Annotated in this window: 113 protein-coding genes (1 of these 113 only partly in view); 49 read left to right on the forward strand and 64 right to left on the reverse strand. The window is 71.8% G+C overall.

The genetic code is table 11. From position 1 onward, the window contains the following. Positions 1 to 50: 50 nt before the first annotated feature. The 4 genes from ACQEUX_RS08570 to ACQEUX_RS08585 all read left to right on the forward strand — a co-directional run bounded on the left by ACQEUX_RS08570 (position 51) and on the right by ACQEUX_RS08585 (position 4,959). Complete coding sequence (locus tag ACQEUX_RS08570; protein ID WP_433043796.1) at positions 51 to 737, forward strand: response regulator; 687 nt, start codon at positions 51 to 53, stop codon at positions 735 to 737. A 356-nt stretch (positions 738 to 1,093) separates the two neighbouring features. Then, complete coding sequence (locus tag ACQEUX_RS08575; protein ID WP_433043799.1) at positions 1,094 to 1,861, forward strand: ABC transporter ATP-binding protein; 768 nt, start codon at positions 1,094 to 1,096, stop codon at positions 1,859 to 1,861. Then, positions 1,861 to 4,416: an ABC transporter permease gene (locus ACQEUX_RS08580; RefSeq protein WP_433043802.1), complete on the forward strand. Its 2,556-nt coding sequence runs from the start codon at positions 1,861 to 1,863 to the stop codon at positions 4,414 to 4,416. Before ACQEUX_RS08575 ends, ACQEUX_RS08580 begins: the two co-directional genes overlap by 1 nt. A 165-nt stretch (positions 4,417 to 4,581) precedes the next feature. After that, positions 4,582 to 4,959, forward strand: a complete 378-nt coding sequence (locus tag ACQEUX_RS08585) for a carboxymuconolactone decarboxylase family protein (RefSeq protein ID WP_433043805.1) — start codon at positions 4,582 to 4,584, stop codon at positions 4,957 to 4,959. Here ACQEUX_RS08585 and ACQEUX_RS08590 read toward each other — a convergent pair. Both ACQEUX_RS08590 and ACQEUX_RS08595 read right to left on the reverse strand, forming a co-directional pair. After that, a complete protein-coding gene (locus ACQEUX_RS08590; RefSeq protein WP_433049678.1) occupies positions 4,920 to 5,630 on the reverse strand; it encodes an HAD family hydrolase in 711 nt (236 codons plus the stop codon). The two genes, ACQEUX_RS08585 and ACQEUX_RS08590, sit on opposite strands and share 40 nt — an antisense overlap. 120 nt (positions 5,631 to 5,750) lie before the next feature. After that, entirely contained in the window at positions 5,751 to 6,494 is a 744-nt protein-coding gene (locus ACQEUX_RS08595) for a neutral zinc metallopeptidase (protein ID WP_433043808.1), read from the reverse strand. Between the two features lie 182 nt (positions 6,495 to 6,676). On the opposite strand from ACQEUX_RS08595, the gene ACQEUX_RS08600 reads away from it, so the two are divergent. Further along, complete coding sequence (locus tag ACQEUX_RS08600) at positions 6,677 to 7,039, forward strand: hypothetical protein (protein ID WP_433043811.1); 363 nt, start codon at positions 6,677 to 6,679, stop codon at positions 7,037 to 7,039. A 4-nt stretch (positions 7,040 to 7,043) separates the two neighbouring features. Here ACQEUX_RS08600 and ACQEUX_RS08605 read toward each other — a convergent pair whose 3' ends face one another. Further along, positions 7,044 to 7,253: a hypothetical protein gene (locus ACQEUX_RS08605; RefSeq protein ID WP_433043814.1), complete on the reverse strand. Its 210-nt coding sequence runs from the start codon at positions 7,251 to 7,253 to the stop codon at positions 7,044 to 7,046. Positions 7,254 to 7,513: 260 nt separating this feature from the next. On the opposite strand from ACQEUX_RS08605, the gene ACQEUX_RS08610 reads away from it, so the two are divergent. Further along, the gene (locus ACQEUX_RS08610) at positions 7,514 to 7,906 is read left to right on the forward strand and encodes a YciI family protein (RefSeq protein WP_433049681.1); all 393 of its coding nucleotides are present in this window, start codon (positions 7,514 to 7,516) and stop codon (positions 7,904 to 7,906) included. 3 nt (positions 7,907 to 7,909) lie between these two features. Beyond that, positions 7,910 to 9,166: an RNA polymerase sigma factor gene (locus ACQEUX_RS08615; RefSeq protein ID WP_433043817.1), complete on the forward strand. Its 1,257-nt coding sequence runs from the start codon at positions 7,910 to 7,912 to the stop codon at positions 9,164 to 9,166. Positions 9,167 to 9,181: 15 nt separating this feature from the next. Here ACQEUX_RS08615 and ACQEUX_RS08620 read toward each other — a convergent pair whose 3' ends face one another. Next, positions 9,182 to 10,282: a calcium:proton antiporter gene (locus ACQEUX_RS08620; RefSeq protein WP_433043820.1), complete on the reverse strand. Its 1,101-nt coding sequence runs from the start codon at positions 10,280 to 10,282 to the stop codon at positions 9,182 to 9,184. Positions 10,283 to 10,370: 88 nt separating this feature from the next. Between ACQEUX_RS08620 and ACQEUX_RS08625 the strand changes: the two genes are divergently transcribed. After that, complete coding sequence (locus tag ACQEUX_RS08625) at positions 10,371 to 10,733, forward strand: metalloregulator ArsR/SmtB family transcription factor (protein ID WP_433043823.1); 363 nt, start codon at positions 10,371 to 10,373, stop codon at positions 10,731 to 10,733. Continuing rightward, positions 10,730 to 11,245, forward strand: a complete 516-nt coding sequence (locus ACQEUX_RS08630; protein WP_433043826.1) for an SRPBCC family protein — start codon at positions 10,730 to 10,732, stop codon at positions 11,243 to 11,245. Before ACQEUX_RS08625 ends, ACQEUX_RS08630 begins: the two co-directional genes overlap by 4 nt. Here the strand turns inward: ACQEUX_RS08630 and mug are convergent. Then, a complete protein-coding gene (gene mug, locus ACQEUX_RS08635) occupies positions 11,242 to 11,811 on the reverse strand; it encodes a G/U mismatch-specific DNA glycosylase (RefSeq protein WP_433043828.1) in 570 nt (189 codons plus the stop codon). The two genes, ACQEUX_RS08630 and mug, sit on opposite strands and share 4 nt — an antisense overlap. Positions 11,812 to 11,885: 74 nt before the next feature. Here mug and ACQEUX_RS08640 point away from each other — a divergent pair, with 74 nt between their 5' ends. The 4 genes from ACQEUX_RS08640 to ACQEUX_RS08655 all read left to right on the forward strand — a co-directional run bounded on the left by ACQEUX_RS08640 (position 11,886) and on the right by ACQEUX_RS08655 (position 18,088). Next, complete coding sequence (locus ACQEUX_RS08640; RefSeq protein ID WP_433043831.1) at positions 11,886 to 12,629, forward strand: SAM-dependent methyltransferase; 744 nt, start codon at positions 11,886 to 11,888, stop codon at positions 12,627 to 12,629. Between the two features lie 117 nt (positions 12,630 to 12,746). Then, on the forward strand, positions 12,747 to 13,475 hold the full coding sequence (locus tag ACQEUX_RS08645; RefSeq protein WP_433043834.1) for an alpha/beta fold hydrolase: 729 nt from the start codon (positions 12,747 to 12,749) through the stop codon (positions 13,473 to 13,475). A gap of 518 nt (positions 13,476 to 13,993) precedes the next feature. Then, positions 13,994 to 15,172, forward strand: a complete 1,179-nt coding sequence (locus ACQEUX_RS08650; protein WP_433043837.1) for a ThuA domain-containing protein — start codon at positions 13,994 to 13,996, stop codon at positions 15,170 to 15,172. Positions 15,173 to 15,259: 87 nt separating this feature from the next. Continuing rightward, positions 15,260 to 18,088, forward strand: a complete 2,829-nt coding sequence (locus ACQEUX_RS08655) for a PQQ-dependent sugar dehydrogenase (RefSeq protein ID WP_433043840.1) — start codon at positions 15,260 to 15,262, stop codon at positions 18,086 to 18,088. A gap of 103 nt (positions 18,089 to 18,191) precedes the next feature. Here ACQEUX_RS08655 and ACQEUX_RS08660 read toward each other — a convergent pair whose 3' ends face one another. From ACQEUX_RS08660 to ACQEUX_RS08670, 3 genes are all read right to left on the reverse strand, one after another. Beyond that, positions 18,192 to 19,136 carry an acyltransferase domain-containing protein gene (locus ACQEUX_RS08660; protein WP_433043843.1) on the reverse strand — a complete coding sequence of 315 codons (945 nt, stop codon included), beginning with the start codon at positions 19,134 to 19,136 and terminating at the stop codon, positions 18,192 to 18,194. Positions 19,137 to 19,203: 67 nt separating this feature from the next. Continuing rightward, positions 19,204 to 19,788 (reverse strand): hypothetical protein, encoded by a 585-nt coding sequence (locus tag ACQEUX_RS08665; RefSeq protein WP_433043846.1) that lies wholly within the window; start codon positions 19,786 to 19,788, stop codon positions 19,204 to 19,206. 115 nt (positions 19,789 to 19,903) lie between these two features. Then, entirely contained in the window at positions 19,904 to 20,332 is a 429-nt protein-coding gene (locus ACQEUX_RS08670) for a VOC family protein (RefSeq protein WP_433043849.1), read from the reverse strand. A 163-nt stretch (positions 20,333 to 20,495) separates the two neighbouring features. Between ACQEUX_RS08670 and ACQEUX_RS08675 the strand changes: the two genes are divergently transcribed. After that, positions 20,496 to 21,422 (forward strand): NAD-dependent epimerase/dehydratase family protein, encoded by a 927-nt coding sequence (locus ACQEUX_RS08675; RefSeq protein ID WP_433043852.1) that lies wholly within the window; start codon positions 20,496 to 20,498, stop codon positions 21,420 to 21,422. Here ACQEUX_RS08675 and ACQEUX_RS08680 read toward each other — a convergent pair whose 3' ends face one another. Beyond that, complete coding sequence (locus ACQEUX_RS08680; protein ID WP_433043855.1) at positions 21,423 to 22,307, reverse strand: LysR family transcriptional regulator; 885 nt, start codon at positions 22,305 to 22,307, stop codon at positions 21,423 to 21,425. Positions 22,308 to 22,475: 168 nt separating this feature from the next. On the opposite strand from ACQEUX_RS08680, the gene ACQEUX_RS08685 reads away from it, so the two are divergent. Then, positions 22,476 to 23,195 (forward strand): SDR family oxidoreductase, encoded by a 720-nt coding sequence (locus tag ACQEUX_RS08685; RefSeq protein WP_433043858.1) that lies wholly within the window; start codon positions 22,476 to 22,478, stop codon positions 23,193 to 23,195. Between the two features lie 115 nt (positions 23,196 to 23,310). Here ACQEUX_RS08685 and ACQEUX_RS08690 read toward each other — a convergent pair whose 3' ends face one another. Both ACQEUX_RS08690 and ACQEUX_RS08695 read right to left on the reverse strand, forming a co-directional pair. Continuing rightward, positions 23,311 to 23,751 carry a VOC family protein gene (locus ACQEUX_RS08690; RefSeq protein ID WP_433043861.1) on the reverse strand — a complete coding sequence of 147 codons (441 nt, stop codon included), beginning with the start codon at positions 23,749 to 23,751 and terminating at the stop codon, positions 23,311 to 23,313. Between the two features lie 162 nt (positions 23,752 to 23,913). Next, entirely contained in the window at positions 23,914 to 24,390 is a 477-nt protein-coding gene (locus ACQEUX_RS08695; RefSeq protein WP_433043864.1) for a hypothetical protein, read from the reverse strand. 1,159 nt (positions 24,391 to 25,549) lie between these two features. Between ACQEUX_RS08695 and ACQEUX_RS08700 the strand changes: the two genes are divergently transcribed. After that, a complete protein-coding gene (locus ACQEUX_RS08700) occupies positions 25,550 to 26,068 on the forward strand; it encodes a DUF2283 domain-containing protein (protein ID WP_433043867.1) in 519 nt (172 codons plus the stop codon). 230 nt (positions 26,069 to 26,298) lie between these two features. After that, positions 26,299 to 26,886: a DinB family protein gene (locus ACQEUX_RS08705; RefSeq protein ID WP_433043870.1), complete on the forward strand. Its 588-nt coding sequence runs from the start codon at positions 26,299 to 26,301 to the stop codon at positions 26,884 to 26,886. A 547-nt stretch (positions 26,887 to 27,433) separates the two neighbouring features. Here the strand turns inward: ACQEUX_RS08705 and ACQEUX_RS08710 are convergent. The 3 genes from ACQEUX_RS08710 to ACQEUX_RS08720 form a co-directional block, all read right to left on the reverse strand. Then, on the reverse strand, positions 27,434 to 27,622 hold the full coding sequence (locus tag ACQEUX_RS08710; protein WP_433043873.1) for a DUF397 domain-containing protein: 189 nt from the start codon (positions 27,620 to 27,622) through the stop codon (positions 27,434 to 27,436). A gap of 205 nt (positions 27,623 to 27,827) precedes the next feature. Further along, positions 27,828 to 28,109: a hypothetical protein gene (locus tag ACQEUX_RS08715; RefSeq protein WP_433043876.1), complete on the reverse strand. Its 282-nt coding sequence runs from the start codon at positions 28,107 to 28,109 to the stop codon at positions 27,828 to 27,830. After that, positions 28,106 to 28,294 (reverse strand): hypothetical protein, encoded by a 189-nt coding sequence (locus tag ACQEUX_RS08720; protein ID WP_433043879.1) that lies wholly within the window; start codon positions 28,292 to 28,294, stop codon positions 28,106 to 28,108. Before ACQEUX_RS08720 ends, ACQEUX_RS08715 begins: the two co-directional genes overlap by 4 nt. Before the next feature lie 134 nt (positions 28,295 to 28,428). On the opposite strand from ACQEUX_RS08720, the gene cutA reads away from it, so the two are divergent. Further along, a complete protein-coding gene (cutA, locus tag ACQEUX_RS08725) occupies positions 28,429 to 28,791 on the forward strand; it encodes a divalent-cation tolerance protein CutA (RefSeq protein WP_433043882.1) in 363 nt (120 codons plus the stop codon). On the opposite strand, the gene ACQEUX_RS08730 is transcribed toward cutA, so the two are convergent. Then, positions 28,730 to 29,941, reverse strand: coding sequence for a helix-turn-helix domain-containing protein (locus ACQEUX_RS08730; RefSeq protein ID WP_433043884.1), 1,212 nt, complete (start codon positions 29,939 to 29,941; stop codon positions 28,730 to 28,732). The two genes, cutA and ACQEUX_RS08730, sit on opposite strands and share 62 nt — an antisense overlap. A gap of 261 nt (positions 29,942 to 30,202) precedes the next feature. Continuing rightward, positions 30,203 to 33,703, reverse strand: a complete 3,501-nt coding sequence (gene metH, locus ACQEUX_RS08735; RefSeq protein ID WP_433049684.1) for a methionine synthase — start codon at positions 33,701 to 33,703, stop codon at positions 30,203 to 30,205. Positions 33,704 to 33,980: 277 nt separating this feature from the next. Between metH and ACQEUX_RS08740 the strand changes: the two genes are divergently transcribed. Both ACQEUX_RS08740 and ACQEUX_RS08745 read left to right on the forward strand, forming a co-directional pair. Further along, on the forward strand, positions 33,981 to 34,850 hold the full coding sequence (locus ACQEUX_RS08740) for a PAC2 family protein (protein ID WP_357074105.1): 870 nt from the start codon (positions 33,981 to 33,983) through the stop codon (positions 34,848 to 34,850). A gap of 124 nt (positions 34,851 to 34,974) precedes the next feature. Next, positions 34,975 to 35,766: a GntR family transcriptional regulator gene (locus tag ACQEUX_RS08745; RefSeq protein WP_433043888.1), complete on the forward strand. Its 792-nt coding sequence runs from the start codon at positions 34,975 to 34,977 to the stop codon at positions 35,764 to 35,766. A 280-nt stretch (positions 35,767 to 36,046) separates the two neighbouring features. On the opposite strand, the gene mshC is transcribed toward ACQEUX_RS08745, so the two are convergent. The 4 genes from mshC to ACQEUX_RS08765 form a co-directional block, all read right to left on the reverse strand. After that, the gene (gene mshC, locus ACQEUX_RS08750) at positions 36,047 to 37,285 is read right to left on the reverse strand and encodes a cysteine--1-D-myo-inosityl 2-amino-2-deoxy-alpha-D-glucopyranoside ligase (protein WP_433043891.1); all 1,239 of its coding nucleotides are present in this window, start codon (positions 37,283 to 37,285) and stop codon (positions 36,047 to 36,049) included. 66 nt (positions 37,286 to 37,351) lie between these two features. Beyond that, positions 37,352 to 38,170 (reverse strand): SCO1664 family protein, encoded by an 819-nt coding sequence (locus ACQEUX_RS08755; protein ID WP_433043894.1) that lies wholly within the window; start codon positions 38,168 to 38,170, stop codon positions 37,352 to 37,354. Next, positions 38,167 to 38,748 carry a DUF3090 domain-containing protein gene (locus ACQEUX_RS08760; RefSeq protein WP_354863290.1) on the reverse strand — a complete coding sequence of 194 codons (582 nt, stop codon included), beginning with the start codon at positions 38,746 to 38,748 and terminating at the stop codon, positions 38,167 to 38,169. Before ACQEUX_RS08760 ends, ACQEUX_RS08755 begins: the two co-directional genes overlap by 4 nt. A 199-nt stretch (positions 38,749 to 38,947) precedes the next feature. Next, on the reverse strand, positions 38,948 to 39,661 hold the full coding sequence (locus ACQEUX_RS08765) for an MSMEG_4193 family putative phosphomutase (protein ID WP_433049687.1): 714 nt from the start codon (positions 39,659 to 39,661) through the stop codon (positions 38,948 to 38,950). A 787-nt stretch (positions 39,662 to 40,448) separates the two neighbouring features. On the opposite strand from ACQEUX_RS08765, the gene ACQEUX_RS08770 reads away from it, so the two are divergent. After that, on the forward strand, positions 40,449 to 41,006 hold the full coding sequence (locus ACQEUX_RS08770) for a hypothetical protein (RefSeq protein WP_433049690.1): 558 nt from the start codon (positions 40,449 to 40,451) through the stop codon (positions 41,004 to 41,006). A gap of 106 nt (positions 41,007 to 41,112) precedes the next feature. Here the strand turns inward: ACQEUX_RS08770 and ACQEUX_RS08775 are convergent, their stop codons facing one another. Together ACQEUX_RS08775 and ACQEUX_RS08780 are read right to left on the reverse strand one after the other, a co-directional pair. Continuing rightward, positions 41,113 to 41,949, reverse strand: coding sequence for an undecaprenyl-diphosphate phosphatase (locus ACQEUX_RS08775; protein ID WP_433043897.1), 837 nt, complete (start codon positions 41,947 to 41,949; stop codon positions 41,113 to 41,115). Next, entirely contained in the window at positions 41,946 to 42,998 is a 1,053-nt protein-coding gene (locus ACQEUX_RS08780) for an LLM class F420-dependent oxidoreductase (protein ID WP_433043900.1), read from the reverse strand. The genes ACQEUX_RS08775 and ACQEUX_RS08780 overlap by 4 nt, the downstream gene beginning before the upstream one ends. 187 nt (positions 42,999 to 43,185) lie before the next feature. Between ACQEUX_RS08780 and ACQEUX_RS08785 the strand changes: the two genes are divergently transcribed. After that, on the forward strand, positions 43,186 to 44,157 hold the full coding sequence (locus tag ACQEUX_RS08785) for an aldo/keto reductase (RefSeq protein WP_433043903.1): 972 nt from the start codon (positions 43,186 to 43,188) through the stop codon (positions 44,155 to 44,157). 13 nt (positions 44,158 to 44,170) lie between these two features. Here ACQEUX_RS08785 and ACQEUX_RS08790 read toward each other — a convergent pair whose 3' ends face one another. Genes ACQEUX_RS08790 through ACQEUX_RS08800 form a run of 3 tightly spaced genes read right to left on the reverse strand, consistent with a single transcriptional unit; the run spans position 44,171 to position 46,481 of the window. Further along, the gene (locus tag ACQEUX_RS08790; RefSeq protein WP_433043906.1) at positions 44,171 to 45,076 is read right to left on the reverse strand and encodes a hypothetical protein; all 906 of its coding nucleotides are present in this window, start codon (positions 45,074 to 45,076) and stop codon (positions 44,171 to 44,173) included. Between the two features lie 14 nt (positions 45,077 to 45,090). After that, the gene (locus tag ACQEUX_RS08795) at positions 45,091 to 46,152 is read right to left on the reverse strand and encodes a WXG100 family type VII secretion target (protein WP_433043909.1); all 1,062 of its coding nucleotides are present in this window, start codon (positions 46,150 to 46,152) and stop codon (positions 45,091 to 45,093) included. Then, positions 46,149 to 46,481, reverse strand: a complete 333-nt coding sequence (locus ACQEUX_RS08800; RefSeq protein WP_433043912.1) for a hypothetical protein — start codon at positions 46,479 to 46,481, stop codon at positions 46,149 to 46,151. The genes ACQEUX_RS08795 and ACQEUX_RS08800 overlap by 4 nt, the downstream gene beginning before the upstream one ends. Positions 46,482 to 46,575: 94 nt before the next feature. On the opposite strand from ACQEUX_RS08800, the gene ACQEUX_RS08805 reads away from it, so the two are divergent. The 3 genes from ACQEUX_RS08805 to ACQEUX_RS08815 all read left to right on the forward strand — a co-directional run bounded on the left by ACQEUX_RS08805 (position 46,576) and on the right by ACQEUX_RS08815 (position 48,146). Then, complete coding sequence (locus ACQEUX_RS08805; RefSeq protein ID WP_433043915.1) at positions 46,576 to 46,995, forward strand: YbaB/EbfC family nucleoid-associated protein; 420 nt, start codon at positions 46,576 to 46,578, stop codon at positions 46,993 to 46,995. After that, positions 46,992 to 47,834 carry an SseB family protein gene (locus ACQEUX_RS08810; RefSeq protein WP_433043918.1) on the forward strand — a complete coding sequence of 281 codons (843 nt, stop codon included), beginning with the start codon at positions 46,992 to 46,994 and terminating at the stop codon, positions 47,832 to 47,834. The genes ACQEUX_RS08805 and ACQEUX_RS08810 overlap by 4 nt, the downstream gene beginning before the upstream one ends. A 120-nt stretch (positions 47,835 to 47,954) precedes the next feature. Further along, on the forward strand, positions 47,955 to 48,146 hold the full coding sequence (locus tag ACQEUX_RS08815; protein ID WP_030332768.1) for a DUF5703 family protein: 192 nt from the start codon (positions 47,955 to 47,957) through the stop codon (positions 48,144 to 48,146). A gap of 52 nt (positions 48,147 to 48,198) precedes the next feature. Here the strand turns inward: ACQEUX_RS08815 and ACQEUX_RS08820 are convergent, their stop codons facing one another. Then, positions 48,199 to 48,861, reverse strand: a complete 663-nt coding sequence (locus ACQEUX_RS08820; RefSeq protein WP_433049693.1) for a hypothetical protein — start codon at positions 48,859 to 48,861, stop codon at positions 48,199 to 48,201. Between the two features lie 58 nt (positions 48,862 to 48,919). Then, the gene (locus tag ACQEUX_RS08825; RefSeq protein WP_433043922.1) at positions 48,920 to 50,248 is read right to left on the reverse strand and encodes a M20/M25/M40 family metallo-hydrolase; all 1,329 of its coding nucleotides are present in this window, start codon (positions 50,246 to 50,248) and stop codon (positions 48,920 to 48,922) included. A 182-nt stretch (positions 50,249 to 50,430) separates the two neighbouring features. Between ACQEUX_RS08825 and ACQEUX_RS08830 the strand changes: the two genes are divergently transcribed. From ACQEUX_RS08830 to ACQEUX_RS08840, 3 genes are all read left to right on the forward strand, one after another. Continuing rightward, positions 50,431 to 51,033, forward strand: a complete 603-nt coding sequence (locus ACQEUX_RS08830; protein ID WP_433043925.1) for a hemerythrin domain-containing protein — start codon at positions 50,431 to 50,433, stop codon at positions 51,031 to 51,033. A gap of 86 nt (positions 51,034 to 51,119) precedes the next feature. Further along, entirely contained in the window at positions 51,120 to 52,100 is a 981-nt protein-coding gene (locus ACQEUX_RS08835; RefSeq protein WP_433043928.1) for a LysR family transcriptional regulator, read from the forward strand. 60 nt (positions 52,101 to 52,160) lie between these two features. Then, positions 52,161 to 52,406 (forward strand): hypothetical protein, encoded by a 246-nt coding sequence (locus ACQEUX_RS08840; protein ID WP_433043931.1) that lies wholly within the window; start codon positions 52,161 to 52,163, stop codon positions 52,404 to 52,406. Here ACQEUX_RS08840 and ACQEUX_RS08845 read toward each other — a convergent pair. The 4 genes from ACQEUX_RS08845 to ACQEUX_RS08860 all read right to left on the reverse strand — a co-directional run bounded on the left by ACQEUX_RS08845 (position 52,312) and on the right by ACQEUX_RS08860 (position 56,910). Then, positions 52,312 to 53,652 (reverse strand): RNA-guided endonuclease InsQ/TnpB family protein, encoded by a 1,341-nt coding sequence (locus tag ACQEUX_RS08845; RefSeq protein WP_433043934.1) that lies wholly within the window; start codon positions 53,650 to 53,652, stop codon positions 52,312 to 52,314. The two genes, ACQEUX_RS08840 and ACQEUX_RS08845, sit on opposite strands and share 95 nt — an antisense overlap. A 143-nt stretch (positions 53,653 to 53,795) precedes the next feature. Then, positions 53,796 to 54,146 (reverse strand): DUF3140 domain-containing protein, encoded by a 351-nt coding sequence (locus ACQEUX_RS08850; protein ID WP_433043937.1) that lies wholly within the window; start codon positions 54,144 to 54,146, stop codon positions 53,796 to 53,798. Then, positions 54,146 to 54,358, reverse strand: coding sequence for a hypothetical protein (locus tag ACQEUX_RS08855; protein ID WP_433043940.1), 213 nt, complete (start codon positions 54,356 to 54,358; stop codon positions 54,146 to 54,148). Before ACQEUX_RS08855 ends, ACQEUX_RS08850 begins: the two co-directional genes overlap by 1 nt. Then, entirely contained in the window at positions 54,355 to 56,910 is a 2,556-nt protein-coding gene (locus tag ACQEUX_RS08860; protein ID WP_433043943.1) for an ATP-dependent Clp protease ATP-binding subunit, read from the reverse strand. Before ACQEUX_RS08860 ends, ACQEUX_RS08855 begins: the two co-directional genes overlap by 4 nt. 139 nt (positions 56,911 to 57,049) lie before the next feature. Between ACQEUX_RS08860 and ACQEUX_RS08865 the strand changes: the two genes are divergently transcribed. From ACQEUX_RS08865 to ACQEUX_RS08885, 5 genes are all read left to right on the forward strand, one after another. After that, positions 57,050 to 57,442 carry a hypothetical protein gene (locus ACQEUX_RS08865; protein WP_433043946.1) on the forward strand — a complete coding sequence of 131 codons (393 nt, stop codon included), beginning with the start codon at positions 57,050 to 57,052 and terminating at the stop codon, positions 57,440 to 57,442. 152 nt (positions 57,443 to 57,594) lie between these two features. Continuing rightward, positions 57,595 to 57,855 (forward strand): hypothetical protein, encoded by a 261-nt coding sequence (locus tag ACQEUX_RS08870; protein WP_030504016.1) that lies wholly within the window; start codon positions 57,595 to 57,597, stop codon positions 57,853 to 57,855. Between the two features lie 6 nt (positions 57,856 to 57,861). After that, a complete protein-coding gene (locus ACQEUX_RS08875; protein ID WP_433043950.1) occupies positions 57,862 to 58,899 on the forward strand; it encodes a hypothetical protein in 1,038 nt (345 codons plus the stop codon). Beyond that, complete coding sequence (locus ACQEUX_RS08880; RefSeq protein WP_433043953.1) at positions 58,892 to 61,567, forward strand: FtsK/SpoIIIE domain-containing protein; 2,676 nt, start codon at positions 58,892 to 58,894, stop codon at positions 61,565 to 61,567. Before ACQEUX_RS08875 ends, ACQEUX_RS08880 begins: the two co-directional genes overlap by 8 nt. After that, entirely contained in the window at positions 61,564 to 62,226 is a 663-nt protein-coding gene (locus tag ACQEUX_RS08885) for a hypothetical protein (protein ID WP_433043956.1), read from the forward strand. The genes ACQEUX_RS08880 and ACQEUX_RS08885 overlap by 4 nt, the downstream gene beginning before the upstream one ends. Before the next feature lie 156 nt (positions 62,227 to 62,382). Here ACQEUX_RS08885 and ACQEUX_RS08890 read toward each other — a convergent pair whose 3' ends face one another. Both ACQEUX_RS08890 and ACQEUX_RS08895 read right to left on the reverse strand, forming a co-directional pair. Continuing rightward, positions 62,383 to 63,651, reverse strand: coding sequence for a cupin domain-containing protein (locus tag ACQEUX_RS08890; protein ID WP_433043959.1), 1,269 nt, complete (start codon positions 63,649 to 63,651; stop codon positions 62,383 to 62,385). Positions 63,652 to 63,660: 9 nt separating this feature from the next. Continuing rightward, complete coding sequence (locus tag ACQEUX_RS08895) at positions 63,661 to 63,966, reverse strand: hypothetical protein (protein WP_433043962.1); 306 nt, start codon at positions 63,964 to 63,966, stop codon at positions 63,661 to 63,663. Between the two features lie 158 nt (positions 63,967 to 64,124). On the opposite strand from ACQEUX_RS08895, the gene ACQEUX_RS08900 reads away from it, so the two are divergent. Then, positions 64,125 to 64,904: a DUF72 domain-containing protein gene (locus ACQEUX_RS08900; protein ID WP_433043965.1), complete on the forward strand. Its 780-nt coding sequence runs from the start codon at positions 64,125 to 64,127 to the stop codon at positions 64,902 to 64,904. A 40-nt stretch (positions 64,905 to 64,944) separates the two neighbouring features. Here ACQEUX_RS08900 and ACQEUX_RS08905 read toward each other — a convergent pair whose 3' ends face one another. From ACQEUX_RS08905 to ACQEUX_RS08950, 10 genes are all read right to left on the reverse strand, one after another. Further along, positions 64,945 to 65,373, reverse strand: coding sequence for a DUF2267 domain-containing protein (locus tag ACQEUX_RS08905; RefSeq protein WP_433043968.1), 429 nt, complete (start codon positions 65,371 to 65,373; stop codon positions 64,945 to 64,947). Next, a complete protein-coding gene (locus ACQEUX_RS08910; RefSeq protein ID WP_433043971.1) occupies positions 65,366 to 65,551 on the reverse strand; it encodes a hypothetical protein in 186 nt (61 codons plus the stop codon). Before ACQEUX_RS08910 ends, ACQEUX_RS08905 begins: the two co-directional genes overlap by 8 nt. A gap of 143 nt (positions 65,552 to 65,694) precedes the next feature. After that, positions 65,695 to 66,570 (reverse strand): DUF72 domain-containing protein, encoded by an 876-nt coding sequence (locus tag ACQEUX_RS08915; RefSeq protein ID WP_433043974.1) that lies wholly within the window; start codon positions 66,568 to 66,570, stop codon positions 65,695 to 65,697. A gap of 48 nt (positions 66,571 to 66,618) precedes the next feature. Further along, a complete protein-coding gene (locus tag ACQEUX_RS08920; protein ID WP_433043977.1) occupies positions 66,619 to 67,017 on the reverse strand; it encodes a TraR/DksA family transcriptional regulator in 399 nt (132 codons plus the stop codon). 164 nt (positions 67,018 to 67,181) lie between these two features. Beyond that, positions 67,182 to 67,844: a uridine kinase gene (locus tag ACQEUX_RS08925; RefSeq protein WP_433043980.1), complete on the reverse strand. Its 663-nt coding sequence runs from the start codon at positions 67,842 to 67,844 to the stop codon at positions 67,182 to 67,184. A 41-nt stretch (positions 67,845 to 67,885) separates the two neighbouring features. Next, entirely contained in the window at positions 67,886 to 68,491 is a 606-nt protein-coding gene (locus ACQEUX_RS08930; protein ID WP_433043983.1) for a winged helix-turn-helix domain-containing protein, read from the reverse strand. Positions 68,492 to 68,739: 248 nt separating this feature from the next. Further along, positions 68,740 to 69,288: a winged helix-turn-helix domain-containing protein gene (locus ACQEUX_RS08935; protein ID WP_433043986.1), complete on the reverse strand. Its 549-nt coding sequence runs from the start codon at positions 69,286 to 69,288 to the stop codon at positions 68,740 to 68,742. A 50-nt stretch (positions 69,289 to 69,338) separates the two neighbouring features. After that, on the reverse strand, positions 69,339 to 69,827 hold the full coding sequence (locus tag ACQEUX_RS08940) for a rhodanese-like domain-containing protein (RefSeq protein WP_433043989.1): 489 nt from the start codon (positions 69,825 to 69,827) through the stop codon (positions 69,339 to 69,341). Between the two features lie 46 nt (positions 69,828 to 69,873). Further along, positions 69,874 to 70,329: a cysteine dioxygenase gene (locus ACQEUX_RS08945; protein WP_433043992.1), complete on the reverse strand. Its 456-nt coding sequence runs from the start codon at positions 70,327 to 70,329 to the stop codon at positions 69,874 to 69,876. Between the two features lie 112 nt (positions 70,330 to 70,441). Further along, entirely contained in the window at positions 70,442 to 70,819 is a 378-nt protein-coding gene (locus ACQEUX_RS08950; protein WP_433043995.1) for a signal peptidase I, read from the reverse strand. 108 nt (positions 70,820 to 70,927) lie between these two features. Here ACQEUX_RS08950 and ACQEUX_RS08955 point away from each other — a divergent pair, with 108 nt between their 5' ends. Both ACQEUX_RS08955 and ACQEUX_RS08960 read left to right on the forward strand, forming a co-directional pair. Continuing rightward, the gene (locus ACQEUX_RS08955) at positions 70,928 to 71,275 is read left to right on the forward strand and encodes an ankyrin repeat domain-containing protein (protein WP_433049696.1); all 348 of its coding nucleotides are present in this window, start codon (positions 70,928 to 70,930) and stop codon (positions 71,273 to 71,275) included. Between the two features lie 32 nt (positions 71,276 to 71,307). Further along, a complete protein-coding gene (locus ACQEUX_RS08960; RefSeq protein WP_433043997.1) occupies positions 71,308 to 72,255 on the forward strand; it encodes a DUF3500 domain-containing protein in 948 nt (315 codons plus the stop codon). A 113-nt stretch (positions 72,256 to 72,368) separates the two neighbouring features. On the opposite strand, the gene ACQEUX_RS08965 is transcribed toward ACQEUX_RS08960, so the two are convergent. The 8 genes from ACQEUX_RS08965 to ACQEUX_RS09000 form a co-directional block, all read right to left on the reverse strand. Then, positions 72,369 to 73,124 (reverse strand): class I SAM-dependent methyltransferase, encoded by a 756-nt coding sequence (locus ACQEUX_RS08965; protein ID WP_433044000.1) that lies wholly within the window; start codon positions 73,122 to 73,124, stop codon positions 72,369 to 72,371. A 159-nt stretch (positions 73,125 to 73,283) separates the two neighbouring features. Next, positions 73,284 to 73,478 (reverse strand): helix-hairpin-helix domain-containing protein, encoded by a 195-nt coding sequence (locus tag ACQEUX_RS08970; protein WP_433044003.1) that lies wholly within the window; start codon positions 73,476 to 73,478, stop codon positions 73,284 to 73,286. Between the two features lie 61 nt (positions 73,479 to 73,539). Next, a complete protein-coding gene (locus ACQEUX_RS08975) occupies positions 73,540 to 74,031 on the reverse strand; it encodes a DUF2231 domain-containing protein (protein ID WP_433044006.1) in 492 nt (163 codons plus the stop codon). Between the two features lie 256 nt (positions 74,032 to 74,287). Further along, complete coding sequence (locus tag ACQEUX_RS08980) at positions 74,288 to 75,028, reverse strand: GAF and ANTAR domain-containing protein (protein ID WP_433044009.1); 741 nt, start codon at positions 75,026 to 75,028, stop codon at positions 74,288 to 74,290. A gap of 179 nt (positions 75,029 to 75,207) precedes the next feature. Then, on the reverse strand, positions 75,208 to 77,499 hold the full coding sequence (secA2, locus tag ACQEUX_RS08985) for an accessory Sec system translocase SecA2 (RefSeq protein WP_433044012.1): 2,292 nt from the start codon (positions 77,497 to 77,499) through the stop codon (positions 75,208 to 75,210). 75 nt (positions 77,500 to 77,574) lie between these two features. Next, positions 77,575 to 79,380 carry an ABC transporter ATP-binding protein gene (locus tag ACQEUX_RS08990; RefSeq protein ID WP_433044015.1) on the reverse strand — a complete coding sequence of 602 codons (1,806 nt, stop codon included), beginning with the start codon at positions 79,378 to 79,380 and terminating at the stop codon, positions 77,575 to 77,577. Between the two features lie 52 nt (positions 79,381 to 79,432). After that, the gene (locus tag ACQEUX_RS08995; protein WP_433044018.1) at positions 79,433 to 80,521 is read right to left on the reverse strand and encodes a zinc-dependent alcohol dehydrogenase; all 1,089 of its coding nucleotides are present in this window, start codon (positions 80,519 to 80,521) and stop codon (positions 79,433 to 79,435) included. Next, positions 80,514 to 81,524, reverse strand: coding sequence for a Gfo/Idh/MocA family protein (locus ACQEUX_RS09000; protein WP_433044021.1), 1,011 nt, complete (start codon positions 81,522 to 81,524; stop codon positions 80,514 to 80,516). The genes ACQEUX_RS08995 and ACQEUX_RS09000 overlap by 8 nt, the downstream gene beginning before the upstream one ends. A gap of 227 nt (positions 81,525 to 81,751) precedes the next feature. Between ACQEUX_RS09000 and ACQEUX_RS09005 the strand changes: the two genes are divergently transcribed. The 5 genes from ACQEUX_RS09005 to ctaD all read left to right on the forward strand — a co-directional run bounded on the left by ACQEUX_RS09005 (position 81,752) and on the right by ctaD (position 87,369). Next, complete coding sequence (locus ACQEUX_RS09005) at positions 81,752 to 82,735, forward strand: glucosyl-3-phosphoglycerate synthase (protein ID WP_433049699.1); 984 nt, start codon at positions 81,752 to 81,754, stop codon at positions 82,733 to 82,735. Positions 82,736 to 82,757: 22 nt separating this feature from the next. After that, positions 82,758 to 83,915, forward strand: coding sequence for a glycosyltransferase (locus tag ACQEUX_RS09010; protein WP_433044024.1), 1,158 nt, complete (start codon positions 82,758 to 82,760; stop codon positions 83,913 to 83,915). Positions 83,916 to 83,986: 71 nt separating this feature from the next. Next, positions 83,987 to 84,445, forward strand: a complete 459-nt coding sequence (locus tag ACQEUX_RS09015; protein ID WP_433044027.1) for a DUF4383 domain-containing protein — start codon at positions 83,987 to 83,989, stop codon at positions 84,443 to 84,445. Positions 84,446 to 84,524: 79 nt separating this feature from the next. Next, on the forward strand, positions 84,525 to 85,253 hold the full coding sequence (locus ACQEUX_RS09020) for an ATP-binding protein (RefSeq protein WP_433044030.1): 729 nt from the start codon (positions 84,525 to 84,527) through the stop codon (positions 85,251 to 85,253). A gap of 124 nt (positions 85,254 to 85,377) precedes the next feature. Beyond that, entirely contained in the window at positions 85,378 to 87,369 is a 1,992-nt protein-coding gene (gene ctaD, locus ACQEUX_RS09025; protein ID WP_433044033.1) for an aa3-type cytochrome oxidase subunit I, read from the forward strand. 65 nt (positions 87,370 to 87,434) lie between these two features. Here ctaD and ACQEUX_RS09030 read toward each other — a convergent pair whose 3' ends face one another. Further along, the gene (locus ACQEUX_RS09030; RefSeq protein ID WP_433044036.1) at positions 87,435 to 88,577 is read right to left on the reverse strand and encodes a SigB/SigF/SigG family RNA polymerase sigma factor; all 1,143 of its coding nucleotides are present in this window, start codon (positions 88,575 to 88,577) and stop codon (positions 87,435 to 87,437) included. A gap of 223 nt (positions 88,578 to 88,800) precedes the next feature. Beyond that, a complete protein-coding gene (locus ACQEUX_RS09035; RefSeq protein ID WP_433044039.1) occupies positions 88,801 to 90,243 on the reverse strand; it encodes a hypothetical protein in 1,443 nt (480 codons plus the stop codon). 145 nt (positions 90,244 to 90,388) lie between these two features. On the opposite strand from ACQEUX_RS09035, the gene ACQEUX_RS09040 reads away from it, so the two are divergent. Next, positions 90,389 to 90,619, forward strand: coding sequence for a CDGSH iron-sulfur domain-containing protein (locus ACQEUX_RS09040; protein WP_433044042.1), 231 nt, complete (start codon positions 90,389 to 90,391; stop codon positions 90,617 to 90,619). Positions 90,620 to 90,649: 30 nt separating this feature from the next. Here the strand turns inward: ACQEUX_RS09040 and ACQEUX_RS09045 are convergent, their stop codons facing one another. From ACQEUX_RS09045 to ACQEUX_RS09055, 3 genes are read right to left on the reverse strand one after another with little or no spacing between them, the layout of a single operon-like run. Then, a complete protein-coding gene (locus ACQEUX_RS09045; protein ID WP_433044045.1) occupies positions 90,650 to 91,753 on the reverse strand; it encodes an iron-containing redox enzyme family protein in 1,104 nt (367 codons plus the stop codon). A 49-nt stretch (positions 91,754 to 91,802) separates the two neighbouring features. Then, a complete protein-coding gene (locus tag ACQEUX_RS09050) occupies positions 91,803 to 93,554 on the reverse strand; it encodes a thiamine pyrophosphate-binding protein (protein WP_433044048.1) in 1,752 nt (583 codons plus the stop codon). Then, positions 93,547 to 94,671, reverse strand: a complete 1,125-nt coding sequence (locus ACQEUX_RS09055) for a Vms1/Ankzf1 family peptidyl-tRNA hydrolase (RefSeq protein WP_433044051.1) — start codon at positions 94,669 to 94,671, stop codon at positions 93,547 to 93,549. Before ACQEUX_RS09055 ends, ACQEUX_RS09050 begins: the two co-directional genes overlap by 8 nt. Positions 94,672 to 94,813: 142 nt before the next feature. Here ACQEUX_RS09055 and ACQEUX_RS09060 point away from each other — a divergent pair, with 142 nt between their 5' ends. Beyond that, positions 94,814 to 95,362 (forward strand): hypothetical protein, encoded by a 549-nt coding sequence (locus tag ACQEUX_RS09060; RefSeq protein WP_433049702.1) that lies wholly within the window; start codon positions 94,814 to 94,816, stop codon positions 95,360 to 95,362. A 37-nt stretch (positions 95,363 to 95,399) separates the two neighbouring features. Here ACQEUX_RS09060 and ACQEUX_RS09065 read toward each other — a convergent pair whose 3' ends face one another. After that, positions 95,400 to 95,738: a DUF3817 domain-containing protein gene (locus tag ACQEUX_RS09065; protein ID WP_433049705.1), complete on the reverse strand. Its 339-nt coding sequence runs from the start codon at positions 95,736 to 95,738 to the stop codon at positions 95,400 to 95,402. Positions 95,739 to 95,869: 131 nt separating this feature from the next. Between ACQEUX_RS09065 and ACQEUX_RS09070 the strand changes: the two genes are divergently transcribed. Continuing rightward, positions 95,870 to 97,348 carry a glutamate--cysteine ligase gene (locus tag ACQEUX_RS09070; protein WP_433044054.1) on the forward strand — a complete coding sequence of 493 codons (1,479 nt, stop codon included), beginning with the start codon at positions 95,870 to 95,872 and terminating at the stop codon, positions 97,346 to 97,348. 7 nt (positions 97,349 to 97,355) lie between these two features. On the opposite strand, the gene ACQEUX_RS09075 is transcribed toward ACQEUX_RS09070, so the two are convergent. Next, complete coding sequence (locus tag ACQEUX_RS09075) at positions 97,356 to 97,925, reverse strand: GNAT family N-acetyltransferase (protein WP_433044057.1); 570 nt, start codon at positions 97,923 to 97,925, stop codon at positions 97,356 to 97,358. A 281-nt stretch (positions 97,926 to 98,206) separates the two neighbouring features. Here ACQEUX_RS09075 and ACQEUX_RS09080 point away from each other — a divergent pair, with 281 nt between their 5' ends. After that, positions 98,207 to 99,130: a S66 peptidase family protein gene (locus tag ACQEUX_RS09080; protein WP_433049707.1), complete on the forward strand. Its 924-nt coding sequence runs from the start codon at positions 98,207 to 98,209 to the stop codon at positions 99,128 to 99,130. A gap of 27 nt (positions 99,131 to 99,157) precedes the next feature. Here ACQEUX_RS09080 and ACQEUX_RS09085 read toward each other — a convergent pair whose 3' ends face one another. Beyond that, entirely contained in the window at positions 99,158 to 100,342 is a 1,185-nt protein-coding gene (locus ACQEUX_RS09085; protein WP_433044060.1) for a low temperature requirement protein A, read from the reverse strand. Positions 100,343 to 100,708: 366 nt separating this feature from the next. Further along, positions 100,709 to 101,530, reverse strand: a complete 822-nt coding sequence (locus ACQEUX_RS09090; protein WP_433044063.1) for a nuclear transport factor 2 family protein — start codon at positions 101,528 to 101,530, stop codon at positions 100,709 to 100,711. 171 nt (positions 101,531 to 101,701) lie between these two features. Here ACQEUX_RS09090 and ACQEUX_RS09095 point away from each other — a divergent pair, with 171 nt between their 5' ends. After that, on the forward strand, positions 101,702 to 102,691 hold the full coding sequence (locus ACQEUX_RS09095) for a helix-turn-helix transcriptional regulator (RefSeq protein WP_433044066.1): 990 nt from the start codon (positions 101,702 to 101,704) through the stop codon (positions 102,689 to 102,691). Positions 102,692 to 102,817: 126 nt separating this feature from the next. Then, positions 102,818 to 104,629: a hypothetical protein gene (locus ACQEUX_RS09100; RefSeq protein ID WP_433044069.1), complete on the forward strand. Its 1,812-nt coding sequence runs from the start codon at positions 102,818 to 102,820 to the stop codon at positions 104,627 to 104,629. Positions 104,630 to 104,673: 44 nt separating this feature from the next. Here the strand turns inward: ACQEUX_RS09100 and ACQEUX_RS09105 are convergent, their stop codons facing one another. The 4 genes from ACQEUX_RS09105 to ACQEUX_RS09120 form a co-directional block, all read right to left on the reverse strand. Then, positions 104,674 to 105,060, reverse strand: coding sequence for a DUF2267 domain-containing protein (locus ACQEUX_RS09105; RefSeq protein ID WP_210784314.1), 387 nt, complete (start codon positions 105,058 to 105,060; stop codon positions 104,674 to 104,676). Positions 105,061 to 105,194: 134 nt separating this feature from the next. Further along, positions 105,195 to 106,505, reverse strand: coding sequence for an alpha/beta fold hydrolase (locus tag ACQEUX_RS09110; protein ID WP_433044073.1), 1,311 nt, complete (start codon positions 106,503 to 106,505; stop codon positions 105,195 to 105,197). Between the two features lie 324 nt (positions 106,506 to 106,829). Then, a complete protein-coding gene (locus ACQEUX_RS09115; protein WP_433044076.1) occupies positions 106,830 to 108,002 on the reverse strand; it encodes a zinc-dependent alcohol dehydrogenase in 1,173 nt (390 codons plus the stop codon). Between the two features lie 28 nt (positions 108,003 to 108,030). Further along, positions 108,031 to 108,981, reverse strand: coding sequence for an SRPBCC family protein (locus ACQEUX_RS09120; RefSeq protein WP_433044079.1), 951 nt, complete (start codon positions 108,979 to 108,981; stop codon positions 108,031 to 108,033). Between the two features lie 265 nt (positions 108,982 to 109,246). Here ACQEUX_RS09120 and ACQEUX_RS09125 point away from each other — a divergent pair, with 265 nt between their 5' ends. Both ACQEUX_RS09125 and ACQEUX_RS09130 read left to right on the forward strand, forming a co-directional pair. Beyond that, entirely contained in the window at positions 109,247 to 110,137 is an 891-nt protein-coding gene (locus tag ACQEUX_RS09125; protein WP_433044082.1) for an ABC transporter ATP-binding protein, read from the forward strand. Further along, positions 110,134 to 110,870, forward strand: the start of a protein-coding gene (locus tag ACQEUX_RS09130) for an ABC transporter permease (protein ID WP_433044085.1). It continues 901 nt past the right edge of the window; the window shows 737 of its 1,638 coding nt (coding positions 1-737); its start codon is at positions 110,134 to 110,136; its stop codon lies off the right edge, out of view. Before ACQEUX_RS09125 ends, ACQEUX_RS09130 begins: the two co-directional genes overlap by 4 nt.

A 110,870-nucleotide genomic window follows, 5' to 3' on the forward strand; every position in this document is an offset into this window, starting at 1 on the left:
CGAGGATGACCGGTGCGGCAGCACGGCGTCGGCGCGGGACGGGAGACGAGATGACCGATCGGGTGGCCTCGGCGCGGCCGGTGCGGATCCTGCTCGCCGACGACCAACCGCTGCTGCGCACCGGGTTCCGGATGGTGCTGGGCGCCGAGGGCGACCTGGACGTGGTGGCGGAGGCCGGTGACGGCCTGGAGGCGGTGGAGCTGTCCCGCCGGCTGCTGCCCGACGTCGTCCTGATGGACATCCGGATGCCCCGGATGGACGGGGTGGCCGCGACGCGGGCGATCGTCGAGGCGCGGCTGCCGGTGCGGGTGCTGGTGTTGACCACCTTCGACCTGGACGAGTACGTGGTGGGTGCGTTACGGGCCGGTGCCAGCGGATTCCTCGCCAAGGACGTTCCGGCCGAAGAGTTGATCACTGCGATCCGCACGGTGGCGGGCGGCGACGCGGTGGTGGCGCCCCGGATCCTGCGGCGACTGCTGGACCGTTTCGCCGCGTTGCTGCCCGACCCGGCGGCGACGCCGTCGGCGGCGCTCAACGCACTCACCGATCGGGAACGGGAGGTGCTGGTGCAGGTCGCCAGAGGGCTGTCCAACGCTGAGATCGCGGCGGTGCTGTCGGTCAGCGAGACCACCATCAAGACCCACGTCGGGCACGTACTGACCAAGCTACGTCTGCGCGACCGGGTGCAGGCGGTGGTGCTGGCGTACGAGTCGGGGCTGGTCCGCCCTCGGGCGTAGCCTCCGCCGGCCCGGATACCTCACCCGGCGTACTCGAAGATCCCTCCGTGGGGGGACGGCCGCCGTTGCCGTCGTCACCTACCGTGACCGGAGATGCCTCGGTTCGGTTGACCCTCCTGTGGCGTCAGGTGGAAGTGTCGGTGCTGCCGCCCGCCGCTGAGGGGAAAAACGGTCGACCGGCCGTCGGGTCAGGGGCAACCCTGATCCGACATGGGGGTGCACCCGCAGCAGGAAATCCGCGCAGGGTCACCCCAGAGGCGGACGGGGCGGGCGTACGCAGCACCGATGATTGAACAGTCGCGCCGGACCATCGGGGGGCGGCGTGCATTTTCGGACAGACGGAAGAGGTAGATGACGTGACCGCGACGGTAGGCCAGCAGGCGCAGGCCGCGGCCCGGGCGAACGATGTGTGGAAGGTGTACGGCAGCGGCGAGGCTCAGGTCATCGCGCTGCGGGGGGTCAGCGCCGAGTTCGAACGTGGCCGCTTCACCGCGATCATGGGCCCGTCGGGTTCCGGCAAGTCGACGCTGATGCACTGCCTGGCCGGCCTGGACTCGGTGACCCGGGGGACGGTGGCGATTGGTGAGACGACGGTCACCGGGCTGGGTGACGCGGGGCTGACGAAGCTGCGCCGCGACAAGGTGGGCTTCATCTTCCAGCAGTTCAACCTGCTGCCCACGCTGACCGCCAAGGAGAACATCCTGCTGCCGCTGTCGATCGCCGGCCGCAAGCCGGACCCGGCCTGGTACGACACGGTGATCAACACGGTCGGCCTGCGGGACCGGCTGGACCACCGGCCGGCGCAGCTCTCCGGCGGGCAGCAGCAGCGGGTGGCGTGCGCCCGGGCGCTGGTGTCCCGCCCCGAGGTGATCTTCGCGGACGAGCCGACCGGCAACCTGGACTCGCGCTCGGGTGCGGAGGTGCTGAGCTTCCTGCGCAACTCCGTGCGCGAGCACGGCCAGACGATCGTGATGGTCACCCACGACCCGACCGCCGCCGCGTACGCCGACCGGGTGGTCTTCCTCGCCGACGGTGAGATCGTCTCGGAGCTGATCGAGCCGACCGCCGAGACGGTGCTGGACACCATGAAGAAGCTGGACACCCCGGCCGAGGTGGGCAACTGATGTTCCGCGCGACGCTGAAGAGTCTGCTGGCCCGCAAGGTCCGGCTGATCCTGTCCGGGCTGGCGGTGGTGCTCGGTGTGATGTTCGTCTCCGGCGCGTTCGTGCTCACCGACACGCTGGGCCGCTCCTTCGACTCGGTCTTCGCCGACGGGTTCTCCGAGATCGACGTGAACGTCGCGGCGAAGCCGAAGGTGGAGCTCAACGAGTTGGAGGGCGAGCAGAGCGCCGCCCCGTTGCCCGCCGCCGTGGTGGACCGGGTCAAGCAGGTGCCGGGGGTGGCCTCGGCGACGGGCATCGTCAACGCCGACGGCGCTCGGGTGATCGGCAGCAACGGCAAGGTCGTCACGTCGTTCGGCCCGCCGCAGTTGGGCGAGAACTGGACCGGCGAGAGCGACCTGCTGCAACTGCGCGAGGGGCGCGCGCCGCAGGCCGAGGACGAGATCGTCATCAACAAGTCGTTGGCCACGACCGCGAAGGTGCAGGTCGGCCAGAAGGTCGGCGTGCTCACCGCGTTCGAGTCGAAGAAGCGGGACTTCACCCTGGTCGGCATCGCCGGTTACAGCGGTGACCGGGACTCGATCGGCGGGGTCAACGAGGTCTTCTTCACCACCCCGGTGGCGCAGCGGCTGATGCTGGGCGAGCCGGACACGTTCAGCAGCATCACCGTCCGCACCGCCCCCGGCGTCTCCGACGAGGCGCTGCGCGACGACGTGGCCCGCACCCTGGGCCCGGACTACGAGGTGAAGACCGGCGAGCAGGTGGCCGCGGACGCCTCGGCCAGCCTGAAGGAGGGCCTGTCCTTCTTCAACAAGATCCTGCTCGGCTTCGCCGCGGTGGCGCTGCTGGTGGGCACCTTCCTGATCCTCAACACCTTCTCGATCATCGTCGCGCAGCGGACCCGGGAGTTGGCGCTGATGCGCGCCATCGGGGCCAGCGGCCGGCAGATCATCGGGTCGGTGGTGCTGGAGGCGATCGCGGTGGGGCTGATCGCCTCGGTGCTCGGCCTGGCGGCCGGCATCGGGGTGGGCGCACTGCTGGCGTTCCTGTTCGGCAAGCTGGCCGGTGGGCTCACTCTCGCCGGGATCGGTGTGCCGGCGGCGGCGGTGATCGGCTCGTTCGCCGTCGGTCTGGTCATCACGGTGGTGGCGGCGCTGCTGCCGGCGCTGCGGGCGTCCCGGATCCCGCCGATCGCGGCGATGCAGGACGTGGCCACCCCGGACCGGCCATTGACCAAGGTCACCGTGGCCGGGTCGCTGGTCACCGGCATCGGCGCGGTGCTGCTCTTCCTCGGGCTCAGCGGCAACGCGGGCGGCCAGACGCTGTCCACCATCCTCGGTGGCGTGCTGTTCGCCTTCATCGGGGTGGCGCTGCTGACCCCGCTGATCAGCCGGCCGGTGGTGAGCCTGCTCGGTGCGATCTTCTCCTGGTCGGTGCCGGGCAAGCTGGGCCGGCTCAACTCCGGGCGCAACCCGCGCCGCACCGCGATCACCGCTGCCGCGCTGATGGTCGGCATCGCGCTGGTCACCGGCGTCACGGTGATCCTCGACTCGGCCAAGGGCAGCATCAGCGCGCTCGCCCAGGACACCATCAAGGCCGAGTTGGTGATCTCCGGCCAGCAGGGTGGGCCGCGTCCACCGAGCTTCGACCCGGGTGTGCTGGACCGGGCCAAGGCCCTGCCCGGTGTGCAGATGGTCGACGGTGAGTACGGCGACATGGCGAGGGTCAACGGCGAGGGCACCTGGGTCGCGGCGAGCAGCGACGTCGCGTCCCTGCGGCAGATCTTCGGCGCGAAGGCCACCGCCGGTGACATCGACCGGCTCGGGCCGACGCAGATGCTGGTCAGCTCGGACACTGCCACGTCCCGTGGCTGGTCGGTGGGGTCGACGGTGAACGTACAGCTGACCCGGGGTGAGGCACGCACGTACACGGTCAGCGGCATCTACGAGTCGTCGCAGCTGACCAACCCGGTGACGTTGCCGGTGACGGCGGCGAAGGACTTCGCCATCCCGCAGCCCATCCAGGGCTTCATCCAACTGGCCCCCGGCACCCGGGTGGCCGACGTGCAGTCGCAGGTGGAGACGCTGCTCGCGGACAGCCCCGAGGTGTCGGTGGCCGACCGGGACGCGTTCATCAAGCAGCAGACCAGCCAGCTCGACGGGCTGCTCACGATGATTCAGATCCTGCTGGCGCTGGCCATCGTGATCGCCGTGCTCGGCATCATCAACACCCTGGCGCTGTCGGTGCTGGAGCGGACCCGCGAGTTGGGTCTGCTGCGGGCCATCGGCCTGCGCCGGTCGCAGACCATGGGCATGATCACCGTGGAGGCGGTGGTGATCTCGGTGTTCGGCGCGCTGCTCGGCGTGGTGGTCGGCAGTGGCCTCGGCGCCGCGGTGGTCGAGGCGCTCAAGGACGAGGGCATCACCGACCTGATCCTGCCCTGGGGGCAGATGGGTGTCTTCCTCGGTCTCGCCGCGATCATCGGGGTGGTGGCCGCGGTGCTCCCGGCCATCCGGGCGGCCCGGATCAACGTTCTGGGCGCGATCGCCCACGACTGATCGGCACCACCGAGGCCCCCGGTCGCCATGCGCGCGATCGGGGGCCTCGGCCGTCCGACCTGACCCATTCGTCCTCGGCCGCCAGCGCGCGACTGCCAGGCTGGTGGTGCCGGCAGGGCGCCGGCCCGCCCGCGACTCAGGCGGCGGAGAGCCGGGGCCGGTGACATGACCGATCAGGACGCGTACCAGCGGGCACTCGACAACGCCGAGCGGCTGCTCGGTCAGCCATTGGTGCTGCCGCTCGGCAAGGGTGAGCCGTCGGTGGGGCACGATTTCCGCCGTCTCGCCACCGTGCAGACCTTCGGCGAGGCATGGCCCCGGGAGGGCCTGGATCTGCACAGCCGTTGCCTGGTGTCGGTGGCGATCGCCGCCGCCCTCGGCACCCACGAGCCGCTGCGCGGCCAACTGCGCATCGCGTTGAACTCGGGGGTGACCAAGGAGGAGATCGTCGAACTGTTCATCCACCTGGCCGCGTACGCGGGGGCCGCGCGGGCGTTCGACAGTTACCAGGTGGTCGGGGCGGTCTTCGCCGAGCGCCCCTGACCCGCGCCGAGCGCGTCAGCCGGTCGCCACGCCCGGTCGGCCAGCAGCGCCGCGAGCACCTCCAGGTCCACGCCGGTCAGGCTCTCCATCTGGTGTACGCCGACAGTGCTCGGAAGCGCCACCTCGGCCGGTACGGCCAGCACCGCCGCGCCGGAGGCGAGCGCGCTGGCCACCCCGGTCGGCGAGTCCTCGATCGCCACGCAACGCTCGATCGGCACGCCCAGCAGCCGGGCCGCGGTCAGGTAGGGCTCGGGGTGCGGCTTGGCCGCGACCACCTCGTCGCCGGCGACGACCACGTCGAAGTTGTCCCGGCCCAGAGTGTCCAAAGCAATCTCGACCAGCGCCCGAGGGCTGGAGGTCACCAGCGCGGTGGGGATCGCCGCCGCACGGACCGCGCGCAGCAACTCGGACGCGCCGGGCCGCCAGCGCAGACCACTACCGAACAGCTCCAGGATCCGCGCGTTGATCCACGCCGCGCTGATCTCCGGATCCCGTTCAGGCTGACCCAGGTCGTCGTGCAGGATACGCATCGACTCGGCCATGGCGGTGCCGATGATCGACCGACGGGCGTCGGCGGAGAGCTCCCCGCCGTACTCCCGGGCGAGTTCCTGCAGCGCGACGTCCCACAACTTCTCGCTGTCGACCAGCGTGCCGTCCATGTCGAAGAGCACGGCGGCGGGGTAGGTGCTGCTCAGCGGATCCTCCAGGCTCGTGGCTGACACCGGCGATCCTGCCAGCACCACCCGTACCCGGTGGCGGCAACGGGCGCCGGAGTGACCCGGGCAACCCACTCAGCCCAGGTCGCACGCCGCAAGGGAACGCTCGTAGCCCCGGAAGAACATGTCGGTGCGCTGCTCGGCGGTGCCGTGCGCGCCTTCGGCGAACCACGGCTGGTCCGGGTCGTCGCCGACCGCCGCGACCCCCTCCCGGAACTCGTCCAGGTCGCCCTCGGCCAGGGTCAGGGCGCCGGAACGCACGGAGTCGCCGAGGTACGCCCCGGCCATGCAGTCGGCCTGCAGCTCCTGCTGGATGGTGAAGCTGTAGTTGATGCCGAGCCGCACCTGGATGCCGTGGGCGTACTCGTGGCCGAGCAGGTAGAACACGAACGCGTCACCGACCTGGCGGAACGCCGCCACCGACCAGGCGACGTCGTACGCGATGAAGTCGCCCTGCGAGCAGTAGACCGCGTTGTTGCGGGGCAACGGCTGGCCGCCGCAGGACACCTCGCCGGACCGCTGGTACGGGGTGATCCGCCGGATCGGTTGGAACGGCTGCCCGGACTCCTTGAACTGGGCCGCCCAGTACCGCTCGGCGACCGCCTGCGCGTCGGCGACGTCCTGCTCGAACTCGGCGACGCTGGTGGTGCTGTCGGCCCGGGTGGTGCTCGGCCCCGGCGAGGCGGCCGACGGGTTCGACCCCGGGCGTTCCTCCTCCGGCTCGGCCAACCCGCCACCGGCGCAGGCGAGCGACACCAGCGCCGCGATCAGCAGACCGGCCAACGGACCCCGGGCATCGCGCCCTGATCGTGCCCCCACGGTGCCTCCCCTGGCGTCGGTGCTGCGCTACGCAGTACCCCGACGATACGGTCGCCACGCCCACCACCTCATTCACGTGCGTGAGCGCCCGATGGTTCACGGATCAACTCGGTTCACGGCGCCGGTGCGGAGCGGCCACAATGGGCCCGGGCGGGTGTCGCCGTCCGGGGAGGAGGGCTGCGATGCACGTGCTGGGTAGCCGTCGGCGTAGCCAACCGGCCCCGCCGCACATCGTGTGGCGCTCGCTGCGCGACCCGTACGCGGCCGGCAGCCGACCCTGGCTGGAGCTGCGCGACGACGAGGTGCCGCCCCGGGTGGTGGCGGGCTACGCGCCGGTGCTGCTGATCTGGTCGTCGCTGTGGCCGCACCGGCCGCTCGACCGGATCCGCTTCGACCTGGCCCGCCAACCGTCCGGCTCGGACTGCGCCCTGCGCTGGACGCTCACCACCGACGGGGAGTTGCCGAGCGAGAGCACCCTGGGCTACCTGCGACACCGCCTCAACTACCTGATCAACGACCGGCTCCGGCTCTCCTACGGGCAGTGACCCGTCAGCCGCTGCCGTCGCGCCCGCGCTGCCACGTGTCGGCCTGGTCGCCGTGCCGCTGGGCCTCGTACGTCTGCTGCCGGGCGCGCGCGTCCCGGCCGGCGGCATCGTCGTCGGCGGAGCTCAACCGCCCCCGGTCCCGCCACGCCACCACCCCGAACGCCCCACCCGCCACCGCGACGAAGACCCCCACCACCACCCACACGGTCGTCATCCCGCCACGCTAACCACCCCCCACCACACACCCCGCCGACGCTCCGTCCCCGCCCCCGGCCCGCCCCGGCCCCGGCCCCGGCCCTGTTGATCATGAAGTTAGTGCTGGCTGGCGCGGCGTGTCGTGACAACAACTTCATGATCAACAGGGGTGTCGGGTTCGGGGGAACTAGCGTGTCCGGGTGGGCGGGTTGGCTTCGACGTCTCTGGTGAGGCGGTGCCGTCGTGGCGCCGGGACAGGAGGAGAGCCACGTGAAGTACATGATCCTGCTCTACGGCTCGCAGCAGGACTACGACGTGCTGTCCGGTCGGGCGACCGACCGGCCGGCCATGTCGGCCGAGCAGATCGCGGCGATGCACAAGCACATGGAGACGTTCCACCAGGCGCTGGCCGAGTCCGGTGAGCTGGTCGACGCCCGGGGCTTGAGCGAGCCGGTGCACGCCCGCCGGGTGCGGGTGAGCGAGGGCGCGCCCGTGGTCACCGACGGCCCGTACCCGGAGACGCAGGAGGTCCTCGCGGGTTACACGATCGTGGAGTGTGCCAGCTTCGACCGGGCCACCGAGATCGCCGCCGGCCTGGTCGACCCGGACGCGCCCGGCGGGTACGTGGACGTGCGGCCGGTACTGGACGGCGTCAAGGACCTGGCCGGCTGACCGGTGCCGGAGACACCCGTCGAGGACCTGTTGCGCGAACTGGCGCCACAGGTCCTCGGCGCGCTGGTCCGCCGCTACGGGCACTTCGACACCGCTGAGGACGCGGTGCAGGAGGCGCTGATCGCCGCGGCGGGCGACTGGCCGCGCGACGGCGTACCGGACAATCCCCGGGGCTGGCTCATCACGGTCGCGTCCCGCCGGTTGACCGACCTGCTGCGGCGCGAGCAGGCCCGGATGCGGCGGGAGGACACCGTGGCGCGGTGGGTGTTGCCCGAGCAGTGGCACGCGCCCGCCGCCGACCGTCCACCGGCGGACGCCGACGACACCCTCATCCTGCTGTTCCTGTGCTGCCACCCGGCGCTGTCGCCGGCCTCGCAGATCGCGCTCACGCTGCGCGCGGTGGGCGGGTTGAGCACCGCTGAGGTGGCGCGGGCGTTCCTGGTGCCGGAGGCCACGATGACCCGGCGGATCAGCCGGGGCAAGCAACGCATCCGCGACAGCGGGCTGCGGTTCGCGCCACCCACCGGCGCGGAGCGCGCGGACCGGCTCGCCGCCGTGCTGCACGTGCTCTACCTGATCTTCACCGAGGGGTACGCGCGAACCGCCGGCCCCGGGTTGGTGCGCGCCGACCTGACCGCCGAGGCGATCCGGTTGGCCCGCCTGGTGCACCGGCTGCTGCCCGAGGATCCCGAGGTCACCGGGTTGCTCGCGTTGATGCTGCTCACCGACGCCCGCGCGCCCGCACGGATCGGCCCGCACGGCGAGTTGGTGCCGATGGCGGAGCAGGACCGCAGCCGGTGGCGGGCCGACCAGATCGCCGAAGGCGTCGATCTGATCACCGGAGCGCTACCGCGCGGGGTCGTCGGGCCGTACCAGGTGCAGGCGGCCGTCGCGGCCGTGCACGACGAGGCTCCCAGCGCCGAGGCCACCGACTGGGCACAGATCACCGCGCTGTACGAGGTGCTGCTGGGCATCTCCGACAACCCGGTCGTGGCGCTCAACCACGCGGTGGCGGTGGCGATGAGCCGCGGCCCGTCGGCCGGGTTGGCGCTGCTCGCCGACCTGACCGACGACCCCCGACTGGCCGACGACCCCCGACTGCCGGCGGCCCGCGCCCACCTGTGGGAGTTGGTCGGTGAGCGGGCCGCGGCGCGGGAGGCGTACCGGATGGCGGCGTCACGGTCGACGAACCTGGCGCAGCAGCGCTACCTGAACGCCCGCGCGGACCGCGTCGCGGGCGACCCGCCGGCCGCCGACTGAGCCGGCGGCCGCGGGTCAGGGGCTGGCGGCCAGGAAGATGAAGGCGGCCAGCAGCACCAGGTGTACGCCGCCCTGCAGCACGTTGGCCCGGCCCGGCACAACGGTCAGCACGGCGGTCACCGCGGTGAGCGCGAGCAGTACGAGTTGGGTGCCGCCGAGGCCGAGCAGGAGTGGGCCGTCCAGCCAGATCGAGGCGATCGCGATGGCCGGGATGGTCAGGCCGATGCTGGCCATCGCGGAGCCGAGCGCGAGGTTCAGGCTGATCTGCACGCGGTCGCGGCGGGCGGCGCGGGCGGCTGCCAGGGTCTCCGGCAGCAGCACCAGCAAGGCGATGATCACACCGACGAACGCGTGCGGCAGGTTCGCCGCCGCGACCCCGGCCTCGATGGTCGGAGAGATGGTCTTGGCGTCGCCCACCACCGCGACCAGCGCCACCAGCAGCAGGCCCAGGCTGACCAGCGCCGCGCGGGTCGTGGGCGGCTTGGCGTGCTCCTCCGCGTCGATGACCCGGCCCCGGCTGTCGACCGGCAGGAAGTAGTCGCGGTGCCGGCCGGTCTGCACAAGCACGAACAGCCCGTACAGGGCCAGCGACGCGACGGCGGCGAAGGTGAGCTGGGCCGGGCTGAACTCCGGGCCAGGACGGGCCGTGGTGAAGCTCGGGAGGACCAGGCTCAGGGTGGCCAGGGTGATCACGGTGGCCAGCGCCCCGCCGGTGCCCTCCGGGTTGAACACGGCGACCCGTCGGCGCAGGGCACCGAGCAGCAGGGACAGGCCGAGGATGCCGTTGCAGGTGATCATGACGGCGGCGAAGACCGTGTCCCGGGCGAGCGACTGCGTCTTCTCCGGTCCGCTGATCATCAGCGTGACGATGAGGGCGACCTCGATCACGGTGACCGCGATGGCGAGAACGAGCGAGCCGTACGGCTCCCCCACCCGATGGGCGACCACCTCCGCGTGGTGCACGGCCGCGAGCACCGCGCCACCCAGCAGCAGCGCGACCACCACGATGACGGGCCCGGGCAGGTTCCGTCCCCAGGTGCCGATCAGCACCAGGACGGCGAGCACGGGTACGGCAAACGTCCAGTCGGTCACGCGGGAGCGAAGGAGGGTGGCCATGACATACAGCGTGCCAGGTCAAGTGATCATGCGCCCACCATCGATGCGGCGACACCCAAACCCGTAACTTGTAGGTTACGCTTTCCGGGTGGATGAGGTGGCCACCGCGATCGCGGACCCGGTACGACGGCACATCCTGACCATGCTGCGCGACGAACCGCTGGCCGCTGGCGACATCGCCCAGCGGTTCGCGATCAGCCGACCCGCGATCAGCCGCCACCTGCGGGTGCTGCGGGAGAGCGGGTTGGTCCGCGACGAACTGGTCGGCCGACAGCGGATCTACCGCCTCGATCCCGGCCCGCTCGCCCCGCTGGTCGACTGGCTCACCGGCCTCGTCGCCACCGACCGGTGGGACCGGCACCTCGACGCGTTGGAGACCGAGGTCTATCGCACCCGCCGAGAGCGCCGCAGCCGCGGCCCGGCGGAGCACCGAAGGGAGCACACCGCATGACCCGTACACCCGCCGGACGCCTATTCCGCACCGCCGACGGCCACGACCTCGTCCTCACCCGCACGTTCCGCGCCCCGGCGGCGGACGTCTGGGCCAGCCTGACCGAATCGGAGCGCACGGCCCGCTGGTTCGGCCCCTGGGAGGGCGACGCCGCGCCCGGACGGACCATCCGGGTCCAGATGGCGTACGAGGAGCAGCAGCCCTGGTGTGACGTCCACATCGACGCGTGCGAACCGCAGCGGCGCCTCGCCCTTTCGATGATCGACAGCTACGGCACCTGGCTCCTGGAGCTGGCGCTGACCGAGACCGACGGCACCACCGAATTGCGGTTCGTCCAGCACCTCACCGGCCTGGACGGCGTCGCCGAGACGGGCGCCGGTTGGGAGTACTACCTGGACATGCTCGTCGCCTCCCGGGACGGCTCACCCCGCCCTGACTTCGACGACTACCACCCCGCCATGCAGCCCTACTACCAGGCCCTGGCCGCCGAGGCCGAGACCCTGCGCACCTAGGGGTCGAGCTCCCGCCGCAGCTTCGCGAACTCGGCGGTCAACGCCGGCAGCGGAAAGTGCGCGTTCAGGCCGCTGGGGTTGGGCAGCACCCAGACCCGGGACGGGCCCAGCCGATCCGGCTGTGGGCCCAGCCCGGCCCTGGGCCGGGCGAAGGCGATCCGGTAGGCCGTCACGCCGAGAATGGCCACCCACCGCGGCCGGTACCGCTCGGCCTTCACCGCCAACCCCGTGACCCCGGCCACCAGCTCCGCCGATGTCAGCTCGTCGGCGCGGGCGGTGGCCCGGTTGCTCAGGCTGGTGATGCCCAGGCCCTGCCGCAGCAACTCGTCGCGCTCCCACGGGTACAGCTCCCGGTCGGTGAAGCCGCCACCGTGCAGGGCCGGCCAGAAACGGCTGCCCCTGCGGGCGAAGTGCTCCCCCACGGCGGCGGAGTAGAGACCCGGGTTGAAGCCGCAGAACAACACCCGCAGGCCCGGACCGATCACGTCCACCAGGCCCTGCCCGGCGGCCGCCGCCACCTCCCGCGGGGTCGGCCGCCGCAACGGCCCCGCACGCTCCGCGCCCACCCCACCGATCCTGCCGTACGTCGGGGTCCCGGACCCCGCGCACACCGACGATCACGGCTTGACACCCTCAACGGATGCCGTCGACCGACCACCTCGCCGCCAGCCGCTACGCGCGGATGCGCTGGAACACGCCCCTGTCGCAGGAGCACGCGGCGTTGCTGCTGCAGCGACTCGACGTCCGCCCGGGTGCGCGCGTACTCGACCTCGGATGCGGTTGGGGTGAGCTGCTGCTGCGGGCGGTCGCCGCCGGTGGCGTGTCCGCCCCCGTCGCGACGAGGGGCGTCGGCGTCGACACCGACGACGCCGCCCTCGCCCGGGGCCGGCGGTTGGCCGCGGGTCGGTCGCTCAACCGGCACGTCGCCTTCGTCATGGGAGAGGCGGCGGCCTGGCAGGAGCCCGCCGACCGGGTCCTCTGCATCGGCTCGGCGCACGCCTTCGGCGGCACCCGGGCCGCCCTCGACGCGCTCGCCACCGTGGTCCGACCCGGTGGCCGGTTGCTGTTCGGTGACGCGTACTGGGAACGTCCCCCCACGGCCGAGGTCGAGCAGATCTTCGGTACGGAGGTCACCGCCCTCCCGGACCTGATCGAGGCCGCCCGCGAACGGGGCTGGCGCGTGCTGCACCTGAGCACCGCCGACCAACGGGAGTGGGACGACTTCGAATCCACCTGGCTCGCCGGCCGCCAGGAGTGGCTGCTGACCTACCCGGAGGACCCCCGCGCGGGGCAGGTCCGCGCGGAACTCGATGCCCGGTTGCGCCAGTACGTCGGCGGCTACCGCGGCGTCCTCGGCCTCGCGTACCTCGTCCTCGGCCGCTGACGGGCTGAACCTCCGACGTTCGACCCACCGACCCGACCGGCGTAGGGAAGAGTGTCAGGCGAGAGCTGTCGTCGGCGGCGAAGCGGTGGCACCACGTCGTCGCGTGCGGAGGTCCAGATGAACGACACGTCCCCGGCCGGGCCCGTCAAGAACGTGGTCCTGGTACACGGCGCGTACGCCGACGGCTCCTCCTGGTCCGACGTCATCCCCATCCTCCAGCGGGCCGGGTTGACCGTCACCGCCGTGCAGAACCCGTTGACCTCCCTGGCCGATGACGTCGCCGCCACCAACCGCGCCCTCGACCGGCAAGACGGGCCGACGGTGCTGGTGGGGCACTCCTGGGCGGGCACGGTCATCAGCGATGCCGGCAACCATCCCAAGGTCACCGCCCTGGTGTACGTCGCCGCCCGCGCTCCGGACGCCGGCGAGGACTTCACCGCCCTCGCGGCGAAGTTTCCGACGCCGCCGGCGAACGCCGGTCTCGTCCACAACGACGGGTACGCGCAGCTGAGCGAGAGCGCCTTCCTCGAGGACTTCGCGGGCGGAGTCGACGAGGCCCGAGCGCGTTCCCTGTACGCGGCACAGGGGCCGATCGCCGGCGACCTCTTCCAGGGCCGCACGACGACGGCTGCCTGGCGGGACAAACCCTGCTACTACTCGATCTCCACCCAGGACCGCACGAGCGCGCCTGAGCTGGAGCGTTTCCTGGCCGAGCGGATGGACGCGACGACGATCGAGGTCGACTCCTCGCACCTCGCCATGGTGACCCACCCGGAGGCGATCGCCGATCTCATCCTCATGGCCACGAGAGGCGCCCGCGGTCCCGTACCGTCCGGCCGAGGATAGCCCCGACGCGGGCCGTCACCCGGGTGCCGCCTGAGCCTGGCGGACCTACCGTGACCGGTCTGCCGGCGGCGCGAGCCGCATGGGCCCCGCTCCAGGTGGTGCACGCCGACGGGGCGGGCTTGACGGCGCACAGACATCAGAGGTTTACTGCCTCAGCGATGTCAGTCGATGTGCTTCGATCGTCCACACTGGCGGGTCGGAGTCGTCGGCGGTGCCATCGCGAATGATCGTCGCCGTCGCGCCAGCCGTCTCCCGGCGCTGTCGGTCGCGACGCGACGCTCCCCCCTCGGCGGGTGGGGAGCACCGGAACCGCACCCCCGTACGGCGCAGCGTCGCGCACTCCCCCGAGCCGGGACGATCCCACCGTGCACGGCAACACCCCGACACCACCGCGCCACCCCGCACCATCTCAGCCGAGCATCGGCGGCCCGGCTCCGTACCACCGCCAACCGGCCCCGGCGAGGCCGCGCGCCCCGTGCGCGTGCGCCCGGGTCGACGCTCAGCAGAGGAGCAGAAGCATGCGTTCCCGTCCCCGCTTGTCAGCACTCATCACTGGCCTGGCCGTGTTCCTGGCCACCCTGGTGGCCCTGCCGACTCCGGCCTCGGCGGCACCACTGACCAAGGTCCTGGTGTTCAGCAAGACGGCTGGTTTCCGCCACTCGTCCATCCCGAACGGCATCGCCGCCATCCAGCAACTCGGCACCGCCAACGGTTTCAGCGTGACCGCGACCGAGGACGGCGGCCAGTTCACCACCGCCAACCTGGCCCAGTACCAGGCGGTGGTCTTCCTGTCGACGACCGGCGACGTCCTCAACGCCAGCCAGCAGACGGCCTTCGAGGCGTACATCGCCGCCGGCGGTGGTTACGTGGGCGTGCACGCCGCCGCCGACACCGAGTACAGCTGGCCGTGGTACGGCGGGCTGGTCGGGGCGTGGTTCGACTCGCACCCGGCGATCCAGTCCGCCACCGTACGGGTCGAGGACCGGACGAACCCGTCCACCGCGCACCTGGGCGACACCTGGGTCCGCACCGATGAGTGGTACAACTACCGCACCAACCCCCGCTCGGGCGCGCGGGTCCTGGCCAGCCTCGACGAGTCGTCCTACAGCGGCGGCAACATGAGCGGCGACCACCCGATCACCTGGTGCAAGGCGTACGGCGGCGGGCGGGCCTGGTACACCGGGCTCGGACACACCGAGGCGTCGTACACCGATCCGAACTTCACCCGGATGCTGCTCGGCGGCCTCCAGGTCGCCGCGGGCTCCGTGACGGCCGACTGCTCGCCGCGCACCACGACCCCGCCGCCCAGCGGCTCCACCCTGCGGGCCCGGGCCAACAACCAGTACGTGAGCGCGCTCAACGCCACCACCGCGCTGATCGCCAACCGCAGCGCCATCGGCACCACCGAGCGGTTCGACCTGGTCAACCTCACCAACGGCAACGTGGCGCTGCGTGCCAAGGGCAACGGGCAGTTCGTCGCCGCCGAGAACGCCGGCGCCGCCCCGCTGATCGCCAACCGGGCCAGCGCCGGCGCGTGGGAGACGTTCCAGCTCGTGCGCAACTCCGACGGCACGGTGAGCCTGCGGGCCACGGTGAACAACCGCTACGTCGCCGCCGACAACGGGGGCGCCTCCCCGCTGATCGCCAACCGGACCTCCATCGGTCAGTGGGAGAAGTTCGACCTCGTCACCGGCTGACCTGGTCCCCCGCTCGTTCTCCACCACCCCACCTGGTCGTGGTGCGCCCCCGCGCGCCCGTCCCCCGGTCGTCGAGAAAGGACGATCATGCTCTCGTACCCCCGGCGCTGGCCCCGGGCTCTCCTCGCGGCGGTCACCGCCGTCGCGAGCGTGACCCTGGCTGTGGCCGCACCGTCGACCGCGCAGGCGGCGGTCATCCCCGCCTCGGACTATCAGCAGGTCAAACTCGCCACCGGCTCGGCCGAACTGGGTGAGGCCATGTCCCTGGCCGTCCTGCCCAACCGCTCGGTGCTCCACACCGCCCGCAACGGTGTCCTGCGGGTCACCGACGCGGCCGGCAACACCAAGGTCTCCGGCACCCTGTCCGTCTACACCCACGACGAGGAGGGGTTGCAGGGCGTCGCCGTCGACCCCAACTTCGCCACCAACCGGTGGGTCTACCTGTACTACTCGCCCACGTTGAGCACCCCGTCCGGGGACGCCCCGACCACCGGCTCGGCGGCGGACTTCGACAGGTGGAAGGGGCACCTGCGGCTGTCCCGGTTCACACTCAACAGCGACGACACGCTCAACCTGGGCAGCGAGAAGATCGTGCTCCAGGTCGCCAATGACCGTGGGCAGTGCTGCCACGTCGGCGGTGACCTGGACTTCGACGCCGCCGGCAACCTGTACCTGACCACCGGCGACGACACCAACCCGTTCGAGTCGTCCGGCTACGCGCCACTTGACGAACGGACCAACCGCAACCCGCAGTTCGACGCCCAGCGCTCCTCGGCCAACACCAACGACCTGCGGGGCAAGGTGCTGCGGATCAAGCCGCAGGCGGACGGCACCTACACCATCCCGTCGGGCAACCTGTTCGCCCCCGGCACGTCGGGCACCCGCCCGGAGATCTACGCGATGGGTCTGCGCAACCCGTTCCGGATGAGCGTCGACAAGGCGACCGGCGTCGTCTACCTCGGCGACTACGGCCCCGACGCCGGGTCCACGAACTCCACCCGTGGCCCCTCCGGCCAGGTCGAGTTCAACCGCATCACGGCACCCGGCAACTACGGCTGGCCGTACTGCACCGGCAGCAACACCAGCACCGAAACATACAATGAATACACCTTCCCGTCCGGGCCGTCGCAGTCCAAGTACAACTGCACGGGCGGGCCGACCAACAACTCGTTCCGCAACACCGGGCTCACCACGCTGCCCGCGGCGAAGCCGGCCTGGATCAAGTACGCCGGCGACTCCGGGTCGCCACCGGAGTTCGGCAGCGGCTCGGAGTCGCCGATGGGTGGGCCGGTCTACCGGTACGACGCCTCGCTCAGCTCCAGCATCAAGTTCCCGGCGTCGCTGAACGGCCAGTTCTTCGCCGGCGAGTACGGCCGCCGCTGGATCAAGGCCATCGCGGTCAACTCCGACGGCTCGCGCGGGGAGATCTCCAACTTCCCGTGGAGCGGCACGCAGGTCATGGACATGGCCTTCGGCCCGGACGGCGCGCTGTACGTGCTGGACTACGGCACCGGCTCGAACAACCAGGCGCTCTTCCGGATCGAGTACATCGGTGGTGGCAACCGCAGCCCCATCGCGGTCGCCTCGGCGAACCCCACCTCGGGGCCGAGCCCGCTGACCATCGCCTTCTCCTCGGCCGGCAGTTCCGACCCGGAGGGCGGGGCGCTGAGCTACCTGTGGACCTTCGGCGACGGCACCACGTCGACGGCGGCCAACCCCACGAAGACGTACACCACCAACGGCACCTACAGCCCGACCCTGAAGGTCACCGACCCGACCGGCCTGTCCGGCACGGCGAGCCTGGTCGTCACCGTGGGCAACACCGCACCGACGGTGTCGCTGACCCTGCCCACCGACGGGCAGCTGTTCAGCTTCGGTGACACGGTGCCGTACCAGATCTCGGTGAGCGACCCGCAGGACGGCACGATCGACTGTTCCCGGGTGAGCCTGACGTACGCGCTGGGCCACGACAGTCACGCCCACCAGATCACCTCGAAGACCGGCTGCAGCGGCACGATCACCGTCCCGACGGACGGTGAGCACGACGCGGCGGCGAACATCTACGGTGTCTTCGACGCCGCCTACACCGACAACGGCGCGCTCACCACGCACAGCATCAAGACCCTGCAACCGAAACACCGGCAGGGCGAGCACTTCGGCGCCCAGTCCGGTGTCCAGGCCACCGAGCACACGAACGCCGAGGGTGGTCGCACCGCTGGGTTCATCGAGAACAACGACTGGATCTCGTACCAGCCGTACCACCTGTCCAACGCGACCCGGTTCACCGCGCGGGTCTCCTCGGCCGGAGCCGGCGGCACCATCGAGGTTCGTGCCGGGTCCGCCACCGGCACCCTGCTGGGCACCGTCACCGTGCCGGTGACCGGCAGCTGGGAGACCTTCACCGAGGTGTCCGGCGCCATCACCAACCCGCCCGCCGCGACGACCACGCTGTACCTGGTGTTCAAGGGCGGGTCGGGCAACCTGTTCGACGTCGACTCGTTCACCTTCACCACCGGCACCAGCGGCGGCACCGGAGTGATCAGCCTGCGGGCACAGGTCAACAGCCAGTACGTGTCGGCTGTCGGTACCAGCGCGCTGATCGCCGACAAGGCCACCGTCGCGACGACGGAGCAGTTCGACCGGGTTGACGCCGGCAACGGCACCATCGCCCTCCGGTCGCGTGCCAACGGCCTGTACGTCTGCGCCGAGAACGCGGGCGCGGAACCGTTGATCGCGAACCGTACGACGATCGGACCGTGGGAGACGTTCCAGCTCATCACCAACACCGACGGGACCGTCAGCCTGCGCGCCCTGGCCAACAACCAGATCGTGGCCGCCGAGAACGCCGGGGCGGCGGCGCTGATCGCCAACCGGGCGGCGGTCGGGTCCTGGGAGAAGTTCACCCTGGCAAACTGACCGACGGCGGTGCCCGGCCTGGTCGGCGGCCAGGCCGGGCACCGCCCATCCAGGGGTGCGGGTGTTGTCGTCCGAGCCCGCCGGCCTGCGGTGCGGGGTGCGACTAGATCGGGAAGCGGCCCTGTCGCCAGTGCCAGTGACGACCAGCCTTCAGGTGCTCCACGACCGCGCGCTGGAGCACGGTGCGTCGCGGCAGCTGGTCCAGTGGCGTGGTCAGGGTGCGGAACACGAACCGCCGCACCTCGACGTCGGCGTCCAGCCCTTCGGGCTCCTCGTAGGGCTCCAGCTCGAACCTCCGCTGGAACCGGACGATGTTGGAGTCCTCGGGTAGGTACTCCCGCAGCTGGGGGTCGAGCAGCCACGAGCCACAGGAGAACGCCGTGTAGCGCTCGTCGGGGAAATGGCGTGGGAAGAACGCGCGGGCCTCGTCGAGTGACGCCGCGACCGCCTCCGGGGTCAACGGCCCCGAGTCGGGGATGTGCAGGCCGATGGCGTCGTCGCCGCGCTGGTGCTGCAGCCGGCCCAGCTCGTAGACGCTGCCGCGCGCGTGCAGCGTCAGCCAGCTCTGCATGACCGGCCAGCCCTCGCGGTGCATCCGCCGGTCGACCGCGAGGTTGCGGCCCAGGTCCGCGAGCGTCAACCACGACACGGCGTCGGGGATGCCGTGGTCGCGGTGGTAACCCCGGACGACGTCGACCAGGGCCAGGTACGCGTACACGTAGAGATGCCGCCAGGCCAGGCCTCGTTCGCGCGGCAGCTCCGGACCGGGCGGCAGCCAGGCGTGGCCCCCCAGGTCGGCGCGGACCAGGGCGATCGAGCGGTCGAGCAGCCAGCGCAGCTCCGGCGTCCACAGCGGTGAGTCGGGGTCGGGCCAACCGGCCATGATCTCGGCGGCGTCGTCTGGTCGTACCGCGAGCCGGTCGAGGATCGCGGGCGCGTCGGCCTTGGCGGGCAACGGAGCCGAGGGCCGGTCACCGGCGAGCCGGCAGACGCGGTCGACGTCCTCGACGGGTACACCGAGTCGGGCGGCGGTGTCGTGCACGTCCACGGGGACGACCCTACCGGCGAGGGGTCTCCGGTGGGGTGCCCGGAAGGTGGCGCCCGAGCCGGTGGGCTCAGGAGTCCGCCGGCACCCCGGCTTCGAGCTGGCCGATCATCGGAGCGAGGAGGTCGTTGAGTTCCCGGGCCAGCACCACGACGGCCCGTCGCGCCGCGGGCGCGGCGTCGTCGTCCGGACCGGCGGGCGCCGGTGGCAGATCGTCGAGCGGGACCGGAGACTCCACCTGGAGCATCGCGCGCAGATGCGGGCTACGCGTCTGGTCCTGCTCCGTCGGTGTGGTGAACTGACCGAACACCTGAGGCCAGTCGCGCCAACCACGGTCGCGCTGCCACTGCTTGGTCCAGGTGAGTTCGGCCGGCCAGCCCGACACCAGCGTCACCGCGCAGACCATGCTGCCGTCCCAGGCGCTGCGCGTGCAGGTCGCCGAGACGATCCGCCGATGCCAGCGGACGAAGCCGGGCGACAGCTCGCTGGCCACCTTCCAGGCCGCCGCCGCGAATGCGACAGGCGCGATGTCGTCCCAGGTGTCGGCGAACTCGTCGATCCGGGCGAGCACCTCGGCTTCGTACCGGCCGCGCCCGCCGGTGCCGTGCTCGCGGTCGAACTGCTCGTCCACCCAGAAGGCGCGCGGCTCCGGCATCCTCAACCCCGTTTCACAGCGATGGCGTCCAGCACGTCGAACCTATGCGAATTCCAGGGTACGGATGACGCCCTCGCTGGTTGTCGACCTACGCCGCCGATCGGCTGGTGGCCGACTAGCCGACGAAGACGCAGAAGGGATGTCCGGCCAGGTCGGCGTACACGCGCAGCGGCTCGTCGGGGTCCTCGATGCGGTCGTACCGCAGCCGGCCACCGAGTCGAAGCACGCGCTCATGCTGGACCAACAACTCGTCGACCGATTCCACGCTCAGATCCAGGTGCAGCTGCTGCGGCACCGTATCCTCCGGCCAGGTCGCTTCCGCCAGGTGCTCGACCTGTTGGAAGGCGATCTGAGGGCCGCCGTCGGGCGCCCTCAGCACCAGCCAGTCGCGACCCCGCTCGTCGACCTGCCCCTGCGCCGGCGGCTCGTCGCCGGGCCGGTAGACGAAGCCGAGCAGCTGCCGGTAGAACTCCGCCAGTGCCCTCGCGTCGGTGCAGTCCAACACCACCGAACACAGCTTGGGCACACTCTCCTGGTCGACCACCCTCGATCACCTCCGGGTGCCATTCTGGCCGCACCACACCGCCGTCGCATCCGCAGCGACGCCCCCGCGGTCATGCTGCTGGCCGGTGTCGCGGTGCGATCGCCGGCCGGCCCGCATCGATCGTGACTTGACAAGCAGCGGTCTCCAGAGTGGACGATGCAGCGTGCGAATTCTCGTGGTCGGTGGCAGTGGTCTGATCGGCGCCCATGTCGTGGACGTGCTGCGCGAGCGGGGTCATGCGGCCACCTCGGTGGCGCGTACCGCCCGTTCCGGTGTCGACCACCTGGTCGACGTGGGGTCTGCCTCGACCGACGAGCTGCGGTCGCTGCTCGCCGGTCACGACGGCGTGGTCTACGCCACCCGCACCGACGAGCAGCGACCACTGCCCAAGCCGATCTACCCGGCGTTTCGGCGTGACAACGTCGAGCCGGTGGTACGCCTGTTCACCGCCGCCCGCCTGGAGGGTCTCACCCGAGGGGTCGTGATGGGCTCCTACTACACCTATTTCGACCGGCTGCATCCGCAGTGGCACCTCGCGGCCCGCCACACGTACATCCGCTGCCGGGTCGAGCAGGCCCGGGAGGGGCGGGCGGGCGCCGGCCCGGACCTGCCGGTCGCCGTGCTCGAGTTGCCGTTCGTCTTCGGCCGGGCCGGTGACCGGCTGCCGAACTGGGCCGGTCCGCTGGACCGGTGGGCGCGGTCCCGTACACCCCTGGCCGCCCCCACCGGTGGGAGCGCCGCGGCGTCGGCACGCAGCGTGGCCGAGGTCGCGGTGGACGCTCTGGAGCGGGCCGACGGTACGGACATCCCGATCGCTGACGAGAACCTCACCTGGAACGACATGATCGCGCGCATCGCCGAGGCAGTCGGGCGACAACGCCGGGTCACGCGCCTGCCGGCCGGCGCGGCGAAGGCCGCCCTACGGCTCGGCGGCGCGCTGCAGGCCCTCAGCCGCAAGGAGTCCGGCGTCAACCCGACCCACCTCGCCGACCTCCTGCTCGCCGAGTTGTTCATCGAACCGACGACCGGCCGATCGCTCGGCCCAGCGCTCCGCGAGACCTTCGCCGACAACGGTGCGAAAGAGGTCTGATCAGCGCGTCGGAGGCTCGGCCGCCTGCGCCAGCCGCGCGGCGATGTCGACGAACTCGTGCACCAGAGGCGACCGGTTGTCCTCGGACCAGGCCAGGCAGACCTGGTTGTGACCGAGGTCGTCGACGGGCACGTGGACGACGTCGGGCCTGGTGTAGAACGTCGCGGTCGACCGGGGCAGGATCACCACCCCGGCGTACGCGGCGACGTGCTCCAGCTTCTCCTCGACGGAGTTCAGCTCGGGCCGGGGGCGGGGATCGAGGTCCGTCCGGCGGTTCGGCAGGTCCCGCCACTCCGGCACCGCGTCCGGGTCCTGGAGCAGCCGTTCCTCGACCAGTTCGGCGAGGTCGACCGACTCCTTGCCGGCCAGCCGGTGATCCCTGGGCAGGACCACGACGCGGGGTTCGGTGAACAGCGGGCGTAGGCGTAGGCCGCGCTTGCCGACCGGGAGCCGTACGTAGCTGACGTCGGCACGGCCCTCGCGGACCACCTCGACCTGGTCGTTCCATGAGGTGCGGACGACATTGACGGCCAGGTCGGGGTGCAGGTGGGCGATGGCACGGGCCTCGGCGGTGACGATGAGCCCGGGCATGAACGCGATGGTGAACGTCGGCCTGCCGTGCGCGGCCCGTTGCACCCGCCGACGCAGGGCCTCGGCCGAGGCGAGCAGCGGACGGGCGTCGGCCAGCAGTTGACGGCCGGCCTCGGTCAGCACGGTGGAGCGGCGATCCCGGACGAAGAGCTCGGCGCGAAGTTCGTGCTCGAAGGCCCGGATCTGGCGGGACAGGACCGGCTGCGCGATGTGCAGCCGCGCGGCGGCGCGGCCGAAGTGCAGCTCCTCGGCGACCGCCACGAAGTAGCGCAGCTTACGCAGATCGACGTCCATCCGGCTCCCGTCCGGTTCTCGCTCCGGGCGGCTCCACGATACCCGCCGGGTATGACTGGGGTGATGCTCAACGGGCATCACAGGAGGTGAAAGAGGTCTTGGACGCGAGCGTTCCCGGCGGAGCACGGTGGTAAGCGTCTGCACCACACCATCCGGAAGGACACGATCATGACCCTCACCGACCAGCGCGTCGTCGTACTCGGCGGAACCTCGGGGATCGGGCTCGCCACCGCCACCCGGGCCGCCCGCGAGGGCGCCCAGGTCGTGGTCGCCTCCAGCAACCAGCGCAGCGTCGACCGCGCCCTGTCGACCCTGCCGACCGGCACCCAGGGGTACGTCGCCAACCTCACCGACACCGGCGACGTATCCCGCCTCTTCGAGGGCCTGGGCCCGTTCGACCACCTCGTCTACACCGCCGGTGAACCGCTCGCGCTGATGTCCGTCGACGGTCTCGACCTCGCCGCCGCTCGCGCCGCCTTCGACCTGCGCTACTTCGGCTCCCTGTCGGCGGTCAACGCGGCAGTCCCGTACCTGCGGCCCGGCGGGTCGATCACCCTCACCACCGGCACCGCCAACCACCGCCCGAGCGCGGGCTGGTCGGTGGCGGCCAGCATCACCGGGGCGATCGACGCGCTGGTCCGCGCGCTCGCCGTCGAACTCGCCCCGCTCCGGGTCAACGCCGTCTCCGCCGGCGTGATCCGCTCACCGCTCTGGGACTCCCTGCCGGAAGAAACCCGAGAGCAGATGTACGCCCAGCTCAGCCAGTCGCTTCCGCTCGGCCGGGTGGGCGAGCCCGAGGAGGTCGCCGAGGCGTTCGTCTACCTGCTGCGGGCGACGTACGCCACCGGCACGGTGGTGACCGTCGACGGCGGCACCCTGATCGCCTGAGCCCAGCACATCGCGGCCTGCGCGCTGCGCCGGCAAGATCCGCATGTCAGGGAGGTAGGGGTCTCCGCCGCGCGTCAGGCCCCTACCTCCCTGACGCCGCCACGGTCGGCGGCACTCAACGGAGCTGCTCGGCCAATCCGACGACGATGCCCTCGGGGCCACGGACGTAGCAGAGCCGATAGATGTCCTCGTACTGCTCCAGTTCCCCGACGAGTTCGGCCCCGTGAGCGCGCAGGCGGGTAATGACGTCCTCGATGTCGTCGACGGCGAACATGATGCGACGAATGCCCAGCGTGTTGGCCGGTACGTCCTTCGGCTCGGCCCTGATCACCTTCGGCGTGTGGAACATCGCCAGCTCGACCTTGCCCTGGCCGTCCGGGGTCCGCAGCATCGCGACCTCCTGTCGGACGTCATCGATCCCGATGACACGCTCCACCCACCGTCCCTCGATCGGCCCTCGGCCCTCCAACTCCATCCCGAGTTCGACGAAGAACGAGATGACAGCGTCAAGGTCTTCGACAACGATAAGGACGTTGTCCATCCGCTGGATCGCCATGCTGGATCTTCTCCCTGGTCTGGTCGGCCACCATGGCCGCATCCTCCCCTGAGACGGAGCCGCCCGGCCGTACTCGACATTCTTCGCGGCTTTTTGGAGAGCCTCCTGATCCCGGCAGGGCTTCGTCACGCACCGGAGTGTGCGGTGCCGGTTCGCCCGAAGTCAGGGGGAGGCGAGATCCTTTCCGGCGGCCAGGCTGTCTGCCCGGTGGCGGAGTTCCTCGGCGATGTGGTTCCAGTCCGGGCCAAAGGCGCGGAGGTCACTGGCCGCCACGTGCAACAGCTCACCATCCTCCGGCCGTTGAAGGCACGCCAGCCGGAACGCAAGATTCCGCGCCCAGACCGGGAGAGCCATCCAGTCCTCTTCGAGCATCACCTTCAGCATCGCCACGATCTCGTCGGCTGATGCGAAGGTAACGACCTCCACATATGCACTAGCCACCCGGTCGCTGTGCCGCATGGGGAGCAGCCGGGCCAACTCAAGCAGCGACATACACTCCGGCGCGGCGGGCGAGGCGGCCGGAGACTCCCTGGGCTGTCCGGTGGGAAGCCTGTCCAGCACAGCGCGAAGCCACCCGAGGATCGTCACGTCCCAGAAGCTAGCCCATTCCCAGTCGTGAGCCCCAGATATGGACACCACGCCAGTCCTCCTCACGGGAGACCTTGACGTCGTCGGGCCTCGTCCGCAGCTCACGCACGTGACGTTGGTTAGGAAATGGGAGGTGCCCACCTGCCGATTCGCACGTCGTCAACGCGGTCGCTACGGAGGAAGCCGGCATCGACGCTGTCTAGCTGGTCAGCGACGTCTACCCACAGTTGCGCTACAGACTCCCACCGCGGTGTCGTGCAGCGGTGCTCGCGGGAGAACTCCACCAGACATCCGTGTAGCGGACCCTCACGCAGGTCCATGAATAGTTGCATCCGCCAATTCTCGACAGCCACAGCGGTCGGATACGGGTTCGAGACGTCAGGGATGAGATGACCGCCAGGTGAGTCGACGGCGTGCCGGAGTCCATTGGACAGGCCCCACCAAACCCGAAGACCGGCCGGGAGCGCCACACCCAGGGCGGTTGCGACAGTGTCGATCTCGGCTGCTGTTGCCGGTGGATTCATCTGCGCACGGAATCGGGGAGCAAACCGCGACAGCCAATCCTCGATGCGGTGCCATGCCCGCACCACTGCAATGTCGGTGCCCATGTTGTGATCGAACCAGGCCAATCCGCCGAGGCATCAACGGCGGGGGCTTAGTCGATCAAAGCGGACGACCTGGCTCCTGAGCTGCCGTTACGCAGCCCTCGGCCGCTGCCGACACCAGTGCCGCCGCCTCCGCCATCCACCGGGCAACCCGTCGTCCCACCAACGCCATTGCCGACCGGCGACGACGTCGGCCTGGCCGTGCAGGTCACCCGCCTTGTTCCCGCCTCGGGCAACCTCACCGTCTGCGGACAGCAGTTCTGGCTCAGCCCCACCCGAGCCGGACTCCCAGTCACCCTCTGGGCCGACACCACCGTCGTCCACCTGCTCATCGACGGCGTCCGACTCAAGACCGTCCCGTCCCGGCTCACCCCGCCCACCTGCGCCAACTTCTCGCCGACGACGGCCAGCCGGCCGGGCCACCACCGATCACCACCGGCCCCACCCGGGCCGGCGCCCCGATCGAGGTCGACCGGCTGCAGATCACCGCCGACGGCGTCCTGCTGCGCAGCCTGCCCAACCCCCTCACCACCGCCGAGATCACCCGCATCCGCGACGCCCGGCCCGCCGGACCCCCACCGCAGCCCGCAGCCCAGCCGTTGCGGGTGGAACGCCGCGTCAGCTGCCGAGGGTCCCTGGTCATCGCGGGCCAGCGCATCCACGTCGGCATCGCCCGGGCCGGAGCAACCCTGACCATCGAAGCCGCCGACACCACCTTCCGCGTTTACGACGCTGACCAGCTGGTCACCGAAGTGCCCCGCACCACCGCCAAGCCCGTCGCCCGCCCGGTTCAAGGCACGCAAGCCAGAGCGATCCCGGCGGCACACCAGCCACCCCGGCCATATGCCAGCCTGACGACCATGTATACGGAGAAACGCATCCCGCTGCTCTGCAGCTACGACAGCGACGCCGACGCGGCATACATCTACCTCGACCACCCCATCCCACCCGCCGCCGCACAGCGCGTCATACCGTTCGACCCCGATCAGGGCATGTTCAACCTCGACCTCAACCCCGAGGGCCACGTCGTCGGCCTGGAAATCCTCGGCGCCCGCAACCGGCTACCGACCGCTCTCCTGCAAGCGATACTGAAGAACCAAGATCAAACAGAGAACAAACCATGATCGTCTAGCCGGATGTGTCACCCAACATCTGACACCGATCCGTCACGCATCAAGTGGAGCCCGACATCGCCGGCAGTCCGCCTGTCCGGCAGTCGCCGGCAGTCGGCCGCCGGCCGTCGTGTCCGGTCTCAGGACCTGCGTGACACATCGGTATCAGGACGTGCGTGACACTCTGCCAAGTGCTGATCGTAGGTTGAGCCCGCCGGCGGCGCATGGCAGGCTCGTGCCCCATGATCGATGATTTCGCAAAAGAGTACCTGCACCACAACCTGCGAAAGACTCGTGAGGTAATGCTCTGGAAGCTCGACGCGCTCTCCGAGTACGACATCCGCCGCCCCCTGACCTCGACTGGAACCAACCTTCTCGGCTTGATCAAGCACCAGACGCTGTCCGAGTCCAGGTACTTCGGCGAGGTCTTCGACCGACCGTTCCCCGAATCGCTGCCCCGGTGGGACGACCTCGGGGCGCGCGGCGACGACATGTGGGCGACCGAGTACGAGACGCGCGAGGAGATCATCGACCGCTACCGCCGTGTTTGGGAGCACTCAGACGCGACGATCACCGCCCTCGCCATCGACTCCCCGGGCTACGTGCCCTGGTGGCCACGGCCCAACGTGAAGCTGTTCAACGTCATGGTCCACATACTCACCGAGACCAGCCGGCACGCCGGACACGCCGACATCCTGCGCGAGCAGCTCGACGGCTCGACCGGGACAACAGCCGAGTATGCGAACCCGCAGCGCGACGCGGCCTTCTGGGACGCCCAGTGCGCGAAGATCGAGCGGGCCGCCAAAGCAGCTGGTCCAACCAGGGCCTGATATCCACGACAGCGCCGAGCCCCGACGCCGCCGCGCTCCTCGCCGCTGCGCCATCTAGCTGGACGTGTCACCCACGTCCCGAGACTGATCTGTCACGCAGGTTCTGAAACCCGACATCGCCGGCAGTCGGCTGTCCGACTGCGGATGACGCGTTCGTCGTGGCTTCACCTGACGCGTGGCACGACACCCAGGCTCGTTAGCGACATGCTGTGAGCGCAGGCGACACAAACGACGCGGTGGCTGGTGTGTTATGCGTCGTTCTGAGGCCGGGCTGCGGTCGGGTCACCGGGGCGACCGGTGATTAGCTCTCGGCCGTCGCCGGCGCCGCTCAGCCTTCACGGAATCGGCTGGCCAGATGCCCTGTTGCCGCCGCCTGCACTCCAGCTCCGGGCAGTCGCACCACCAGCCGAGGTCAGCGATCGGGATACGGCCACCTCCGCACGCGTGCTTCGAGTCAGCAAGGATCCGCGGCATGCAGCCCAGGCATCGCGACGGGCCGAACGGAAGGGGCCGGACCGGCGTGGCGTCGAACGCCAACTCCACCGGATCAGAAGTCCTGGCCAGCGCGGATGCTCTCGACGAACGTCTTCCACTCAGACTTGTCGACGACGATCTGCTCCGCCGGGCGCCGTGAGTTACGCACAATCCGATTCAGGTTGGCATCAATAGCGACCTCAACACAGTTCGGGCCAGAGTTTGCGCACCGGTTCGGGCGGACGAAATCGAGCTGGTGCATGGCGTTGCTCCTTTGTCTCAGCTGGCCGTCACGTGCGACCGATGGTCGGTGAGGGGTAATACGGGGAGCGGCAGGTCGTGAGCGACGAGTTGGCCGAACGCGTCGGCCCACTCCCAGCAGCGTCCTCGGGTGCGGCAGCGCGGGCACCGGCCGTTGACGGCCTGGTGCTCGATGAGGGTCCGCCGCCAGCCTTCCGCCAGCCGGGTCAGCATCGGCGTGCTCGCGGCCGCTCACCCGCAGCCGTCGCGACAAGGACGTCGACCTTGACCAGCAGCTCCCAGCAGAAGGGAGCGGTACAGTCCGCCGACTCCCACGCGCACTCCAGCCCGTGCCCATACACCCAGGCGTACCGGGGGTCCTGGGACTTGTGGATGGTGACGATCCGGATGTCGTGGCAGGTGTGGCCCTCGATGCCGGGGCTGAGCTGCCACTCACCCGGCCGCACCGACACGCGGGCACCCGGACCGGGCATCATCGGGGCGGTCACCGGGCCCACCGGTTGTTGTGGACCCGCTCGTTGGGCAGCCGACGCGCGTAGGTCAGTAGTCGATCCTGGGCGGCCTTCTGCTCGCCTTCCTGAATGGCCTGATCGGTACCGGAGGGCAGCGGCACCTGCCGGTCGCGTTCCGGCCGGTGCCACAGCAGCCTCCACAGCCCGGGGATCATCTCCATCGCACATCGGCTCCTCCACTCACGGCAGCGTCCGCTCTGCGTGGGGATGTTCGCCGAGCCGACACCCTGCCTGTGCAGACAGCGTCTCCCCGGCAGCCAGGGTCATCCAGACTGGCGGTGTCCGCTGGTTGTCCGTGCTGTCCGCGGACGGCGCCGCCGCTAGGGTGTGGCGGGTGAGCGACTACCTGCAGGTGTCAACGGCCACCGACACGCGCGATGTTGGCGTGCGGCTTGCTGAAGGGGCGGTCGCCGCACGGCTCGCCGCGAGCGGGCAGGTGATCGGCCCGGTCACGAGCGTGTTCTGGCACCACGGGGTACAGGGTTCGGGCGAAGAGTGGCAGGTGCTGCTCTACACCACGGCAGAGCGGTACCCACAGCTGGAGCGGTTTGTCCTTAAGGAGCATCCCTGGGCCAACCCGCAAGTCAGCGCAGTGCCTATTGTCCGGGGTTCTCCGGAGTACCTGGCGTGGTTGAGCCGCTCAGTCGAGGACGCGTAGACGCGGCTGCCGCGAGGGCCTGTAGCTCGACGACGCAGGGTAGCGATGCATACGGTTCCAAGCGGTGCAGGAACGCGTGGAGGCGTTGGCGTGGACGGATGGACCCCACCCCGCCGGCGAGACGGACCGCGCTCCCGGCGGTCTGGCATGCCTGCTCGATTTCGTTTGCGTCGAGATAGGCGTCAGCGAGCCACGACAGGTAGAGCGCCTTGTCACGGGCCTGCGTGTCACAAAAGGTCGCCAGAGCGCGTTCCAACACCGGTATCGCGCGAAGCGGTCGGTGGAGCACCGCCCAGCATCGGCCGGTCATGATCTCACCTTCGGTGCTGTCCACCCAGTAGACCCAATCCGGCTCGGGCCGGTCGTCGCGCTCGTTCAGCAGGGTCGTACCGATACCGAGGTGCCTGTCGGCGGCCGGTGCATCACCCGCAGCGGCGAATGCCCATGCAGCCCGCAGGTGCAGCAATGTCCGCACCCGCGGTGTGGCCGTGGCACCGGCCGCTTCGCAGGCCGCGCTTGCGGTTTCGGTGCCTCGACTGCCGATGGCCAATTGCTGGTACGCCAGAAACGCCAGCCCGTTGCCCGTGAGCGCCCGGTCCTCGGCGTCCTTCGCGGCGGCGAGGCTGACCCGGAACTTCCCGTCCGCATCATGGTGGTCGCCGGCGTCGAACGCCGCCCAACCGGCCAATTGCGCCTGCTCGGCGAGAATCGCCAGCAGTTGCCGGCCCGTGGGCTGGCTGTAGCCACCGTTCTGAATCAGTCGAGTCGTCGACTCAACCTCGGCCGCGTACATCTGGCGGGTGTCGGCGCCGCCCAGGTAGTTGTCGAGCCGGCGTAGCCGGGCGGTGCGCTCCGCGAGCTGGGCGACAGCGGTAGCACCGACGCGAGGGCCGTGGGCGAGCAGGGTATGTGGGAGTGCGACGGCCAGTCCGGCGGCGGCAACGAACTCGCGGCGGCGCATACCGTGAAATGTTGCGGCGAGTGCGGCCAGCTCACCGCCGGCGTGAAGAGCGTCGTCGACGCGTCGGGCAATCTGCGGGGTGGGCGGCTTCGCGCCGGTCTCCAGCTCGTGCAGGTACGTCTTGCCGTGGTAGGTGAGCTTCGCGAGATCACGCAGGGATAGGCCGCGCTCTGTGCGGAGCTGGCGCATCCGGCCCGGGAACGAAGGTTCAGTCACAGCGATCACCCCAGGTAGAGGGATGGGTTGCACCCGCCGGCCGCCACACCGACGGGTTGCCGTTGCCGTCCGTAACATTACCGCTGCTGAATGTCGCCGTCACGCACGAACAAGCCGACACGAACGATGCCGCACCGATGTACTCCTAAAGCCGTTACGGGCCCGGAGACGGCATGATCTTTGTTCAGCGACCTTCCGGGCGACCTCAAGCGCAGATCAGGGCACCTTCGGCCGTTACTTGGCGTTGAAGTAGCTCGCCTCCGGGTGGTGGACCACGATCGCGTCGGTGGCCTGCTCCGGCATGAGCTGGAACTCCTCGGACAGCTCGACCCCGATCCGCTCCGACCCGAGCAGGTCCACGATCTTCGCCCGATCCTCCAGATCCGGGCAGGCCGGGTAGCCGAACGCGTACCGGCAGCCCCGGTAGTCGTTGCGCAGGATGCCCGCCAGGTCCGTTGGGTCGTCGTGGCCCAGCGGACGGCCGTCGGGCAGGGTCATCTCGGTACGGATGCGCCGGTGCCAGTATTCGGCCAGAGCCTCGGTGAGCTGCACGGAGAGCCCGTGCACCTCCAGGTAGTCGCGGTACTCGTTGCGGGCGAACAGCTTCGCCGCGTACTCGCTGACCGGCTGGCCGACGGTCACCAGCTGCAACGCGACCACGTCGAGCTGGTCGCCCTTGGGCCGGAAGAAGTCCGCGAGGCAGAGCCGCCGCTCCTGCCGCTGCCGCGGGAAGGAGAACCGGGCGCGCTCGGCGTGCCCGTTCTCGTCGAGCACGACCAGGTCGTTGCCTTCGGAGTACGCCGGGAAGTAGCCGTACACCACGGCTGCCTCCAGCACCTGGTCGGCGATCAGCCGGTCCAGCCAGTAGCGCAGGCGCGGCCGGCCCTCGGTCTCGACCAACTCCTCGTAGGACGGCCCGTTGCCGCCCCGGGCGCCGTTCAACCCCCACTGCCCGCGGAACGTGGCCCGCTCGTCCAGCAGCGCCGCGTAGTCGGCCATCGGCACGCCCTTGACCACCCGGGTGCCGAAGAACGGCGGGGTGGGCACGGCCACGTCCGCGGCCACGTCGGAGCGGACCGAGGAGTCGTGCAGCTCCGGCAGGGACTCCGTCACCATCGACCGCTGCCGTTCCCGGCGGGCCCGCCGCGCCGCGAGGGCCGCCTCCCGCTCCGGGTCGATCACCGGCGCGCCGCCGCGCTTGGCGGTCATCACCTTGTCCATCAGGGACAGCCCCTCGAACGCGTCCCGCGCGTAGTGCACCTGCCCGGGGAACATCGACCGCAGGTCGTCCTCGACGTACGCGCGGGTCAGCGCCGCCCCACCCAGCAGGACGGGCCAACGCTCCGCGACCCCGCGCGTGGCCATCTCGGCGAGGTTCTCCTTCATGATGACCGTGCTCTTGACCAGCAGGCCGGACATGCCGATCGCGTCGGCGCGGTGCTGCTCGGCGGCGTCCAGGATGGCGTTGATCGGCTGCTTGATGCCGATGTTCACCACCTCGTAGCCGTTGTTCGACAGGATGATGTCGACCAGGTTCTTGCCGATGTCGTGCACGTCGCCGCGCACGGTGGCGAGCACGATCCGACCCTTGCCGCCGTCCTCGGTGGATTCCATGTGCGGCTCCAGGTACGCCACCGCGGTCTTCATCACCTCGGCGGACTGGAGCACGAACGGCAGCTGCATCTGCCCGGAGCCGAACAGCTCACCGACCACCTTCATCCCGTCCAGCAGGATGTCGTTGATGATCGACAGCGGGGACCGGCCGCCGGCCATCGCCTCGTCCAGGTCGGCTTCCAGGCCGTTGCGCTCACCGTCGATGATCCGCCGCTTGAGCCGCTCGTCCAGCGGCAGCGCGGCCAACTCCTGCGCCCGGCTGGCCCGCGCGCTGGTCACATCGACGCCCTCGAAGAGCTCCAGGAAGCGCTGCACCGGGTCGTACCCCTCGCGGCGCCGGTCGTACACCAGGTCCAGTGCGACCTCGCGCTGCTCCTGCGGGATCTTCGACATCGGCAGGATCTTGCTGGCGTGCACGATCGCCGACGTCAGCCCGGCCTCCACGCACTCGTGCAGAAACACCGAGTTGAGCACCTGCCGGGCCGCCGGGTTGAGCCCGAAGGAGATGTTCGAGATGCCCAGGGTGAAGTTGACCCCCGGGTAGCGGCGGGCGATCTCCCGGATCGCCTCGATGGTCTCGATGCCGTCGCGGCGGGTCTCCTCCTGACCGGTGGCGATCGGGAACGTCAACGCGTCGATGAGAATGTCGGAGCGGTCCATGCCCCAGCGGCCGGTCAGGTCGTCGATCAACCGCGCCGCGACCCGGACCTTCCACTCCCGGGTACGCGCCTGCCCCTCCTCGTCGATGAGCAGCGCCACCACCGCCGCACCGTGCTCGCGGACGACCGGCATGACCCGCGCGTACCGGGAGTCGGGGCCGTCGCCGTCCTCGAAGTTCACCGAGTTGACCACGCACCGGCCGCCGAGCATCTCCAGCCCGGCCTCGACGACGGCCGGTTCGGTGGAGTCCAGCATGATCGGCAGCGTCGACGCGGTGGCGAACCGGCCGGCCAGCTCCCGCATGTCCTGCGTGCCGTCCCGGCCGACGTAGTCGACGCAGAGGTCGAGCAGGTGCGAGCCGTCGCGCGCCTGACTACGGGCGATCTCCACGCAGGCCCGCCAGTCGCCGGCGAGCATCGCCTCCCGGAACGCCTTGGAACCGTTGGCGTTGGTCCGCTCCCCCACCATCAGCACCGAGGCGTCCTGCGCGAACGGCACCGGGTGGTACACCGAGGAGACGCCCGCCTCGTGCTGCGGCTCGCGGCCGGGGGCGGTGACGCCGTGCAGCCGCTCGGCCAGCACCCGGATGTGCTCGGGGGTGGTGCCGCAGCAGCCGCCGACCAGCCCCACGCCGTACTCGGTGATGAACCGCTCCAGGGCCTCGGCCAGCTCCACGGGAGTCAGCGGGAAGTACGCCCCGTCGGCGGTCAGCACCGGCAGGCCGGCGTTCGGCATCACCGACAGCGGAATGCGGGAGTGCTGCGACAGGTATCGCAGGTGCTCGCTCATCTCGGCCGGGCCGGTCGAGCAGTTCAGCCCGATGAGGTCGACGCCGAGCGGCTCGATCGCCGCCAGGGCCGCACCGATCTCGCTGCCGACCAGCATGGTGCCGGTGGTCTCCACGGCCACGTGACAGATGATCGGCACCGACTGGCCCAACTCGGCCATCGCCCGCCTCGATCCGACCACGGCCGCCTTGACCTGGAGCAGGTCCTGGCAGGTCTCGATGATCAGCGCGTCCGCGCCGCCGACGATCAGACCGGCGGCGTTCTCCTGGTACGCGTCGCGCAGGGTCGCGTAGGCGGCGTGCCCGAGGGTGGGCAGCTTGGTGCCCGGCCCGATCGAGCCCAGCACGAACCGCGGCCGCTGCGGGGTGCTGGCCGCGTCGGCGGCCTCCCGGGCGATCCGAGCACCCGCCTCGGACAGCTCCCGGATGCGGTGCGGGATGTCGTACTCGGCGAGGTTGGCGAGGTTGGCGCCGAACGTGTTGGTCTCCACACAGTCCGCGCCGGCGGCCAGGTAGGCGTCGTGCACTCCACGCACCACGTCCGGCCGGGTGACGTTGAGGATCTCGTTGCACCCCTCCAGCCCGTCGAAGTCGTCGAGCGTGAGGTCCGCGGCCTGCAGCATCGTGCCCATCGCCCCATCGGCGATGAGAATCCGGTCGGCCAGCACATCCATCAACGAAGTCCGCACCCGTTCAGGTTAGTGCGGCGCCGACCGCGCTCAACGACCCTCGGCACGCGATCCCATATTGTGTCAGCGGGATCACGCTGTCCGGTTCGACGACGTATGACCAGTCGTCGGTCCGGCCGACCGGCGCGGCCGACGGGCCGCGCCCCCGCTCGGCACGTAGGCTGACGGACGTGAAGGACAACAGGGACGCCACCGTGCCCGACGGTATGACGACCGGGCGCGGTCCCGGCGCCGGCCGCGACGAGCAGGGTGAGGTGACGGCGTGACCGAGTTCGACGGGCTGCCGGTGCTGCGGTCCCCGGTGGCCATCGCCGCGTTCGAGGGGTGGAACGACGCCGCCGACGCGTCCACCGCCGCAGTCGAGCATCTGGAACAGGTCTGGAACGCCCGGCAGATCGCCGAACTGGACCCGGAAGACTTCTACGACTTCCAGGTCAGCCGGCCCACGATCACCATGGCCGACGGGGAGACCCGCCGGGTGGAGTGGCCGACGACCCGGTTCATGGTGGCGAGCCCGGAGGGCACCGAGCGCGACGTCGTGCTGATCCGCGGCATCGAGCCGAGCATGCGCTGGCGGACGTTCTGCGAGCAGGTGCTGGAGATCTGCCACAGCCTCGAGGTGGAACGCGTGGTGCTGCTCGGCGCGTTGCTGGCCGACGTTCCCTACACCCGACCGCTGCCGATCAGCGGCAGCGCGTCCGACGCGCAGGCCGCCGAGCGGTACCAGCTCACCCCCACCCGCTACGACGGGCCGACCGGCATCGTCGGCGTGCTGCACGACGCGTGCACCCGCGCCGAGGTGGACGCCGTCTCGTTCTGGGTGCACGTGCCGCACTACGCCAACAACCCGCCCTGCCCCAAGGCAACTCTGGCCCTGCTGCACCGGGTCGAGGAGGTCGTCGACCTGCCGGTGCCGATGGCCGACCTGGCCGAGGAGTCCGCCGAGTGGGAGCAGCGCGTGCGCAGCGCCGCCGAGCAGGACGCCGAGCTCGGCGAGTACGTCCGCGAGTTGGAGGAACGGGTCGGCGACGAGGGGATCACCCCGTTGACCGGTGACGAGATCGCCCAGGAGTTCGAGAAGTACCTGCGCCGCCGGGGCGGTTCGGCGGGTCCCACCGCCGGTTCCTGGTAGCGCCTTTTTCCGCACGGGCCCTCGGACCTTTTGTGGTCTGAGGGCCCGTTTTCGCGTGTCCGGGGTAGCGCCGTCACACCCTCTAGGGCATCCTAGGAACCTAGATGTGATCAAGGAGGCGGGTGTGCAGATCAACCCCGGGGCCGCAGAGTTCCCGCACCGACAGATCGCCACGCAGCTCAAGGCCCAGGTCCGCCGCGGCGACTGGGGGCCGGGCGAGCGACTGCCGTCCATCCCGGCCATCGCCGAGATGTTCGGCGTCGCCAAGCAGACCGTGCAACGCGCCGTCGACCAGCTGCGGGTCGAGGGCATCCTGATCACCAAACCCGGCTCCGGTACGTACGTCCGGGGCACCCGCCGCCGACTCAACCGCCTCTCCCGGGGCCGGTACGGCGGCTTCCGCGGCTATCACACTGATCTCGCCGCCCGGTACCGTCAGCAGCTCGTCTCGGTCGGTCGCGCCCCCGCTCCCGCCGAGGTCGCCGACGCGTTCGGGGTTCCCGACGGCACCGACCTGCTCTGCCGCCGGCACCTCGTGCGCACCGACGACTCCCCCGTCGAGGTGGGCGCCTCCTGGTTCCTGCCCACCGACACCGCCGGCACCTCGCTGGAGCACACCGAGGCGTTCGGCCGGCCCCTCTACCAGGAGGCCGAGGAGGTCACCGGGCGGCGGTACGTCTCGGCCACCGACACGATCAGCGCGCGTCAGCCCAGCCGGGAGGAGGCCGAGACACTCCAGATCCGGCCGGACACTCCGGTGCTGCACCTGCTGCACGTCGCGTACGACGCGAACCGCAGGCCGATCGAGGTCTCCCAGGCCACCTGGCCCGGCCCCATGACCACCCTCACCGAGGAATACAAGATCCCCGCCCCAACCCCAGACCCCGACCCCAACCCCGGCCTAGTTCTAGGCTGACCCGCCCGCTCGCCCGGCCCGGCCGCGCCTCGCTGGCCCGCTGGCTTGCGTCGATCATGGAGTTGTGGTGGCCGGTATGGCGGTGCTGCGCCCCTCATGCGAGGCACCGCAACTCCCATGATCGACGGAGGGCTCGGGGCGCGGCATGACGCCGTCGGGCCGCGCCCCGCGCCCCGCGCCTCGCCGCCGATCTTGCACTTTCTGACGTTACGAAAGTAGCCAATCGGGGCAAATGGGCGACAAGAAGTGCAAGATCGCCGGGGCCGGAGCCAGCGAGGGACTAGAGGCGGATACCCAGAAGGGCGTCTACCGTGGCCGCGAAGAGGGCGGGGGCGGTTGGGTCATCCGTCGCGCCAGCGAGGGTGGCGTTGGCCCAGTTGTCGGCAACGGCCAGCGCGCCGGGGGTGTCCAGGTCGTCGGCGAGACGTTCGCGTACCCCGGCAAGCAGCTCAGCCCCGGACGGCCCGGCGGGCGCGGCGGCGGCCCGCCGCCAGCGGTCCAGGCGCTCGCCGGCGGTGGAGAGCAGCTCGTCGGTCCAGGTGCGGTCGCTGCGGTAGTGCCCCGAGATCAGCGCCAGCCGGACCGCCATCGGGTCGACCTTGTCGGCGCGCAGGCGGGAGACGAAGACCAGGTTGCCCCGGGACTTGGACATCTTCTCGCCGTCCAGGCCGATCATCCCGGCGTGCACGTAGTGCTCGGCGAACGGTGCCTGACCGGTGAGCCGCTCGGCGTGCGCGGCGGACGCCTCGTGGTGCGGGAACAGCAGGTCGTTGCCGCCGCCCTGCACGTCGATCCGGTCACCGAGCAGGTTCAGCGCGATCACCGCGCACTCGATGTGCCAGCCCGGGCGGCCCGCGCCCAACTCGCCACCCGGCCAGGACGGCTCACCCTCGCGGGCCCCACGCCACAGCAGCGGGTCCAGGGGGTCGCGCTTGCCGGCCCGGTCCGGGTCGCCGCCGCGCTCCGGGAAGATCTCCAGCATCTGCTCACGGGTCAGGTTGGACTCGTAGCCGAACCGGCCGGTGGCCGAGATGTCGAAGTAGACGTCGCCCGTGCCGTCGTCGAGCCGGTACGCGGCACCGTCCTTGAGCAGGACCTCGACCTTGTCGGCGATGTCCGGGATCGACTCGACCGCTCCCACGTAGTGCTCCGGCGGGATGATCCGCAGCGCCTCCATGTCCTCCCGGAACAGCGCCGTCTCGCGCATCGCCAGGACCACCCAGTCCTCGCCGTCGCGGGCGGCCCGCTCCAGCAGCGGGTCGTCGATGTCGGTGACGTTCTGCACGTAGCGCACCGGACGGCCGGCGTCCCGCCACATCCGCTGCACCAGGTCGAACGTGATCATGGTGGCGGCGTGACCGAGGTGGGTGGCGTCGTACGGGGTGATGCCGCAGACGTACATGCTTCCCGCGTCGGCCGGCGTGCTCGGGTGGACACCCTGCCGTGCCGAGTCGTACAACGCCAGCGGCTTGCCCCTGCCCGGCAGCCGTGGCACCTCGTGTCCCGCCCAAGACTCCATGGGATCAGCCTAGCCAGCCCGACGACGACGCCGGAGCGCCCTGCGGGTGATCAAGATGACAGCCGGTCACATGGGCGGCCAGGGCACCGCGGGCCAGTCCTCCGGCGGCTGCGGGAAGCGGCCCGTTTCCCGCAGCCGGTCGACCCTGGAGGCCAACTCGGTCATTTCACTGATCGTCAGGTGGTCGGCCAGCTCCGCGCCGAGCGCCCCGGCGACCTGCCCGGCGAGCCCGTCGAGCATCTCCACGGCGTCCGTGGGCAACTGCTTGCCGGCCCAACCCCAGAGCACCGTACGCAGCTTGTCCTCCACGTGGAAGCTCACCCCGTGGTCCACACCGTAGATCCGGTCGTCAGGCCCGACCAGCACGTGACCGCCCTTACGGTCGGCGTTGTTGATCACCGCGTCGAGGACGGCGAGGCGGGCCAGGCGCGGGTCGTCGGCGTGCGCCAGCGCGTACGCCGTGCCGTCGTCGTCACGGGCCGCGGCGATCGGGAACCAGCGTGGCGGCAACTCCTCGGCCGGCACGAACCCGACCAGCGGCTCGGCGTCCTCCGGCTCGTCGATCCAGAGCTGGCAGGAGCCGGGGCCGAACGGGCCGTCCCGCAGCACGGTGGGTGGCACCAGGTCCCAGCCGGTGGCCCGGGAGACCAGGTACGCCGAGACCTCCCGGCCGGCCAGGGTGCCGTCCGGAAAGTCCCAGAGCGGGCGCTCGCCCCGGACCGGCTTGTAGACGCAGCGGGCGGTGAGCCCATCCAGCGTCAGGATGCCGCGCAGGGTGGTGTTCGACGCGTCGACCAGCCGACCCTCCAGGTCGAGCACGCCGTCACGCAGCAGCCGTAGCGCGGCGTCGCCGTCCTGGCGCGGCTGGAGGCCGGACGAGGTCACCGGTGGTAACCGTTGTGCCGCGGGCAGAGGTGCCCGGCGGGGTCCAACGGCTGGCCGCAGAGCGGGCACGGCGGACGGCCCGCGTTGACCACCCGACGGGCCCGCTCGATGAACTGGCGGGTCGCCTGCGGGGTGAGCCGGACCCGGAGCCGGTCCAGGTCCTCGTCCGGCTCGTCGTCCTCGTCCTCGTCGTCCTCGTCGTCCTCGTCGCCCAGTTCGACCTCGGGCTCCACCTCGCCCGCGGCGATCGCTTCGATCACCACGGTCGCGGTGTCCACGTCGAAGGCCAGCCCGAGGGTCCCGACCCGGAACTCCTCGTCGACCGGAGTGTCCAGTGGCTCGTTGTCGCCGATCACCGGCGCGAGCTCGGGCAGGTCCACCCCGAAGCGACGCTGCGCCTCGGTGAGCAGTTCCTCCAGCTTTTCGGCCAGCAGGGACACCTGGACCTTCTCCAGCGCGACGCTGACCAGCCTGCCGCCGCCGCGGGCCTGCAGGAAGAACGTGCGCTCCCCCGGCGGCCCGACAGTCCCGGCGACGAACCGCTCCGGCGGTTCGAAGGCGTGCACCTGGTGGGTCATACCCACGACCCTATCCGGCCCGCCATGGCACCGCGCACCCCACCGACCCGAATCGCCGCAGCGACGGCGCGCCCGGTGTACCAGCGGCTATACCCGGGCGTGGCGGCCCACCCGCCGGTCACCGCCGACCTCGGCCGGCGATCAGGTCGGGTCGTCACGGCCTGGCGGGCGCCAACGCGACGGGCGGTTGGGAGCGCCGTCACGACGCCGCACCGGCCCCGCCGCCGACCGCGGCGTCCGAATCCGCCGCGCGGGGAGCCCGCCGACGCCGCTTGCGCGGCGGCGGCACCAGGGCGGCGAGGTCACCGCCGGTGTCGTTGAGCCGGACCAGGAATGGCCGCAGCGGCGTGAACCGGATCGCGGTCACCGACGCCGGGTCGGCCACGATCCGCTGAAAAAGATCCAGGTGTACGCCCAGCGCGTCCGCCACGATGGCCTTGATCACATCGCCGTGGCTGCACGCCAGCCACACCGCCTCAGGCCCATGTTCCGCGCTGACCCGGGCGTCCCAGGAGCGAACCGCCGCCACCGCCCGCGCGGCCATCGCCGCCATCGCCTCGCCGCCCGGAAAGACCGCTGCGCTGGGGCGCTGCTGGACCACCGGCCAGAGCGGCTCCTTGGCGAGCTTCTTCAGCGGCTGCCCCTCCCAGCTGCCGTAGTCACACTCGATCAACCCGTCCTCGACCACCGGGGTGGCCTGCGGAAGCGCCAACTGCAGGGTCTGCCGGCAGCGGATCAGCGGGCTGGTCACCACGGCGGCCAGTGGCACCGCCCGCAGACGCTCCCCCACCGCGGTTGCCTGAGCACGCCCGGTGTCGTCCAGCTCGACCGGTTGCCGGCCGGCCAGGCCGCCGTCGGCGTTCGCCGTGGTCCGGCCGTGTCGCAGAAGCAGAAGGGTCGCCACGCTGACCACCCTATGGCCTGCGTCCCGCCCCGGGCCGTCGCGGGCTCCGAGCCACCACCAGGGGTCCTCAGCGCCAGATCGCACCGGTGCCACCCGTGATCCACTCGTACGTGTCCACACGCCCGAACGCCCTTCGGCCATGCGTGGGTGCGCCGTCCGCACATGCCACCAAGGCCAGGCCTGCGCACTTTGGGGCCTTTGCCCGATACCTGGGTGCCCAATCTTGGTGATCGACTCGGTTTCCATGAAGTCGGGGTGTCGGACCGCCCCGGACACCCCGACTTCCGTGAACACGAGTGGATCGCCCGAGGTGGGTGGCCTGGGCGCAGATGCCGGGTCGTCCACGGGCGCACGTGCCGGACTGCGGGTGGTTTGTCCGGTTCAGGGCCCGTGTGGGTGGTGACCGGCCGCACTCAGGGGTCGGAATGATGGCCGGGCCGGGGTCGTTACACACCCTGACGATCGCAGCACCACCGCCCGCCACCCGCCCCCCGGGGTTGGAATGCCGGGCCTCGTGCGGTCGTTACACCCCCCACGAACGACCGCCCGGCCGCGCTGCCACTCGGCGCATGGGCCCGGGAATGACCCCCGACCCCCGGTCGTTACACACAGACCCGGCGCCACGAGCCCTCCGCTCGTAGGCCGCCGACCCCGGCGCCGAGACACAGCGTAGGCGCCGACCCTCTTGAAGACTTTTCCCTTGGATTTGATGCGCCCGGACGAGGTGCTCACCCTGCTGGTGCCGACCCCCTATCGGCGCGTGCGGGTGTCCTTACCCCCGAAGGAGCTAACCCTCATGAACACGATCATTCGTAAGAGCATGCTGTCCGTTGCTGGTCTCGCGTTCGCCGGTGGTGTCTTCGCCGGTCCGATCGCCGCCCACGCCACCCCGGTCGATGCCAAGCCGGTCGCGGTCGCCATGCAGACGGCACCCAAGCCGCAGGGCGACCAGTCGCACATCACCCTGAACGACGAGCAGACCGCCAACGTCAAGGCGATCATCGCCGCGACGAAGAAGGCCGGTATGCCCGAGCGGGCCGCGGTCATCTCCATCGCGACGAGCCTGCAGGAGTCGAAGCTGGAGAACCTGGGCCACCTCGGCGACATGAACGACCACGACTCGCTGGGCCTGTTCCAGCAGCGCCCGTCCTCGGGTTGGGGTACGCCGGAGCAGATCACCGACCCCGCCTACTCGACGGCGGCGTTCCTCAAGGGTTTGAAGCAGGTCGACGGGTGGCAGGACATGCCCCTGACCGACGCCGCGCAGACCGTCCAGGTCTCCGCCTACCCGGACGCGTACGCCCAGTGGGAGCAGCAGGCCACCGACCTGGTCGCCCAGCACTGGAACAGCTGACCCACCGCACAACACCGAGCACGACACCGACTGGCCGGCACCCCACACCCGGGGTGCCGGCCAGCGGCATATCCAGACCACGAAAGTCGACGGATCGGTCGGTCGGTCAGGTGGCGCTGATCGTGCCGGTCATCAGCAGCGCGAGGACCAGCGTGCCCAGCGCCACCCGGTACAGCACGAAGACGTACAGGGTGTGGTGGGCGACGTACCGCAGCAGCCAGGCGATGGCCGCGTACCCGATACCGAAGGCGATGACCGTCGCCACGATCATCTGGGCCACGGTGGGCGTGGACGTGCCCGGAGCGGACGGCTCGAAGACGTCCCCGAGGCTGAACACGCCGGACATCACCACCGCCGGGATGGCCAGCAGGAACGAGTAGCGCGCCGCCGCCTCCCGGGTCAGGTTGAGCAGCAGGCCGGCGGTGAGCGTGCCCCCGGAGCGGGACACCCCGGGAACCAGCGCCATGGCCTGGGCGAAGCCCATCACCACGCCGTCCTTGAGCCGGAAGTTCTCCAGGGTGCGGGTCTGCCGACCCCAGTACTCGGCGAAGGCCAGCACGAACGCGAAGACGATCAGCGTGGTCGCCACGACCCACAGGTTGCGCCCGGCCGTCTTGATCTGGTCCTTGAACAGGAAGCCGAACAGCCCGATCGGGATCGAGCCGACGATGACGTACCAGCCCATCCGGTAGTCGAGGCTGGAACGGACCGACTTGTCCCGGAGACCGACCAGCCAGGTCCGGGTGATCCGCCAGATGTCCTTGGCGAAGTAGATCAGCACGGCCGCTTCGGTGCCGAGCTGGGTGACCGCGGTGAACGACGCGCCGGCGTCACGGTCGAAGAAGATCGCCGAGGTGATCCGCAGATGCCCCGACGAGCTGACCGGAAGGAACTCGGTCAGTCCCTGGACGATGCCCAGGACGATAGCCTCGACCCAGGTCACTCGCCGACTCCCGAAAGGTCGAGTGCCTCGGCGACGGTGCGCAGCGTCTGCACACCGCTGTCCCGGTCGGCCACGAACAGGGTCACCGACAGCGTGGTGACGCCGGCAGCGGCGTACTCCCGCATCCGCTCGGCGATGCGCTCCTTGGGGCCGAGCAGCGAGGTGCGGTCGATGAACTCCATCGGCACGGCCGCGGCGGCGTCGCGTTGCCGCTTGGCCAGGTACAGGTCCTGCACCTCGCGGGCCGCGTCGCCGTAGCCCATCCGGGTGGCGAGCTGGTTGTAGAAGTTCTGCTGGCGGCTGCCCATCCCGCCCACGTACAGGGCGGCGTACCAGCGCACCAACTCGGCGCAGGAGGCCACGTCGTCGCCGATCACCACGGGCACCGACGGCACCACGTCGAACCCGGCCAGCTCCTTGCCGACCTTGGCCCGCCCGGCGCTCACCGACGCGAGCTGCTCGTCGGCGAACTCCGGGGCGTAGAACACGGCCAACCAGCCGTCGGCGATCTCGCCGGCCAGTTCCAGGTTCTTCGGGCCGACCGCGGCCAGGTAGATCGGTATGTGCTCGCGTGGTGGGTGGAAGCCCAGTCGCAGGGCCTTGCCGGGGCCGTCGGGCAGCGGCAACGTGTAGTGCTCGCCGTCGTACGCCACCTCCTTGCGGGCGATGGCGAGCTTGACGATGTCGACGAACTCGCGGGTCCGGGCAAGGGGCTTGGCGAAGCGCACACCGTGCCAACCCTCGGAGACCTGCGGGCCGGAGACGCCCAGGCCGAGCCGGAACCGGCCGCCGGAGAGCGCGTCGATGGTGGCGGCGGTCATGGCGGTGGCGGCCGGCGTACGAGCGGGGATCTGCATCACCGCGGCGCCGACGTCGATCCGTTCGGTCTGGCCGGCCATCCAGGCGAGCATGCTGGGTGAGTCGGAGCCGTAGGCCTCCGCCGCCCACACCACCGAGTAGCCCAGCCGGTCCGCCTCCTGGGCCAGCGCCAAGTGGTCGGCCGGTGTGCTCCACGCTGTCTGGTATCCGAGACTGAGCCCGAGTCGCACTGGTCCTCCCCCATCCGTGGCACAGGTCGCACCAGGTTACGCAATGCCGATAACGGACTCGATCACCGGCTCTCCACCAATGATCTCCTGTCCGTCGCGGCACCCACCGTCGCCGGAACCGGCAGAACCGGCAGAGATGACGGGAGCGAGGATATCCGTGGCGGCAGGTTCGAAATAAGGTTCACCCATGCAACAGCGACCGCTCGGCCGAAGCGGGCTGGCGGTTTCCCGGCTCGCGCTCGGCACCATGACCTGGGGTCGGGACACCGACGCCGACGACGCGGCCGCCCAGCTGAAGAGTTACCTGGACGCGGGCGGCAACCTGATCGACACCGCCGACGTGTACGGCGACGGTGACGCCGAGTCGGTGATCGGCTCGTTGCTGGGCACCCTCGTGCCCCGCGACGAGCTGCTGATCGCCACCAAGGCCGGGTTGCGCCCGGGCAGCGGCCGGCGCCGGGACGGCTCCCGGGGGCACCTGCTGCGTACGCTGGACGCGTCGTTGCGCCGGCTCGGCACCGACCATGTCGACCTGTTCCAGCTGCACGGGTACGACCCGGACACCCCGCTCGAGGAGACGCTGGCCGCGCTGGATCACGCGGTGGCCAGCGGCAAGGTCCGCTACGTCGGGGTGTCGAACTTCTCCGGCTGGCAGACCGCGCGGGCCGCCGCCTGGCAGACCGCCTGGCCGGGGCGGGCACCTGTGGTCGCGACCCAGGTGGAGTACTCGCTGCTGGAGCGGGGCGTGGAGCGGGAGGTGCTGCCCGCGTGCGAAGCGCTGGGCCTCGGCGTGCTGCCCTGGTCACCGCTGGGCCGGGGAGTGCTCACCGGCAAGTACCGGCACGGCCGTCCGGCGGATTCCCGGGCCGCCTCGCCGCACTTCGAGCGGTTCGTCGCGACGTACCTGGAGCCGCGTTGCTCCAGCATCGTGGAGGCGGTGGCGACGGCGGCCGGCGGGCTGGGTGTGTCGCCGCTGGAGGTGGCGTTGGCCTGGATCCGGGACCGGCCGGGGGTGACCGCGCCGATCCTCGGCGCCCGGACGGTGGGGCAACTGCTCGGCGCGCTCCAGGTGGAGCGGATCACACTGCCCGAGGAGATCACCACCGCGCTGGACGACGTCTCGGCGGTGCCGGTGGGCTATCCCGAGCGCGACGGCTGACCCACCGGCCGGGTCACGGCGTCGGGCGTTGACCGGGAAGCTCGCGGATCGCGGTCAGGAACCGGGACTGGTCGTCGCGGAGTGCGGGTTGGGCGATCCGGATCCACGAACCGTCGTCGAAGAAGATGGTGGACGAGAACTGCATCAGCCCGGCCGCGCCCCGCTCAGAGTCGACGCGGGCCACCCGGCCGCGCTCGACGCTCCACAGCACGCGCGGTTGGCGCCGGTCAGGCCGGTCGGGGTCCGGGCGGGGCCCCATTCGCAGCAGGTGCAGGTGGGTGTCGGTCACCGCCAGCGGTGTGCCCGTGTAGCGCTCCAGGAAGAGCAGCAGGCTGCCGGCGAGGGTGGCGAGGTCGCCGCTGAAGACGTACCGGCGCCGATAGGCGATCTCGGCGAGCTGCTCGGCCAGCGGCCGGTACAGGCTGAGCCGGAACAGCGCCCGGAACGCCTCCTGCTCCTCGGTGAGCGGAATCGGCTCCCGCTGTACCCGCTGGTGTGGCGGGCCCGGCTCGGGCTCGGCCGCCTCCGGCAGGCCCACGGCGACGGCGGCGGCGTTGGCGGGCAGCAGCAGGACGCCCGCGGCCAGCCGGACCGGCGTCAGCACCGCGTCCACCCAGACCACCGGGTTGACGATGTTGAGCAGCCCGAACAGCACCTTCGGGTCGAGCGAGTCGACCAGTTCGTTGGCCATCACGTCGGCGAGCTGCCGGCCGGCCTTGTGTGTCTCCGGGGCACGGACCGGAGCGAGCCCCACGTAGCGGAGCTGCTGCCCGGGCAGCAGCGGAGCGACGAGGGCACGTTCCGGGTCGTCGCTGGTGCGGAACTCGTCGCGCAGCTCACGGGCCTTGTCGCGGGCGACCCGCGCGCCGCCGAGCACCGCGTCGGTGAACCGACCGAGCCGGCCTCGCTCCCCTGCCATCACGCGTTTCCTCCCTAGCGGCCCGCCGGCTGGCCCGCCGGCGGCTGCCCGAAGACATTCTGGTCGATCCAGTCCGCGCCGCCCTGCACCGCCTGGTCGACCTGGTCACTGACCTGCTCGCTGCCCGGAACGGAGAGGCCGCTGGTCAACGCGACGGTCCCCCAGGTGACGCCGTGCACGACCGAGTTCGGCACGTTCCACGGCAGGTTGGTCGCCCAGTCCCGGGCGATCACCCGTGCGCCGTCGGCGACGCCGTGGGCCCGCAGCGCGGCTGCCCGGTCGAGGGCGCCCATGTCGAACGGCGAACCGGACTTGCCCAGCTTGTAGTGGCCCTTCGTCGGGTCGAGGAGCTTGTGGAACCACTTGTCGGCCTTGCCGGCGGCGTGCCGCTTGTCGGCGTACTTCTGGCCGGTGCGCAGCTTCTCCTGCATGCTGACCAACTTGTCGAGGTGCGCGCGCAGCTTGCGCAGGTACAGCATGACCCGCTGAAGCAGGCGGATGACCTTCTGCAGGTGCCCGGCGAGGGGCCGGATGACCTTCAGCATCCGGGTGACCACGATCAGGCCCCTCGTCACGGCCACGCCCAGGCCGGCCGCCCAGGACGCCCCCATGGTCACCGGCGCCATCAGCAATGCCGTCACCAGCGTCACCAGGAGGAAGTTCACGAACTCGACGCACAGGTCGACGAGAACGTCGTGCACGGTCTGCAGGCCGTCGGCGACGCCGCGCAGGTACTCCGCGGTCGCGGCGAACTGCTCGGCGACGCCGAGCAACTGCTCTTCGACCTCGGCCAGCCGCTGGCCGTACGCCGCACCGGCGGGCGAGCGCCACCCGACCTGGGCGGCCTCGCGGGCACCCCGGTGCCCCTGCGCCAGCTCGCGCACCTGTACGGCCAGCGCGTCCCACTCGGCGGCCTTCGCCCGCAGGACGGCAGGCTCGCCGTCGACCATGTCGACGAGCTGGATGAGCGGCCAGGCCAGGGTCCGACAGACGCTGTCGACCGCGTCCTGCACCCCGGAGAGCGCACTGTCGAGGCCGTTCCACAACTGGACGGCGCTACCGGCGGGCCCGCTCATCCGGGCAGCCCCGCCTGGATGGCCTTGAACCCGCCGTCGAGGTCCTGCTCGTTGCGCTCGTACGCCTCGACCGTGTCGGCGAGTGCGTTGGCGACCCGGCCGAACGCGGCGTTCGCGGCGCCGAACAGCTCAGCGCCACCGGTGACCTGCTCCGCGTACTTGGCGCGCAGCATGTCGCTGGCGAACGGCAGATGGCCGAAGGCGTCCGACGGCACGTCTCCCGCCGAGGCGATCTGGCCCTCCAGTGCGGCCAACGAACTCGCGACCTGCTTGGCGGCCGTCTCCAGTCGACGGACCGCCTGCACGTCGACATCGATGTCCGGCGTCATGCCGTCCTCCCCCGTGTGTCGAGCGCACCGACGATACGATTCCTCGGCCGCCGGCACCACCCCGGTGGCGCATGGTCCACGGGGGAGGGATCTCATGACTGACCCGATGTCCGCGTTCGACGGGCTCGCCGGGCGGATCGCCGACATCGAACGCCGGTTCGCGGGGCTCCGCGACGACCTGGCCGAGCTGTCCGGCACCGCGACCGACGAGAGTGGGCTGGTTTCGGCGACCGTCGACGCCACCGGCGCGTTGACCGGCCTCACCCTCGCGCCGGCAGCCCTGCGCGCCGGCACCGAGGGGCTGGCGGAGCTGGTGCTCGATGCGTACCGGCGGGCCCGGGCGACGGCCGGCGAGCACGTCGAGGAGCACACCGACGGGTTGGAGACCGCGCTCGGCACCGGGCTCACCGACCTGTTCGGCAAGCCCGGCGACTTCTCGGCGCTGGGCCGGTTGGAGGAGACCGTCGCCCGGCTCGGGCGGCTGGACGACCGCCTGCCGGGCTCGCCGTCGTGACGTCGCCGACCTGGCCGGAGATCGTCGCGCGGCTGCGGGACACGGTCGCCCGCTGTGACCGTGACACCGACCTGGAACTGTCCGCAGGTCCGCGCGGGATCCGGCTGCTGGTGCGCCGCGAGGTGGTGCGGGTGGTCTGCCCGGGGCATGACGAGGCACGCCTGGCCGCGCTCGGCTGGCACCGCCCGACCGACGGTGCGGGCTGGTGGTACGAGGCGCCGCGCACCCCGGCCCAACTGGAGCGGCTCTGCGTGTTCGTGGCTCGTACCGCCTCCGAGGTGCTGACCGGCGAGCCGGGCGCGCTCTCCTGCCGGGCGGTGCCACCGGCCGCCCGCCCCACACCGGCGGCGCGGCGGGCCGGGCCGGCCGCCACCCGGTCGGCACCTGCCGAGGTGGCACCCACCGGGCCGGCGGTGGGGGCGACGCCGACCGAGCCGGCCGTGGTCGCGAAGCCGGCCGAGGCGACCGCGCCGGCGGCGGTGGCGCTGCTCGCTGCGGCCGCCGACCGGCACGACCTGCCCGGCTACCTCGCAGTACTGGCCGGAGCCACGGTGTGCGTCCCGCTGAGCGGGGAACCGGCGGCGGACGCCGACTTCCCGTGGACGGTGGTCGGCGATGCGACCGGCGCGCCGCTGCTGCCGGTGTTCACCTCCCCCGGGGCGCTCACCGCGTTCGCCGGGGACGGCGTGCCGTTCGTCGCGCTGCCCTGCGCCGAACTGCTGGAGGACTGGCCGGACCCGTCGTGGGGGCTCGCGGTCGACCCGGGCGGGGCCCGGGCGGTCGCCCTGGCCGCACCGGCGCTGGCGGCCCTGCTGACGGCGAACGTTCGCGTCGGCTGACGCGCTGGGCGCCCGAGAACACGCGGGCGCGCACGGGGTGGCACGAACCGCCCACGCCAGCGTCGTTGGTCACCCCGGAGGGGGTGGCGAACGGCCGCTGGGCTGGGCAGCATGGATGGCATGGACTACGAATACGCGCCACTGCGGCTGCCGCCGAACGTCGACCGGTTGACCGCGGCGGCGCAGTTGGCGATCCAGGCGGAGTTCTCCGGATGGGAGTTGGCCCGGGTGCGGCTGTACCGGGACGGCACGCGGCAGGTGGTGCTGCGCCGTCGGCGGATCAACCAGCCGCAGCCGGGCCTGTCGTACTGAGCGCCGGGCGGTGACGTCCGGGGCCCGCTCGGGCCCCGGACGTCACCCGGGCCTAGTGCTGGTGCCCGGCGTGATCGTGGTCGTCGTCGAGCTCCAGGAACGGGTGCTCGTCGAGCCGGCCGACCAGCCGGTCGTCGGCCGCCGGCTGGAACGGGCCGACCGCGTCGTCGTCGTCGAACGACTCCAGGTCGACCGGGGTGCCCACCTCGCTGACCATGACCACCCCGTCGAGCGGTTCCAGCTCGGGGACGTCCAACGCGCCGAGCGAGCCGTCGCCGCTCTGCAGCAGCTCCAGCACCGCCTCGCCGACGCCCTCCACCGGCGCCGGCTCGTCGTCCTCCGGGGTGCCCTCGCGGCGGGCCGCCTCGGCCACGCGCAGCAGCGCGGCGACGCTCGGCACCCGGTAGTCACGACGCTGGCGCACCGAGATCACCCGGGGGTGCGGGTCACTGGCCTCGACCCCCTCGACGCCGCCGAAGCGCTCGTCGGCCTCGTCCGGGTCGATCGAGTCGACATCCCACGGCGTCACCTCGCCGAAGGCGTCGAGGAGCCGCTCGTCGTAGGCGTAGGAGGCGTTGTTCAACGCCACGTACGCCTGCCAGACGTCGTCGTCGTCGACGCGGCCCTGCGCGGCGCGTACGGCGGCCAGGTGGTGGCGGGCCGCTTCGATCACCCGCTCGAGAGCGGCGTCCAGCTCACCGTGCTGGTCGGTCATGTGGGGCAGTCCCTTCACGATGGGGAGGTTGCGCGCCGGCTGCAGCTGCCGGACACGACTAGCAGGTGCGGAGGAACCGGTCGAGAACCCGCACGCCGAACTGTAGTCCGTCCACCGGAACGCGCTCGTCGATGCCGTGGAACAACGCCGAGAAGTTCAGGTCGGCGGGCAGCCGGAGCGGGGCGAACCCGAAGCAGCGGATGCCGAGCTGGGAGAAGGCCTTGGCGTCGGTGCCCCCGGAGAGCATGTACGGTACCGGCCGCGCTCCCGGGTCCTCCGCTCGCAGGGCCGCGGACATGGCCTCGACCAGGTCACCGTCGAAGGTGGTCTCCAACGCCGGCTGCCGCTGGACGTACTCGATCGCGATGTCCGGGCCGACCAGCTCGCGCAGCTGCCGCTCCAGCAGCTCGGACTGGCCGGGCAGGCTGCGGCAGTCGATGGTGGCGGTGGCCCGGCCGGGGATGACGTTGTCCTTGTAGCCGGCGCTCAACCGGGTCGGGTTGGCGGTGTTGCGGATGGTCGCGCCGATGATGTTGGCGATCGGGCCGAGCTTGGCGATGGCGGTCTCCGGATCGTCCGGGTCCAACTCGATGCCGAGCACGTCGGAGACCTCCGTGAGGAAGGCCCGCACGGTGTCGGTGACCACCACCGGGAAGCGGTGCCGGCCGATCCGGGCGACCGCCTCGGCGAGCGCGGTGACCGCGTTGTCGTCGTGCACCATCGAGCCGTGCCCGGGGCGGCCCTTGGCGTGCAGGCGCAGCCAGTCGATGCCCTTCTGGGCGGTCTCGATGAGGTAGAGCCGCTGGCTGTCGTCGACCGAGTACGAGAAGCCGCCGACCTCACCGATCGCCTCGGTGCAGTCGTCGAAGAGGTCCCGGTGGTTCTCCACCAGGAAGCGCGCGCCGTAGTCGCTGCCGGCCTCCTCGTCGGCGGTGTACGCGAGCACGATGTCGCGTGGGGGCCGCACGCCGGTGCGCTGCCAGTCCCGCACGACGGCGAGCACCATCGCGTCGAAGTCCTTCATGTCGATCGCGCCCCGGCCCCACAGGTAGCCGTCGCGCAGCTCACCGGAGAACGGGTGCACCGACCACTCGTCGGCATCGGCGGGCACCACGTCCAGGTGGCCGTGCACCAGCAGTGCACCCCGGCTCGGGTCGGTGCCCGGGATGCGGGCCACCACGTTCGCCCGGCCGGGCGCGGACTCGTGCAGGACGGACTCCACGCCCACCTCGGCGAGCTTCTCCGCCACGTACTCGGCCGCGCGGCGCTCGCCGACGCTGGTGTCGTTGTCCCCCGTGTTGGTGGTGTCGATACGCAACAGGTCGCGGCAGAGGTCCACGACCTCTGCGGTGGGGTCGGGTCGGGAGGAGGCGGCATCGCTCGTCATCGCCTCTTCATACCAGCCCGAGTTGGTCGACAGGCCGGCGCACCGGCGTGGACGGCCCGGCGCACCGTTGCGCGCGGTCCGACACATCGACGGGTCGGTTTCGCCGAGACCGCGTTCGGGTACCGCCGCCCACGACCGCACATCCCTGCCGGAGCTTCCGCCCGCCAGTCGAGGAGGGCACCATGTCCGCCGTTCCCCTGCCGCCGCTGCCGCCCGCACCCGAGGAGGGCTACCGGCCCGCTGGTCGCAGCATCGCCGACATCGTGGACCAGGAGCACCGGCAGCTGCTGGCGCTGCTGGACCAGCTGACCGGCCCGGACGCCACGCCGCAGGAAGGGCTGGCGGTGCTCACCGCCGCGCTGTCGCGGCACCTGTCCGCCGAGGAGCAGTACCTGCTGCCGGCGGCGCGCGCCGCGCTGCCGACCGCCACCGAGCGGGTGGACGCCGAGATCAACGCCGACGCCGGCCTGCTGGCCACCCTCAAGGAGTTGACCGAGGAGACGCTGACCGAGGTCACCGAGCGGGTCCGCCGGCACGTCGACGGGGTGGGTGCGCTCGTCACCGAGTTGCGCACGGTGGCGACCGAGGAGGAGCTGATCCGGCTCGGCAACCGGCTGGAGATCGCCGAGGAGGCCGCGCCGACCCGACCACACCCGGGCACCCCGGCCACCCCTCCGTGGAACCGGATCGTGGAGCCGGCGGTCGGGGTGGTGGACAAGGTGCTCGACGCGGTGACCGGGCGGCCGACGTACCTGGCGGACCTGCCGGAGCCACCCCGCGACTGACGGGCGGCGACGTCCGCCACTGCATTCATTATCACCAATCCGCTTGGGCTATTCCGCCGGCTGACGCGTAGTCCTACCGTCACGGTATGAACCTGGAGCTGCGTCACCTGCGGGTGGTCTGCGCGATCGCGGAGACGGGGAGTGTGACCAAGGCGGCGTCGGCGCTCGGCCTGGCCCAGCCGGCGCTCACCGCCCAGCTCCAGCGCATCGAGCGGACACTGGGCGGCCCGCTGTTCGACCGGGACCGGCGCGGTGCCCGGCCCACCGCGCTCGGTGAGCTGGTACTGGCCCGGGCCCGGGTGCTGCTGCCGGCGATGAAGGGGCTGCAGGACGAGGCGGCCCGCCTGACCGGGGCCGGCGACGCGCCGCCATGCTACCGGTTCGGCGGGGTGAACAGCCCGATCCTGGGCCGGCTGGTGCACCGGTTGGCCGCCGAGCAGCCGCCCGCGCAGATCACCACGTACGCCTCCTGGTCCGTGGACGAGTTGGCGCAGTTGGTGGCCGGCGGCCGACTGGACTTCGCGCTCACCGGTGTGTGCGGGGATGCCAGCCCGTCGGCCGGTTTCGGTTTGAGCTGGCAGGAGGTCGCCATCGACCCGGTGCTGGTGCTGTTGCCGGAGACCCACCCCCTCGCGGCGCACGACGAGGTGCGCCTGGCGGACCTGCGTCACGAGCAGTGGGTCGCCGCGCCGGGCGACGGCTGCTTCAGCGACTGCTTCGCCGCCGCCTGCGCCCGCGCCGGCTTCACACCCCGCAAGGTGTACGAGACCGACATCCGCGGCTGCGTCGACCTGGTGGAGGCCGGCGTGGCGGTGGCGCTGTGCCAGGCGACGTTCCGCCCGGTGGCCGGGTTGGTCACCCGTCGGCTCGCCGGGATACCGCTGCGCTGGCGACTGCTGCTCGGCTGGCACCCGGACTCCCCCGCCGCGCAGGAGGCCGAACGGGTGTTGGCGACGGCCAAGGCGGCGTACGTCGACTCGTTGGCCCCGCATCCGGCGTACCTGGCCTGGCTGCTGCGCAATCCGGGGTTCGGCGTCCGGCAACCCACCGGGGTCCATCCGGGTTGAGCGAGAGGTAATCCCGGCCGGTGGCGGTGCGAACCGCCGTTGGCCGGGTATCTGGCGGACATGACCGACCTCTACCCGCCCGCCGACGACCGCGAACTGCTCCGTCAGGCGGCAGCCGCACACACCGCCGCCACCCGCGAGGTGGAGGCGTTCCTGCGCCGCCTGCCGGAGGTGCCCGACCCGGCCGACGTCACCGAGTACGCCAACCTGCTCACCCGGGAGGACCAGACCCGCGGCGACCGGGACGCCGCCGCCGACGCGGCGGGCCTGACCATCGGCAGCCTGGAACCCGACCAGGGCCATTGACATCCTCTCCGCCCTGAAGGACGAGGATTCCCTCCACGCTGCGTGTAGAACACGCGGCGTCCGGGTGGGTTACCGCTTCGCCGCGCGGTGCCGGGACGAGACCCGGTCTTACCTGCGCTCCACGGTCGTTTCCGTTGTCCGCCTGTCCGGCGGCCAACACGTTCAGCGCCGCATTCACATCTCGGTCGTGGGCTGCTCCGCAGGGGCAGTCCCACCCTCGGACGTTAAGCGCCATCTTCTCGCTGATCCGGCCACAGTCAGAGCACATGCGAGTGGACGGGAAGAACCGATCCACCCGGCCGAACGTGCGCCCGTACCTCGCGGCCTTGTACTCCAACATGCCCGTGAACGACGCCCAACCGGCATCGTGCACAGATTTCGCCAGCCGGGTCCGGCCGAGACCGGCGACGCACAGGTCCTCGACATAGATCGCTTGGTTCTCGCGAACTACCTTCGTGGACAGCTTGTGCTGCCAGTCGCGGCGGCTGTCGGCCACCCGGGCGTGCGCCCGAGCCACCTTCGTGACGGCCTTCTTTCGGCGGTTGCTGCCCTTCCGCTTGCGCGAGAGGGCATGCTGCAACCGCTTGAGCTTGCGGGCGGCGCGGCGCAGGAACTTCGGTGCGGCGACCTTCGTGCCGTCCGAGAGCACCGCGAAGTGGGTCAGCCCCAGGTCGATGCCGACTTCCGGCTCGACCTCGGGCAGCGGGGCATCCGTGGTCCGCACAACGAACGAGGCGAAGTACCGTCCGGCCGCGTCCCGAATCACCGTGACCGAACTGGCCTCGGACGGCAGGCAGCGCGACCAGCGCACCTCCACGTCGCCGATCTTCGGCAGTCGCAGACGCCCGTTGCCGAGGACCTTGAACCGGGAGTTCTTCGTGAACCGGATCGCTTGCCGGTTGTCCTCGCGGGACCGGTACATGGGCGGGGCCACCTTGCGGCCCCTACGCTTGCCGGCGACCGAGGCGAAGAAATTCCGGTACGCCACATTCAGGTCCGCCAAGGCTTGTTGCAGCACGACCGAGGACACCTCGCCGAGCCACACTCGATCCGGGGTGTCCTTGGCCAGGGTGATGACCCGCTTGGACAGGTCCCCATCAGAGATCCACTCCTCGCCCGCCTCGCGTGCCTGCTGACGCAGACGCAGCCCGTCGTTGAACACCACACGCGCACACCCGAACGCCTTCGCCAACTCGATCTGCTGACCCGACGTCGGGTACACGCGGTAGTTGTACCGGAGCTGCACGACGCCAACGTACCAATGATTTATAGCCGAATTCGAAGACATAAGCGCCGGCAGGCACTGCGTTTCGCAATGCATGCGCGCTGCGGATGGCTGCGGATGGTGCCGTCCCGGGTCGGGACGGCACCCTCGCGCGTGGCGCCGGCTCAGCGTTCGATGAGCGGGTCGTGGCCCAGGTCGAGCAGCGAGTGCCGCCAGGTGTCGTCGGCGTTGCCGCGCGACGGCTTGGTGTCCATCAGCTCGCGGATCCGCTCGACCGCCTCCCGCATCACCTCGATGTCCTCCGGGGTGAGGTCGACCTTGCGCTTGTTCAGCACCTTGAGGATCTCCCGCCCCGGCTGGGGCAGGTCGAGGTTCGGGTTGGACCCGAACGACTCCTCCCCGGACCCCCGGGTCAGCAGCCAGGTGCGCAACTGCTCCGAGGGGACGTTGACCTCGGCGTGGAAGTCCTCCCACAGCACTTCCACCTCGGGGTCGAGCCGCGCTTCGCGTACCATCAGGTCTCCTCTCCGGGCGGCGGCCCGGACGTCTCCGGGTCGTCCTGGTCGGTCTTCGGATGCAGGCCCTCCGCGGGCACCCGCGTCCGGCGGGGGTTCGCGGTGGGCGGCGCCAGGATCGGGTCGGGATGGTCGTCCTCGTCCCGGGTCTCCGCGGGCTTCGCGGGCTCGTGCGGCCGCTCGGGTTCCTCTCGTCGCGCCGGCCCGCTCATCGCGGGTGGGTGGTCGTGGCGGCGGTGTACCCCCGCTCGCCCGCGGTCACGTCGAAGGTGAGCGCGCCGTCGCGGACGTCCACGACGACCTTCTGTCCGGGTGAGATCGCCGACTCCAGCAGCATCCGGGAGAGATGGTTGTCCACCTCCCGCTGGATCACCCGGCGCAGTGGGCGGGCCCCGAACTCCGGCTGGTAGCCGTGCTCGGCGAGCCAGTCGATGCCGGCGGTGGTGAACTCCACCTGGAGATCCTGGGCGTGCATGCGACGTCGGGTCTCCTCCAGCAGCAGCGCGGTGATGTCGCGCAACTGCTCGGCCTCCAGCCGGCGGAAGATGATCACCTCGTCGATGCGGTTGAGGAACTCCGGTCGGAAGTTCTCCTGCAGGCGGCGCATCAACCGTTCGCGCAGTTCCTCGTTCTCCTGTTCGCTGCCCGGCTCTCCGGCGCCGAACCCGACGGCACGCTGGGTGCCGGTGATCAGCTCGGAACCGAGGTTGCTCGTCATGATCAGGACTGTGTTCTTGAAGTTCACCGTCCGGCCCTGACTGTCGGTGAGCCGCCCGTCGTCGAGCACCTGGAGCAGGATGTTGAACACGTCCGGGTGGGCCTTCTCGATCTCGTCGAGCAGCACCACCGCGTACGGGCGGCGCCGCACCGCCTCGGTGAGCTGGCCGGCCTCCTCGTAGCCGACGTACCCGGGTGGGGCACCGACCAGCCGGCTGACGGTGTGCCGCTCCTGGAACTCGCTCATGTCCACCCGGACCATCCGGTCCGCCTCGCCGAACAGCGCCTCGGCCAGCGCGCGGGCCAGCTCGGTCTTGCCGACGCCGGTCGGGCCGAGGAACAGGAAGCTGCCCATCGGTCGCTCCGGGTCGGCCAGCCCGGCCCGGGAGCGACGGACGGCCTCGGCGACCGCGGTGACCGCGTCGTCCTGGCCGACCACCTTCTGGTGCAGGTGCCCCTCCAGGCGCAACAGCCGGTCCCGTTCCTCCTCGGTGAGCTGGCTGACCGGGATGCCGGTGGCCCGGGAGACCACCTCGGCGATCTCCTGTGGACCCACCTCGGGCACCTGCGAGGACGACCCGTCGTCGCCGTTCGCGCGACGCACCGCCTCCTCCAGCTCGGCGATCCGGTCACGCAGCGCGGAGGCGCGCTCGTACTGCTCGTCGGTGACGGCCTGTTCCTTGTCCCGGCGTACCTCGTCGAGCTCCTGCTCCAGCTCCCGCACGTCGGCGGCGGGGGTACGGGTACGCAGTCGCACGCGCGCCCCGGCCTGGTCGATCAGGTCGATGGCCTTGTCCGGCAGGAACCGGTCGGTGACGTACCGGTCGGACAGCTCGGCGGCGGCGACCAGCGCCTCGTCGGTGAAGCGCACCTGGTGGTGTGCCTCGTACCGGTCGCGCAGACCGCGCAGGATGGCGATCGTGTCGTCGACGCTCGGCTCGGGCACCAGCACCGGCTGGAAGCGCCGGGCCAGCGCGGCGTCCTTCTCGATGCTCTTGCGGTACTCGTCGAGCGTGGTCGCGCCGATCACCCGCAGCTCGCCCCGGGCCAGCGCGGGCTTGAGCATGTTGGACGCGTCCATCCCGCCCTCGCTGCCGGCGCCACCCGCCCCGACCAGGGTGTGGATCTCGTCCATGAAGATGATCAGCTCGTCCCGGTGCGCCCGGATCTCGTCGATCACCTTCTTCAGCCGTTCCTCGAAGTCCCCCCGGTACCGGGTACCGGCGACCAGGCCGGCCAGGTCGAGTTGGACGACCCGCTTGCCGAGCAGGGTCTGCGGCACGTCGCCGTCGCAGATCCGTTCGGCCAGGCCTTCGACGATGGCGGTCTTGCCCACGCCGGCCTCGCCGATCAGCACCGGGTTGTTCTTGGTACGCCGGGACAGGATCTCCACGGCCTGCTCGATCTCGTCGGCCCGTCCGATCACCGGGTCGATCTGATCGTTGCGGGCCAGGTCGGTGAGGTCCTGGCCGTACTGGTCGAGGGTGGGGGTGCCGCGATCCGGCTTCGGGCCGGTCATCGGCCCGCGCTCGGCGTTGGCCGCCTGCAACGACTCGGGTTGGATCCGGCCGGCGGCCAGCATCCGCCCGGCCGGCGACTCCGGGTTGAGTGGCAGCGCCATCAGGATGTGCTCGGGGCCGATGTAGTTGGCGCCCATCGCCCGGGACAGCTGATGGGCGTCGAGCAACGCCCGCTTGGCGGCTGGGGTCAACGACAGGTTGGGTGGCACCTCCCCGCGCGGCGCGCCGTCGCCCTTCCCGCCGAGCGCGTTCAGCAGGGTGTCGGGGTCTGCTCCGGCCCGGCGTACCAGGTCACGCAGGGGTTCGCGTTGCAGCGCCGCCCAGAGCAGGTGGTCGGTATCCAGGTCGCTGCTGTGGCGTTGCGCGGCCCGCCGGGCCGCGTCGGCCAGCATCTCCCGGGCGTCAGCCGTCATCAGCCGGGTGATGTCGACCCGGTGCGGCGGTCGGCGCCCTCCCTCACCCCGGCCGAAGTACCTGGCCAGGAATTCGTCCCACGGGTCGGAGCCGATGTCACCGGGTCCCATCATGTCTGTCCTCCGCAGTTGGCGCGGCACGGTCGGCAGGGGCTACCCGGCGCGCGCCCTGACAAACGCCGCAGGTGGCGGAGCACCGGCATCCTGGGAGTGGCGTCGGGCCGGGGCCGGCCGATGGTGGCAGGCTGACGGGATGGATGAGACCCCGCTGTTGATCGTGGATGGCGCCAACGTGGTGGGCTCCCGCCCGAACGGGTGGTGGCGTGACCGTGCGGGGGCCACGGCCCGGCTACGCGACTCCCTCGCCCCGGTGGCGACCGTCGGGTTGCCGGCCCGGCTGCCCGCCCCGGTGGAGGTGGTGTTGGTGGTCGAGGGGGCCGCGCGGGACGTGCCGGGCACCGACGGCGTCCGGGTGGTCTCCGCCGCCGGCTCCGGTGACGACACGGTGGTCGAGCTGGTGGAGGCGGCGCCTCGGCGGCGCCGGCTGGTGGTCACCGCCGACCGGGAGTTGCGCGGCCGGGTGACCGCGCTGGGCGCCGAGGTGTACGGCCCGCGCTGGCTGCGCGAGTCCCCCACCAGCAGCTGAGAGCTTCTCGCACTGGGACTCCCACAGAACGGACTCCCGGCACTTCAGGGGGCCTACCGGACAGGCGGGCAGGAACACCGACAGGGCGGATGTTCTTTCGGGGCCGCCGATAGGCTCTAATGGAGCTCTCCCCGCCCCCAGGAGGTTCCGCCGTGGCGAGCGTCGCCGAGTTGAAGGCTGCCATCGATGTCGCCCTCCAACAGATCGGGGACGGGCAGACAGCCGTGCAGGCGGCCGGCGAGAAACTGGCCGAGGCACAGCAGACCCTGGCCGGCGCACTGGAGGGCAGCGGGCACGAGACGGTGGAGGCGGCCCAGGCGTCGCTGACCCAGGCCAGCCAGGAGCTGGAGGAGTGTCTCGCCGCGACACTGGTCGCGGTGGAGCAGGCGCAGCTCTACGTCGCCACCCTGTAGGCCGCCGTGTCCATCATCGAGGACGTCGGTGGGCAGGTCCGTGCCGCCAGCGAGGAGTTCCCGGTGGCCCTGCTCGGGCAGGCGCTGGAGAAGTTCGGCCTGGCCGCGGAGCGACTGCGCTGGGTACGGCAGGAGTCGGCCAACCCGATGGGAGTGCCCGAGTTGTCCGCCGCCACCGAGCACGCCGAGAGCGCCGGCTACGCGTTGCGGGTGGCACAGGAGCAGCTCTCGGCGTATCTGGCGGCGATCGGGCTCGCCGGGGACGGCGGCCCGGCACCCCGCCCGCAACCGCGCGAACCCCGGCACGACACACCACCGGCCGCCGGGCCGACCACCGTGGCACCGGAGCCGGCCGAACAGGTGCGGCTGCGCCGCTGGTGGTCGGTGCGGGTGGCCGAGCTGACCGGCGGGCGCGACGGCGGCGCCGACGAACCCGACGAGCGGCTGGACGACTCCCAGGAATTGCTGCGCCGCGTCGTACGCGGGGTGCGCGCCGGTGACCGGGACCGGCTGCGTACCGAACTGCGCCGGGCCCCGGCCGACGTGGGGCTGGGTTTGGCGGCGCTCGCGCCACCGCTGCTGCGCGAGCTGGCCGGGGAGCTGCTGGGGCACCCGCCGCGCGCCACCGACCTCGGGCGGCTGCGCGGGGAGTTGGACGGGCGCGTCCGCGACCTGCTGCCCGGGCTGCCGCCACCGGTGCTGGAGACGCTGCTGACCCGGGTGTGCCGGATGCCGCCGCCACGCGCCTCCGGGGAGCCGCCGCACGCCGCCGACTCCGCGGTGACGGCCGGTGTGGCGGCCGGGCTGCTGCTCGCCCGGCTCGGCCGGGATCTGCCCTCGGGCAACGGCCCACAGCCGGCAGGCGCGGGGCAACCGGTGGGCGCGGGACAGCCGGTGGGCGGGCGGCCGGCCGGCGTCGGTCCGCGCCCGGACGGTGCGGTTCAGCGGGCGGGAGGAGCGGTTGGGCAGCGCTCCGGCGGGCTACCGCCGCGCTCCGGCAGCCCGTGGCGGGACGCGCCGACTCGTCGAGGCTCCGATGGCTGACCGGCGCGGTCAGCTGGCCACCCGGGTCCGGGACACCCTCGCCGAGGCGTTGGGCGCGACCCGTACCCGACTGTCCGCCGCCCAGGCCGAGCTGACCGCCGGGCGGGAACGGCTGGCCCGGGTCCAGCGGGCGGCGGCCGCCGTACCGGAACGGGTGGCAGCCCAGCGCGACCGCCGGCTCGCCGATATCGACGCCCGGCACTCCACCCGGATCGCCGAGCTGGCCCGGCGCGCCGCCGAGGCCGCCCGCCAGGAGGCGCCCGGCTGCGCGGGCGCGGACTGGCCGGGGTGGACGCCGACGCCCGCCCAGCGGGCGGAGCCGCCCGGCGCGCTGCGGGTCGGCACGGTCCGGATCGACGGCGTCGACCCGGTGCCCGCGCTGGTGCCGCTGCTCGACGCCGGGCACGTGCACCTCTCCGGGGACGACCGCGCCGGCTGCGACGCGGTGGTGGCCGCGTTGCTGCTGCGGGCCGTCGGCCGTGCGGACCCGGGGGCGGTACGCCTGATCGGGTACGACCCCGAGCAGCTCGGCGGCGGCCTGGCCGGGTTCGCCCCGCTGGGCACGGCGGGGCTGCTCACCTTCGTCGGCCCCGGCGGGCTGAGCCCACTGCTCGACGACCTGGTGGAGCAGATCCGCCGGATCAACGAGACGGTGCTCGCCGGCGAGTACGCCTCCCTGCGCGAGCTGGCGGCGGCCACCGGCCGACGACCCGAACCGTGGCGGGTGGCGGTGCTGCTCGGTGGTGAGGAGCTGAACCGGCACGAACGCGGGCAGCTGGACCGGGTGGTACGAGCCGGCGCGGCCTGCGGCGTGCACCTGGTGGTCCACGGTGTGCCGTTGCCGGAGGATCCGACGGTGACCCGGGTGGTGGCCGGGGTGTCCGGCGCGCGCATCGGAGGTGCGTCCGGTCTGCCGGTCCGGCTGGACCCGCCGCCACCGGCGACGCTGGTCACCGAGACCTGCCGGGAGACCGCCGCCCGGGTGAACGCGGGCCCACCGCCGACTCCGTTCGCCGACCTTCTGCCACCGCCCGAGCTGATGTGGCGGGAGGATTCCGCCGACGGGCTGACCGCGTCGATCGGCGAGGGTCCGCACGGCCGGCCGGTACGGCTGACGTTGGGAGACTATCCACCGCACGCGCTCATCGGTGGGCCGTCCGGCACCGGCAAGACCAACCTGATCTTCGCCTGGATCGGCGCGCTGGCGGCCCGCTACTCCCCCGCCGAGCTGGAGTTCTACCTGCTCGACTTCAAGGAGGGGGTGTCCTTCGCGCGGTTCGCGCAGGGCCGGCGCGACCCGAGTTGGCTGCCGCACATGCGTCTGGTCGGGATCAACGTCAACACCGACCGGGAGTTCGGGCTGGCGCTGCTGCGCTTCCTCGCCGAGGAGTTGCGCCGGCGAGCCGACGCGGCCAAGAAGCACGAGGTGACCAAGCTGGCCGAGCTGCGGGCGGTCGACCCGACCGGGCACTGGCCCCGGATCGTCGCGGTGGTCGACGAGTTCCAGATGCTGCTGGCCGGTCGGGACGTGGTCGCCCGGGAGGCGGCCGACCTGCTGGAGGACCTGGCCCGGCGCGGCCGGTCGCAGGGCATCCACCTGGTGCTCGCCTCGCAGGACGTGCGGGGCATCGAGGCGCTGTGGGGCCGCCCGGCGCTGGTCGCCCAGTTCACCCTGCGCATCGCCTTGCCCAAGGCGCTGCGGATCCTCGCCGAACGCAACGACGCGGCGCAGTCGCTGCCCCGCTGGCACGCGGTGGTCAACGCCGAGTCGGGCATGGTGGAGGGCAACGAGGTCGCCCGGATCCCGTCGGCCAGCGACTGGGAGACGTGGAGCGGGTTGCAGCACCGGCTGTGGCGGATGCGCCCCGCCGACGCGGCACCGGCCCGGCTCTTCGACGGCGACGCGATTCCCCGGCTGGCGGACGCCCCGGATTTCCGGGCACTCACCGTGCCACCGGACGGGACCGTCCCGCGTAGCCCGGTGGCCCTGCTCGGCGAGATCATCGACGTGCAGTCCCGCTCGGCGGCGCTGCGGCTGCCACGCGCCCCGGGCCGCAACCTCGCGGTGTTGGGCACCCGGGTCGACGAGGCGTGCGCGGTACTCGACGCGGCGGCACGGTCGCTGGCCCGCCAGCACCCGCCGGGGACCGCCCGGTTCTCCATCGCCTGCCTCGACCCGGACGCCGACCCGATCGCCCGCGCCCTCTACGACGACCTGGCCGACGACGCCGCCTGGTACGACGAGGAGACCGTCGGTGAGCTGATGGCCGAGACGGCCGACGGGCTGACCGGCCCGGGCAGCCCGCACTACCTGCTGCTGTTCGCGGTCGACGCGGCGGCCGGCGCGCTGGCCGCCCGCGCGGGCCGGCGCACCGGCCTGGAGCAGCTACGCCGGATCCTGCACGACGGACCGGAACGACGGACGCACGTGCTGGCGTGGTGGCGGGGGGTGGCCCGGATGCGCGCCGACCTGGGTGGGCCGGCCGCCCGTACCGACCAGATCGGGGCCTGGGTGGCGCTGGACGCGCACGGAGGCGAGCTGGGTGCCTCGCTCTACCCGGGCACCGGCGGCCCGGACTGGTATCCCCGCCCCTGGCGGGGGCTCTTCTTCGACCGGGCGGTCCACCGCACCGGACAGGTGATCATCCCCTACGGACCATCGCGATGAACGAACCGGTGACCAGCGAGACGTACGCGGCGCAGCTCCGGCGACTGGCCGACCTGACGGCACGGGTACGCGAGCAGCGCGGCGAGGCGCACACCTGGTACGAGCGGCAGTGCACGGCGGCCGAGCGGGCCGTCGCCGACGCCGCCGATCAGGTCCAGCGCGCCGAGGAGGAACTCGTCGCTGCGCGCGAGCAGCAGGAACGAGTGGACGCCGAGGTGGCGCACCTGTGGCAGCAGGTACGCACGCGGCTGGGGGCCCGGCGCCTCGGCGGCCCGCCCGCTCCCGCGAACGGCAACGGGGCCACCGACCCGGTGCTGCTGCTCGGACGGGCCCGTGACCTGCTCGACCGGGCGGGGCAGCCGGGTGAGCTTCCGGGTTCGGTCAACCCGCTGCTGGCGCTCTGCGGGGTGGCCGGCGCCGTGCTGGCGTACGCGCTGGGCGCTGGCGCGCGTGCGCTCGGCGTCGGGTACGGCGGCGACCTGGCGGTCGGGATGCCGGTGCTCGCGCTGGTGGTGACCCTGCTCGGGCCGCTGGTCGGCCTGGTGCCGGCGCGGGTGCTGGCCGATCGCCGGCACGCGGTGCTCGGCCCTCGGCCGATCACGGTGGTCATCGGAGCGGGTCTGCTGACCACCGCGCTGCTGCTGGTGCTCGGTCGCTGACCCGACGGGCGCGGTCGTCGCCGGCGCGGCCTGCGGCGCGCCCGCTGCGGCGCCGACGGGATGACCGACTCGGTTTTCCGGAAACCGGGCTGTCCCGTCCCTCCGGACACCGCGACTTCCACGAGGCCGAGCCGATCACCGCCGCCGGCGGGACCTTCACGCCGGCACCACGACGGCCTCGCGGAGCAGTCGGCGGGCCAGGGTGACCCGGTCGGCGTCGTCGGGTAGCCCGGGTAGGTCACCCACCCGGGTGACCGTGCCGTCGAGCAGGGCGCGAGCCGCCGGCTCGCAGTCGGCCGGCAGGGTGATGGTGCGATCGAACAGGCGCAGCGCCACCGTTTCCGGGCCGTGCGGTACGAGCTGCCAGCGCAGGCCCGGACGCAGAGTGAGCCGGGTGTCGGCGTCCAGTGCCGCCAGCGCGTCGGCCTGGGCGAGCGGCCGGATCGGCGCCGGGCGGGCGGCCGGCCAGGCGCGCTGGCGCAGCCTCGCGGCGACCACGCTCGGGTCGGCGCGCAGCAGCCAGTCCCGCAGTGCCTCGACCGTCTCGGTGAGCTCGGGCTCGATGGCGTCCGGGTCGGCCACGTCGGTGCCGAACGGCAGGCTGGCCCGCAACCGCTGGTCCTCGGTGGCCAGCGCGAGCAGCTCCTCGACCATGGCGTAGCGGGTGAGCGCGCGGATGCCCACGGTCAGGTGCAGGGAGCTGGCGTCCTGCGCCTGCGCGCTGTGCAGCCAGCCCCGCGGCAGGTAGAGGGCGTCGCCGGGGGCGAGCACCACGTCCAGCGCGGCGGGACCCTGCGCGGTGGCGCCCACCTCGTCGGCGCGGCCACCCCACGGCTGCTTCTCCAGCGGATCGGGCAGCACCGGCGGGTGGATCCGCCAGTGTTTGCGACCGTCGACCTGGAGCACGAACACGTCGTGGGTGTCGTAGTGGGTGGCGAAGCCCTGGCTGCCCGCCGGGGTGAGATAGGCGTTGACCTGCAACGGCTGGTTGAGCGCGAGGCCCAGGTCGCGGGCGAAGTCGACAAGCGGCGGCCAGATCCGGTGCAGACCCTGCAGCACCAGCGTGGCGCCGGAGGCGTACTGCTCCAGGATGCGCTCGTCGAGCACCTGGTCGCCGATCTCGGCTCCCGCGCCGCCGCCACCGGTCCAGCGCGCCGCCGCGACCAACTGGCCGTCCTTGGCGACGCGCAGGAACGGGGTACGCAGACCGCGCCGGCTCAGCAACTCGTCGGCGTCGGCGGGGCTGAGCAGGTCGGTGAAGCCGGCCGGCTCGGGCAGCTCGGCGGCGCGGGACAGCAGCGGCGTGTGCCCCCAGTGCGCGGCGGCGAACTTGGCCGGTTCGACCGAGACGCAACGGGCCAACGCCGCGTTCGCGGACGAAACCGCCGGGCGGCCCTGGCCGCCCGGCGGGTCGAGGTGCGTCATGGCGTGCCGCTACCGGGCGCTGCCGTCGGCGCCACCGTCCTGCTGGCCCGAGGTGGCACCACCATCGGCCGGGCCCTCCGCGCCACTGTCCGCGCCACCGTCCTGCTGCCCCGGGGTGGCACCACCATCGGCCGGGCCCTCCGCGCTGCCATCGGCGCCACCGTCGTGCTGCCCCGGGGTGGCACCACCGTCGGCCGGGCCCTCCGCGCCACCGTCCGCACCACCGTCCTGCCGGCCGGGGGTCGCGCCACCGTCGGCCGGACCCTCCATGCCGCCGCCGCCCGTGGTCTGCATGTCGTCATCGTTGAGTGCCATCGGTACTCCCTCGGGTGTGCCGCCCCCGCCATCCGCCGGGGTCCGTCATGCTGCGGGTGGTACCCCACGCGCGATCTTCTCTAACCCTCACCGTAGACGCCGAACCAGGGCGACACGCTCGGTTCGCGAGCGGCGGCGGTGAGTGCCAGGATGGGACGGTGATCCTGGTGGGCACATCCGGCTGGCAGTACCGCGACTGGCGGGGCCGCTTCTACCCGCAACGGCTGCCGCAGCGGCTCTGGCTGGAGCACTTCGCGGACGGGTTCGCCACCGTCGAGGTCAACAACGCCTTCTACCGGCTGCCGGAGCGGGACACCTTCGCCGCCTGGCGGGCACGGACTCCTGCGGACTTCTGCGTGGCGGTGAAGATGAGCCGCTACCTCACCCACATCAAGCGGCTGCGTGAGCCCGCCGAGCCGGTGGCCCGTTTCCTCGGTCGCGCCACCGCACTCGGTGACCGGCTCGGCCCGGTGCTGCTGCAACTCCCACCGAACCTGCGGGCGGACGTCGAGGCGCTCGACGCGACACTGCGGCTGTTTCCGGCGGAGGTACGGGTCGCGGTGGAGCCCCGGCACCCCTCCTGGTGGACCGACGCCACGCGGGCGGTGCTGGAACGGCACCGGGCGGCGCTGGTCTGGGCGGATCGGCTCGGGCGTCCGGTCGCCCCGCGCTGGCGCACCACCGACTTCGGTTATCTGCGGCTGCACGAGGGGCGGGCCCGGCCCTGGCCCCGGTACGGCCGTGCCGCGCTCCGGTCCTGGGTGAGCCGGCTGACCGACGCCTTCGGCGCGGGCGAGCCGGCGTACGTCTACTTCAACAACGATCCGGGCGGTGCCGCCATCGTGGACGCCGTCGCGTTCGCCGCGCTGGCCCGTCGGGCCGGGCACCCGGTGACCCGGGTGCCATCCTCCGCCGAGGCGGACACCTCCGGCGACTGAGCCCGCCCGACGGGTCGGGCGGGCTCACCGCGTCAGGGCGTCACGGCATCATGGTGGCGAGGTCCTTGGGCATGGTGTCCTTCACGTCCTGCCACTCGCCCTGGGTGACGTGTCGGCGCAGGGTGTCCAGCACCACCTGCGTCACCCGTTCCGCGCCGCCCTCCACGTCGTACGGGAAGCCCTGACGGACCTCGTAGAGGAAGTCGTCCCGGTTGAGCTTGATCGGCACGTCGGACGGAACCCACCCGTCGAAGTAGATCCCCCGGACCAACACCGGCAACTGCTGGGCGAACTCGACACTCTCGTTCACCGGCAGCCGGTCGCGCAGCAGGTGCAGCACCGTGCGCAGGGCCGCGTACGACTGGTTGCGCTGATCCTTCGGCCAGCCGTAGGCATTCTCGATGTCCTTGAGAATGAGGTTCGTCTTGTCCAGCGAGGACTCAAACGCTGAGATCATCGTGTCAGCCATCGGTCGACCCCCGTTCCGTGTTGTCCCACCGTCGGTCATCGGCACGGCGCGGTGGCCCCACCGGGCCGCCGCGGGCCCGCACCGGGCTGCCCTGCGGGGCGCGCCGGGCGTGGTCGGCCGTCCCGACCACGTGCAGGACGGCACCACGCCGTCGATCCGTCACCACTCGAACCGTCATCCCCGTCACCTCCGTGTCGTCTCCGGCGTCGGCCACCCTCGGGTGGCCGTACCCACCGCGTCCACCCTCCCTGCGGGTCGGGTGACCCGGCCCCACCCCGATCGGGTGAGCCGGGAAATGGCCCGGGGGCGGTCCGGTCCGCGCTATCCGTCTCCACCCAGCAGCGCCGTCAGCTGCTGCGCGTTGGTCTGCGCGTAGTCGCGGTAACAATTGTTCATGAGGACGTGGGTCTGGCCGGCCTCGTCGGCCAGCTCGCGCAGCTTCGGTGCCCAGTCGGCCAGCTCCCGCTTCGAGTAGCGGTAGCCGAACTTCTCGTGGATGTCCTTGCTGGTCCACTTGTCGCTGTGACCGTGGAAACGCACCACCGCGAGATCCGCGGTGGCGGCCAGCACCGGGGGCAGCGACGAGCGGTGCCCCTGGGGCATGTCCACGCAGACGTACGGCAGTTTGTGCTCGCGCAGGAAGGTCAGCGTCTCGTCGGCGTTGTCACCGTCGAACCAGGAGGCGTGCCGGAACTCGTAGATCGGGCGCAGCGGAGCGCAACGCTTCGCCACCTCCAGCAGGTACTGCTTGTTGGCCCGCTTGATGGTGAACCAGGGCGGGAACTGGAACAGCACCGCGCCCAGCTTGCCCGCCTCGACGAGTGGGTCCAGCGCGGACAGGAAGCGCGTCCAGACCTCCTCGTACGACTGCGCGGGCAGGTCGTCGGGGTAGACGTTCTTCTTGTCGGTCTCCGGCCGCAGGTCCTTGTAGAGCGCGCTGACCCGGGTGGGATGCCCGGTCAGCAGGCTGAACGCCTTGATGTTGAAGGTGAAGCCGGCCGGGGTGCGTTCGGCCCACAGCCGGGCGGTCGCCTCGGCGGGCGGCGAGTAGTAGGTGGCGTCCACTTCGACCAGCGGAAACTGGCGGGCGTAGTAGGCCAGCCGCTTCTCCGGTGTGTCCGCGGTCTGCGGATACCACCCCGAGTCCAGCAAGGTGCGGTCGGTCCAGGACGCGGTGCCCACGAGGATGTCACCCATGGGTGCAGTCCATCGCGTCGCGGACCGACCGGCAACCGCTGGCGTCGCTCAGGCCGCCCGCCGTTCGCGGGTCTGCTTGCAGGTCACACACGTCGTGGCGGACGGGAAGATCTCCAGCCGTTCGACCGGGATCGCCGCCGAGCAGCCTTCGCACCAGCCGTAGGTGCCCTCCTCCAGCCGGCCGAGGGCGTGCTCGTACTGGGCGCGGCGGTCGAGGATGGTGCGCAGCAGGGACTGCGCGGTGTCCCGCTCGGCCGTCTTGGTGCCGCTGTCGGCCTGGTCGTCGCCGGCGGTGTCGCCCACCTCCACCAACCGCAGCACCTGGCTCTGGAGCACGGCCTGCTCGTACTCGGCGGTCAGTTCGTCGTAGCGCGCCTGGAGGGAGAGCCGGATCTGGTCGATCTCCGCCTGGGAACGGGCCGTACCGACCGTGTCGTGGACGAGCATCGCTGCCTGCCTTTCCTGGGCCTGTGGCTCACGGTGAACCGGGTGCCGGCGGCGTCAAGCCCCGGTCACGGTCGCATTCGGTACGCGGGGGATCACCCGCGCTCTGTGAGCCGGGCGAGTACCCGCCGGATCAACCGACCAAACCGCTGAATTCTCGGCGGTTGTCAGCCGTCGCCGTCGGGCTCCACGAGCGCGGGGCGGCGGGGGTCGTCGGCCCGCACCACCACGTCGGCGAAGCTCGCCGGGGCGACCTCCTCGGCGTACCGGTCGAAGGCCGGCAGCGCCCACTCCTGGGCCGGTTCGGTTCGCCGACGCAGCGCCGCCGAAGACAGCTCCAGGTGGACGGTGACGTCGAAGGGCAGGCCGCCACCGAGCAGCAGCGGGCCGCTGACCAGGACGACGCCGCCGGGTGGCAGGTCGACGTAACGGGCACGGCTGGCCCGGTCGGCGTCGGCGTCCCAGAGCGACGGGAGCAGGCGCCCGGTGCCGCCCGGGCCAGCCGGGTCGAGCACCTCCCGGCGCAGCCCGGCCTCGTCGACCCACGCCTCGTAGAAGGAGTCCGGGTTGGTGCGGCCCAACTCGAAACGCAGGGACGCGGGGCGGAGGAAGTCGGTGGCGCGTACGTGCAGCACCGGACGGCCCTGGGCGCGTAACGGGTCGACGAGCGCGGCGGCCAACTCGTCGGCACCGGCGGCGGGTGCGCCGTCCACCGCCACCCGCAGGCGCGCCGGCCCGGGGGCGGCGGTCGCGGCGCGGGTCGCGGCGTCGGCGAGCCGGCCGGTCAGCTCGGTGACGAGCAGGTCGGGCGAGATGGGGCGGATGCGCACCGGACCATCCTGCCCCGCGTCGGGTGGGTCGGTGACGGCGGTCAGCCGGTGCGGTCGATGGTGACCCGGGCGTCGTCGGCCAGCCGGTAGCCCACGCCGTAGACGGTGGTGACCAGGGGTACGTCCACGCCCACCTTGCCGCGTAGCCGACGCACGTGCACGTCGACGGTGCGGACGCCGGCGTGCTCGTAGCCCCAGACGGCGTTGAGCAGTTGCAGCCGGGTGAACACCCGGCGCGGATGGGCGACCAGGTGCAGCAGCAGGTCGAACTCCAGCCGGGTCAGCGGCAGCGGCTCCTCGTCGCGCAGCACCGAGCGGGACGAGGCGAGGATGTGCAGGGCGGGGATGGTCGGGCTGAGCGCGCGGGCCGGCGACCGGTTGGCCGGCGCCTGGTCGGGGCGGCGTTCGGCCGGAACGGAGCCGACGATCACGCCCTCGCCCCGCTCCAGCATCTCGCGGGCGGCCTCGATCAGCCGACGCGCCGCCGGGGTCAGCGACTCCTCACAGACCAGCGGGATGGACAGCGTCACGGTGAGCACGGGCGCGGCGGTGTTCGCCGGGCGGCGCTGGCCGCCCGGCGGCCGACCGGGCACCGCGGGTTGGGACGTATGCCATCCGGCGCGCGACGAGGCGGGGCTGACCGACATGGTCCTCCTTGGGCTGGTCCGGGTATCTCCCCACGGCCCGGGACGCCGCTTCATCGATGCTTCCCGGCGCCTGGGCGAGGGTCAAGAGGCGGCTGCGTTGCATGAATGTGACAATTGACGAACACATCGGAGCCAGACGCTCGCTCTGCGTACGAAGCCTGATGATTACAGCAGAGTCGCCGAGATGCCCCGATACGGGGGTCCCCGCCCGGTTCACCGGTGCGGTCACATCGCCGCCGGACCAGCGCTCAGCGGCTGTGGTCCACGCTGATCCGCGCCTCGTCGGCCAGCCGGTAACCGACCCCGTAGACGGTGGTGACCACCTCCGTTCCGTCGAGCTTGGCGCGCAGCCGGCGGACGTGCACGTCCACGGTCCGGGCCACCGCGTGCTCGTAGCCCCAGACGCTGGACAACAGCTGGAGGCGCGTGAAGACCCGGCGGGGCCGCTCGGCCAGGAACAGCAGCAGCTCGTACTCGATGCGGGTCAGTGGGACGACCCGGTCGCCCCGGCGGACCGTCCGCGAACCGGCCAGGATGCGGACCTGGTCGGCGTCGGCGGACGGCTCGCCGGTGGCAGCGCTCGGGGCCGGCTGCGGCCCCGGCGCGGCGTCCTGGACGGTGCCCAACCGACCCTCCCCCGACTCGGCCAGCTCGCCCAGCAACTGCACCAGCCGGGCCAGTCGGGGGCTCAGCGGCCCCGGGGCGAGGTCGAGGGTGATGGTCAGGGTCGGGCCGGTGCGCGGACGGATCGGGCGCGCACCCGGGTGACGGCGCGTGGGGATGGCGACGACGGACATGGTGCCTCCTGAGTGGCGGTACGCCCGCCACGCCCGGTGCGGCGTGACGGTCAGTGGCGCGCCCACCCGGCGGTGACCGGGGACGCGAGGGGGTATGCGCGGTGCAGCGGCGTCGGGCCGAGGGCGGGCAGGCCGGCGATCCGCCAGGCCGCGAACCCACCGACCACGTCGGTGGCCCGGCGCAAACCGATGTCCCGCAACGCGGCGGCGGCCAGCGACGAGGTGTAGCCCTCCTGGCAGAGGATCACCACCGGTACGTCGTAGTCGACCGCCTGCGGCAGGCGGGCCGGGCAGCGCGGATCGAAGCGCCACTCCAGCACGTTGCGCTCGATCGCGAGCGAGCCCGGCACCACGCCGTGCGCGGCCCGCTGCGCGGCCGGTCGGATGTCGACAAGCAGCGCCCCGCTCCGGTACGCCAGGTGGGCACGCTCCGGGTCCAGCCGGTCGAGCCGGGCACGCGCGGCGGCCAGGATCTCGTCGATGCCCCGGGAGCCCGGTGGCGGCACGGGCGCCGGACAGTGCTCGGTGGTTATCTGCATTCTCGATGTCCTTCCGGTGACGGGGGTGGGTCGTGGCGCACCGCGCTCACCAGGACCGGCCGGCCTCGGCGACCTCGGCGACCCGCAGTCGCCCGTCCAGCAGGTGGTAGCGGGTCATCCGCACCAGCGCCGGCCGGTAGACGTGCACGCTCACCCCCGGTTGCTCGCCCCGGTTGGTCACCTGGTGCACGTGCCGGGGGCCGAAGCGGCGACCGGTGCCGGCGGGCAGAAGCCGTGGGCGCAGCCGGTCGCCGGTGACCGTCTCCTCGGTGAGCGCCCCGTCGACGACCCGGAACGCTCCGGCGGAGCCACCGTGGTCGTGCAGGTCGGTGCCCTGCCCGGGTAGCCAACTCAGCGCCCACACCTCGTGGTCGTCGGCGACGGCGAGGCGGGCGTACCAGCGCTCGGCGGGGTCGAAGCGCAGCGTGACCGGCCAGCCGGCCGGGTCGGCCCAGCGGGCGGCGACGGCGAGCAGGTCAGGCTCCGAACGGTGGTGGGTCATGGCGGTTCCTCGCGGGTGGTTCGGCGGGGTGCCCTCGTACTCTAGACGGTAAAGCCTATAGGTTTAGTAGGTAATTCCACGTGCTGGGACGCGCGCCCGGGCCCACAGCCGATCAGCGCAGCACCGGTGGGTCCACCCGGTAGCCGGGCAGCGACGGCCACCGCACGGTCAGCACCACCGAGGCGCGCTCGGCGAACCAGGAGTGGTCCACCCCCCGGGCCCACACCACGTAGTCGCCCGGGGCGGCCAGTCGCACCGTCCGGTCCGGAAGCTCCACCCGGAAACACCCCTCCACGAGCACCAGAAGGGTGGTTCGCCGCTCCCCGGTCGCCCACCGCGACCGGGCCTGTCCGGGCGGATGCACGCCCCACTTCACCTCGACGTCGGCACTGTGTCGGATCTCCTCCGGCGGCGCGAAGTGCCCGAGCAGCCAGCCGGCGTTGTCGGCTCCGTCGACACCCGCGTTGCCCACGTACACCGTCTCACCCATCGGACCCTCCCCCAGCGCGCCGGCCGAGCAACGTACCAGGGGCGGCGCGACTAACCTGGACCGGTGACCGAGGATCTCGACGCGGAGACGCTGGCGTTCGCGCACCGGATGTTCGACCTGGCCCGGGCCGGCTCCACCGAGGAGTTGGCCGCACAGCTCGACGCCGGCCTACCGGTCAACCTCACCAACGACAAGGGCGACACACTGCTGATCCTGGCCGCCTACCACGCCCACCCGGACACGGTGACCGCCCTGCTCAGCCGCGGCGCCGACCACTCCCGGGTCAACGACCGGGGTCAGACCGCGTTGGCCGCCGCGGTGTTCCGCAGCAGCACCGAGGCGGTCCGCGCGCTCCTCGCCGCGGGCGCCGATCCGGCGCATGGCGACCCGTCCGCGGCCGAGACCGCGCAGTTCTTCGAACTTCCCACGATGACGGAGCTGCTGCGCGCCGGCTGACACCGGCACCGACGTGCCGGTATACAGGGTCGGTGGAAGATCCCCTGCCCGAGCAGATGCGCGCCGCCAGCACCACACTGCTGGCCGCACTCAGTCCCGCCGCCCGCGAGAGCGCCGTGTACCCGTTCGACGACGAGGCGAGCCGACGCTGGCTGGAGTACCGGCCCCGACCCCGACCCGGCGTCTGCCTCGCCGAGTTGGACATCGCCGGGCGCAAGGCCGCGCACCGGCTGCTGGCCACCGCGCTGAGCCCTTCGGCGTACGCGCAGGCGATGGCGATCATCTCGCTGGAGGAGGTGCTGGACCGGGCCGAGGACTGGCAACGGGGACGGCACAGCGGTGACTACTGGGTGGCCGTCTTCGGCGATCCGGCGCGCGACGACCGCTGGGCGTGGCGGCTCGAAGGACACCACCTGTCGGTGAACATGACCGTTGTCGACGGCCAGGTCTCCCCCGCGCCGATCTTCTTCGGCGCCAACCCGGCCTCGGTCCGGTACGCGGGACGCCCGGTCTCGCGCCCACTCGGCGTCGAGGAGGACCTGGCCCGGGCACTGCTCGACGCGCTGGGGCCGGCCGAGCGGGCCGCCGCGATCATCACCGACGAGGCGCCGGCGGACATCATCAGCGCCACCCGTGGGCGGGTCGACGGGCCGCTGGAGCCGCTCGGCGTGCCGGCGGACCGACTGGGGCCGACCGGCCGCGCGTTGCTCGACCAGGTGGTCGCGCTCTACCTGGACCGGCTGCCGCCCGAGCTGGCCATCCGGGAGGCGGCCCGACTCGACGCCGGCCAGCTGCACTTCGCCTGGGCCGGCCCGACCCGCCCCGGGCAGCGGCACTACTACCGGGTGCAGGGCGACGACCTGCTCATCGAGTACGACAACACCAGCGCGGACGGCAACCACGCGCACACCGTGCTACGCCGCCCCGCCAGCGACTTCGGCGCCGACGTCCTGGCCACCCACCACCAAACCCACCACTAACCCCCACCCCACGGTCCCGCCCCCACTCCCGCCGATCTTGCAGTTTCGGTGGACGGGTTGCCCGGTCAGGCGGCTTTTGCGAGCACCGAAACTGCAAGATCGACGCGTGCGGGTCAGGGGCGGGTGGCCTCGATGAGGAAGCGTTGGGCGTGGGCCACGAAGGGGCCGTCGGCGATGCGGCGGTGCAGGTCTCGCAGCTGGTCGCGATAGCGGTCGACCGTGAACCCGGGCACTGTCCAGATCACCTTGCGCAGGAACCAGACCACCGCGCCCACGTCGAAGAACTCCGCCCGCAGGGTCGCCCGGCGCAGGTCGACCACCCGCAGCCCGGCGGCCTCGGCGGCGGTGACCGCCTGCTCGGGATGCCGCGCGGTCGGCGGTGGCAACGGACCGAGGATCGCCTCACTCAGCTCCCGCATGGTGCCCGGCCCGATCTGCTGCGACAGGAAGGTGCCGCCCGGCCGCAGCACCCGGGCCGTCTGCGCCCAGTCGGTCCGCACCGGATGCCGGCTGACCACCAGGTCGAAGGTGGCGTCGCGGAACGGCAGCGGCCCGTCCGGGGCGACCGCCACGACCGTCGCGCCCACCCGGTGCAGGGTCCGCCGGGCGACCTCGACATTCGGCGGCCAGGCCTCGGTGGCGGTCAGCAGCTTCGGCGGGCGAGGCACCTCGGCGAGCACCTCCCCGCCTCCGGTGTCCACGTCCAGTGCCGCGTCGGCACGTGCCATCCGGTCAGCGACCAGCCGGGTGTACCCCCATGGTGGACGCTCCTCGGTGGCCCGGCCGGCCAGCCATTCGAAGCCCCAACCATCAACCGGCACGGCAGCCGCCTCCGCGATCAGCTCGTCGGCATCATGCGCAGCATTCATGGCGGTCAGCCTCGTTGGCCGGTCACGCGGCCGGCAACCCATTTGCGGGCCGGGCTGGGCCGGACGCGGGACCGGGCCGGGCTCGGCCCTTCTCGTTCCAAAGGGCCGGTAGCCTGCGGCGCCGGGCAGCGGTACGGGCACCGGTTGGAGCGGCGGATCTCAGCCGAGGCCGAGCTTGTGCTCCTCGAGGGCGGCCTGGAGGATTCCGAGGGCCTTCGGCCCCATGCCGTGCAGTTTTGCCAGGTCCGACCGGGGAACGCCCGCGAGCTGTCGCAGTGTGGTGTAACCGGCGCCGTGCAAGGCTCGTGTCGCGGGCGCACCGATCTTCGGAAGCGTGTCCAGAGACGAGATCATCCGCGGATGATAATCGGCGACCTGCACGGACGGCGGCTCCGCGCGCCGGCCTGCCGCCCAGTCAGGGGCGTGGGCGGATGATCTCGGCGGTGGAGCCGGCGAATGCGTCCAGACTGCCGGCCTCGCCACGTGCGGTGTCGAACTGGCGCATGAGCCGGGCGCCCAGGTGTACGCCGACCCCGCCGACGGCCAGCGCGACCAGCTCGGTGATCAGGATCGCGGCTGACGCGCCGCGCTGCGGGGACTGTGCCCGGATCAGGCTGGTGAGCAGGAACATGCCGGCCATAGCCGCGTTCACCAGGTTGAAGGCGATGGCGGTGCGGCGGGTGTGGTCACTCGGTACGTCCCACAGGTCGACCATGCCGGCCACCGTGGTCAGCGCGGCGGCGACGAGGGCGGCGACGCCCGTCCAGTAGCCGACCTCGCCCAGGAACGCCGGCCCGCCGACGACGTCGGTGAGGTCGAAGACGGCGGCGCTGACGAAGAGCCCGAGCGGGAACGTCACCAGCATCGGTTGGATGGGGTGCCCCTGCACCCGCAGCCGGCTCTGCATCGGTCCTCCCCGGGTCGGCGCAGCTCATCTGACCAGAGTGCTACCCGAGCCCGGTCGCGGCGAAACGATGCCGCCCGACTCCTCGCTGACGGGGAGAACGGGCACCCGGGCCGACGCGGATCCGCAGAAGCGGCTGGTGATCAACTCGGGCTTCAGGAAATCGGGGCATCTGCGAGCCCAGGACACCCCGGCATCAAGGAACCCGAGTGGATCATTCGGCCGGCGCCGACGACGTCAAGGTCAGACGACGTGAAGGTCAGTTGTCGCGCTGGCGGGAGACCGTACGGACCAGTCGCTCGGCCACCTCGCGCAGCGGGATGTCCAACGACGACGCGGCGGTACGCAGCACTTCGAGAGCCTCGGCCGGTGGGCATCCGCGCTGCGTCATGATCACGCCGACGGCCTGGCCCACCGCCCCGTCGTGCAGCAGCGAGGTGTCCCGCTCGCCGGCGAGGGCGAGTTGCCGACCCCGGTCGCGGACGGCGGCCAGCAGCAGGCCCGCGTGCTCGGCGAGCAGCATCGCGGTGAGCTGGTGTTGCGGGGTCAGCAGGTCCGGCGATCCCGCGTAGAGGTTGATCGCGCCGATCACCTGATCGTCGATGTCCACCGGCGCGGAGATCACCCCGCGTACGCCAAGGTCGCGTGCGCGCGCCGTCCAGGCCGGCCAGCGGGGCTCGCCGGCCAGGTCGACGGCGAGGATCATCTCGCGGCGTCGGATCGCGCTCATCGCGGGCGAGTCCGGCCCGTGCCGAAGGTCGTCCAGGCCGGCCAGCCGCTCGTCGGAGGCGGCCACCCCGGCCGGTTCACCGGCGCGCAGGGCGGTGAACCCGCACCAGCGCACCCCCGCCACCGCATCCCGGGTGACCCGGACCAGCGCCAGCAGGGCGTCATCGAAATCGGTCAGCGCGATCAGACCGGCGGTCAGCTCGCGTAACAGTGCGGCAGTCTCCAGGACACCGAGGTTCTCCACCACCGGTTCCCGCGTGTCGAGGTTCACCGGGCCGCAGCCTCCGTACGCCCTCGCGCCTGCCCAGCGGACATCGTCACCTGTGTCATCGTCTGCTCTCTCCCGACTCGACCGACCCGCCCTACTACCCTGGGAAACCCGGGTCGAAACGGCATATATCGGGGCCCCTACCGCACGCTGAGGCGCGACAGGGGCCCCGAAGGCCCGTGTCAGCGCGCGGCGCCGCTGAGCCGCCGCCCGATCGAGGCGATCAGCCGGTCGAGCTCGGAACCGAACGGGTTGTCGTGCACCAGGTACGTCCAGGTGGCGGTGGGCCGGACCAGGGTGCCGTCCTCGGGCTGCCAGTCCTCATCAAATTCGGTCTCGTTGAAGGTGGCGATGGTGCGGGCCTCGATCTCCGGGATCAGGTCGTTGAACGCCGGCACCGCGGCCCGGTGGAACTCGTCCAGCGGATCGAGCCGGCCCAGCGCGCGCAGGTGCACGCCCTCGCGGACCTCCGACAGCTCGGCCAGGTGCTCCGCCCAGAGCCGGTCCAGGTGGTAGAGCGCGATCGACCGGGCCGCCCGGGCGAGCAGGTCCTCGTCCATCTCGCCGGCCTTCTCGGGCTCCTTCTCGAGCAGCATCACCGCGGCCACGTCGCTGGTCAGGAGCCGCTCCCGACGCGCGGCGAGGGCCTTGCGCTGCTGCTCGATCACCACGCTGTAGCGCCAGGTGTTGCGGTGGATCTCGTGGTTGACGCCCTCGGCGACCCGCTGGGCGTGCTCCACCGCGTAGTCCACCTGCTCGTCGGTCACCAGGCCGTCGGCGTTCATCCGTGGCGACGCCGGCACCGAGTCGGCGGCGTGCCGGACGACCAGGTCGTCCTCCAGGCTGACGAAGAAGACCGAGCCGCCCGGGTCGCCCTGCCGGCCGGCCCGACCGCGCAGCTGGTCGTCCACCCGGCGGCTGTCGTGCCGGCCGCTGCCGATCACGTAGAGCCCGCCCAGCTCAGCCACCCGCTCCTGGTCACTCTGGTCACTGCCGCCGAGCCGGATGTCGACGCCCCGGCCGGCCATCTGGGTGGAGACGGTCACCGCGCCGTACGCGCCGGCCTCGGCGATGATCGCCGCTTCCTCGTCGTCGTTCTTGGCGTTCAGCACCACGCAGGGCACCCCGGCCGCGTTCAGCCCGGCGGCCAGGCCCTCGGACTCCTTGACGTCCAGTGTGCCGACCAGCACCGGCCGCCCCTTGGCGTGCCAGCGCTGGATCTCGTCGATCAGCGCCTCGTCCTTCTCGGCCCGGGTGGCGTAGATCCGGTCCGGCTCGTCCTCGCGGACGCACGGGGTGTTCGGCGGGATCACCGCGACCTCGAGGCCGAAGAACTCGCGGAGCTGGTCGCCGACCAGCACCGCGGTGGCGGTCATGCCGCAGACCTTCGGGTAGAGCCCGATGAACGCCTGCACGGCGATGGTGCCCAGCACCTCGCCCTCGGCGGTGGCGTCCAGGCCCTCCTTGGCCTCGACCGCGGCCTGGAGCCCGTCCGGCCAGCGGCGGCGCTGGGCCACCCGGCCGCGCATCTCGTCGATCAGCTCGACCGAACCCTCCCGGACGATGTAATCCACGTCACGGTGCAGCAGGGCGTGCGCGTGCAGCGCCACGTTGACCGCGGAGAGCTGCGCGACGTGCTCCTCGTCGTACAGGTCGATGCCCAGCTTGGCCTCGACGGCGGCCAGGCCGGCGGCGGTGAACGCCACGCTGCGCCCGTCCTCGGCGGCCGTGTAGTGCCGGCCCTTGCGCAGGCCGCGCACCAGCGCGGCGGCGGCGTGCACCGGGTCCTGCTCGCCCGGCACCGCGCCGGCGAGGACCATCGGCACCCGGGCCTCGTCGATCAGGATCGAGTCGGCCTCGTCGACGATCGCGGTGGCCAGCGCGGGCTGCACCCGGTCGTTCACGTCGGTGACCAGCTGGTCGCGCAGGTAGTCGAAACCCGCCTCACTGACCGAGACGTAGGTGACGTCGCAGGCGTACGCGTCGCGCCGCTCCTGCGGGGTGGAGGCCTCGTTGACCCAGCCGACGGTGAGGCCGAGCAGGGTGTAGACCGGCTCCATCCACTGGGCGTCGCGGCGGGCCAGGTAGTCGTTGACGGTGAGCACGTGCACCGGGCCGTTGCCGAGCCGAACGTGCCCGTACGCGGCGATCGTGGCGGTCAGGGTCTTGCCCTCACCGGTGGCCATCTCGGCGACCTTGCCCGACAGCAGCGCCATCGCGCCGAGCAGCTGCACGTCGTACGGCCGCTGATCGAGGCCACGGCGGGCGGCCTCGCGGCCGACGGCGCAGATCGCCTCGTAGTCGGCGGCGGCACCCGCGGCCTCGGTCAGCTCGGCGTCGTCGAGCGCGGCGAGCTCAGCCTCGCGCGCCTCGATCGTCGGCAGCAGCTTCTCCAGCGGAGCAAGATCCACGGTCGAGCCGGGGCGCTGGAGGAACCGCCGGAACTTGCTCTTGAACCGTTGCGACACACCCATGAGCGGCAACGGTACGCGATTCCGGCCGGCTCGCGCGGCCCGGCCGCCCGGCATGTCGACCCGGACGGGACGGAGTCAGCCGACCAGCAGCTGGTGGGTGGCGAACTCCCGGTAGAGCGGGTCGGTGGCACTCAGCTCGGCGTGGGTGCCCACGGCCACCACCCGGCCGCCGTCGAGGACGACGATCTGGTCGGCGTCGACCACGGTGGCGAGCCGGTGCGCCACGATCAACAGCGTTCGCCGGACGGCCACCGCGTCGATGGCGCGGCGCAGCGCGGCCTCGTTGCGGGAGTCGAGGTTGCTGGTCGGCTCGTCGAGCAGCAGCACCGGCGGGCCGGCCAGCAGCGCGCGGGCGATGGCCAACCGCTGCCGTTCACCCCCGGAGAGCAACACCCCGCCCTCCCCCACCTGGACGCCCAGGCCCTGTGGGGAGCGCTGGACCAGGTGGCCCAGGTTGACCTCGTCGAGGACCTCGTGCAACCGGTCGTCGGTGGCGTCCGGCGTGGTGATCAGCAGGTTCTCCCGCAGCGTGCCGGCCAGCACGGGGGCCTCCTGCTCGACGTAGCCGAGCCGGGCCCGCAGCGCGTCGCGGGGCAGGTCCCGGACGTCGGTGCCGTCCAGCCGGATCGTGCCGGCGCTCACCTCGTAGAAGCGCTCGACCAGGGCCAGCAGGGTCGACTTGCCGGCGCCGGAGGGGCCGACCAGGGCGGTCCGGGTGCCGGCCGGGACCGCGAAGCTGACCTCGTGCAGCACCGGCTCGCCGCCCGGGTAGCCGAACCCGACCCGGTCGAACTCGATCATCGGGGCGGGACGGCGCGGGGTCAGCGAGACGGTGGCGGGCACCGGCCGGTCGGCCGCACCCTCCGCCGGCACGGCGAGGATCTCCTCGATCCGTTGCAGGGCACCCAGGCCGGACTGCAACTGGGTGTACGCCCGCAGCACCTGCGCCAGCGGCAGCGCCAGGAGGAACAGGTACATGACGAACGCGACCAGGTCGCCGACGGAGATCGCCCCGGCGGCCACCCGCGCCCCGCCGATGCCGAGCACCAGCAGGAACGCGCCCTGCACGGTGATCGAGCCGATCGGCCCGACCAGCGACTGCACCCGGGCCACCCGCAGCCCCGCCGCGTACGCCTCCCGCGCGCTGCCGGTGACGGTCTCCGCCTCCCGGGTCTCGGCGCGGCTGGCCCGAATGGTCCGGGCCGCCGAGATGGCCCGCTCCACCGCCGAGGTCATCTCGCCGATCCGCTCCTGGGCGGCGCGGGCCAGCGCCCGGACCCGGCGGGCGAAGGTGGCCGCGAAGCCCAGCCCCAGCGCCACCCCGAGCAGGGTGACACCGAACAGCAGCGGGTCGAGCAGCACCATCGCCGTGCCGGCGCCGACCACCGTCACCGCCCCGGTGACCGTCTCGAAGAGCCCGGAGGTGACCACCGCCCGCAGCAGCGTGGTGTCCGAACCGACCCGGGAGAGCAGGTCGCCGGTGCGCCGACGGTCGTACTCGGCGATGGGCAGCCGCAGCAGATGCCCGGCCAGCCGCCGCCGGGTGCCCAGCACCAGCCCTTCGGCGGTGCGTTGCAGGAGGTAGTCGCGCAGCCCGCCGATCGCCGCGCCGAGCACCACGAGGGCCACCAGCACCGTCACCAGCCCGGTCACGCTCTGCTCGGCACCGATCCGGTCGAGCACCGACCGGGTGAGCAGCGGCTGGGCCAGCGACGCCGCCGCGCCGACCAGCGACAGCACACCCACCACGACCAGGGTGCCGAGGTGCTCACGCAGGTACGGCAGCAGCGCGGCCAGCCCGACCGGCCGACCCTTTGGGGTGTCGCCGACCGACCGGCCGGCACGGGTGTCGCCGACCGACCGGTCCTCCAGGGTGCTCATGCCGGGAACGGTAGCCCGCCCGGTCACGCGGCGAGCGCGCTCCGGGGCCAGGTCACGCGGCCAGCACCACCTGGAGCTCCTGGCGGCGACGGTCGGCCAGGTCGGTGAGCAGGGCGGGCGCCTCGTCGAACGGCACCACCGCCGAGACGAGGTGCTTGCGGATCACGTCCCCGTACGCCCGGAGCAGGTCGATGGTCTCGGCGGAGAGCCGCTCACGGTCCCAGGTGGGCGCGAGCCCACGCGGCACCCGGCCGATCTGCGCACAGCGCAGCGACAGGCCGTTGTGGTGGAACTCCTCACCCAACCGGACCGCGTCCGCGCCGCCCTGGTAGAAGGCGAGGTCGATCACGGTGCCCTGTGGCCGCAGCAGCCGCAGGGCGAGCTGCAACGCCCACGCCTGCCCCCGGCACTGGAACACCACGTCGGCCCCCCGGTCGCCGACGGTGTGCGCCCAGCGGGTCTTGAGCACCACCGCCGGGTCGTCCGCACCCGGGTCGAGGGTTTCCAGGCCGAGCGCCTCGGCGACCCGGCGGCGGTGCGGGGTCGGATCGAGCACCACCACCGAGGCGGCGCCGTTGCGCCGGGCGAACAGTGCGGTCAGCAGGGCCACCACACCGGCACCCACCACGGCGACCCGCCGGCCGCGTACCCCGTCGCCGAGCGCGCGGACGTCGACGCCGTGCAGGTCGGCGGCGGCGTGCAGGAGGCCGTTGGCGCAGATCGGGCCCATGTGCGCGACGTACACGCCGAGCAGCGGGTCCAGGTCGTCGGGCAGCGCCACGAACCGCTCGGCGACCGGGTCGGCCAGCCAGCCGGTGCGGTGCCCGTACGTCATCGCACCGACCGTGCCCACCGCGACGGCCGGGGTCTCGCTCTCCACCACACGGCCGACCTGCATGTAGCCGAGCCGGGTCACCGGGTACGGGGTGCTGGCCGCGCCGGGCTGGAACAGCCCCAGGTCGGCGTTCCAGGTGACGTTCAGGTACGGGTTGGTGCCCTTGACGTAGCTCAGCTCGGTGCCGGCGGAGACGCCGCTGAACAGTGTCTCGACCCGGAAGGTGCCGGGGCGCACCGGGGCGGCGTCCTGCTCCGCCAGCTCGACCCGGCCGGGGCCGTTGACCACCACGACCCTGTCACGCATCGACGGTCACCCCGGTGCTGAGCACCGCCGGCCCGGTCGGTGTGGCCAGCCGCACGGTCGCGCCGGTACGGGCGGAGTCGGCCACCGCGAGGGCCAGCCGCTGGGTGGCCAGCGCCTCGGCGTACGGGACGCGGACGTCGTCGCCGATGCCGCGGACGGCGTCGATGAAGGCGCGGTCCACCGCCACCCGGGCTGCCTCCGGGTCGGCGGGAACGTGTCGTTCACCGTCGGCGTCACGGATCGACAGGCCGTCCTCGGTGAGTGACAGGGCGAGCCCGTCGGCGAGGATCTCCAGGCCGGCGCGGTGCTTCCAGCCCAGTACGCAGGCCGCGCCGAGTGTGCCGACCGCGCCACCGGCGAACCGCAGCGCGGCGGTGGTCACCGAGTCGATGTCGGCGCCGTCGACCGGCGGCGGGGTGCCGTTGCCGTACGCGGTGACCTCGGTGACCTCACCGACCAGGGCCCGGATCAGGTCCAGCACGTGCGCGGCCTGCTCGACCACCGGGCCGCCGGAGCGGTCCCGCCGCGACCACCAGGCCACCGGGGGCACCTTGTCCAGCCAGACGCCGCTGACCATCCGCACCGGGCGGTCGGCGAGCAGGTCGCGAGCCTCGTCGAGCACGCTCAGGTAACGCCAGTGATGGCCGACGGCGGTGCGTAGCCCGCTGCCCGCGACCAGGTCAGCGATCCGCTCGGCGGTGGGCAGGTCGACCGCGACGGGCTTCTCCACGAACATCGGCACCCCGGCGTCGATCACCGCCTCCTCGGCCGGGCCGTGCGCGAACGGGGGCACGCAGACGTACACCGCGTCCGGACCGGTGGCCAGCAGTTCGGCGACGTCGGCGCAGGCCCGGCCGCCGTACTGTGCGGCCAGCGCGGACGCCGCCTCCGGCGCGACGTCGGTGACCGCGACCAGCTCGACGTCATCGAATCCGGCCAGCACCCGGGCGTGGCGTTGTGCCACTCCGCCGGCTCCGACCAGGCCTACCCGGCACTCACGCATCCGACACCCCTCCGAGGACGTTTCATGTGCGATGGGAGCAGTCCCCGCGGATGTGCGCAATCAAACGTTCACCCCCCGGGAACCCGACAGCGTCACCTCCGTGATCAAGCTGTTGCCTTGCAGGCGGTTAGCGCAGGGTGGGGAATGGGAACAACCAACCTCGGTTCTTCCGCCCACGATTCGGAGGGGTGCCCGTGCGAGATACGACATCGAGCGTGTCACCGGTGGTGGAGGCGTGGGCCACGTACCGGACGACGTCGGCGGCGGACTGGCCTGTGCGCCGGTTGCTGCGTGCCAAGGGCGAGACCCGGGTCAGCGTGGTGCTGCCGGCGCGCAACGAGGAAGTCACGGTCGGGGCGATCGTGTCGACGATCCGGGAGCACCTGATGGATCGGGTCGCCCTGGTCGACGAGCTGATCGTGGTGGATTCACGCTCGACCGACCGCACCGCACAGGTGGCCCGTGCCGCCGGCGCGGAGGTGGTCAGCCAGGACGCGATGACCCGAGGGCTGCCCCGGCTGACCGGCAAGGGCGATGCGCTCTGGGCGGGTCTCGCCGCCGCCGAGGGGGACGTGGTCGCGTTCATCGACGCCGACCTGCGGGAGTTCCGCCCGCACTTCGTGACCGGGCTTCTCGGCCCGCTGCTGACCGACCCGTCGGTGGATTTCGTGAAGGGCTTCTATCACCGGCCCCTGGTGGGCAGCGCCAGCGTGGAGCCCGACGGTGGGGGCCGGGTGACCGAGCTGATGGCCCGACCGCTGCTCAACCTCTTCTGGCCCGAGTTGGCCGGCTTCGTGCAGCCGCTCGCCGGTGAGTACGCGGGCCGCCGCGACGTGCTGGCCCAGGTGCCGTTCGTCTCCGGGTACGGGGTGGAGACGGCCATGATGATCGATCTGCTGGACCTGGTCGGCCTGGACGCGATGGCGCAGGTCGACCTCGGTGAACGCAAGCACCGGCACCAGGACACGGCGGCGCTGGGCCGGATGTCCGCGCAGATCATGTTGACCGCCTGGTCCCGGTTGCAGCGGCGCGGCTGGGCGACCCCCGGGTTCGCGCCGGAGGCGTTGCTGACCCAGTTCCGTCGCGGTGGCTCGGACACCCTGCCGAACCTCGACCGCGAGATCGTGGTCAGCGACGTGTCCATCGAGGAGCGCCCGCCGCTGGCCGAGTTGCGCCACCGGGTGCCCCGCCGACGGGTGGCCGCCGCGTGATCGGCGGAAGGGGCGGGGAGCGATGAGCCTCACCGTGCTGATGAACGCCGGCCCGTGGCTGTCGGTGCCACCGCCCGGTTACGGGGGCATCGAGAACGTGGTCGCCACGCTGGTGCCGGAGCTGCGGCGACTCGGCGTACGGGTGGTGCTCGCCTCGGTGGGCAGCAGCACCCTCCCGGTGGACGAACAGGTGTCGGTCTTTCCCGACGGGCAGTTCGCCGCGTTGCAGCGGCCGTACAACCAGGTCTGCGGGATCGCCCAGGCGCACCTGGCCGGGGTGGTCCGCGAGCTGCACTCCCGCGACGACATCGACCTGGTGCACGACCACGTGGAGGCGGTCGGGCTGGCCACCCTCGCCGCGATGGGGCCGGCCGGCCCGCCGACCCTGCACACCCTGCACTGGGACCTGGCCAAGCACCCCGCGCTCTACGGCACCCTGGACGGCGGCGACCGGGTCCGGGTCAACGGCGTCTCCGCGTCGCAGCTGGCCCGGGCCCCGCTGGCGTTGCGGGAGCACTCGGTGGGGCACGTGCACCTGTCCACCCCGCTCGCCGTGGACGCCGACCGGCGGCCCCGGCCGGAGAAGGGCGAGCACCTGCTCATCCTGGGCCGGATCAACCCGGGTAAGGGCCAGGACGTGGGTGCCCGGCTCGCCCATCGCGTCGGGTTTCCGCTGGTGCTGGCGGGGCCGGTCGGCCCGTACCATCGGCCGGCCGACCTGGCCGCCGCCGGCGACGACGCCCGGCAGAACCCGGACGTGCGCTTCTTCCTCGACGAGGTGGCGCCGCACGTCGACGGTGACCTGGTCCGTTGGGTCGGCACCGTGGCCGGTCAGGAGCGGGACGACCTGCTCGCCAGCGCCCGCGCGTCGCTGTTCCCGTTGCGGTGGGAGGAGCCGGGCGGCACGGCGGTGGTCGAGTCGCTCGCCCTGGGCACGCCGGTGGTGGCCACCGCCCGGGGTTGCCTGCCGGAGCTGATCGAGCACGGCAGCACCGGGCTGCTCACCACCGAGGAGGAGGAGCTGGGCGACCTCGTACTCGCCGCCGAGTTGCTCGATTCCGACGAGTGCCGGCGGGTGGCCGCGCGGCGGTTCACCCCCACCGTCATGGCCCAGCGTTACGTCGAGCTGTATGAGCGGGTCCGCCAGCTGGCCGGCACTCCGAGGCTGCTGCCGGCCTGACCGTCGGTTTGTCGGCGGCGGCAGCGGGTAGCCGACACCGCTCATTCCCGCCGTGCAGCGAGGAGCCGGTGATGGTCGGATCGATGGCGCACTCCCGGGCCCGACCCAACCCGGCCGACGGCAAGCCGCTGGTCCGCCGCGCGGCGACGACGGTGGGGGTGCTGTTCCTGCTGATCGGCGTGCTCGGCTTCGTGCCGGGGATCACCAGCGGCACCGACGACCTGCGCTTCGCCGGCCACGGCTCGGGCGCGTACCTGTTCGGCGCCTTCCAGGTGTCGGTGCTGCACAACCTGGTGCACCTGGTGTTCGGGGTGGCTGGCCTGGTGCTGGCGCGGACGGTCACCGGGGCCCGGACGTTCCTCATCGGCGGCGGCGCCGTCTACCTGGTGCTCTGGCTCTACGGGCTGGCGGTGGACCACGACACCGGGGCGAACGTGCTGCCGGTCAACGATGCCGACGGCTGGCTGCACCTGGGGCTCGGTGTCGGCATGATCGCATTGGGCCTCCTGAGCGGGCGGTCCCGGTCGTGACCGCCTCGCGGTCCGGTTTGCCGCGGTACGGCCCCGGGTAGTTCGCAGATCCCGACCCACCAGCGAATCGAGGGCACCGATGTCCAGTCGGATCACCTGCGAGGTGCGCACCACGGCACCCGTGGCGGTCGTCCGGCTCAGCGGTGTGCTGGACCTGTGCACGATGCGGTCGGTGCACCAGGCGCTGGACGGCGCGCTCGCCGATCAGCCGGAGTCGCTGGTGGTCGACCTCGCCGAGGTGGACGTCGAGGACCGGCTGGCGCTCTCCGTCTTCGCGGCGGCCGCCCGCCGGGCCGAGGAGTGGCCGGCCGTGCCGGTGGTGCTCTGCGCCCCGTCGCCGGTCGCCGCACGATGGCTGGCCGAGTCGACCACGTGCCGGGTGGTCCCGGTGTCCGCGGACTGCACGGAGGCGACCCGGGTGGCCGGCGCGACGGCCGCGTTGCGGATGCGGGCCCGGCTGGAGCCGGTGGCCGAGGCCTGCCGGCGCGCCCGGGAGCTGGTCACCGACGCGTGCACGCGGTGGAACCTGCCCGAGGCGTCCGGCCCGGCCGCGTTGGTGCTCAGTGAACTGGTCGGCAACGTGGTCCGACACGCGGGCACGCCGATGCAGGTGACGGTGACCCTGCGCCGGCCGTACCTGCATCTGGCGGTCGTGGACGGCAGCCGCGCCCAGGCCCGGCCGGGAGGGACCGACCTGCGGGCCGAGGGTGGGCGCGGGCTGCTGCTGGTACGGGAGCTGGCCCAGCGGTGGGGCAGCGTGCCGGCCGGTCCGGGCAAGGCCGTCTGGGCGATGCTGCCCGCGACCTAAGCGTTCGAGACGCTTGCGCCGGTACTGGCGATCTGACCGAAATTACCGCTCTCGGCTGGTTACATGGTGAGAGGGTCGGGTAGGCACGCCCGTCCTTTCTGCCGTCACGACGGGGTGAGCAGCCATGCCCAAGCGGGTAACCACGGAACCCGGTCGCGATCGGGGCCCAGCGATCCTGGCACCGGCACGCTTCGGGGGCTTCCCGGGAGCGGTACGGGCACCGGTCCCGGGCAACTCGTTGATCAAGTTCCTCGCCACCACGGACCACAAGCAGATCGGCCTGCTGTACCTGCTGACGTCCTTCGGGTTCTTCGTGCTGGCCGGGCTGGAAGCCATGCTGATCCGGGCCGAGCTGGCCCGCCCGGGGATGCAGTTCCTCTCCTCCGAGCAGTACAACCAGCTCTTCACCTCGCACGGCGCGGTGATGCTGCTGCTGTTCGCCACACCCGCCGCGTTCGGGTTCGGCAACTTCATCGTGCCGATCCAGATCGGCGCACCGGACGTGTCGTTCCCCCGCCTCAACGCGCTGGCGTACTGGCTGTACCTGTTCGGCGGGCTGATGGTGGTCGGCGGGTTCCTCGCACCGGGAGGCTCGGCGGACTTCGGCTGGACGGCGTACAGCCCGCTCAGCAGTGCCGAGCACAGCCCCGGCGTGGGCGCGAACATGTGGGTGGTCGGCCTGGTCCTCTCCGGGCTCGGCACCATCCTCGGCGCGGTCAACCTGATCACCACGATCCTGACCCTGCGCGCACCCGGCATGACCATGTTCCGGATGCCGATCTTCACCTGGAACATGCTGTTCACCAGCGTGCTGGTGATCCTGGTCTTCCCGCTGCTGGCCGCCGCGCTGCTGGCGCTGTCCGCCGACCGGCTGCTCAACGCCCACGTCTTCGACCCCGAGACCGGCGGGCCGATGCTGTGGCAGCACCTGTTCTGGTTCTTCGGTCACCCCGAGGTGTACATCATCGCGTTGCCGTTCTTCGGCATCATCACCGAGATCATCCCGGTGTTCTCCCGCAAGCCGCTCTTCGGCTACACCGGGATCGTGCTGGCCACCATCGCGATCACGGTGCTGTCCATGACGGTCTGGGCGCACCACATGTTCGCCACCGGCCAGGTGCTGCTGCCGTTCTTCAGCATCCTCAGCTATCTGATCGCGGTGCCCACCGGTGTGAAGTTCTTCAACTGGATCGGCACCATGTGGAAGGGCCAGCTCACCTTCGAGACGCCGATGTTGTTCGCCATCGGCTTCCTGGTCACCTTCCTGCTCGGCGGCCTCACCGGGGTGCTGCTGGCCAGCCCTCCGGCGGACTTCCACACCCACGACACCTACTTCGTGGTGGCGCACTTCCACTACGTGGTCTTCGGGACCGTGGTCTTCGCCCTCTTCGGCGGCTACTACTTCTGGTGGCCGAAGATGACCGGGCGACTGCTCGACGAGCGGCTCGGCAAGGCCCACTTCTGGACCATGTTCATCGGCTTCCACGGCACCTTCCTGGTGCACCACTGGCTGGGCAACGAGGGCATGCCGCGTCGGTACGCCGACTACCTGCCCACCGACGGCTTCACCACACTGAACACCGTCTCCAGCATCTTCGCCTTCATCCTCGGCCTGTCCACGTTGTTCTTCATCTACAACGCGTGGAAGTCCTGGCGGTACGGGGCGGTGGTGACGGTGGACGACCCGTGGGGTTTCGGCAACTCGTTGGAGTGGGCGACCAGTTGCCCGCCGCCGCTGCGCAACTTCGACCGGATGCCCCGGATCCGGTCCGAGCGGCCCGCCTTCGACCTGAAGTACGGCCCGCTCGTCGCCGACCTGGGCCGTGACCTGCCGCAGCGCACCACCAAGCCGCCACAGCACTTCACCGAGGAGTTGCGCATGGAGCACCGCGCGCCGGAGTCGCCGGCCGCCGAGGGCGCGCACGGCGCCCGCGAGGCGACCGAATACCAGCCGGCGCCGCGCTCCGGCGCCCGGCCGGTGGATGTGCCGGAGCCCGAGGGCGTCCGCCGGCCGAGCTTCGAGCGCAGCGACGCGCCCGAGGATGCCGAGGAGGCGCCCAAGCCGCACGAGCGGTGGCGGCACCCGCACAGTGAGGGCAACCCCGAGGAACGCTGACCGGCGTACGCCGAGAGGGCCGACACCGGACGGTGTCGGCCCTCGTCGCGTTCTCGGTAGCGGCGTCAGTCCCGTACGGGTGCCAGGCCCGCGGCGGTGAGCGAGCGGCGCACCGCGGGCTGGACCCGGGTCAGCCGCAACGGCACCCCGGTCCGTTCCGCCGCGTCGCGCCCGGCCATCAGCGCCGCGATCCCCCCGGCGTCGAAACCACCCGCGCCGACCAGGTCGACGACCACCTCGCTGGGCTGGCCGGTGACCGCCTCCAGCATGGCCCGGCGCAGCTGGTCCGCGCCGTCGCGGTCGACCTCGCCGCCGACCTCGACCACCACCCGGTCGCCGTTCTGCTTCACCGAGATCCGGGTCTTGCCCGGGTCGGGTTCGGCGGCGCCGTTCTGCCACGGCGGCGGCGCGTCGGCGAGCATCGCCTGACGCAGCCAGGTGAGCGCCCGCGACAGCAGCCGTGACACGTGCATCTGCGAGATGCCGAACCGGGCGGCGATCTCCGCCTGGGTCTGGTTGCCGTAGAAGCGCATCGCCAGGATCCGCCGCTCACGCCAGGGCAAACGGTGCAGCAGACCGCTCACCGTGACCCGGTCGTCGACCGATTCCAGCGCGTTGTCCGACTCGCCGACCAGGTCACCGAACTCGGCGGAGCTCTCCCCACCCACCGGAGCGTTGAGGGAGGCCGGGCTGTAGCCGGCCGCCGACTCCAGCGCGGCGAGGATCTCCTCCTCCGGCGTCTCCAACCGGGCCGACAGCTCGGCCACCGTCGGCGCCCGGGACAGTTCGCTGGTCAGCGAGGCGGTGGCCTGCCCCACCTCGAGGATCAGGTCACGCAGCCGGCGGGGCACGTGCACACCCCAGGTGCGGTCCCGGAAATGCCGTTTGATCTCGCCCACGATGGTGATCGCGGCGTACGCGGTGAACGAGCCCCGTTCGGGGTCGTACCGGTCGACGGCGTTGACCAGCCCCAGCCGGGCCACCTGCTCCAGATCCTCCAGCGGTTCACCGCGTCCCCGGTACCGGCGGGCCAGCCGCCCGGCGAACGGCAGCGCGAAACGCACCAGGTCGTCCCGGGCCTCCCCGCGCCGCTCCGGCGGAAGCCCCTCGATTCGGGCCGCGTACGCCAGTGCCGCCGCGTCGAGATCCTCCAGACCTCGATCGGTGGGTGGTGGTGTGGTCGTGGTCGTGCTCGTCTGTCCGAACATCCGCGCCTCCCTCAGGAAGGTCCCCCGCCCGGATCGGGAAACCGGTCGTGCGCGTGGTCGAGCCACGCACCGGGCCGGAAAAGTGGGTCAGTGACTGGGATGCCAGCGGGCGACACCGCCTCCACGCAGCGCAATCAGGCTGTCGCAGCCAGCGATGTTCCCGCTCCGTAGGTACTCAATCACGGGACCCAGGGTTCGCGAGGATGTTTCGGCGTGCTCCGTCTCAGGAGACCAACAACCCCTGGTGGCCGCCGCTGTCGCGGAGCACGGCCAACGCCTCGGCGGCCCCCAGTGGGGGCGGCGTGGGCAGGTCGTACGGCTGTGCGCGCAGGACCTCGGTGGCCCGGCGGGTCGGCACCGAGGTGACCGGGTAACCCCGGGCGGTGGTCCGGTCCAGCGCCCGACGACGCCGCCCGAACCCGGCCACCGCCAGCCACTGCGGCAGTCCGGCCAGGGCGGGTGAGCGCACCCCGGGCGGTTCGGGCAGCACGTCCACCGAGCTGAACGCCTCGCTGCCGGCCAGCCACCACTCGGCCTCGTCGACGCTGCGCCGGGTGGCGTTCTCACACCAGTACGGCACCATTCCCGCCCGCACCACCTGCCACGGGTCGAGCAGTCGGCCGCACTCCACCACCAACCGGTCACCGGTCTTGCCGGCGGCGCGCAGCCACCGCCGGTACAGGTCGGCCACCCCCGCGCTCAGCGCCGCCGGTCGGGGCACCAGCACCCGGTGCAGCGGGTGCTCGTGCCGTGCGGACCAGTCCCGCGCGGCCAGCTCGAAGCCCGAGTCGACGCCGTGCTCGGCGTAACCGGACGGTACGGACACCTCCGGCACCTCCCACCGGGCGGCGTCGCCGCCGACGGAGCGCAGCACCTGCCGCAGCGCATGGCTGTCCGGGTGGAAGTCGACCGGGTCCAGGCCGCTGGCCGGGCAGCCGACCTGGAAGCTGAACCCCGGCCCGTGCTCCAGAACCGGCCAGGTGCGCGCGTCGCGGACCAGCACCACCGGGGCACCCGGGACCAGCCGGTCGGTCAGGAACTGCGCGTACGCGGCCGGCAGGGCCTTCCACGCGGCGGCCAGCGACACGGTCGCCCCGGTCAGCGGGCCACGACTGGCCGGGCAGTGCACCTGGCGCAGGTGCAGGTCGGCGTTGCCGGCGAGCAGCCGAGCGGCGAGGGCCGCGCCGTGCTCCAGGGCGTCCGCCGGGCGGTCCACCGCTCCGTCGGTCCAGTGCACGGTCATCTCGAAGCCGGCCGGCAGCCACGGCACACCGAGGGCCACCGCCAGATGTGCCGCCGCCCCGTGCGGGGAGCCGATCAGCACCCCGGGGTAGCGGTGGCGGGGGTACTGGTCGACGAACCAGCGGGCCACCCGGGCGGCGTCCACCTCGTCCATCTGCCCCACGGTGAGCGCGACCCGACCGGCGGCGCGGGTGACCGCGGCCCGGCGTACCGGATCCGGGGCGCCGGGGAACCGCGACGTCGGCCCGGTGTGCCCGAGGTCGGCGCAGTCCACCCCGCGCAGTGCCCGGGCGGTGGCGGCGACGAGCACCCGGGCGGCGCTGCCCGCGGCCACGACCCGGTCGCCAGCCAGACCGGCACCATCGGCCGTGAGCCCCTTGTGCACCTTGGGCACCGGCCCCACCTTGCCTCGTTCGCTCACCACGCGGCCCGGCTTCCCGTCCCGATGGGGTTCAAACGGGGCATCACCCACCCGGCGGCACATTCCACTGGTCAGCGGGGTGCGCCGGTCATCACCGGCGTTCGGTCGGTCGGGTTTCGGTGGGCCCAGGGCGGGCACTTCCGGGGCCATGCGCACCGACGACACCAGCGAGCCCGCCGCCGCCACGATCACCCCGTACGAGGACGGACCGCTCCTGGTCCGCGGCGACTTCGCGCTGGTCACCCCGAACGGCGAGCGCATCGACGCGCGCCGGGGCACGGTGGCGCTGTGCCGGTGCGGCAAGTCGGCGCTCAAACCGTTCTGCGACGGCACCCACAAGGTCGTCAACTTCCGCGCGGGCACCGATCGGCAGACCTGACGCGACGTTGCCGCGTCTCGCGGCGGGCAGTCAGACGACGGCGGGCCGGGCTGGCGGTGTCACGGCGGCGGACGCGGTCACGACGAGCGAGACGGTCGGTGGGGCGGCCGGCGCCGCGGGTGACCGCAGCGAGCTACGGCCGGCGGCCCAGCTGTCCAGCAGGTGCGCGGCGAACAGCCGGTCCACCGCGAGCCCGGCCGCCGCGCCGAACAGCACGTCGGGGGCCAGCGCCGGTTCGACGCGGGCCAACCCGCCACACATGTCGTGGGCGGCGATCTGCTCGTGCACCGCGTCGGCCTCCACGTGCTCGTCGTAGAAGCGGGTCGCCACCTCGTCGAAGCCGAGCCGGCGCAACCCGTTGCCGTAGCGGCGGTTCGGCAACGACGAGGTCATCTCGAAGGCGGCCAGGTGCCCGAGCAGCGCGCCACGCAGCCGTCGGTGCAGGCCGAACAGTGACATCAGGTTGTTGGTCGCCAGCGTCACCGCGGGCACCGCGTCCAGGTGGGCGCCGTACGTGCTGTCCAGGCCCAGCCGGTCGAGGGTGCACCGGAACAGCTCGGCGTGCATACGGTCCAGCCGGCCGTTGCCGTACTCGTCGGTCTGGATCTCCACGAGCGCGGCCTTGGCCGGGCCACCGAGGCGGGGCAGCGCCCAGCTGTGCGGGTCCGCCTCGCGCAGGTGGTACACGGAGCGGTGGGTGACGAACTCGCGGAACTGGCTGAGGTCGGCGTGCCGCCGCAGCGTCGCGGCCAGCGGCGGCCCGTCGTCGGCCGCGACCAGCTCGATCAGGCCGGCGGCCACCCCGGCGGCGGGCACCGGCGGTGAGCCGACCAGTCGGCGCAGCGCCGCCTCGAAGGACCGTTCGGCGTGGGCTCGCAGCGCGAGCAGCGTGGGCTGCCACTCCCACGACTCGTCCACATCGAGCCAGCCCCGGTAGTGCAGCTCGTAGCAGAGGAACAGGGTCAGCTGGAGGTCCTCGTCGGTGATCGGGTCCGCCGGGTCGAGGTCGGCTCCGAGACCGGCCGGCAGGTCGTGCGGCGCACGCCGCAGCGCCTCGACGACCGCCGCGGAGAGCGGGCCCCGCGACCGCGGAAGGGTCGCGGGACCGTAGCGGCGGTCGGCGGGCTCGGACATCGGACCTCCAACGTCGGGGGGCCGCTACTGATGCCCGGGCCCGGGACAGCTAAACGAGGTCGTCGGCGTTCACGGTGACCTCCACCTGCTCCCGAACCTTCCGGGCGGGGGCACCCTCCGCGTACAGACCGCGCAGGTCGGCGAACGCCGGCTCCGGCGGCGCCAGCGACACCGCCGGGTCGACAACGGCCTCCAGTACGCAGGGGCGGTCCGCGGCAAACGCCTCGTCCCAGGCCGCGCCGACCAGCTCCGGGCGGTCCACCCGCACACCGTGCAGGCCGAGCAGCCGGGCCCAACCGGCGTACGGCACGTCAGGGCGGCGGTGGGTCGGGTCGGACGACGGCTGACGCCCACCGCCCATGCCGTCCTGGTCCCGGTTGTTGAGCACCAGCACCACCAGCCGAGGATCACGCCACTTCTGCCAGTGGTGCGACACGGTGATCAGCTCGGCGAGCCCGTTGAGCTGCATCGCCCCGTCACCGACCAACGCGATCACCGGTTGGTCGGGGGTGTCGAGCTTGGCGGCCACCGCGTACGGCAGAGCGCAGCCCATCGAGCCGAGGGTGCCGCACAGCTGCGCCTTCACCCCGGGTGGCAGGGTGAGGTGCCGGGCGTACCAGTAGAGAACCGAGCCGACGTCGACCGCGACCGCGCCGGTGCCCGGCATCCGGGCGGACAACTCCTGGAGGACGAGCTGCGGGTTGACCGGGTCGGCGGGCGCGGCGGCCCGTTCGGCGGCGACCTCCCGCCACCGGTCCACCGAGCTCTCCACGGTGGCGCGCCACCCCTGCTCGGGCCGACCCCGCAGGCGGGTCAACAGCGCCCGCAGCGTCTCGGCCGCGTCGCCGACCAGCGGCACGTCGGCCGGGTACCGGGTGCCGATCCGCCGACCGTCGATGTCGATCTGCACCGTGCGGGCCTGCTCGGGCATCGGGAAGTAGTCGATCCACGGGTCGTTGGTGCCGACCAGCAGCAGCGTGTCGCAGCCGCCCATCAACTCGGCGGCGGCCGGGGTGCCGACCTCGCCGAGCACCCCGGTGTGGAATGGCAACCGCTCGTCGAGCACCGGCTTGCCCAGCAGCGAGGTGGCCACCCCGGCACCGAGCCGGTCGGCCATCTCGATGATCTCGGCGGCCGCGTCCCGGCCGCCCTGGCCCACCAGGATCGCGGTGCGCTGACCGCCGCCGAGCAGCTGAGCTGCGGCATCGAGGTCCACCTCGTGGGGCAGCACCCGGGCCAACGGCTCACCCGGGGTCGCCGTGATCACCCCGACGGCCTGTGTCTGCAGGTCGGGCACCAGGGCCTCCTGCAACTGCCGGGGCAGCACGACACAGGTCGGGCTGCGGGTCGCCGCCGCCGTTCGGAACGCCTGGTCCAACAGCGCCGCCACGTCCTCGGGGCTGCGGCCGTACTGGACGAACTGGTTGCACACGTCTCCGAAGAGCCGGCTCAGCCCGATCTCCTGGTGCGCGCCGCCGAGCGGCCCGGAGATGTCCTCCCCGACGATCGCCACCACCGGTTTGCTGTCCAGCTTGGCGTCGTAGAGGCCGTTGAGCAGTTGGACCGCGCTGGGCCCCTGGGCGGCGAGGCAGACCCCGATGCCGCCGGTGTACTTGGCGTGCCCGGTGGCCATGAACGAGGCGGTCTCCTCGTGCCGGGCCGGGATGAACTCCGGCTCACCGCTGCGGTCCAACGCCTCGATCAGCGGGGCGATCGCCTCGCCGGGGTAGCCGAAGGCGCGGGGAACCCGCCAGGCCAGGAGCCGCTGCACCACGAGGTCGGCCACGGAGCGCTCAGCCATTGCCGCGCCCCGGTGTGCTGGGGTCGACGTAGCGCAGCACCGCGCCGACGCCGTCGGTGAGTTCGGGTGCCTCGTCCGGGCCCAGTACGGTCAGCGCGGCGTCGGTGCCGACCAGCGCCCGGACCAGTGCCGCGTCCGCGCGGACCCGCTGCGGGTCGTTCACCGACATGGCCGCCAGCTGCCCCGGGTCGACGGCGATCTCGGTCGGCTCCGGCCCGATCCACAGCTCGCCGTTGGCCGACGGATCGTCCACGATCAGCATCGTGTCCACCTGGTTGCGTTGCAGGGCCCCGACGACGGCCTCCAGCCCGGCACCGACGTCCTCCTGGACGCCGAAGCGGTCCAGGGCAGCGCTGATGCGCTGGTCGGCGACCTCCGCGATGGTCTGCACGGTGAGGTCGTCCAGCAGCGTCTGGTCGGCGCCGCCGGCTCGCGAGCCCGCGTCGGTGCGGACCACCGCGTCCTGCCAGCGCGCGGGCATCTGGGCGGCGATCACTCCGGTGGCTCGGACGTCGCCGGCGACCACCACCACGTCCGCGCCGACCTTCTCGGCCAGCTCCACGGTCGCCGCGGTGACGTCGCCGGCGTTGTGGTGCCACGCCTCCATGGCCGCCCGTTGGTAGCGCGACTGCGACCAGCCACCGGGCTGGACCCGGCGCAGCTGGAACTCCTCCCGGCCGGTGATGTGTGCCCGCCGGGGCACCCCGCCCGCGCTGACGGCCACGGCGTCCGCGCCGGTACGGTCGGCCAGGACCCGCACCCACGCCACCTGTTCACCCCGCTGGGCGAGCAGCGGCATCACGTGTGGCAGCGGCGCGTAACTGGCCAGGTCGCGCAGTGGCGGCGCGGACAGGTACTCGGAGAGCACCACCCGGCCGTGACTGGCGAAGACCGCCAGGCCGTAGTCCCCGGCCATCGGGTCGTGCCCCCGGATCACCCGGTCCAGCGCGGCGATGCTCGCCTCGTCGGCTCCCTGTTCGGTGAGCCGACTCTGCAGGGCGCGCCAGCGCAGGTCCAGCGCGGGATGGGCGTCCTCCGTGTCCGCGGAGGCGTCCAGATACACCGAGCACCACGGCCCGGGACGGTCGTAGAGCGGGCGCAGGAAGGACAGCTGCATGCTCGACCCCTTTCCAGCTCGGCCCCCCGCTTACCCGGGTCGCCCGGGATGTCACCTCGCAGCCGTGAGCCCGTGACCAGGTTTCATTCACGTCGTTCAACCGAGGACGTCGATACGATCTGTGCACACAAGCGGACTCTCGGTGGTGGAGATGGACAGCGGACTCGAAATCCGACGGGTCGTGCACCCGACGGAACGGATCGTCACCGGGCGGCTGATCCGCCTGCTAGACGGCTACACCCGTGAGGTGCGCATCGGTCAGCCGGTGCTGGTGGCGGTGCTCGCCGCGGCGGCGATCGCCCGGCTGCCCGCCCTGCTGCTGCGCTCGCTCTTCTCCTTCGGCGGCGGCGGCACCCGCCGACGCTGGAAGCAGCTGAAGCAGGGCCCGGAGTACCTGGTCACTCCGGTGCGACTGCGCAACACCGCCGGTCAGCTCTGCGAGGTGGAGCTGCACGGTCACCTGCCGCAGAGCGCCCTGCATCCGGCGGACCAGGTGCAGCTCACCCTGCGCCCGCAACGCGACCCGGAGCTGCCGCCCCGGATCGAGCGGATCGTCAACCTCACCACCGGGCAGTTGCTCACCCCGCGTACCGCGACGCTCTGGTCGCATCTCGGGCCGCCGCTGCTGTTGCAGGCGATGCTGGGCCTGGTGCTGCTCGCCGGCATCGCGGCCTGCTCCGCGCTGACCTGACCGGTCGGAGCGGTCGGGCCGGTTCCCGGTCGGCGGCTCAGCCGACCGGGGCGGGCTCCCGGGTGGGTTGGCGGTCGACGCCGAGCATCCCCCGGCGGCGGGCCCAGCGCTCGTAGGCCAGGGTGGCGAACGGCGGCACCGCGCTGGCCAGGGCGACCGCGGTGGCCAGCAGGCTCCACCGGTGCAGCCGGGCCACGGCCAGCGCCAGCAGGACGTACGCGACGAACAGGCCGCCGTGGATCGGGCCGAAGATCTTGACGCCCAGCTCGTTGCCCGGCGGGCCGTACTTGACCAGCATGCCGACCAGCAGGCCCAGCCAGGAGCAGGCCTCGGCGATCGCCGCAACGACGAACAGTCGGGTCACCTTGTCGCGCATTCCCACGCCACCACCTCTCCGGCCGCAATGCTATCGGTGCGGGCTGACTGGGTAGGAAAGGGCCATCGGGTCTTCCCCGCCCGCCGATCACGTGCGAGGTTAGGGGGACCAGCGGTGACAGGGTGGTGACCATGGGCGAGGACGTCGGCGTACGAACCTTCAGTCGAGAGGATCGAGCCCGCTACCGCAACAAGGTCCGCCAATGTCTGGATGTCTTCGCCGAGATGCTGCGCGAGTCGCGCTTCGACGTCGACCGGCCGATGACCGGCCTGGAGATCGAGCTGAACCTGGTCGACGAGGCATCGAATCCGGCGATGCGCAACGCCGACGTGCTGGCGGCCATCGCCGACCCGAGCTTCCAGACCGAGCTGGGCCAGTTCAACATCGAGATCAACGTGCCACCGCGCCGGCTGACCGGCACCGGCACCGCCGACTTCGAGGAGTACGTACGGACCAGCCTCAACGCCGCCGAGGTGAAGGCCCGGACGATCGGCGCGCACATGGTCATGATCGGCATCCTGCCGACGCTGCGCCCCGAACACCTGACCGCGGAGACACTCTCGGCCAACCCCCGCTACAGGCTGCTCAACGAGCAGATCTTCGCGGCCAGCGGTGAGGACCTGCCGATCGCCATCAGCGGCGTGGAACGGTTGGCGGTCACCGCCGACACGATCACCCCGGAGGCGGCCTGCACCAGCACCCAGTTCCACCTGCAGGTCAGCCCGGCGCAGTTCGCCGACTACTGGAACGCCGCCCAGGCGATCGCCGGCATCCAGGTGGCCCTCGGTGCGAACTCGCCGCTGTTCTTCGGCCGGGAACTGTGGCGCGAGACCCGCATCCCGCTGTTCCAGCAGGCCACCGACACCCGTTCGGAAGAGATCAAAGCCCAGGGGGTACGCCCCAGGGTCTGGTTCGGCGAACGCTGGATCACCAGCGTGTTCGACCTGTTCGAGGAGAATGTGCGCTACTTCCCGGCGCTGCTGCCGGTCTGCGACCCGGAGGACCCGACGCAGGCCCTCGCTGCCGGCGAGGTGCCCAATCTCGCCGAGCTTCGCCTGCACAACGGCACCGTCTACCGGTGGAACCGCCCGGTGTACGACGTGTCGCGCGGCCGGCCGCACCTTCGCGTGGAGAACAGGGTGCTGCCCGCCGGCCCCACCGTGCTGGACACCATCGCCAACGGCGCCCTCTACTTCGGGCTGGTCCGCGCCCTCGCCGAGTCGGACCGACCACTGTGGTCGCAGATGTCGTTCAGCGCCGCCGAGGAGAACTTCACCAGCTGCGCCCGGTACGGCATCGACGCGCAGGTCTTCTGGCCGGGCCTCGGCTACCTGCCGGTCACCGAACTGGTGTTGCGCCGGTTGCTGCCGCTGGCGTACCACGGGCTGGACCGGTGGGGGCTCGACCCGGGTGAACGCGACCGGCTGCTCGGCATCATCGAGCAACGCTGCCTGGTTGGGCGCAACGGCGCGAGCTGGCAGGTGGAGACGCTGCATCGGCTGGAGTCCGCCGACCATCTGGACCGGCCGGCGGCGCTGCGTGAGGTGGTCCGCCACTACGTGGACCTGATGCACAGCAACCGGCCGGTGCACGAGTGGCCCATCCCCTGATCGGGCGTCACTCCCCCGGCCGGTCCCAGGGTGACGGGTCGTCGCGCAGCCTGCTGTAGAGGTAACCGTCGCGCCACCGGCCCGCCCGGAACTCGCTGGCCCGCACGACGCCTTCGAGCTGGAAGCCGGCCTTCTCCAGCGATCGCTGCTCGGCGACGTTCTCCGGGTGGGTGCCGGCCTGGACGCGCTGCGCCGGGGTGTGCTGGAACAGGTAGTCGCAGAGCAGCGCCTGTGCCCGCCAGCCGATGCCGCGCCCGCGCCAGCTCGGCAGCAGGGCGATCCCGATCTCCCAGTACGACGCCCGCCCGGCGTAACGCCCGGCGCTGTAGCTGACGAAGCCGGCGGCGGCCTGCTCCTGCTCGACCTCGACGATGAGCCGTCCGTCGTCCTCGCCGAGGTAGCCGTCGACAGCGAACCGCCGGTCTGGTGCCGCGGCATCGCGGAAGCCGGACCAGTCCAACCCGATGAGCCCCGGCTCGGTGCAGAACCGCCGGAACATCTCCAGGTCGGCCTCGGCGACCGGCCGCAGTCGAACCATGAGACCGTCCCTCCCGGGCACCGTGGCACCACTCTCCATTGCCGACACGCTAGCGACTCCGCGCCGGCCCGGCCGCCCCCACCGTTCGCGACCCCCCGAGTCATTGATGTTTGTCGTAGGCTGTTGCGGCGCGGACATCGACGCCGATGAGGGGACCGCCTGTGACCACTTCCGGAACGGACCACACCCCGACCCCGAGATCCGCAAACCGAGCCCTGTCCCGACGGCACCTGCTGGGTGTCGGGGCGGCGGCTGCCGGCGGGGCGTTGCTCGTCGGCACGGCCGAGGCGGCACAGGCCGCTCCGGGCGGCCCGAAGCGGGTGCTGCGCGCGCCGGCACTGGCGCCCGGGGACCGGGTCCGGGTCGTCTCGCCCGGAGGCACGCCCAACCCCGCGAACATGGCGCGCGGCATCGAGATCCTGCGAAGCTGGGGCCTGGAGGTCGAGCTGGGCGCGCACGTCTTCGCCAGGTACGGCTATCTGGCCGGCACCGATGCCCAGCGGCTGGCCGACCTGAACGCCGCGTTCAACGATCCCGGAGTCCGTGGTGTGTTCGCCGCCCGTGGCGGCTACGGCACCCAGCGGATCGTCGATCAGATCGACGTGGCCGGCATCCGGCGCGACCCCCGGGTGGTCGTCGGGTTCAGTGACATCACCAGCATCCACGGCAGGCTCTGGCGCGAGACCGGGCTGGCCACCTTCTACGGCCCGATGGTCAACTGGAGCGACAGCCGCACCGGCCCGGAGTCGGCCGAGTCGCTCCGCCGGGCGGTGATGACCACGGCCCCCGTCACCATCTCCCGGGATCCCGCCGAGACGGCCGCCCCCGTGCTGGTGCCGGGGCGGGCGACGGGTCCCCTGCTCGGGGGCTGCCTCACGCTGATCTCCACGTCGCTGGGTGCCGACGACGCCCCGAAGTTCGACGGCGCCATCCTGTTCTTCGAGGACGTGGACGAGGCGCCGTACAGCATCGACCGGATGCTGACCGAGTTGCGCCGGGTGGGCGTGCTGCCCAGGGTCGCCGGGGTAGTCATCGGCCAGATCACCAACAGCGTCGGTGGACCCGACGAGTGGGACGCGGCGGCGGTGCTCAAGGATCGCCTCTACGACCTGGGCGTGCCGGTCCTCGGCGGGCTCCGACTGGGCCACGGCAATGGCCAGCTCACCGTTCCGCTCGGTTCGCGGGCCACGATCGATGCGGTGGCGGGGACCCTGACGGTGGAGCCCGGAGTGCGTTCCCGCTAGCCGTGGCTCGACCAGCGTGCCGGTTGGTCAGGCGTCCGCCTCGGTGCTGGGCCCTCGGTCCGTTGGGTCCATGGGCCCGAACTCGACCGTTCCACCGGCCGCGCCGCCGCCTCGGCGTCGCACGGCCACTGCCTCCGCCGCGATCATCACGGCGACCACGAGAATCAGGGACGCGACCATGCCGAGGGTCGGCACCAGCGTGGCCAGCGGCGCCATCAGCAGGCAGGCCGCGCCGGCGACGATCCGACGCCAGGCGATCCGGTGGTGGATACGCCAGTAGACGAAGGCGAAGGTGAGCAGGAACAGCGCGCAGCCGCCGAAGAGGAGCATCGACTCGCGGGGTGGCAGGGGGTCGAGTGGTGCGGGCACCATGTCGGCCAGGCCCACGGCCATGGTGATGATCCCGAAGCTGAAGAACAGGTGGGCGTAGACGAGGATCGCGCGGCGCAGCGCCGGCTGGTCCGGGGCGTCTTCCAGTGCCCGCCGGAAGTCGGACAGCCCGTAGCCGAAGTACGCCCACCACAGGATGCTGAACAGGGCGTAGGAGGAAGCGACGGCGGTGAGTCGGACGAGGGTCAGTTGGCCGTTGACAGCCACCGCCCCGATCTGGATCACCGACTCACCGAACACGAGGATGATCAGTAGTCCGTAGCGGTGTGCGTAGTGCGCCGACTCCACCCTGCTCTGGCCGGCGAGGCGAGCGGCCACCCACGGGCTCAGCAGCTCGATGGCGGCGGCGACGGCCCAGAAGGCGAGCCGGACGGTGCCGTGCGTGAGGGCACCCGCCACCAGCAGCGGTCCGGTGACCAGGAAGAACGCGTAGGGGCCGACGAAGAGGGCCCGCCCGATCGGACGCCCGCGCAGGGCAAGCCCGGCGAGCAGCACCCGCCCGACGAGGTACGTGGCGACGAAGAGCACGCCGTCGTCGTGGTACGCCTGGGGAATCGTGAGGGCCATCAGGAGACCGCCGAGCCCGAGCGTGAGAACACCGACGCGGTCCAGCACCACGCGGACGTCGCGTTGGTTGGTGTAGAGCGTCACGCCGCCCCAGGCCCAGTAGACCGGGACGAAGAGGACCAGTGTTCGGCCGATACCGGACCAGCTGTGGTCCTCGTGCAGGAGTTCGGAGAACCGGGTGAGGGCGAAGACGAAGGCGAGGTCGAAGAAGAGCTCCTCCCAGGTCACCCCCTTGCCGTTTGGTGTGGGTCGCATCGGCTGCCGTCACCCGACAAGCGCGGCGCGGGCAGGTGGCGACGTGGCCGTCGGCATCGACGACTCACCCTCCGCCAGCTCTGCGAGCTTCGCCACCAACGTGCCTCCGGCCGTCCCGTCGTCTCGACGAGGCGAGGTTAACCGTCGTGATCGGAATGCCGAGGTCGAATAGGGGAGAAGACCCTCCGCCGTGACCCTGCCAATTCCCCGCCGGATCGCCGGACGTCGAGAAACCGGGTCGCGGCCGGTTGGCGCACCTGCTCTGGCATGGTCAGACCGGCCGGTTGAGGGTTGATCGACTCGGTATTCACGACATCGGGATATTCCCGGCGCCGGGACACCACGACATCGCCCATACCGAGTCGATCACGCCTCGCCCGCGAGCGTCTGCGCGACCGTGAGGCTGTCCTCGTACACGTGGTAGCGGATGATCAGACCGTCCTCGGCGGTGACGTGCAGTGCGACCGGGGAGGTGTACGCCCTGCCGGTGGCTTCCACCGTCTGCGAGATTTCTCCCAGTACTACCGCGTCCCTGTCGTCGACGAGGACGCGGGCCACCGACGCGCCTCGCTTGTCGGGTACGTGGAAGGCATCCAGCGCGCGGAAGTGGTCGGCGACATCGGCGCGAGTCGAGCGGGGGCGGATCCATGGCACCGCCGGGTGGCCCTCGACGGGCCAGTCCACCTGCCAGTCGACCTGCTCGGCAAACAGGTCAGCGATCCGGTCTGGGTCACCGTCGCCCATCCGGCGGAGGAGTTCCTCCACGACGGCGCGGGTCTTGACGTCCTGCTGCCTTGATACGTCGACAGGTGCGGGCGCGTCCGCGTTTCCGGCGAACTGGTAGTCGTACCGGATCCGCCCGTCCTGGTCGAGCAGGGCGACGACAAGACCTGTCCAGGCGATGTCGCCGCCGCTAGCAGGGACCATGCGGGTGGTGAACCTTATGGCGTTGTGATGACCTTCAGCATCGTTCACGGAGATGAAGACGAACCCGCCCGCCTTCACGAACTCCTCGTACGCCTCAGTGACCCGAGCCTCGATGGCCGTATGCCCGCGATGCTCCGCAGACTCAGTAGCTTCGACGCCGTCCTCGGCCCATAGTTCGGTGATGGTCTTGCGGCGGGCGTCCGGGTCGGGCTCGTTCCACACGCCCACGTAGCGGTCGACGAACTCGTTGATGTCGATCATCATCTCTTCCTTCGTTTCTGACCCTGGTGGTGCGGGTAGGAGTTGCAGGCTTGGCTTCCTGGTTCGTGCTCACGTCAGCACTGTCCCTGACCCGCCACGTGGTCCCTGGGCGAGACGTTACGGGCGGTCTCCTGACATCTCCTGTCAGTGGATCGCGGCACACTCGTCGTCATGCGCGCGAGCCGTTTGGTCTCCATCCTGATGCTGCTCCAGACCCGTGGCCGGATGACGGCCCAGGCACTGGCCGAGACCTTGGAGGTGTCGGTACGCACCGTCTACCGGGACATGGAATCCCTCAGCGCGGCGGGTATCCCGCTGTTCGGCGAAGCGGGGCACGACGGCGGCTACCAATTGCTCGACGGCTACCGCACCCGGCTGACCGGCCTCACCGTCGCAGAGGCGGAGTCGCTGTTCCTGACCGGGCTACCGACGGCGGCCGCGGATCTCGGCTTGGGCGCCGTCGTGACCGCCGCGCAACGCAAACTCATGGCCTCGCTGCCGGCGGAACTACGCGACCGCGCTGGACGGATCTCCGAACGCTTCCACCTCGACGCACCGTCGTGGTACCGGGACGCCGAGCACGCGCCGCACCTGACGGCGGTCGCGAACGCTGTGTGGAATCAGCTCACCGTACGGATGCGCTATCTGCGATGGGCGGAGCCTCACGAGGTCACCCGGACGATCGACCCTTACGGGCTGGTCCTCAAGGCAGGCCACTGGTATCTCGTGGCCCGCAGCGCGGACCAGTTCCGTACCTACCGGATCTCTCGACTGCTGGCCCTCGACGTGCTCACCGAGCGGTTTGATCGGGTAGAAGGGTTCGACCTGGCCAGCTACTGGCAGACCTACATGGAGAGCTTCGACACCCGCCGCCATCAGGGCCAGGCGACTCTTCGCCTGTCCCCGAACGCCCTGAAACGGCTGCCACACATCATGGAACCGGCCGTAATCCAAGCCGCCAGCCGAACCGCGACCGAACCAGACCCGGACGGCTGGACCCGAGTCACCATCCCGATCGAGTCCATCGACCAGGCCATCCCCGAACTCCTGAAACTCGCAGCCGACGTCGAGGTCCTCGCCCCCCAGGAACTGCGCGAACGGATCACCCAAACCCTCGACACGATGATTCTCATCTACCAGCAGCGACAACAGCGCGCTTAACTGGGCGTCGTTGCCTACGCACCGCGGACGCAACGCGCACTCGGCTGCTGCCGGCACGAACGTCTTCGGGACGAGCCGCCCCACGGCGCCGACCGCTCGGCGCGCCTGTCATTGATGATGGGTGCCATGACGTCAGTGGGCGCCCAGCGGGTGCGGGATGCGAACGGCCCGACGCACAGTCCGGTGGAGCAGCGACTGATCGAGTCCGTCGCCCGGGGCGAGGTGCTCGACCTGGCCGGTGACGGGCCGGTCGACGAGGAAGCGATGCGCTCCTGGGGCGACGACCGCGCGATCTCGGCCTCGGTCATCCGTGAGCTGGTGCGCGGCCGGCTGGTCAGCGAGCCCGACCCGCGCGGCCTGCGGCTGCGCGGGGCCCGGATCGTCGGCCAGATCGACCTGGAGAACGTCACCAGTGACCTGGCGCTGGAGTTGCGCGACTGCCTGCTGCCGGACGGTGTGAACCTTCGCAACGCCCGCCTGTCGGCGGTCGCCCTGAGCGGCTGCCGCATCGAACAGGCGCCCGGCTCAGCGGACGCGGCACTGGAGGCCACGCGCTGTGCGGCCTGGGCGCTCTCGCTCGACTGGAGCACGGTGAGCGCTGGCTCCGTCGCCGCCACCATTCGTCTCGCCGCCGCCCGCGTCGGCACACTGGACTGCCGGGGAGCGCGGTGGGAGAACAGCATCGGACCGGCCCTGGATGCCGACGGCCTCACCGTCGACCAGAGCGTGTTCCTGAATGACGGCTTCACCGCCACCAGCGCCAGTGCGCGCGGCACGATCCGGCTGCTCGGCGCTCACATCGGCGGCCAGCTCAACTGCGGTGGGGCGCGGTTGGAGAACACCGTCGGCCCGGCGCTCAACGCCGACAACCTTCGAGCCGACCAGGACGTGCTGCTGTGGAACGGCTTCAGCGCCACCAGCGCCAGCGAGCAGGGCACGATCCGGCTCATGGGCGCGCGCATCGGGTCGCTGAGCGCGCGTGGTGCGCGGCTCACGAACACCGCCGGACCGGTCCTCGACGCCGACGGCCTCACCGTCGACCGGGACCTGGCCCTGGATCGTGGCTTCACCGCCCACAGCGCCAGTGAGTGGGGCGGCGTCGGCCTGGCCGGCGCCCACATCGGTGGGCTTTTGGCCTGCGGTGGGGCGCAACTGGAGAACACGGTCGGCCCCGCCCTCGACCTGAACGGCCTCCGGGTCGACCAGGACGTGCTCCTGGATGACGGGTTCAGTGCCACCAGCGGTGGTGACGAGGTGGTGGTGCTGGTGCTGGCCGGGACCCGGGTCGGTGGGACTCTCCGCCTCGACACCGATCGGGTGACCCGTACGGCACCGGGCCCGGGACCGCTTGTCGAGTTGGAGGGGCTCACCTACAGCGGGCAGCCGCGGCCGGCGTCACTGCGGCGCTGGCTGACCCTGCTGAGCGAGGACACGCCCCGTTACAGCGCCCAGCCCTACCAGCAGCTCGCCGCCGCCTACCGGGCCGCCGGCCATGACCGCGACGCCCGCACCATCCTCATCGCCCAACGCCGTGACCAGCTCCAGCGCGCCGGGCTGAGCGCCGCCGAACGCGCCTGGGGTCGCCTCCTCGGGATCACCCTCGGCTACGGCTACCAGCCCTGGCGCGCCCTGCTCCTGCTCCTCGCCACACTGGCGGTCGCCGTCGCGCTCAGCGTCGTCGGCGGCCATCACGGCGGCCTCGCGCAGAAGGCGCCGACCAGCGGAGCTGCCGACGCCTGCACGACCATCGACCAGATCGGTGTCGGCCTCGACCTCGGCGCCCCACTGCTCAAGACCAGCGCGCGGGATCGCTGTCAGCCGACCGACACCCCTGCCGGTCAGGCCCTCACCATCGCCGGCTGGATCCTGCAACTGCTCGCCTGGAGCTTCGCCACCCTCTTCATCGCCGGCTTCACCAGCGCGGTCCGCAAGACCTGACCCCACGCTGACCTGCCCCGCGCCGGTTGGGGCGGGGGCGGTGCTCAGCCGCGCGGGGTGGGAACACCGAAGAGATCGATGATGCCGGCGGGAAGTTGGGCGAGCAGGTCGTGACGCTCGTCGTCATTGAGCGCCTCGGCGACGGTCCGCAACACCGCCTGGGCGTGTAAACGCACCTGGTCCGCGTCCGCGACCTGCTCCCGGTCGCCGACGTGCTTCAGGAACTCACCGATGTCCCACCGGCGGCCCTGCGGATTACGGGTGACCGACGCGTCCAGCCGATCCGGTAGCTGTGCCGCCAGGTTGTCGGCCTCCTGTCCGGCGAGCCGTTCGCCGAGCACCGACAGAACGGCCTGTACGGACCGTACGGCCTCGTTCTCCCCGAGGCCCGCGCGCCGCCGTACCGTGGCGATCATCTGCTCGTACTCCATGACCCGCTCCTTCCGTCTCCTCGACCGGCCGTCAGGCCCTGCCGGCGGACGAACGGGGCGAGTTCCCAGGCTCCCTGGCCGCAAACGGGGTCACCCGTCGACCCGGACTTCGCGTCATCGGGCGGGGCACGGCCTCACATCTCGCCGCGAACCAGGCGGATCAGCCGGTCGAGGACGCGGCCCTCGCTTTCCCGTAGGCCGTCGTGCTCGTACTCGTTGGTGATCCAGGGGCGCAGGCCGCGCACCGCTCGCGCGGTGGCCAACGAGTCGCCGGTGTCGACGTACATGTCGTCGTGGTAGATCGCGGCGGCGACCGGCACCTCGTTGTGGGCCAACTGCTCCGGGTCGTACAGGTCCGGCCAGTCCGTACGCCGCGCGAGCAGCTCCGCCGCCTCAGCCAGCGGGGCCAGCGCGGGGTCGGTGACGACCATCCACGGGTAGATCATCTCGCCGGTCAGCAGCACCGGCTGGTCCCCCGCCAACGCCCGGTCGACGTCGAACCGCGGGAACTCGGCCCGTACCGCCTCGGCCGCCCACCCGGTGGCGCGTGGTGTCACCGAACGCTGGCCGTAGATCGACTCGTGCAGCAGCACGTAGAGCGGGCGGCTCGCGTACGACAGGTGGCCCTGGACCTCGGCGAGGAACGGGTCGGAGAGCTGCTGGCCGGGCACCCCGGGCCGGAAGGCGTCTTCGAGCAGGTAGTGCAGAGCGTGCGACCCGTTGCCGGTGCCCAGCATGATGCCGATCGCCTGGAACGCCTCGGCGGTCAGCAGCCCACCGCCGGGCAGACGCACCTCCCGCTCCCGCAGGTGTCGCACGACGGCACGGACGGTCTCGACGTCCTCCGGATAACGCGCGTAGTGGGCCTCGACCTTGCGCCGCACCCGTGGGTAGGCGGCCCGGTAGACATCGTCGGCCGTGCTGCGCAGACCGGGCAGACCGCCGGTCACGAAGGCCTCGCGGACGCCGTCCGGCGCGTACGACAGGTAGGTGAGGGTGCAGAAGCCGCCGTAGCTCTGGCCGAGCAGGCTCCACCGGCCGTCCTCGCCGAGAAGTTCTCGGCGGATCAGTTCACAGTCCCGGACGATCGAGTCGGCTCGAAAGTGCGCCAGGTACCGGGCCTGGGCGGCCGCGTCGCCACGCAGCGGCAGCGTCTGCCGGTCAGCGGGGGTGGAGCGGCCGGTGCCGCGCTGGTCCAGCAGCAGCACCCGGTAGTCGTCCAGCGCCCGGTCCAGCCAGCTGTCCCGGCCCACCGGGCGGGGTGACCGGCCACCGGGGCCGCCCTGCAGGAAGAGCAGCCACGGCAGGGACTCGCGCTCCTTGGCGGTGGCCACGACCTCGCGGGCGTACACCTCGATCTGCTCTCCGGCCGGGTCGGCGTGGTCGAGCGGCACCTGGAAGCGGTGGTCGGTGATGACGGTGCCTGGGTGGCGGTAGGCCTGCACGGGTGCCCCTTCCCGGAGGCGGTCCCGATGCCTCCGATTGTCGCCGCCACCGTACGCGACGCCACCACGTGGACTGATGGACAGCAGCCGTCCGTGCACGAGTGGCCGATCCCCTGAGTCATGCGCTGCGCCGGGGTGTGCGCGAACACCGCCGTGTCCGCACACTCCATTGACGGCACGCTGATCACGTCACTAGGTGACGCGAGGCCACCCACGCCTGGCTACGGCCCGGGCCACTTCCCACAGGCCGGCCGCTGCCGCGTCGGCGCAGAGCGGGCTGCGCCGGTCGGCGGTGTGCCGAACGACGCGGCGCCATCCGCCCGCTCAGACCTTGAGGAGCACCTTCGTACAGTCGTCCTGCTTCTTCTGAAAGATCTTGTAGCCCTTCGGGGCGTCGCGCAGCGGCATCCGGTGGCTGACGATGAAGCTCGGGTCGATCTCACCGCGCTGGATCCGCTCCAGCAGCGGCCGGGTGTAGCGCTGGACGTGGCACTGACCGGTCCGCATGACCAGCGACCGGTTCATGAACGCGCCCATGGGGAACTTGTCGACGAAGCCGCCGTACGCGCCGACGACCGAGACCACCCCTCCCGAGCGGCAGGAGAGGATCGCCTCGCGCAGGGCGAACGGCCGCTCCGTCTCGGTCCGTGTGGCCTGCTTGGCCCGGTCGTACGCGTACATGGCGGCGTTGCCGTGGTGGCCCTCCATACCGACCGCGTCGATGCACGCGTCAGGCCCCCGGCCGGCGGTCATCTCGTTGAGCGTGTCCAACACGTCGGCCTCTTCGTAGTTGATCGTCTCGGCGCCGACGTGCTCCTCGGCCAGCCGGAGCCGGTACGGGAACCGGTCGATGACGATCACCCGCTCGGCGCCGAACAGCCGGGCGCTGGCCGCCGCGAGCAACCCGACCGGCCCGGCGCCCCAGACAGCGATGACCTGGCCGGGTTTGATGTCGCACATCTCGGCGCCCATGTAGGCGGTAGGGAACACGTCGGCGAGCATGACCGCCTGGTCGTCGGGGATGTCGTCGGGCACCTTGAGCGGGCCGACGTCGGCGAACGGCACCCGCGCGTACTCGGCCTGACCGCCGGCGTAACCGCCGAGCAGATGGGAGTAACCGAAGATGCCGGCCGGCGAGTGCCCCATGATCTTCTCGGCGATGCCGGCGTTGGGGTTGGAGTTCTCGCAGACCGAGTAGAGGCCACGCTGGCAGGACGAGCAGTGCCCGCAGGCGATCGGGAAGGGCACCACCACGCGGTCGCCGGGTGCGAGATTGCGGACCTGCGGGCCCACCTCGACCACCTCGCCCATGAACTCGTGGCCGAGGATGTCGCCCTTGCGCATCGCCGGGATGTAGCCGTGGTAGAGGTGCAGGTCGGAGCCGCAGATCGCGGTGGTGCTGATCCGGACGATCGCGTCCCGGGCATTCATGATCTTCGGGTCCGGTACGTCGATCACCTTGACGCTGTCGGTGCCCATCCAGGCGGTGGCCTTCATCATCGGTCCCTTTCGGAGGCGTGGGCGGTCAGCGGCGGGACGCCGGCAGCGGCTGGGCGGGCCGCTGCATGGCCTGCTGGCGTACGGAGATGCCGTTGGGGCTGCCCTCGGACCGAACCACCTCACCGGTCTCCAGCACCTGCTTGAACCGGCGCAGGTCGTCACGGACCTGCTGCGCGGGCTCCTCCCCGAAGAGCTTCGCCACCGCCCGGCCGAGCGCGCCGGCCGGAGGCGCGTACCGCAGCTCCACCCGCACCTCGGTGCCCCGGTCGCCCGGGGCGGGCACGAACCGGACCTGGCCGGCGTTGGGCACCTGGGTGCCGGGCACCGAACGCCAGGTGATCGACGTGTTCGGCCGGTCGTCGATGATCTCGGCGTCCCACTCGACCCGGTGACCGGCCGGGCCGCGGGCGATCCAGTGCGAGCGGCGCAGGTCCTCGGCGCGTACCGACTCCAGGTGCGCCATGAACCGGGGCAGGTTCTCCACGTCCCGCCAGAACCGGTACGCCTCGGCGGGTGAACGGTTCACGGTGACGGCGATGTCGATCCGGATCACCCGGGCCCGAGCCCGCCGCGCGCGCCCGATGCGTACGGCGGAGAGCACGTCGACGGCGGCGATGCCGGCGATCGCGAAGGTGGTCAGTGCGACACGGTTGCGTCGTTCCGCGCTCCGGTCCGCGAGGGCTCGCCCGAGCAGGGTGAGGTCCGCCGCGTCGCCGGCCACCCTCGCCCACGCCCAGGCGGCTGGTCGGCGCCCGCTGAGCAGGCCGGCAGCGCAGGCCAACTCCCGCGCGCCGATGGCCGGGATCGCGGCCCGCGCGGGCGGAGAGTCGTCCACCCCGGTCATTCGCGCGATGGGTCCGCGCGCGACCAGGGCACCCACGCCCAGGGCCAGGCTCAGCAGGCCCAGCGCGCTCGGCAGCGTCGCCGGCACCGGTCCGTCCAACTCCGGCAGGAGCACACTGTCGACACGGCCCATGTCCGGTCCCTTCCGGTCGGCGTGAGCGCCGATCCAACGGTGCAGCGAGGGTGGTCCCGCCTCGTGACGCTATGCGGTACGCGTGACCCGTGCGCCCGGTTCGAGGCAGAACGTCCGACGCGAGCGCCGACCGCTTCACGCTCGCGCCATGGCCGGACCGCCCTACTCACGTCTTCACGCGGGGATGGTTGGCGAGTAGGGTCAGCTCCGGTGTGCCGGGAAGCCTGGTCGGCGTCGCACTCGTTGCCGACCCAGGGGGTTTTCCATGGCTGTTCCCGCGATTCGCACCGTCGGTCTGACCAAGCGCTACGGGCCGGTGTGCGCACTGGAAGCACTCGACCTCACCGTGCCGGCCGGCGAGGTCTTCGGGTTTCTCGGGCCCAACGGCGCCGGTAAGTCCACCACCATCCGACTGCTGCTCGGGTTGGCTCGGCCGACCGCGGGACAGGCGTGGATCTTCGATTCCGACGCGGCCGATGTCGCGCTGGCGCACCGGTCGATAGCGTACGTGCCCGCCGACGTCGCGCTGTGGCCCGGCCTGACCGGCGCGGAGACGCTGGAGTTGCTGGGCCGTGTCGGTCCGGGGGTGGACCGCGCCTACCGGGACGAGTTGGTGGACCGGTTCGCGTTGGACCTGTCCAAGCCGGGCCGCGCGTACTCGACGGGGAACCGCCAGAAGGTGGCCTTGGTGGCGGCGTTCGCCACCCGCGCACCGCTGCTCGTGCTCGACGAGCCGACCAGTGGGTTGGACCCGTTGATGGAGCGGGAGTTCCAGACGGCGGTCGCACAGGCCCGCGAGCGAGGCCAGACGGTCTTCCTGAGCTCTCATCAACTGGCCGAGGTCGAGGCCGTGTGCGATCAGGTGGCGATTCTGCGCGGGGGTCGTCTGGTGGAGGTCGCCGGAATGGCGGAGCTTCGACGGCTGCACCGCAGCGAGGTCGAGGTGACCTTCACCGGCACCGCGCCGGACCTCAGCGGGTTGACCGGCGTCGAGTCGGTGGAACAGGTCGGATCCGATCGGCTGCGGTTCACGCTCACCGGCCCGCCAGCACCAGCGCTACGGGCGTTGTCCGGGGCGGACGTGACCGCGCTGCGGATCCACGAGCCGACCCTGGAGGAGATCTTCCTCGACTACTACACGCAGCCGTCCCGGTGACCGCCGTCGACGCCCGCCCGGGCCGGGCCCCGGCGGTCCCACCTGCCCGCGTCGTCGGGGCGGCCGTCACCCGGCTGGCCCTGCGACAGGTACGCCGTGGTGCGCTGACCGTCATCGTGCTGCTCGCCGGGATGTCCGCGATGGTAGCCGCCACGTACGCCAGCACCGTCGGCGACGCGCTCGACGCCGCCGCCCTGACCGCGCTGGCCGAGAACCCGGCAATCCGTACCCTGTTCGGTGAGCCGGTCGCCCTGGACGACGCGGGCGGGTTCACGGTGTGGCGCACCGGCACTGTCCTGTCCGTCCTCTCCGGGGTGTGGGGTTTGCTGGCGGCGACCCGGATCACCAGGGGCGAGGAGGACTCCGGCCGCTGGGCCCTGCTGGCTGCCGGCCGGCTCCCGGTCGCCGTGCTCGTCGCCCGGCACGCCGCCGTCCTGACCGGCGCGGTGCTGCTCGCGGGCCTCACGGCGGGCGCCGCTCTGACCGCCGTCGGCACGTCGGTCGAGGGTGCCCTCCTGCACGGCGTCGGCCTCGCCCTGATCGGGGTGTACTTCGTCGCCGCCGGCACGTTGGCCGCACAACTCTTCCCGGCCCGCGCCGGGGCCAGCGGCGCCGCCGCGGCGCTGCTCGGCGCGGGGCTGCTGCTCCGGATGGTGGGCGACGGCGTCGACGCGCTCGGATGGCTGCGGTGGCTGTCACCGTTCGGGCTGGTCGCGCTCTCTCGGCCGTACGC

Source organism: Micromonospora sp. CA-259024, assembly GCF_050936255.1.
GTDB lineage: Bacteria > Actinomycetota > Actinomycetes > Mycobacteriales > Micromonosporaceae > Micromonospora.

Bases quoted from the DNA above. Each gene is read 5' to 3' on its own strand.
- ACQEUX_RS08570 (WP_433043796.1), top strand. From the start codon at position 51: ATGACCGATCGGGTGGCCTCGGCGCGGCCGGTGCGGATCCTGCTCGCC.
- ACQEUX_RS08580 (WP_433043802.1), top strand. From the start codon at position 1,861: ATGTTCCGCGCGACGCTGAAGAGTCTGCTGGCCCGCAAGGTCCGGCTG.
- ACQEUX_RS08585 (WP_433043805.1), top strand. From the start codon at position 4,582: ATGACCGATCAGGACGCGTACCAGCGGGCACTCGACAACGCCGAGCGG.
- ACQEUX_RS08600 (WP_433043811.1), top strand. From the start codon at position 6,677: ATGCACGTGCTGGGTAGCCGTCGGCGTAGCCAACCGGCCCCGCCGCAC.
- ACQEUX_RS08605 (WP_433043814.1), bottom strand. From the start codon at position 7,253: ATGACGACCGTGTGGGTGGTGGTGGGGGTCTTCGTCGCGGTGGCGGGT.
- ACQEUX_RS08610 (WP_433049681.1), top strand. From the start codon at position 7,514: ATGATCCTGCTCTACGGCTCGCAGCAGGACTACGACGTGCTGTCCGGT.
- ACQEUX_RS08620 (WP_433043820.1), bottom strand. From the start codon at position 10,282: ATGGCCACCCTCCTTCGCTCCCGCGTGACCGACTGGACGTTTGCCGTA.
- ACQEUX_RS08630 (WP_433043826.1), top strand. From the start codon at position 10,730: ATGACCCGTACACCCGCCGGACGCCTATTCCGCACCGCCGACGGCCAC.
- ACQEUX_RS08640 (WP_433043831.1), top strand. From the start codon at position 11,886: ATGCCGTCGACCGACCACCTCGCCGCCAGCCGCTACGCGCGGATGCGC.
- ACQEUX_RS08645 (WP_433043834.1), top strand. From the start codon at position 12,747: ATGAACGACACGTCCCCGGCCGGGCCCGTCAAGAACGTGGTCCTGGTA.
- ACQEUX_RS08650 (WP_433043837.1), top strand. From the start codon at position 13,994: ATGCGTTCCCGTCCCCGCTTGTCAGCACTCATCACTGGCCTGGCCGTG.
- ACQEUX_RS08655 (WP_433043840.1), top strand. From the start codon at position 15,260: ATGCTCTCGTACCCCCGGCGCTGGCCCCGGGCTCTCCTCGCGGCGGTC.
- ACQEUX_RS08665 (WP_433043846.1), bottom strand. From the start codon at position 19,788: ATGCCGGAGCCGCGCGCCTTCTGGGTGGACGAGCAGTTCGACCGCGAG.
- ACQEUX_RS08680 (WP_433043855.1), bottom strand. From the start codon at position 22,307: ATGGACGTCGATCTGCGTAAGCTGCGCTACTTCGTGGCGGTCGCCGAG.
- ACQEUX_RS08685 (WP_433043858.1), top strand. From the start codon at position 22,476: ATGACCCTCACCGACCAGCGCGTCGTCGTACTCGGCGGAACCTCGGGG.
- ACQEUX_RS08690 (WP_433043861.1), bottom strand. From the start codon at position 23,751: ATGGCGATCCAGCGGATGGACAACGTCCTTATCGTTGTCGAAGACCTT.
- ACQEUX_RS08705 (WP_433043870.1), top strand. From the start codon at position 26,299: ATGATCGATGATTTCGCAAAAGAGTACCTGCACCACAACCTGCGAAAG.
- ACQEUX_RS08710 (WP_433043873.1), bottom strand. From the start codon at position 27,622: ATGCACCAGCTCGATTTCGTCCGCCCGAACCGGTGCGCAAACTCTGGC.
- ACQEUX_RS08720 (WP_433043879.1), bottom strand. From the start codon at position 28,294: ATGGAGATGATCCCCGGGCTGTGGAGGCTGCTGTGGCACCGGCCGGAA.
- ACQEUX_RS08730 (WP_433043884.1), bottom strand. From the start codon at position 29,941: ATGCGCCAGCTCCGCACAGAGCGCGGCCTATCCCTGCGTGATCTCGCG.
- metH (WP_433049684.1), bottom strand. From the start codon at position 33,703: ATGGATGTGCTGGCCGACCGGATTCTCATCGCCGATGGGGCGATGGGC.
- mshC (WP_433043891.1), bottom strand. From the start codon at position 37,285: ATGGAGTCTTGGGCGGGACACGAGGTGCCACGGCTGCCGGGCAGGGGC.
- ACQEUX_RS08760 (WP_354863290.1), bottom strand. From the start codon at position 38,748: ATGACCCACCAGGTGCACGCCTTCGAACCGCCGGAGCGGTTCGTCGCC.
- ACQEUX_RS08770 (WP_433049690.1), top strand. From the start codon at position 40,449: ATGAACACGATCATTCGTAAGAGCATGCTGTCCGTTGCTGGTCTCGCG.
- ACQEUX_RS08785 (WP_433043903.1), top strand. From the start codon at position 43,186: ATGCAACAGCGACCGCTCGGCCGAAGCGGGCTGGCGGTTTCCCGGCTC.
- ACQEUX_RS08790 (WP_433043906.1), bottom strand. From the start codon at position 45,076: ATGGCAGGGGAGCGAGGCCGGCTCGGTCGGTTCACCGACGCGGTGCTC.
- ACQEUX_RS08795 (WP_433043909.1), bottom strand. From the start codon at position 46,152: ATGAGCGGGCCCGCCGGTAGCGCCGTCCAGTTGTGGAACGGCCTCGAC.
- ACQEUX_RS08800 (WP_433043912.1), bottom strand. From the start codon at position 46,481: ATGACGCCGGACATCGATGTCGACGTGCAGGCGGTCCGTCGACTGGAG.
- ACQEUX_RS08805 (WP_433043915.1), top strand. From the start codon at position 46,576: ATGACTGACCCGATGTCCGCGTTCGACGGGCTCGCCGGGCGGATCGCC.
- ACQEUX_RS08815 (WP_030332768.1), top strand. From the start codon at position 47,955: ATGGACTACGAATACGCGCCACTGCGGCTGCCGCCGAACGTCGACCGG.
- ACQEUX_RS08820 (WP_433049693.1), bottom strand. From the start codon at position 48,861: ATGACCGACCAGCACGGTGAGCTGGACGCCGCTCTCGAGCGGGTGATC.
- ACQEUX_RS08825 (WP_433043922.1), bottom strand. From the start codon at position 50,248: ATGACGAGCGATGCCGCCTCCTCCCGACCCGACCCCACCGCAGAGGTC.
- ACQEUX_RS08830 (WP_433043925.1), top strand. From the start codon at position 50,431: ATGTCCGCCGTTCCCCTGCCGCCGCTGCCGCCCGCACCCGAGGAGGGC.
- ACQEUX_RS08835 (WP_433043928.1), top strand. From the start codon at position 51,120: ATGAACCTGGAGCTGCGTCACCTGCGGGTGGTCTGCGCGATCGCGGAG.
- ACQEUX_RS08840 (WP_433043931.1), top strand. From the start codon at position 52,161: ATGACCGACCTCTACCCGCCCGCCGACGACCGCGAACTGCTCCGTCAG.
- ACQEUX_RS08850 (WP_433043937.1), bottom strand. From the start codon at position 54,146: ATGGTACGCGAAGCGCGGCTCGACCCCGAGGTGGAAGTGCTGTGGGAG.
- ACQEUX_RS08855 (WP_433043940.1), bottom strand. From the start codon at position 54,358: ATGAGCGGGCCGGCGCGACGAGAGGAACCCGAGCGGCCGCACGAGCCC.
- ACQEUX_RS08860 (WP_433043943.1), bottom strand. From the start codon at position 56,910: ATGATGGGACCCGGTGACATCGGCTCCGACCCGTGGGACGAATTCCTG.
- ACQEUX_RS08865 (WP_433043946.1), top strand. From the start codon at position 57,050: ATGGATGAGACCCCGCTGTTGATCGTGGATGGCGCCAACGTGGTGGGC.
- ACQEUX_RS08880 (WP_433043953.1), top strand. From the start codon at position 58,892: ATGGCTGACCGGCGCGGTCAGCTGGCCACCCGGGTCCGGGACACCCTC.
- ACQEUX_RS08885 (WP_433043956.1), top strand. From the start codon at position 61,564: ATGAACGAACCGGTGACCAGCGAGACGTACGCGGCGCAGCTCCGGCGA.
- ACQEUX_RS08890 (WP_433043959.1), bottom strand. From the start codon at position 63,651: ATGACGCACCTCGACCCGCCGGGCGGCCAGGGCCGCCCGGCGGTTTCG.
- ACQEUX_RS08895 (WP_433043962.1), bottom strand. From the start codon at position 63,966: ATGGCACTCAACGATGACGACATGCAGACCACGGGCGGCGGCGGCATG.
- ACQEUX_RS08905 (WP_433043968.1), bottom strand. From the start codon at position 65,373: ATGGCTGACACGATGATCTCAGCGTTTGAGTCCTCGCTGGACAAGACG.
- ACQEUX_RS08910 (WP_433043971.1), bottom strand. From the start codon at position 65,551: ATGACGGTTCGAGTGGTGACGGATCGACGGCGTGGTGCCGTCCTGCAC.
- ACQEUX_RS08915 (WP_433043974.1), bottom strand. From the start codon at position 66,570: ATGGGTGACATCCTCGTGGGCACCGCGTCCTGGACCGACCGCACCTTG.
- ACQEUX_RS08920 (WP_433043977.1), bottom strand. From the start codon at position 67,017: ATGCTCGTCCACGACACGGTCGGTACGGCCCGTTCCCAGGCGGAGATC.
- ACQEUX_RS08930 (WP_433043983.1), bottom strand. From the start codon at position 68,491: ATGTCGGTCAGCCCCGCCTCGTCGCGCGCCGGATGGCATACGTCCCAA.
- ACQEUX_RS08935 (WP_433043986.1), bottom strand. From the start codon at position 69,288: ATGTCCGTCGTCGCCATCCCCACGCGCCGTCACCCGGGTGCGCGCCCG.
- ACQEUX_RS08940 (WP_433043989.1), bottom strand. From the start codon at position 69,827: ATGCAGATAACCACCGAGCACTGTCCGGCGCCCGTGCCGCCACCGGGC.
- ACQEUX_RS08945 (WP_433043992.1), bottom strand. From the start codon at position 70,329: ATGACCCACCACCGTTCGGAGCCTGACCTGCTCGCCGTCGCCGCCCGC.
- ACQEUX_RS08950 (WP_433043995.1), bottom strand. From the start codon at position 70,819: ATGGGTGAGACGGTGTACGTGGGCAACGCGGGTGTCGACGGAGCCGAC.
- ACQEUX_RS08955 (WP_433049696.1), top strand. From the start codon at position 70,928: ATGTTCGACCTGGCCCGGGCCGGCTCCACCGAGGAGTTGGCCGCACAG.
- ACQEUX_RS08965 (WP_433044000.1), bottom strand. From the start codon at position 73,124: ATGAATGCTGCGCATGATGCCGACGAGCTGATCGCGGAGGCGGCTGCC.
- ACQEUX_RS08970 (WP_433044003.1), bottom strand. From the start codon at position 73,478: ATGATCTCGTCTCTGGACACGCTTCCGAAGATCGGTGCGCCCGCGACA.
- ACQEUX_RS08975 (WP_433044006.1), bottom strand. From the start codon at position 74,031: ATGCAGAGCCGGCTGCGGGTGCAGGGGCACCCCATCCAACCGATGCTG.
- secA2 (WP_433044012.1), bottom strand. From the start codon at position 77,499: ATGGGTGTGTCGCAACGGTTCAAGAGCAAGTTCCGGCGGTTCCTCCAG.
- ACQEUX_RS08990 (WP_433044015.1), bottom strand. From the start codon at position 79,380: ATGAGCACCCTGGAGGACCGGTCGGTCGGCGACACCCGTGCCGGCCGG.
- ACQEUX_RS08995 (WP_433044018.1), bottom strand. From the start codon at position 80,521: ATGCGTGACAGGGTCGTGGTGGTCAACGGCCCCGGCCGGGTCGAGCTG.
- ACQEUX_RS09000 (WP_433044021.1), bottom strand. From the start codon at position 81,524: ATGCGTGAGTGCCGGGTAGGCCTGGTCGGAGCCGGCGGAGTGGCACAA.
- ACQEUX_RS09010 (WP_433044024.1), top strand. From the start codon at position 82,758: ATGAGCCTCACCGTGCTGATGAACGCCGGCCCGTGGCTGTCGGTGCCA.
- ACQEUX_RS09015 (WP_433044027.1), top strand. From the start codon at position 83,987: ATGGTCGGATCGATGGCGCACTCCCGGGCCCGACCCAACCCGGCCGAC.
- ACQEUX_RS09020 (WP_433044030.1), top strand. From the start codon at position 84,525: ATGTCCAGTCGGATCACCTGCGAGGTGCGCACCACGGCACCCGTGGCG.
- ctaD (WP_433044033.1), top strand. From the start codon at position 85,378: ATGCCCAAGCGGGTAACCACGGAACCCGGTCGCGATCGGGGCCCAGCG.
- ACQEUX_RS09030 (WP_433044036.1), bottom strand. From the start codon at position 88,577: ATGTTCGGACAGACGAGCACGACCACGACCACACCACCACCCACCGAT.
- ACQEUX_RS09040 (WP_433044042.1), top strand. From the start codon at position 90,389: ATGCGCACCGACGACACCAGCGAGCCCGCCGCCGCCACGATCACCCCG.
- ACQEUX_RS09045 (WP_433044045.1), bottom strand. From the start codon at position 91,753: ATGTCCGAGCCCGCCGACCGCCGCTACGGTCCCGCGACCCTTCCGCGG.
- ACQEUX_RS09050 (WP_433044048.1), bottom strand. From the start codon at position 93,554: ATGGCTGAGCGCTCCGTGGCCGACCTCGTGGTGCAGCGGCTCCTGGCC.
- ACQEUX_RS09055 (WP_433044051.1), bottom strand. From the start codon at position 94,671: ATGCAGCTGTCCTTCCTGCGCCCGCTCTACGACCGTCCCGGGCCGTGG.
- ACQEUX_RS09065 (WP_433049705.1), bottom strand. From the start codon at position 95,738: ATGCGCGACAAGGTGACCCGACTGTTCGTCGTTGCGGCGATCGCCGAG.
- ACQEUX_RS09070 (WP_433044054.1), top strand. From the start codon at position 95,870: ATGGGCGAGGACGTCGGCGTACGAACCTTCAGTCGAGAGGATCGAGCC.
- ACQEUX_RS09075 (WP_433044057.1), bottom strand. From the start codon at position 97,925: ATGGAGAGTGGTGCCACGGTGCCCGGGAGGGACGGTCTCATGGTTCGA.
- ACQEUX_RS09085 (WP_433044060.1), bottom strand. From the start codon at position 100,342: ATGCGACCCACACCAAACGGCAAGGGGGTGACCTGGGAGGAGCTCTTC.
- ACQEUX_RS09090 (WP_433044063.1), bottom strand. From the start codon at position 101,530: ATGATCGACATCAACGAGTTCGTCGACCGCTACGTGGGCGTGTGGAAC.
- ACQEUX_RS09095 (WP_433044066.1), top strand. From the start codon at position 101,702: ATGCGCGCGAGCCGTTTGGTCTCCATCCTGATGCTGCTCCAGACCCGT.
- ACQEUX_RS09100 (WP_433044069.1), top strand. From the start codon at position 102,818: ATGACGTCAGTGGGCGCCCAGCGGGTGCGGGATGCGAACGGCCCGACG.
- ACQEUX_RS09105 (WP_210784314.1), bottom strand. From the start codon at position 105,060: ATGGAGTACGAGCAGATGATCGCCACGGTACGGCGGCGCGCGGGCCTC.
- ACQEUX_RS09115 (WP_433044076.1), bottom strand. From the start codon at position 108,002: ATGAAGGCCACCGCCTGGATGGGCACCGACAGCGTCAAGGTGATCGAC.
- ACQEUX_RS09120 (WP_433044079.1), bottom strand. From the start codon at position 108,981: ATGGGCCGTGTCGACAGTGTGCTCCTGCCGGAGTTGGACGGACCGGTG.
- ACQEUX_RS09125 (WP_433044082.1), top strand. From the start codon at position 109,247: ATGGCTGTTCCCGCGATTCGCACCGTCGGTCTGACCAAGCGCTACGGG.